This is a genomic window from Acidovorax sp., from assembly GCF_021287135.1.
Taxonomy (GTDB): domain Bacteria; phylum Pseudomonadota; class Gammaproteobacteria; order Burkholderiales; family Burkholderiaceae_C; genus Acidovorax.
On record NZ_JAJTBB010000020.1, the window covers coordinates 1 to 114,371 of the forward strand.

At 69.0% G+C, this 114,371-nt stretch carries 96 protein-coding genes (1 of these 96 running past the window's edge); 47 read left to right on the forward strand and 49 right to left on the reverse strand.

Going from position 1 to position 114,371, the window contains the following annotated elements:
* Nucleotides 1-269: 269 nt before the first annotated feature.
* From LWW96_RS04145 to LWW96_RS04170, 6 genes are all read right to left on the reverse strand, one after another.
* Nucleotides 270-1,019 (reverse strand): tyrosine-protein phosphatase, encoded by a 750-nt coding sequence (locus LWW96_RS04145; protein WP_291484409.1) that lies wholly within the window; start codon nt 1,017-1,019, stop codon nt 270-272.
* A 100-nt stretch (nt 1,020-1,119) separates the two neighbouring features.
* Nucleotides 1,120-1,473 carry a DUF4124 domain-containing protein gene (locus LWW96_RS04150; RefSeq protein ID WP_291484410.1) on the reverse strand — a complete coding sequence of 118 codons (354 nt, stop codon included), beginning with the start codon at nt 1,471-1,473 and terminating at the stop codon, nt 1,120-1,122.
* Nucleotides 1,474-1,550: 77 nt separating this feature from the next.
* Complete coding sequence (locus LWW96_RS04155) at nt 1,551-2,141, reverse strand: YbhB/YbcL family Raf kinase inhibitor-like protein (RefSeq protein ID WP_291484411.1); 591 nt, start codon at nt 2,139-2,141, stop codon at nt 1,551-1,553.
* Nucleotides 2,142-2,363: 222 nt separating this feature from the next.
* On the reverse strand, nt 2,364-3,140 hold the full coding sequence (locus LWW96_RS04160; protein ID WP_291484412.1) for a helix-turn-helix transcriptional regulator: 777 nt from the start codon (nt 3,138-3,140) through the stop codon (nt 2,364-2,366).
* A 61-nt stretch (nt 3,141-3,201) separates the two neighbouring features.
* Nucleotides 3,202-3,429 carry a hypothetical protein gene (locus LWW96_RS04165; RefSeq protein WP_291484413.1) on the reverse strand — a complete coding sequence of 76 codons (228 nt, stop codon included), beginning with the start codon at nt 3,427-3,429 and terminating at the stop codon, nt 3,202-3,204.
* Nucleotides 3,426-6,350, reverse strand: a complete 2,925-nt coding sequence (locus LWW96_RS04170; protein WP_291484414.1) for a DNA topoisomerase III — start codon at nt 6,348-6,350, stop codon at nt 3,426-3,428. Before LWW96_RS04170 ends, LWW96_RS04165 begins: the two co-directional genes overlap by 4 nt.
* 133 nt (nt 6,351-6,483) lie before the next feature.
* On the opposite strand from LWW96_RS04170, the gene LWW96_RS04175 reads away from it, so the two are divergent.
* From LWW96_RS04175 to LWW96_RS04185, 3 genes are read left to right on the forward strand one after another with little or no spacing between them, the layout of a single operon-like run.
* Nucleotides 6,484-7,092, forward strand: coding sequence for an SET domain-containing protein-lysine N-methyltransferase (locus LWW96_RS04175; protein ID WP_291484415.1), 609 nt, complete (start codon nt 6,484-6,486; stop codon nt 7,090-7,092).
* Complete coding sequence (locus LWW96_RS04180) at nt 7,089-7,979, forward strand: biotin--[acetyl-CoA-carboxylase] ligase (RefSeq protein WP_291484416.1); 891 nt, start codon at nt 7,089-7,091, stop codon at nt 7,977-7,979. The genes LWW96_RS04175 and LWW96_RS04180 overlap by 4 nt, the downstream gene beginning before the upstream one ends.
* A 40-nt stretch (nt 7,980-8,019) precedes the next feature.
* Nucleotides 8,020-8,733 carry an SPOR domain-containing protein gene (locus LWW96_RS04185; protein ID WP_291484417.1) on the forward strand — a complete coding sequence of 238 codons (714 nt, stop codon included), beginning with the start codon at nt 8,020-8,022 and terminating at the stop codon, nt 8,731-8,733.
* 35 nt (nt 8,734-8,768) lie between these two features.
* Here the strand turns inward: LWW96_RS04185 and LWW96_RS04190 are convergent, their stop codons facing one another.
* The 5 genes from LWW96_RS04190 to LWW96_RS04210 all read right to left on the reverse strand — a co-directional run bounded on the left by LWW96_RS04190 (nt 8,769) and on the right by LWW96_RS04210 (nt 14,256).
* A complete protein-coding gene (locus LWW96_RS04190; RefSeq protein ID WP_291484532.1) occupies nt 8,769-9,755 on the reverse strand; it encodes a tripartite tricarboxylate transporter substrate-binding protein in 987 nt (328 codons plus the stop codon).
* Between the two features lie 169 nt (nt 9,756-9,924).
* Nucleotides 9,925-11,376, reverse strand: a complete 1,452-nt coding sequence (locus LWW96_RS04195; protein WP_291484418.1) for a sensor histidine kinase — start codon at nt 11,374-11,376, stop codon at nt 9,925-9,927.
* A 64-nt stretch (nt 11,377-11,440) separates the two neighbouring features.
* Nucleotides 11,441-12,115: a response regulator transcription factor gene (locus LWW96_RS04200; RefSeq protein ID WP_291484419.1), complete on the reverse strand. Its 675-nt coding sequence runs from the start codon at nt 12,113-12,115 to the stop codon at nt 11,441-11,443.
* 85 nt (nt 12,116-12,200) lie between these two features.
* Entirely contained in the window at nt 12,201-13,142 is a 942-nt protein-coding gene (locus tag LWW96_RS04205; protein ID WP_291484420.1) for an N-formylglutamate amidohydrolase, read from the reverse strand.
* A 148-nt stretch (nt 13,143-13,290) separates the two neighbouring features.
* Entirely contained in the window at nt 13,291-14,256 is a 966-nt protein-coding gene (locus LWW96_RS04210) for a tripartite tricarboxylate transporter substrate binding protein BugE (RefSeq protein ID WP_291484421.1), read from the reverse strand.
* A 108-nt stretch (nt 14,257-14,364) separates the two neighbouring features.
* Here LWW96_RS04210 and LWW96_RS04215 point away from each other — a divergent pair, with 108 nt between their 5' ends.
* Nucleotides 14,365-15,324: a LysR substrate-binding domain-containing protein gene (locus LWW96_RS04215; protein WP_291484422.1), complete on the forward strand. Its 960-nt coding sequence runs from the start codon at nt 14,365-14,367 to the stop codon at nt 15,322-15,324.
* On the opposite strand, the gene LWW96_RS04220 is transcribed toward LWW96_RS04215, so the two are convergent.
* Nucleotides 15,297-15,800 (reverse strand): MarR family winged helix-turn-helix transcriptional regulator, encoded by a 504-nt coding sequence (locus tag LWW96_RS04220; protein WP_291484423.1) that lies wholly within the window; start codon nt 15,798-15,800, stop codon nt 15,297-15,299. The genes LWW96_RS04215 and LWW96_RS04220 overlap by 28 nt on opposite strands.
* A 161-nt stretch (nt 15,801-15,961) precedes the next feature.
* Between LWW96_RS04220 and recA the strand changes: the two genes are divergently transcribed.
* Both recA and recX read left to right on the forward strand, forming a co-directional pair.
* Complete coding sequence (recA, locus tag LWW96_RS04225; protein ID WP_291484424.1) at nt 15,962-17,026, forward strand: recombinase RecA; 1,065 nt, start codon at nt 15,962-15,964, stop codon at nt 17,024-17,026.
* Between the two features lie 88 nt (nt 17,027-17,114).
* Complete coding sequence (gene recX / locus LWW96_RS04230) at nt 17,115-17,579, forward strand: recombination regulator RecX (protein ID WP_291484425.1); 465 nt, start codon at nt 17,115-17,117, stop codon at nt 17,577-17,579.
* A gap of 39 nt (nt 17,580-17,618) precedes the next feature.
* Here the strand turns inward: recX and LWW96_RS04235 are convergent, their stop codons facing one another.
* Nucleotides 17,619-18,134: a hypothetical protein gene (locus LWW96_RS04235; protein ID WP_291484426.1), complete on the reverse strand. Its 516-nt coding sequence runs from the start codon at nt 18,132-18,134 to the stop codon at nt 17,619-17,621.
* Between the two features lie 129 nt (nt 18,135-18,263).
* Nucleotides 18,264-19,199, reverse strand: a complete 936-nt coding sequence (gene argC, locus LWW96_RS04240; RefSeq protein WP_291484427.1) for an N-acetyl-gamma-glutamyl-phosphate reductase — start codon at nt 19,197-19,199, stop codon at nt 18,264-18,266.
* 209 nt (nt 19,200-19,408) lie between these two features.
* On the opposite strand from argC, the gene sucC reads away from it, so the two are divergent.
* From sucC to LWW96_RS04285, 9 genes are all read left to right on the forward strand, one after another.
* On the forward strand, nt 19,409-20,569 hold the full coding sequence (gene sucC / locus LWW96_RS04245; protein WP_291484428.1) for an ADP-forming succinate--CoA ligase subunit beta: 1,161 nt from the start codon (nt 19,409-19,411) through the stop codon (nt 20,567-20,569).
* A gap of 15 nt (nt 20,570-20,584) precedes the next feature.
* Nucleotides 20,585-21,481 carry a succinate--CoA ligase subunit alpha gene (sucD, locus tag LWW96_RS04250; RefSeq protein ID WP_291484429.1) on the forward strand — a complete coding sequence of 299 codons (897 nt, stop codon included), beginning with the start codon at nt 20,585-20,587 and terminating at the stop codon, nt 21,479-21,481.
* A gap of 369 nt (nt 21,482-21,850) precedes the next feature.
* Complete coding sequence (locus LWW96_RS04255; protein ID WP_291484430.1) at nt 21,851-24,487, forward strand: serine/threonine-protein kinase; 2,637 nt, start codon at nt 21,851-21,853, stop codon at nt 24,485-24,487.
* Between the two features lie 17 nt (nt 24,488-24,504).
* Entirely contained in the window at nt 24,505-25,293 is a 789-nt protein-coding gene (locus tag LWW96_RS04260) for a Stp1/IreP family PP2C-type Ser/Thr phosphatase (protein ID WP_291484431.1), read from the forward strand.
* Nucleotides 25,294-25,339: 46 nt separating this feature from the next.
* On the forward strand, nt 25,340-25,999 hold the full coding sequence (locus LWW96_RS04265; RefSeq protein ID WP_291484432.1) for an FHA domain-containing protein: 660 nt from the start codon (nt 25,340-25,342) through the stop codon (nt 25,997-25,999).
* Between the two features lie 95 nt (nt 26,000-26,094).
* Nucleotides 26,095-28,356, forward strand: coding sequence for an adenylate/guanylate cyclase domain-containing protein (locus tag LWW96_RS04270; RefSeq protein WP_291484433.1), 2,262 nt, complete (start codon nt 26,095-26,097; stop codon nt 28,354-28,356).
* A 28-nt stretch (nt 28,357-28,384) separates the two neighbouring features.
* The gene (locus LWW96_RS04275; protein ID WP_291484434.1) at nt 28,385-29,185 is read left to right on the forward strand and encodes a 3',5'-cyclic-nucleotide phosphodiesterase; all 801 of its coding nucleotides are present in this window, start codon (nt 28,385-28,387) and stop codon (nt 29,183-29,185) included.
* A gap of 321 nt (nt 29,186-29,506) precedes the next feature.
* Complete coding sequence (locus LWW96_RS04280; RefSeq protein ID WP_291484435.1) at nt 29,507-30,055, forward strand: pilin; 549 nt, start codon at nt 29,507-29,509, stop codon at nt 30,053-30,055.
* An 86-nt stretch (nt 30,056-30,141) separates the two neighbouring features.
* Nucleotides 30,142-30,903 (forward strand): hypothetical protein, encoded by a 762-nt coding sequence (locus tag LWW96_RS04285; RefSeq protein ID WP_291484436.1) that lies wholly within the window; start codon nt 30,142-30,144, stop codon nt 30,901-30,903.
* On the opposite strand, the gene LWW96_RS04290 is transcribed toward LWW96_RS04285, so the two are convergent.
* The gene (locus tag LWW96_RS04290) at nt 30,900-33,887 is read right to left on the reverse strand and encodes a fused MFS/spermidine synthase (protein WP_291484437.1); all 2,988 of its coding nucleotides are present in this window, start codon (nt 33,885-33,887) and stop codon (nt 30,900-30,902) included. The two genes, LWW96_RS04285 and LWW96_RS04290, sit on opposite strands and share 4 nt — an antisense overlap.
* Nucleotides 33,888-34,048: 161 nt before the next feature.
* On the opposite strand from LWW96_RS04290, the gene LWW96_RS22205 reads away from it, so the two are divergent.
* Complete coding sequence (locus LWW96_RS22205; protein ID WP_366117930.1) at nt 34,049-34,588, forward strand: pilin; 540 nt, start codon at nt 34,049-34,051, stop codon at nt 34,586-34,588.
* A gap of 118 nt (nt 34,589-34,706) precedes the next feature.
* Here the strand turns inward: LWW96_RS22205 and moaC are convergent, their stop codons facing one another.
* Nucleotides 34,707-35,198: a cyclic pyranopterin monophosphate synthase MoaC gene (moaC, locus tag LWW96_RS04295; RefSeq protein ID WP_291484438.1), complete on the reverse strand. Its 492-nt coding sequence runs from the start codon at nt 35,196-35,198 to the stop codon at nt 34,707-34,709.
* A gap of 164 nt (nt 35,199-35,362) precedes the next feature.
* Between moaC and LWW96_RS04300 the strand changes: the two genes are divergently transcribed.
* Entirely contained in the window at nt 35,363-36,883 is a 1,521-nt protein-coding gene (locus LWW96_RS04300; RefSeq protein WP_291484533.1) for a M48 family metalloprotease, read from the forward strand.
* Here LWW96_RS04300 and LWW96_RS04305 read toward each other — a convergent pair.
* From LWW96_RS04305 to LWW96_RS04315, 3 genes are all read right to left on the reverse strand, one after another.
* Nucleotides 36,851-37,204 carry a phage holin family protein gene (locus tag LWW96_RS04305; protein WP_291484439.1) on the reverse strand — a complete coding sequence of 118 codons (354 nt, stop codon included), beginning with the start codon at nt 37,202-37,204 and terminating at the stop codon, nt 36,851-36,853. The genes LWW96_RS04300 and LWW96_RS04305 overlap by 33 nt on opposite strands.
* A 97-nt stretch (nt 37,205-37,301) precedes the next feature.
* Nucleotides 37,302-37,757 carry a hypothetical protein gene (locus LWW96_RS04310; protein ID WP_291484440.1) on the reverse strand — a complete coding sequence of 152 codons (456 nt, stop codon included), beginning with the start codon at nt 37,755-37,757 and terminating at the stop codon, nt 37,302-37,304.
* Nucleotides 37,758-37,844: 87 nt separating this feature from the next.
* On the reverse strand, nt 37,845-38,570 hold the full coding sequence (locus tag LWW96_RS04315; RefSeq protein ID WP_291484441.1) for a TerC family protein: 726 nt from the start codon (nt 38,568-38,570) through the stop codon (nt 37,845-37,847).
* 520 nt (nt 38,571-39,090) lie between these two features.
* On the opposite strand from LWW96_RS04315, the gene LWW96_RS04320 reads away from it, so the two are divergent.
* The 3 genes from LWW96_RS04320 to LWW96_RS04330 all read left to right on the forward strand — a co-directional run bounded on the left by LWW96_RS04320 (nt 39,091) and on the right by LWW96_RS04330 (nt 40,816).
* Nucleotides 39,091-39,783: a TerC family protein gene (locus LWW96_RS04320; RefSeq protein ID WP_291484442.1), complete on the forward strand. Its 693-nt coding sequence runs from the start codon at nt 39,091-39,093 to the stop codon at nt 39,781-39,783.
* Nucleotides 39,784-39,995: 212 nt separating this feature from the next.
* Nucleotides 39,996-40,442 (forward strand): DUF3717 domain-containing protein, encoded by a 447-nt coding sequence (locus LWW96_RS04325; RefSeq protein ID WP_291484443.1) that lies wholly within the window; start codon nt 39,996-39,998, stop codon nt 40,440-40,442.
* 68 nt (nt 40,443-40,510) lie between these two features.
* A complete protein-coding gene (locus LWW96_RS04330; RefSeq protein ID WP_291484444.1) occupies nt 40,511-40,816 on the forward strand; it encodes a DUF2007 domain-containing protein in 306 nt (101 codons plus the stop codon).
* Nucleotides 40,817-40,906: 90 nt separating this feature from the next.
* Here the strand turns inward: LWW96_RS04330 and LWW96_RS04335 are convergent, their stop codons facing one another.
* Together LWW96_RS04335 and purB are read right to left on the reverse strand one after the other, a co-directional pair.
* The gene (locus tag LWW96_RS04335; RefSeq protein WP_291484445.1) at nt 40,907-41,467 is read right to left on the reverse strand and encodes a YaeQ family protein; all 561 of its coding nucleotides are present in this window, start codon (nt 41,465-41,467) and stop codon (nt 40,907-40,909) included.
* Nucleotides 41,468-41,579: 112 nt separating this feature from the next.
* Nucleotides 41,580-42,959: an adenylosuccinate lyase gene (gene purB / locus LWW96_RS04340; protein ID WP_291484446.1), complete on the reverse strand. Its 1,380-nt coding sequence runs from the start codon at nt 42,957-42,959 to the stop codon at nt 41,580-41,582.
* Nucleotides 42,960-43,096: 137 nt separating this feature from the next.
* On the opposite strand from purB, the gene LWW96_RS04345 reads away from it, so the two are divergent.
* Nucleotides 43,097-43,711, forward strand: a complete 615-nt coding sequence (locus LWW96_RS04345; protein ID WP_291484447.1) for a glutathione S-transferase N-terminal domain-containing protein — start codon at nt 43,097-43,099, stop codon at nt 43,709-43,711.
* Nucleotides 43,712-43,756: 45 nt separating this feature from the next.
* On the opposite strand, the gene LWW96_RS04350 is transcribed toward LWW96_RS04345, so the two are convergent.
* From LWW96_RS04350 to glnE, 15 genes are all read right to left on the reverse strand, one after another.
* Entirely contained in the window at nt 43,757-44,242 is a 486-nt protein-coding gene (locus LWW96_RS04350) for a nuclear transport factor 2 family protein (RefSeq protein WP_291484448.1), read from the reverse strand.
* Between the two features lie 7 nt (nt 44,243-44,249).
* Nucleotides 44,250-45,032 carry an SDR family NAD(P)-dependent oxidoreductase gene (locus LWW96_RS04355; protein ID WP_291484449.1) on the reverse strand — a complete coding sequence of 261 codons (783 nt, stop codon included), beginning with the start codon at nt 45,030-45,032 and terminating at the stop codon, nt 44,250-44,252.
* Nucleotides 45,029-45,568: a DUF3833 domain-containing protein gene (locus LWW96_RS04360; protein ID WP_291484450.1), complete on the reverse strand. Its 540-nt coding sequence runs from the start codon at nt 45,566-45,568 to the stop codon at nt 45,029-45,031. Before LWW96_RS04360 ends, LWW96_RS04355 begins: the two co-directional genes overlap by 4 nt.
* A gap of 12 nt (nt 45,569-45,580) precedes the next feature.
* Entirely contained in the window at nt 45,581-46,939 is a 1,359-nt protein-coding gene (locus LWW96_RS04365; RefSeq protein WP_291484451.1) for an MFS transporter, read from the reverse strand.
* The gene (locus LWW96_RS04370; protein WP_291484452.1) at nt 46,936-47,541 is read right to left on the reverse strand and encodes a chalcone isomerase family protein; all 606 of its coding nucleotides are present in this window, start codon (nt 47,539-47,541) and stop codon (nt 46,936-46,938) included. Before LWW96_RS04370 ends, LWW96_RS04365 begins: the two co-directional genes overlap by 4 nt.
* A gap of 13 nt (nt 47,542-47,554) precedes the next feature.
* Nucleotides 47,555-48,775, reverse strand: coding sequence for a cyclopropane-fatty-acyl-phospholipid synthase family protein (locus LWW96_RS04375; RefSeq protein WP_291484453.1), 1,221 nt, complete (start codon nt 48,773-48,775; stop codon nt 47,555-47,557).
* Between the two features lie 26 nt (nt 48,776-48,801).
* A complete protein-coding gene (locus LWW96_RS04380; RefSeq protein WP_291484454.1) occupies nt 48,802-49,605 on the reverse strand; it encodes a DUF1365 domain-containing protein in 804 nt (267 codons plus the stop codon).
* On the reverse strand, nt 49,602-50,912 hold the full coding sequence (locus LWW96_RS04385) for an FAD-dependent oxidoreductase (protein ID WP_291484455.1): 1,311 nt from the start codon (nt 50,910-50,912) through the stop codon (nt 49,602-49,604). Before LWW96_RS04385 ends, LWW96_RS04380 begins: the two co-directional genes overlap by 4 nt.
* Before the next feature lie 244 nt (nt 50,913-51,156).
* On the reverse strand, nt 51,157-51,780 hold the full coding sequence (locus LWW96_RS04390) for a glutathione peroxidase (protein WP_291484456.1): 624 nt from the start codon (nt 51,778-51,780) through the stop codon (nt 51,157-51,159).
* 225 nt (nt 51,781-52,005) lie between these two features.
* Entirely contained in the window at nt 52,006-53,211 is a 1,206-nt protein-coding gene (locus LWW96_RS04395; protein ID WP_291484457.1) for a phosphohydrolase, read from the reverse strand.
* 88 nt (nt 53,212-53,299) lie between these two features.
* On the reverse strand, nt 53,300-56,413 hold the full coding sequence (locus LWW96_RS04400; protein WP_291484458.1) for an efflux RND transporter permease subunit: 3,114 nt from the start codon (nt 56,411-56,413) through the stop codon (nt 53,300-53,302).
* Between the two features lie 11 nt (nt 56,414-56,424).
* A complete protein-coding gene (locus tag LWW96_RS04405; protein WP_291484459.1) occupies nt 56,425-57,606 on the reverse strand; it encodes an efflux RND transporter periplasmic adaptor subunit in 1,182 nt (393 codons plus the stop codon).
* A 112-nt stretch (nt 57,607-57,718) separates the two neighbouring features.
* On the reverse strand, nt 57,719-59,110 hold the full coding sequence (locus LWW96_RS04410) for an efflux transporter outer membrane subunit (protein WP_291484460.1): 1,392 nt from the start codon (nt 59,108-59,110) through the stop codon (nt 57,719-57,721).
* On the reverse strand, nt 59,107-59,850 hold the full coding sequence (locus LWW96_RS04415) for a CerR family C-terminal domain-containing protein (RefSeq protein ID WP_291484461.1): 744 nt from the start codon (nt 59,848-59,850) through the stop codon (nt 59,107-59,109). Before LWW96_RS04415 ends, LWW96_RS04410 begins: the two co-directional genes overlap by 4 nt.
* A 97-nt stretch (nt 59,851-59,947) precedes the next feature.
* A complete protein-coding gene (glnE, locus tag LWW96_RS04420; protein ID WP_291484462.1) occupies nt 59,948-62,698 on the reverse strand; it encodes a bifunctional [glutamate--ammonia ligase]-adenylyl-L-tyrosine phosphorylase/[glutamate--ammonia-ligase] adenylyltransferase in 2,751 nt (916 codons plus the stop codon).
* A 113-nt stretch (nt 62,699-62,811) separates the two neighbouring features.
* On the opposite strand from glnE, the gene LWW96_RS04425 reads away from it, so the two are divergent.
* The 4 genes from LWW96_RS04425 (at nt 62,812) to LWW96_RS04440 (ending at nt 70,613) form a co-directional block, all read left to right on the forward strand.
* On the forward strand, nt 62,812-66,966 hold the full coding sequence (locus tag LWW96_RS04425) for a YhdP family protein (protein WP_291484463.1): 4,155 nt from the start codon (nt 62,812-62,814) through the stop codon (nt 66,964-66,966).
* 2 nt (nt 66,967-66,968) lie between these two features.
* Nucleotides 66,969-67,784 carry a carbon-nitrogen hydrolase family protein gene (locus tag LWW96_RS04430; RefSeq protein WP_291484534.1) on the forward strand — a complete coding sequence of 272 codons (816 nt, stop codon included), beginning with the start codon at nt 66,969-66,971 and terminating at the stop codon, nt 67,782-67,784.
* A gap of 40 nt (nt 67,785-67,824) precedes the next feature.
* Entirely contained in the window at nt 67,825-69,888 is a 2,064-nt protein-coding gene (locus tag LWW96_RS04435; protein ID WP_291484464.1) for an ATP-binding protein, read from the forward strand.
* Nucleotides 69,889-69,977: 89 nt separating this feature from the next.
* Complete coding sequence (locus LWW96_RS04440) at nt 69,978-70,613, forward strand: response regulator (RefSeq protein ID WP_291484465.1); 636 nt, start codon at nt 69,978-69,980, stop codon at nt 70,611-70,613.
* 80 nt (nt 70,614-70,693) lie between these two features.
* On the opposite strand, the gene LWW96_RS04445 is transcribed toward LWW96_RS04440, so the two are convergent.
* Both LWW96_RS04445 and LWW96_RS04450 read right to left on the reverse strand, forming a co-directional pair.
* Nucleotides 70,694-71,371 carry an OmpA family protein gene (locus tag LWW96_RS04445; protein ID WP_291484466.1) on the reverse strand — a complete coding sequence of 226 codons (678 nt, stop codon included), beginning with the start codon at nt 71,369-71,371 and terminating at the stop codon, nt 70,694-70,696.
* Nucleotides 71,372-71,555: 184 nt separating this feature from the next.
* A complete protein-coding gene (locus tag LWW96_RS04450) occupies nt 71,556-71,696 on the reverse strand; it encodes a hypothetical protein (RefSeq protein WP_291484467.1) in 141 nt (46 codons plus the stop codon).
* Here LWW96_RS04450 and LWW96_RS04455 point away from each other — a divergent pair.
* Nucleotides 71,629-72,852, forward strand: coding sequence for an MltA domain-containing protein (locus tag LWW96_RS04455; protein WP_291484468.1), 1,224 nt, complete (start codon nt 71,629-71,631; stop codon nt 72,850-72,852). The two genes, LWW96_RS04450 and LWW96_RS04455, sit on opposite strands and share 68 nt — an antisense overlap.
* 134 nt (nt 72,853-72,986) lie before the next feature.
* Here LWW96_RS04455 and LWW96_RS04460 read toward each other — a convergent pair whose 3' ends face one another.
* The 5 genes from LWW96_RS04460 to LWW96_RS04480 all read right to left on the reverse strand — a co-directional run bounded on the left by LWW96_RS04460 (nt 72,987) and on the right by LWW96_RS04480 (nt 80,618).
* Nucleotides 72,987-73,436 (reverse strand): hypothetical protein, encoded by a 450-nt coding sequence (locus tag LWW96_RS04460; RefSeq protein WP_291484469.1) that lies wholly within the window; start codon nt 73,434-73,436, stop codon nt 72,987-72,989.
* A 73-nt stretch (nt 73,437-73,509) separates the two neighbouring features.
* Entirely contained in the window at nt 73,510-75,027 is a 1,518-nt protein-coding gene (locus LWW96_RS04465) for an MFS transporter (protein ID WP_291484535.1), read from the reverse strand.
* A 330-nt stretch (nt 75,028-75,357) separates the two neighbouring features.
* Entirely contained in the window at nt 75,358-76,854 is a 1,497-nt protein-coding gene (locus tag LWW96_RS04470) for a DUF3999 domain-containing protein (RefSeq protein ID WP_291484470.1), read from the reverse strand.
* Nucleotides 76,851-79,847 carry a DUF2339 domain-containing protein gene (locus LWW96_RS04475; RefSeq protein WP_291484471.1) on the reverse strand — a complete coding sequence of 999 codons (2,997 nt, stop codon included), beginning with the start codon at nt 79,845-79,847 and terminating at the stop codon, nt 76,851-76,853. The genes LWW96_RS04470 and LWW96_RS04475 overlap by 4 nt, the downstream gene beginning before the upstream one ends.
* Before the next feature lie 285 nt (nt 79,848-80,132).
* Entirely contained in the window at nt 80,133-80,618 is a 486-nt protein-coding gene (locus tag LWW96_RS04480; RefSeq protein ID WP_291484472.1) for an Lrp/AsnC family transcriptional regulator, read from the reverse strand.
* 174 nt (nt 80,619-80,792) lie between these two features.
* Between LWW96_RS04480 and LWW96_RS04485 the strand changes: the two genes are divergently transcribed.
* The 5 genes from LWW96_RS04485 (at nt 80,793) to LWW96_RS04505 (ending at nt 90,366) form a co-directional block, all read left to right on the forward strand.
* Nucleotides 80,793-84,371 carry an indolepyruvate ferredoxin oxidoreductase family protein gene (locus tag LWW96_RS04485; protein WP_291484473.1) on the forward strand — a complete coding sequence of 1,193 codons (3,579 nt, stop codon included), beginning with the start codon at nt 80,793-80,795 and terminating at the stop codon, nt 84,369-84,371.
* A 267-nt stretch (nt 84,372-84,638) separates the two neighbouring features.
* Entirely contained in the window at nt 84,639-84,974 is a 336-nt protein-coding gene (gene yajC / locus LWW96_RS04490) for a preprotein translocase subunit YajC (RefSeq protein WP_291484474.1), read from the forward strand.
* A gap of 158 nt (nt 84,975-85,132) precedes the next feature.
* On the forward strand, nt 85,133-87,019 hold the full coding sequence (gene secD, locus LWW96_RS04495; RefSeq protein ID WP_291484475.1) for a protein translocase subunit SecD: 1,887 nt from the start codon (nt 85,133-85,135) through the stop codon (nt 87,017-87,019).
* Between the two features lie 12 nt (nt 87,020-87,031).
* Nucleotides 87,032-87,982 carry a protein translocase subunit SecF gene (gene secF, locus LWW96_RS04500; protein WP_291484476.1) on the forward strand — a complete coding sequence of 317 codons (951 nt, stop codon included), beginning with the start codon at nt 87,032-87,034 and terminating at the stop codon, nt 87,980-87,982.
* Nucleotides 87,983-87,999: 17 nt separating this feature from the next.
* Entirely contained in the window at nt 88,000-90,366 is a 2,367-nt protein-coding gene (locus LWW96_RS04505) for a DUF1631 family protein (protein ID WP_291484477.1), read from the forward strand.
* 67 nt (nt 90,367-90,433) lie between these two features.
* Here the strand turns inward: LWW96_RS04505 and dprA are convergent, their stop codons facing one another.
* Both dprA and LWW96_RS04515 read right to left on the reverse strand, forming a co-directional pair.
* Entirely contained in the window at nt 90,434-91,630 is a 1,197-nt protein-coding gene (gene dprA / locus LWW96_RS04510; RefSeq protein ID WP_291484478.1) for a DNA-processing protein DprA, read from the reverse strand.
* Between the two features lie 55 nt (nt 91,631-91,685).
* Nucleotides 91,686-92,909, reverse strand: a complete 1,224-nt coding sequence (locus tag LWW96_RS04515; protein WP_291484479.1) for a LysM domain-containing protein — start codon at nt 92,907-92,909, stop codon at nt 91,686-91,688.
* Nucleotides 92,910-93,381: 472 nt separating this feature from the next.
* On the opposite strand from LWW96_RS04515, the gene def reads away from it, so the two are divergent.
* The 12 genes from def to LWW96_RS04575 all read left to right on the forward strand — a co-directional run bounded on the left by def (nt 93,382) and on the right by LWW96_RS04575 (nt 103,813).
* Entirely contained in the window at nt 93,382-93,891 is a 510-nt protein-coding gene (gene def, locus LWW96_RS04520; RefSeq protein WP_291484480.1) for a peptide deformylase, read from the forward strand.
* On the forward strand, nt 93,888-94,394 hold the full coding sequence (locus LWW96_RS04525; protein ID WP_291484481.1) for a hypothetical protein: 507 nt from the start codon (nt 93,888-93,890) through the stop codon (nt 94,392-94,394). The genes def and LWW96_RS04525 overlap by 4 nt, the downstream gene beginning before the upstream one ends.
* Before the next feature lie 207 nt (nt 94,395-94,601).
* On the forward strand, nt 94,602-95,597 hold the full coding sequence (gene fmt / locus LWW96_RS04530; protein ID WP_291484482.1) for a methionyl-tRNA formyltransferase: 996 nt from the start codon (nt 94,602-94,604) through the stop codon (nt 95,595-95,597).
* The gene (locus LWW96_RS04535) at nt 95,594-96,418 is read left to right on the forward strand and encodes an AzlC family ABC transporter permease (protein WP_291484483.1); all 825 of its coding nucleotides are present in this window, start codon (nt 95,594-95,596) and stop codon (nt 96,416-96,418) included. The genes fmt and LWW96_RS04535 overlap by 4 nt, the downstream gene beginning before the upstream one ends.
* On the forward strand, nt 96,415-96,756 hold the full coding sequence (locus tag LWW96_RS04540; RefSeq protein WP_291484484.1) for an AzlD domain-containing protein: 342 nt from the start codon (nt 96,415-96,417) through the stop codon (nt 96,754-96,756). The genes LWW96_RS04535 and LWW96_RS04540 overlap by 4 nt, the downstream gene beginning before the upstream one ends.
* Before the next feature lie 165 nt (nt 96,757-96,921).
* Nucleotides 96,922-98,121, forward strand: a complete 1,200-nt coding sequence (locus LWW96_RS04545; protein WP_291484485.1) for a phosphoglycerate kinase — start codon at nt 96,922-96,924, stop codon at nt 98,119-98,121.
* 209 nt (nt 98,122-98,330) lie between these two features.
* Complete coding sequence (locus tag LWW96_RS04550) at nt 98,331-99,017, forward strand: hypothetical protein (RefSeq protein ID WP_291484486.1); 687 nt, start codon at nt 98,331-98,333, stop codon at nt 99,015-99,017.
* Nucleotides 99,014-99,571: a FlgO family outer membrane protein gene (locus tag LWW96_RS04555; RefSeq protein ID WP_291484487.1), complete on the forward strand. Its 558-nt coding sequence runs from the start codon at nt 99,014-99,016 to the stop codon at nt 99,569-99,571. Before LWW96_RS04550 ends, LWW96_RS04555 begins: the two co-directional genes overlap by 4 nt.
* Before the next feature lie 203 nt (nt 99,572-99,774).
* Entirely contained in the window at nt 99,775-100,602 is an 828-nt protein-coding gene (gene pyrF, locus LWW96_RS04560; protein ID WP_291484488.1) for an orotidine-5'-phosphate decarboxylase, read from the forward strand.
* A 51-nt stretch (nt 100,603-100,653) separates the two neighbouring features.
* Nucleotides 100,654-101,553 (forward strand): LysR family transcriptional regulator, encoded by a 900-nt coding sequence (locus LWW96_RS04565; protein ID WP_291484489.1) that lies wholly within the window; start codon nt 100,654-100,656, stop codon nt 101,551-101,553.
* Between the two features lie 281 nt (nt 101,554-101,834).
* Nucleotides 101,835-102,812, forward strand: coding sequence for a tripartite tricarboxylate transporter substrate-binding protein (locus LWW96_RS04570; protein ID WP_291484490.1), 978 nt, complete (start codon nt 101,835-101,837; stop codon nt 102,810-102,812).
* Nucleotides 102,809-103,813 (forward strand): succinylglutamate desuccinylase/aspartoacylase family protein, encoded by a 1,005-nt coding sequence (locus tag LWW96_RS04575; RefSeq protein WP_291484491.1) that lies wholly within the window; start codon nt 102,809-102,811, stop codon nt 103,811-103,813. Before LWW96_RS04570 ends, LWW96_RS04575 begins: the two co-directional genes overlap by 4 nt.
* Before the next feature lie 99 nt (nt 103,814-103,912).
* Here the strand turns inward: LWW96_RS04575 and LWW96_RS04580 are convergent, their stop codons facing one another.
* Entirely contained in the window at nt 103,913-104,356 is a 444-nt protein-coding gene (locus LWW96_RS04580) for a hotdog domain-containing protein (RefSeq protein WP_291484492.1), read from the reverse strand.
* Nucleotides 104,357-104,681: 325 nt separating this feature from the next.
* Here LWW96_RS04580 and LWW96_RS04585 point away from each other — a divergent pair, with 325 nt between their 5' ends.
* Nucleotides 104,682-106,661 carry a methyl-accepting chemotaxis protein gene (locus LWW96_RS04585; RefSeq protein ID WP_291484493.1) on the forward strand — a complete coding sequence of 660 codons (1,980 nt, stop codon included), beginning with the start codon at nt 104,682-104,684 and terminating at the stop codon, nt 106,659-106,661.
* A 45-nt stretch (nt 106,662-106,706) separates the two neighbouring features.
* On the opposite strand, the gene LWW96_RS04590 is transcribed toward LWW96_RS04585, so the two are convergent.
* Both LWW96_RS04590 and ompR read right to left on the reverse strand, forming a co-directional pair.
* On the reverse strand, nt 106,707-108,134 hold the full coding sequence (locus LWW96_RS04590) for an ATP-binding protein (protein ID WP_291484494.1): 1,428 nt from the start codon (nt 108,132-108,134) through the stop codon (nt 106,707-106,709).
* Nucleotides 108,131-108,874, reverse strand: a complete 744-nt coding sequence (ompR, locus tag LWW96_RS04595) for a two-component system response regulator OmpR (RefSeq protein ID WP_291484495.1) — start codon at nt 108,872-108,874, stop codon at nt 108,131-108,133. The genes LWW96_RS04590 and ompR overlap by 4 nt, the downstream gene beginning before the upstream one ends.
* Before the next feature lie 204 nt (nt 108,875-109,078).
* On the opposite strand from ompR, the gene LWW96_RS04600 reads away from it, so the two are divergent.
* Nucleotides 109,079-109,633: a hypothetical protein gene (locus tag LWW96_RS04600; RefSeq protein ID WP_291484496.1), complete on the forward strand. Its 555-nt coding sequence runs from the start codon at nt 109,079-109,081 to the stop codon at nt 109,631-109,633.
* A 175-nt stretch (nt 109,634-109,808) separates the two neighbouring features.
* Nucleotides 109,809-110,783: an alpha/beta hydrolase gene (locus tag LWW96_RS04605; protein WP_291484497.1), complete on the forward strand. Its 975-nt coding sequence runs from the start codon at nt 109,809-109,811 to the stop codon at nt 110,781-110,783.
* A gap of 69 nt (nt 110,784-110,852) precedes the next feature.
* On the opposite strand, the gene uvrA is transcribed toward LWW96_RS04605, so the two are convergent.
* Nucleotides 110,853-113,906, reverse strand: a complete 3,054-nt coding sequence (uvrA, locus tag LWW96_RS04610; protein WP_291484498.1) for an excinuclease ABC subunit UvrA — start codon at nt 113,904-113,906, stop codon at nt 110,853-110,855.
* Between the two features lie 202 nt (nt 113,907-114,108).
* Between uvrA and LWW96_RS04615 the strand changes: the two genes are divergently transcribed.
* A protein-coding gene (locus LWW96_RS04615; RefSeq protein ID WP_291484499.1) for a GNAT family N-acetyltransferase crosses the window boundary here: on the forward strand, nt 114,109-114,371 show its beginning. Its footprint extends 568 nt past the window's final position; 263 of the gene's 831 nt are visible here — the first part of the coding sequence; it begins with the start codon at nt 114,109-114,111; its stop codon lies off the right edge, out of view.

Sequence of the window (114,371 nt, forward strand, 5' to 3'; positions counted from 1 at the left end):
ATCGGCTGCAACGCGCGATAAACCGGTCTCGCGCGGTACTCCCTCCTGCGCCCAGGGGGCCACCCTGGGCTTGTCGGTAGCACCACGCGATCCTCGGTTTTCGCGCGTTTCGCTTCGATGCCTTCTGCCGCGCAGACTCCTAGCCGGGCGGCCGGACAGCGGGACTGGGCCTGGCGCGCTGGCGCCCCGTGCGCCAGCGCATGCGCGCCTCCACGGCGCCAGGGGCCAGGGGCCCCTTCACGCCGCCACAATCTGCCCGGTGGTGGCCGCTACGCGGCGGGCTGCAGGTACCGCTGCGCCAGCTCCCGCTGCGCCGCGGCATCCACCCCCAGCACGTCCACCAGGTAGGGCTGCAGGCCGCCAAATTCGGTATCCACCTTGTGCAGCGCGGCGTCCAGAAACTCCTCCTGCACGCGCCACAGCACGGCCAGCACCTCTTCGGGCGCATGGCTGCCCAGGCCGGGCGGGCGGCGGTACAGGGTGTTGGTGAGCAGGTAGTCCTGCATCACCACGTCGCGCGGCACGCCCAGCGCCAGCAGGATGAGGGCGGCGGCAAAGCCGGTGCGGTCCTTGCCGGCGGTGCAGTGGAACACCGTGGGCGCGTCGCTGGCCAGCAGCAGGCGAAAAAGCTCGGCAAAGCGCGGCGCGTTGTCGTGCACGAAGCCGCGGTAGGTGTCCTGCATCAGCGCCACGGCGTCCTGCGCGGTGAGTTGGCGGCCGGTGCGCTGCAGCTCCAGCGCGCGCTGCACCACGGTGGGCTCGATGTGCAGCGGGTGGTAGGCCACACCCGGCAGCGCATACGCCAGGGCCGCGCTCTCGGCCTGGCCCCGGAAGTCGATCGCCCGGGCCACGCCCAGCTGGGCCAGCAGGGCCTGGTCCTGCGCGGTCAGGCCGGCCAGGTGGTCTGAGCGGAAGATGCGCCGCCATTGCACGGGCCGGCCGCCATGGCCGGCATAGCCGCCCAGGTCGCGGAAGTTGGTGGCGCCGGCAAGCGGCAGGGAGCGGGCGGGTGGCTGCATGGCGGAAATGGCGGGGGATGGCGGGGCCGCAGGATTGCGCCGCACAGCATAGCGGTGCCCTGCGGCGGCGGCATGTCGCGGGGCGGACGCGCGCCCCGGTCTATCGGGTGGGGGCGGGCAGCGAGGTGACGGCACCGTCCACTGGCCGTTCCTGGCTGCCTTGCGGGCAGGGCTGGTCGGTGTAGGTGGTGCGGCCGTCCTGCACGCACTTGCGGGGTGGTGCGGGCGTGGGCGCGGACGCGCCGCCCTGCGCGGGGCGGGCCTGTGCAGCGGGCGGCTGCTGGCCGGGCGGCAGGGTTTCAGGGCCGGGGCGGGTGATCTTCTTCCAGGCCTGTTCGGCCCAGGGCCCGGCGTGGGGCCGCCACTGGTCCGCCGTCCACCAGGCCGCGGCGGCAGCGGCCAGCAGCAATGCGGCCAGGATGGACCAGAGAGTGCGTTCGCGGGCGCTGCGCATGGGGCGGGTCTGTGATGGGGAGGGCAACCCCCAAGCTTAAAACATCACCGCGCCCGTCCTCGTCCTGTCACGTGGCGTCACGGCTGTTTGCCCTTGCCCGCCGGGCGCCCGTACCGCGCCGTGAGCGTGGCCTTGCCCAGGCTGTTGGCGTGGATCATGAAGCCGGCCAGCGCGGCGGTGGCGTCGGCGGGCAGGTCCAGGCGCGGCACCTTGAGCGCGTGCACGGTGAAGATGTAGCGGTGCGGCGCGTCGCCCTCGGGCGGGCAGGCGCCGCCCCACGCGGCCACGCCGTAGTCGGTGCGCACGTGGCGGGCGCCTGCGGGCAGTTGGGCATCGGCGGCACCCGCGTCGGGCCGCAGTTCCGTCACGCTCGCGGGCAGGTTGACCACCACCCAGTGCCACCAGCCGGAGCCGGTGGGCGCGTCGGGGTCGTAGGCGGTGACGGCGTAGCTCTGCGTGCCGGCGGGCGCGCCGCTCCAGCGCAGGGCGGGCGACTGGTTGTCGCCGGCACAGCCGAAGCCGTTGTATTCAAAGCGCCGGGGCAGCGTGCTGCCCTCGGCCATGTCGGGGCTGCTGAGGGTGAAGGCCTGGGCCTGCGCGGCCAGGGCAGCGCCCAGGATGGCGATGGCGGTCAGGTAGCGTAGGTGGCGCAAAGCGGGTTGGGGCATCAGAAGACTCCTTGGAGTGGCTGTGTGGAACATGGCCTGGATGATGCGCCGGACCGCGCCGCAGCGCTGGCCCGGTTGTGTCAAAGGCTGTGCGCGGTGCGTCATGCGTGCTGGATAAAACACCATCGTTCGGGCTGCCCTGTCGAAGCCATGCGATGCGCTTCGACAAGCTCAGCGTGAACGGTCTTTGTTCTTTTGAATGCCCGTCGGCATCAACCCGCCTCAGGGCCGCAGGTGCGACGGTGCAAAACCAAAGCGCTCGCGAAAGGCGGCGCTGAAGCGGCTGTGCGATTCATAGCCGCAGCGCGCGGCAATCTCGGACACCTGCAGGGTGGAGCTTTGCAGCAGCACCAGGCCGGTCTCCAGCCGCACGTCACGCAGGCACTGGCTCACGCTCTCGCCTTCCTGCGCCAGGCGCCGCTGCAGCGTGCTGGCGCTGGTGGAAAACGCAGCGGCTATCCGCTCCACTGTCCAGTCGGCCTGCGGGCTGGGGCCGATGAGGCGGCGCACGCGCTCGGCCCAGCCCAGCTCGCCCGGCGGGGCAAAGACGATGCCCGCCTCGGCCAGCAGGAGCAGCACCTCCAGCGCGCGGTGCTCGCGCAAGGTCTGCGAGTTGGCCTCGCTCTCCAGCGCGGCCATGGCGCGCAGAAAGCACTCTTCAAACCCTGCATCGGTCCCCAGCCCCGCGCAGCCCTGCACCGGCGGCACGGCCGCGAATTGGCCGAACTGGCGGTGGAACTGCGCCACCAGCTCGGGCGCAAAGCACAGCAGGCGCGCCACGTAGCGGCCTTGCGGCGCCGGGTCGTTCACGACCTCCCACTGCGCGCCGCGGGGCAGCACGAACACGCGCCCGCTGGGGTAGCGGTGCCCGCCGCCGGGCGTGACCAAGTGCTTGGTGCCCGACACCACCCAGCCCACCGAATCCATGCGCACGGTGACGGTGTGCACGCGGTGGTGGACGGTGGTGGCGATCTGCAGGGACAGTGCGGGTTCAGCCATCCATGGATTCCTTGCGGCTCACGCCCCGCCATCCGCCTGGCTTCGCGCGGGGCCGGGGAGCTCAGCGCGATCGCTCACGCGTCACGTTCACGTCGATGTCGCCAAACACGGTCACGCCGCTCGCGCCTTGGGACGGCTGCTGGCTGGCCGGGTCGCTGGAGCGCGCAGCGCTCGTCGAGGTGCTGCCGCAGCCCGCCAGCGCACCGGCTACCGCCAGGGCCACCAGCGCGGTGTGCCAAAGGCGCCGCGGGACGGGCGCGGTGGATGGTGCGACGAGCGCCCGCATCATTCGCCGCCCAGGTGGTTGCCCAGCAGGCCGGCCAGCTCGAACATGCCGGCGCTGTCCTTGCCGAACACGGCACGCAGCTTGTCGTCGGCGCGGATGGTGCGCTTGTCCTGCGGGTCCTGCAGGTTGTGGGCCTTGATGTACTCCCACAGCTTCTTCACGGCTTCGGGCCGCGCCACCGGATCGGTGCCGATCACGGCGGCCAGGGCTGCACTGGGCGCCTTGCCGGCGGCCGCCTTGCGCGGGGCCTTGGCGGTGGTGGTTTTGGTGGCGGCCTTTTTTGCAGGGGCTTTTTTGGCTGCAGCGCTTGTCCTGCCTACGCTGGCAGCTCCTGTTTTTGCAGCAGCACCGGGGCGCGGAGGGAACTTGCTGGGCGCAAATTCAAAGTTGACCTTGCCCGCGTCCTTGTCCCACGCCAGGTGGGCCTTGAAGTTGCGGCGCGTGCGCATGGAGACAAACTTGTCCAGCAGGTCGGTCTTGCCGGTTGCAAGCAGCTTGTGCATCTGTTCGCGCTCCACCGGCTGCTGCAGGATGACCTTGCCGCTCTTGAAGGTGCAGCTGGGCGTGGGCTGGGCGGCGGTGGGCACGGCCTTGCTGCACACGTAGTTGCTGCCGTGCTCGTGCACTTCCGCGCCGCAGATGGGGCAGGGGCCGAGCGAGGCGTCTTCAAACTCCACCAGCTCGCCCGATTCCTCGGCGTTTTTGTCGTCGCCAAAGTCGAATTCGAGCTTGTAGTTCTTGGCCTCGTCGTCGTACTTGATGACGATCTCGGACGTGAAAGGCCAGCCCGCCTTGGAGCGGAAGCCCTCCAGCGGGCCGATCTTGCGGTCGCGCAGCAGCTGCTCGGCCTCGGCCGTCTCGAAGGTGCGCCCCGCGGGCGACTTGCCGAAGCTGAAGCCGCATCCCTCGCCGGAGCCGCCCGCGTCGGCTGGTCGGCCGACGCATGCGTACCTGCGGTAGTTCTCCTTCACCACGCCGCCGCAGTTCGGGCAGGGCGTCTGCAGCGTGGCGTAGTCGCCGGGGATGGTGTCGCGGTCGTATTCCTTGGCCTTCTTCACCATGCGCTCGGTCATGGCGGCAATCTGCTGCATGAAGGCTTCGCGCGAGAGCTGGCCCTTTTCCATCTGTGCCAGCTTGTACTCCCACTCGCCGGTCAGGTCGGCGCGGCAGAGTTCCTCCACCTCCAGCCCGCGCAGCAGCGTCATGAGCTGGAAGGCCTTGGCCGTGGGAATCAGCTCGCGGCCTTCGCGCAGCATGTATTTCTCGGTCAGCAGCCCTTCGATGCTGGCCTCGCGCGTGGCCGGGGTGCCCAGGCCTTTCTCTTGCATGGCCTCGCGCAGCTCGTCGTCGTCGATCTGCTTGCCCGCGCTTTCCATGGCGCCCAGCAGCGTGGCTTCGGAATAGCGCGCGGGGGGCTTGGTCTTGAGGCCCTTGGGGTCCGCGGCCAGGGTGTTGACGCGCTCGCCGGGCTGCACGGCCACCAGGTTCTGGCCCTTGTCGCCGTCCTTGCCGCCCTCCACCTCATCGGCCGCTTCCTTGCCGTAGATGGCCAGCCAGCCGGGCTTGACCAGCACCTTGCCTTCGGTCTTGAAGCTATGGGGCGCCACCGTGGAAATGCGCGTGGTGACGGTGTATTCCGCACTCGGGAAGAACACCGCCATGAAGCGGCGCACCACCAGGTCGTACAGCTTTTGCTCGGCCTCGGAGAGGCCCGACGGCGCCTGCGTGGTGGGGATGATGGCAAAGTGATCGCTGACCTTGCTGTTGTCAAAGATGCGCTTGGACGGGCGGATGTAGTTGTTGTTCAGCGCCGTGAGCGCGTGGGGCGCCAGGTGGCGCATCCCGCTGTCGGCCAGCATCTCAAACGTTTGCTTGGCCACGGGCAAGTAGTCCTCGGGCAGCGCGCGCGAGTCGGTCCGGGGGTAGGTCAGCGCCTTGTGGCGCTCGTACAGGCTTTGCGCCAGGGCCAGCGTGGTCTTGGCACTGAAGCCGAACTTGCCATTGGCCTCGCGCTGCAGGCTGGTCAGGTCGAACAGCAGGGGCGATGCCTGCGTGGTGGGCTTGCTCTCTTCGGTGACGGTGGCCTGCTGGCCGCGCACGGCGTTGGCAATGGCCTGCGCTTCGGCGGCAGACCAGACGCGGTCGGCCCTGGCTTCGGGGTCGTCGCCCTTTTTCCACTTTGGGTCGAACCACTTGGCGGGGTACTCGCCCGCCTGGGCGCCAAAGGTGGCGTGGATTTCCCAGTAGTCGCGGCTCACGAACTTGCGGATCTTTTCCTCGCGCTCCACCACCAGCGACAGCGTGGGCGTCTGCACCCGGCCCACGGTGGTCAGAAAGAACCCGCCATCGCGCGAGTTGAACGCCGTCATGGCCCGCGTGCCGTTGATGCCCACCAGCCAGTCGGCCTCGGAGCGGCTGCGCGCGGCGCTCGCCAGGCCTGCCATCTGCTGCTCGCTGCGCAGGGCGTCGAACCCGTCGCGGATGGCCTGGGGCGTCATGGACTGCAGCCACAGGCGCTTGACGGGCTTGCCCAGGGGCTTGGCACCCCCTGCGTACTGCTCGATCAGGCGGAAGATCAGCTCTCCTTCGCGGCCCGCGTCACAGGCGTTGATGAGGGCGCTGACGTCCTTGCGCTTGGCCTGCTTGACCACGGCCGCCAGGCGGCTCTTGGTCTTGTCCACGGGCTTGAGGTCAAAGTACGGCGGGATCACGGGCAGGTGCGCAAAGCTCCACTTGCCGCGCTTCACGTCGAACTGCTCGGGCGCCTGGATCTCCACCAGATGGCCCACGGCGCTGGTGACCACGTAGCGGTCGTTCTCGAAATGGTCATCAAACTTGTCGAACTTGCCCGTCACGGGCGTGAGGGCGCGCACGATGTCTTGCGCCACCGAGGGTTTTTCTGCAATTACCAGGGTCTTGGTCATTTGTTGGGTTTCTCGCCAGTCTGGCTGTTCCGGCACCGGGCCGGCTGCTTCTACGCTTCTACAATTCGTTGCCTCACGCGTACACGCGCACGCGCATGCATGTGTGCATATTCAAGTTAACAGAGTTTTTGCCATGCCCCGCTCCGCACCGCCCGCCGTCCCCAGCATTCCCCCGGGCCGCCGCATCCAGACCCGGCGCTCGGGCGTCCATGGCAAGGGCGTGTTTGCCGTGCAGGACATCGCCGAAGGCGAGGTGCTGATCGAGTACACCGGCGAGGTGATCAGCTGGCAGGAGGCGCAGGACCGGCACCCGCACGATCCGCTGCAACCCAACCACACGTTCTACTTCCATGTCGATGAAGACCGCGTGATCGACGCAAAGTTCGGCGGCAATTCGGCCCGCTGGATCAACCACAGCTGCGACCCCAATTGCTATGCCGACGAGCGGGACGGGCGCATTTTCATCACCGCGCTGCGCAATATCAAGGCGGGCGAAGAGCTCAACTACGACTACGGCCTCATCATCGAAGAGCGCTACACCAAGAAGCTCAAGGCCGAATACCCCTGCTGGTGCGGCAGCAAGAACTGCCGCGGCACGCTGCTCGCCCCCAAGCGGGGCTGGGCGCCGCCCGTGCCACTGCCGCCCGCCCGCCAGCAGCCGGCGCAGGCGAAGCTGAAGAACCCGCCGCAGAAGGCCGCCCGTCCGGCAAAGCCGCCGCGTACCCCGGGCCGCCGCCCATGATGTCCACCCCCGTCACCCGCTGGCCCGCCGAAGCGCTGTGGCAAACCCTGTCACCTCTGTTGCCGGGTTTTACCGTGGAGGTGCTGCCCACCATCGACTCCACCAACACCGAGCTGATGCGCCGCGCCCGCGCGGGCCGCTGCGAGCCCACCTTGCTGGTGGCCGAGCAGCAGACGGCCGGACGCGGGCGCCTGGGGCGGGTGTGGCAGGGAGGCGCGGCAGACAGCAGCAGCGCCGCGGCAGCGCCCCTGCCCTCCCTGATGATGTCGCTGGGCCTGCCGCTGGCGCCGCGCGACTGGTCCGGCCTGTCGCTGGCGGTTGGCGTGAGCGTGGCCGAAAGCCTGCAGCCGGTGCTGCCCCCGCCGGGCGCTGCCGGGCCTGCGCGGGTCGGCCTGAAATGGCCCAACGACCTGTGGCTGTCCGGCGCCGGCGGCGACCGCAAGCTGGGCGGCATCCTGGTGGAAACCGCGAGCTTTGTCGCCCCGCAAGCCGCCGGTGTGGCGCCGGGCGCGGCCGCCCCCGCCGGCACGGCCCGCTATGTGGTCGTGGGCATCGGCATCAACGTGCTGCCGCGCAGCGGCGAGGGCCTGAGCCTGCCGCCTGCCAGCCTGCAGGAGGTGGAGCCCGGCCTGGACGCGCCCACGGCGCTGCTGCGCATCGTGCCCGCGCTGGTGGGCATGCTGCAGGCCTTCGAGCTGTACGGGTTTGGCCCCGTGCAGCCCCGCTTTGCCCTGCGCGACGTGCTGCGGGACCGCGCGGTGACGCTGAGCGACGGCCAGGCGGGCACGGCCCACGGCGTGGGGGACGATGGCGCCCTGCTGGTGCTCACGGCCGGTGGCATGCAGGCCATCACCAGCGCGGAACTCAGCGTGAGACCCGTGGCATGACGCCCGCCGCACGCCCGCGCCTCCTGAACGAAAGGCCGCCATGCTGCGCCTAGCCCTAGCCGCGCTGCTGCTGGCCAACGCGGGCTACTACGCGTGGTCGCAAGGCCTGCTCAAGGACTGGGGCTTCGCGCCCGAGGAGCAGGCGGAGCCGCAGCGCATGGAGCAGCAGATCCGGCCCGAGACGCTGCAGATCCTGCGCGTGAACCCGAGCAAGACCTCCTCTTCCGCACCGGCGCCCTCGTCGGCCGCGGCCGCCTCCACGGCCGCCGCGTCGGCGGGGTCCGATGCGCCGGCCGCACCCTCCGATGCCGCCGAGTGCCTGCAGGCCGGCGTGTTCGACGAGCGCCAGGCCGAGGCGCTGCGCACCGCCGCGGCCGCGCTGCCGCAGGGCAGCTGGTCGCTGGAACCCACCCCCATCGGCGGGCGCTGGATGGTGTACATGGGCCGCTTTGACGACCTGGAGACGCTGGACCGCAAGCGCGCCGAACTGCGCGCCCGCAAGGTGGACCACGACCGCGCGGGCGGCACCCTGGAATACGGCCTGTCGCTGGGCCGCTTTTCCTCCAAGGATGCGGCCGAGCGCGAGCTGGCCAACCTGGGCAGCCGCGGCGTCCGCACGGCCCGCGTGATCCAGGAGCGGCCCGAGTCGGCCGGATTCACCCTGCGCCTGCCCGCCGTGAACGACGCGCTGCGGCCCCAGCTCGACACGCTGCGCACCGCCATGGCGGGCAAGACGCTGCGGGCCTGCGGCTGAAGGCCCGCCGGCACTCTGGGCGCTGCAGGACGGTTTCAGTCCAGCGTGATGCGTGCGAACCGGCTTACGCGCCGCATCTTCTCCACTTCCTTGCGGATCTGCGCAGCAAACTCTTCCGGCAGGCTGCCGGAGGCCACCAGCCCTTGCTCGGCCAGGCGCGCCAGCACGCGGGTGTCCTGAAGCACGGCTGCCACGGCGTCGCGCAGCCGCCGCGCCAGGAGGGCGGGCATGCGCGCCGGGCCCACCAGACCGAACCAGGAAGGATCGTTGTTGGAGAACAGGCTGAGTTCGCCGTACGTCGGTACCTGGGGCAGAACCGGCAGGCGCTGGTTCCACGACACAGCCAGCGCCCGCAGGCGCCCGGCCTGCAGATGGGGCAGCGATGAGGCCACCTGGTCGAAGTACACCGGTACCCGGCCGGCCAGCACTTCGGCCACGGCCGCGGCGGCACCTGCCTGCGGGACGTGGTTCATGCGCAGGTTGGTGCTGCTCTTGAGCAGTTCGCCCCACATGTGGCCGATGGTGCCGTTGCCGGGCGACGCATAGGCCAGTTGCCCCGGCCGCGCCTTCACATGTTGCAGGAACTGGGCAAAGTCGCGCACCGGCAGGCCGGGATGCACCACCAGCACGCCCGGAGCCTTGACGATCTCGGTGATGGGCGTAAACCCCTCCAGCGCGTTGTAGGGCAGTTGCCGGTACACGGCGGGGTTCACGCCATGGGTGGACAAGGTCGCTACGCCCAGGGTGGCGCCATCGGGTGCGGCGGCAGCGACCTCGGCCATGCAGGCGGCGCCGGCGGCGCCAGGCCGGTTTTCCACCGCCACGGGCACGCCCAGCCGCTCCGACAACGGCCCGGCCAGCGCACGCGCCGTGATGTCGGTGGCGCCGCCCGCGGCAAACGGCACCAGCAGCCGCAGCGGCCGCACGCTGCCCGCCGGGGCCTGTGCCTGCGCGCGGGCCCCTGCAGCGCGGCCCAGGCAGGCGGCCGCACCGCAGGTAATCAGCAGCCGGCGTCGCGGAATCAGGTTCATCGTTGGGCTCCTTGCCTCGCGGCACATGTGGCGGCCCATTCTGGGCAGGTGCCGTGGTGTTGGCTAACGACGTTTGGAACTCATCACATTCCGCGGCGGAATGTGGTGCTGCGGCGCCAGCGGCCACGGCGCGTGACCCGGAGCGGGGGGCTGGGGCGGCTCAGGCGTCCGCGGCCGTGTCCCGCGCTGCAAACCGCACGCTGAACCGCGCCCCGGGCGGGCTTTGCCCCGGCCGTGCGTCTTCGAGCGTGACCTCGGCGCCGTGCTTGCGCGCGATCTCCAGCACGATGGGCAGGCCCAGGCCCGAGCCGTCGGCCTCGCTGCCCAGGGCGCGGTAGAACGGCTGGAACACCAGTTCGCGCTCGGCCTCGGGCACGCCGGGCCCGGAGTCTTCCACCTGCAGCAGCAGCACGTGCCCAAAGGTGTCGGCCAGCACGCGGGCGGTGACCACGCCGGGCTTGGCGGGCGTGGAGGGCGTGTAGTTGATGGCGTTGTCGAGCAGGTTGCGCACCAGTTCCTTGAGCAGCGTGGGGTTGCCGTCCAGCCACACGCCGGGCGAGCCGGGCTCGGCGCCGTCGTAGCCCAGGTCGATGTGCTTGTCCAACGCGCGCGGCACGGAGTCGCGCACCACCTCGATCACCAGCCGCGCCAGGTCGCAGGGCTGGCGCGCAATGCCCACGCCGCTGCCTTCGGCGCGCGCCAGGGCCAGCAGCTGGTTCACGGTGTGCGTGGCGCGGATGCTGGAGCGGCCGATCTGCTGCAGCGAGCGCTTGAGCTCTTCGGTGCTGGTGCCTTCGCGCTGGGCCAGGTCGGCCTGCATGCGCAGGCCCGCCAGCGGCGTCTTGAGCTGGTGGGCGGCGTCGGCCAGAAAGCGCTTTTGCGTGGCCAGCGAATCGTTCAGGCGGGTGAGCAGGTCGTTCACCGAGGCCACCAGCGGCGCCACTTCCAGCGGCACGGTGCGGTCGTCCAGGGGCGAGAGGTCGTCGGGGTTGCGGGCGCGGATGCGCTGCTCCAGCTGGTTCAGCGGCTGGATGCCGCGCGCCAGCGCCAGCCACACCAGCAGCACGGCCAGCGGCAGGATCACGAACTGCGGCAGCATCACGCCCTTGATGATTTCGGTGGCCAGCACGCTGCGCTTTTCGCGCGTCTCGGCCACCTGCACCAGCGCCATGGGCGTCTCGGGCAGCGGCAGGCGCACCCAGATGTAGGCGATGCGGATCTCGATGCCGCGCATCTCGCCGTCGCGCAGCCGCACCTCGCCCGAGGTGGGCACCTCCTCGGCGGGCGGCTCGGGCAGTTCGCGCTCGCCGGAGAGGAACTCGCCGCCCGGGCCCAGCACCTGGTAGTAGACGATGTCGGAATCGTCCGCGCGCAGGATTTCGCTGGCGGGCTGGGGCAGGTTGAACTGCACCTTGTTGCCGGCCACGCTCACCAGCTGGGCCAGGGCGTGGGCGTTGTATTCCAGCGCCCGGTCGAACGGCTTGTTGGCCAGGCCCTGCGCCACCAGCCAGGTGAGCGCCAGGCTCACCGGCCACAGCAGCAAGAGCGGCGTGAGCATCCAGTCGAGGATCTCGCCGAAGAGGGAGCGCTGCTCTCGCTGGAAGATTTTCAAGTTTTCAAGCCTTTTTGGCCTCTAGCGCTTGCAGTTCAAGCGCAAGCAGCTATCAAATCAGGAGCTAACCCGGGATTTTTTCGAGGCAATAACCGAGCCCGCGCACCGTGGCGATGCGGATGGGCCCGCCCTCGATCTTCTTGCGCAGGCGGTGGATGTAGACCTCGATGGCGTTGTTGCTCACTTCCTCGCCCCACTCGCACAGGCGCTCCACCAGCTGTTCCTTGCTGACCAGGCGGCCGGCGCGCTGCAGCAGCACCTCCAGCAGGCCCAGCTCGCGCGCCGAGAGCTCGATCATCTTGCCGTCGATGGTGGCCACGCGGCCGGCCTGGTCGTACACCAGCGGGCCGTGCTTGATGGCGCTGCTGGTGCCGCCCATGCCCCGGCGCGTGAGGGCGCGCACGCGGGCTTCCAGCTCCTGCAGCGAGAACGGCTTGGCCATGTAGTCGTCGGCGCCAAAGTCCAGGCCCTTGACGCGCTCCTCCACGCTGTCGGCGGCGGTGAGGATGAGCACCGGCAGCGCCGAGCCCCGGCCGCGCAGCCGCTTGAGCACTTCCAGCCCGTGCAGCTTGGGCAGCCCCAGGTCCAGGATGAGCAGGTCGAACTCGTTGTTGGTCAGCAGCGCGGCGTCGGCCTCGGTGCCGCTGGCCACGTGGTCCACCACCGCGCCGGAGGCCCGCAGCGTGCGCAGCAGGCCATCGGCCAGCACCTGGTCGTCTTCGGCAATGAGAATGCGCATCCGGGTCTCCTGGGTCGGCGGCGCGGTCTGGGCCGCGCCTGTGCCCCGATTTTAGGCGCCGGCCGCCCGGCCCGGATGCGCTGGATCAGCGGGGATCGTGCGCCAGCAGCTTGTGCACCAGCGCCTGCAGGTCGGCCTGCAGCCGCGCCATACCGGCCGGGTCCTGCGCCAGCGTGCGCTCGTCCATGTAGAGCTTGCGGTTGATCTCGACCTGGATGCTGTGGCGGTGCTGGGCCGGGTTGCCGTAGCGGCGCACCAGCTCCACGCCCTTGTAGGGGTGGTTGTATTCCACGCTGTAGCCGCGCTCCCGCAGGTGTTCGCAGACCAGCGCGGACAGCGCCGGGCTGGCGGTGCTGCCGTCGCGGTCGCCGACCACGAAGTCGGCATGCACCAGGCCGGGAAAATCGGTGGCAAAGCGCCCCGACACGGCGGGCATGGAGTGGCAGTTGAGGTGGATGCTGTAGCCGTGGCGCGCATGCGCCGCGTCAATGGCCTGGGCCACGGCCGCGTGGTAGGGGCGCCAGCAGCGGTCGATGCGCGCGCGCACTTCCTGAACGGACAGCAGGCGGTTGTAGATGGGCTCGCCGTCGTCGGTGAATTTCCAGATCAGCCCCTTGCCCAGGCGCACCTTGCTGAGCACGCGGGGGTCGGTGGAGACGGGTTCGGGCCAGGGGCCGTCGATCAGGGAGGTGTCGAGTTCGGTGGTGTCGCGGTTGGCGTCGAGGTAGATCCGCGGGAAATGGGCTTCGATCCACGCCACGCCCAGCGCCGGGGCGAAGGCATAGATCTTCTCGACATGGGTGTCTTCCGCGCGGCGCAGCGTGGGCAGGTCGCACGCGGAGCCGAAGTCGTCGGGATAGTGGGTGCCGCTGTGCGGCGAGTCCAGCACCAGCGGCGTGCTGCCGGCAACGGCGGTCACCGTGCGGGCGGCGGCAGGGGCCGCCGGTGCGGCCTGGCCGGGCGAGCCGGTGGCTCCGGGCTGGGCGTTCTGGAATCGGTGGTGGATCAGTTTCAAGGCTGCATGCATAGGCAGAGTGTGCGCAAAGGGGGGCGGCAGGCCGGGCCGCCCAGACCGGAATGCGCCCAGGGTTATCCGCCAACGGGAGGCCCTGGGGTCCGGCTCATGGCCTGGGGGCAAGGAGGCGTTGCCGCCCCCCTGCCCTGGGTTCATCGGTTCAGTCGAGCGATATCTTGGCGAATTCGGCCACCCGCTTCATCTTCTCGATTTCCCGGACGATCTGGGCGTTGAATTCCTTGGACGTGGTGCCCGAGGGGTACAGCCCCTGGCCCGCGAGGCGCTCGCGCACGGCGGGTTCCTTCAGGGCCTGGGCCACCGCCTGCTGGATGCGGTCCACGGCCGCCTGCGGCGTGGCGGCCGGGGCCACCAGGCCGAACCACGAGGGTTCGTTGGCCTGCTTGTAGCCCAGCTCGGCATAGGTGGGGACGTCGGGCAGCACATCAAGCCGCCCCGGCCAGGACACGGCCAGGGCCTTGAGCTTGCCGGCCTTGATGTACGGCAGGGAGGAGGCCACCTGGTCGAAGTAAACCGCCACTTGGCCGGCCAGCACGTCGTTGAGGGCCGGGCCCGCGCCGCGGTAGGGAATGTGCACCATCGCGGTGCCCGTGCTGCTCTTGAACAGCTCGCCCCACATGTGGCCGATGGTGCCGTTGCCCGGCGTGGCGTACGACACCTTGCCGGGGTTCGCCTTGAGGTGCTTCACCAGGTCGGCGAAGTCCTTCACCGGCAGCACGGCCGGGTTGATGACCACCACGCCCGGCGCCTTCACGATCTCGGTCACGCCCACGAAGTCCTTGAGCGGCTGGTAGGGCAGCTTGCTGAACACGGCGGGGTTCACCCCGTGGGTGGACAGCGTGGCCACGCCCAGCGTCAGGCCGTCGGCCGGGGCGCGTGCCACTTCGGCCATGCCGATGGAGCCGCCCGCGCCGCCGCGGTTGTCCAGCACCACGGGCTGCTTGAGGATGCGGGCCAGCGACTCCTGCAGGCTGCGCGCCGTGATGTCGGTGGCGCCGCCGGGCGGGAAGGGCACGATGATGCGCAGGGGCTTGCCCTCTTGCGCCAAAGACATTCCAGGAACGAAAGAAACGGCGGCCAGCGCGGAAAGCAGGTGACGGCGTTGCATGGGGTGTTTCTCCTTTGAAGTGCAGCAAGGTTAAAAGAATGGGTGCCCTTGACCAAGCAACGGATGTGCCTGATAACATTCCCATTCGGAATGATTTGAGTACTTACCATGTCCTCCCTGCGCCGTTTGGCTCCGCCCCTGCATCTGTTGCGCGCGTTTTCCACCGTGACCCGGTTCGGCGGCGTGTCCCGCGCCGCCGAGGCGCTGCACCTCACGCAAAGTGCGGTCAGCAAGCAGGTGAAGGAGCTGGAGACCTGGGTGGGCGTGCCGCTGTTCGAGCGCAGCCGCAAGCGCCTGGCCCTGACACCCGCCGGCGAGCGCTATGAAAAGGCCGTGCGGGCCGTGCTGGCCCAGCTGGAGGCCGCCACGCTGGAGCTGATCACCAGCGACGACGGCGGCGGCGCGCTGCACCTGTCCAGCCTGCCCACCTTTGGCGCCAAGTGGCTGATTCCGCGGCTGCCGCAGTTCCAGCAGCTGCACCCGCAGATCACGCTGCACTTCGTGCCCTACGTGCACAGCTACGACTTCGAGCGGCCGGAGCTGGACTGCTCCATCCTGTTTGGCGACGGCCACTGGCCCGGCGCCCACGCCCACTACATCACCGGGCGCGACGTGGCGCTGATCGCCCCGCGCACCAAGGTGGCCGACTGGCCGCTGAACCGCCCGCGCGATGTGGCCCGGCAGACCCTGCTGCGCCACGTGACCGTGCCCGACGCCTGGCTGCGCTGGAGCGAGACGCACGGCGTGGCCGGGCTGGTGGACCCGCTGGCCGGCCCGCAGTTCGACCAGTTCCAGACCATGATCCGCGCCGTGATGGCCGGCATGGGCCTGGCGCTGGTGCCACGTTGTCTGGTGCAGGACGAGATCACGGCGGGGCTGGTGCGCGAGCCCGTGTTCGAGGACAGCCCGGCCCCCACCAGCGGCTACGCCAGCGAGCTGGGCTACTGGTTCTGCTACCCCGAGGGGCGCACCCAGGTGCACGCGCTGCGGTGCTTCCGGCAGTGGCTGCTGCAGTCGGCGGAAGCCACGGCGCCCGCCCCTCAGCCGCCGCCGGCCGCGCCCGCGTAGGCCTCCAGGCCCAGTGCCACCACCGTGGCCACTTCCGGGCCCACCTCCTCGCGGAACTCGGCCTCGGCCTGCGCCACCGCGCCGTGGAACGCCGCCAGCCATGCCAAGCCGGTGGGCGTGAAGCACACCCGCCGAGCCCGGGCGTCGCGCGGGTCTGCCTCGCGGGTGACCAGGCCCCAGGCCACGCACTGGTCCACCAGGTCGGCCATGGCCTGCTTGGTCATGCCCGCGCGCTGTGCCAGGTCGGTGAGGCGGTCGCCCTGCAGCGACAGGTGCCGCGTGATGTGCACGTGCGCCGCCGTGACCTGGTCGCGCGCCGCCAGGTTGGACAGCGCCAGCGGCACCTCCACGGCGCGCGCCATGAGCTGCAGCACCCGGGCGTCAAACCGGCGCATGGCGTGGCCCAGCAGGCGGCCCAGGTGCGTCTGGCGCCAGCCGTCGTCGGCGGGGGGGTTCTGGGAGGGGGCGGAGTCCATGGCGCATTGTGGCGCAGGTCCGGCATTTGGTCAGCCAAACTGACTAAAAAATGGTTGGAAATGCAGATAGCCGCCCATAAACTACTGTTCAAGCATCCAGACTGTGATTAATTGCAGAGCGGTGCAGCCATCCAACCCGTTGTTTTTCAAGGAGTTTTCTCATGGACGTCGCAGTCAAGGGCAGCAATCCCGCCAACAATGAAAAAGCCAAGGCCCTGGCGGCCGCGCTCGCACAGATCGAGAAGCAGTTCGGCAAGGGCAGCATCATGCGCCTGGGCGAAGGCGAGGCCATCGAGGACATCCAGGTCGTCTCCACCGGCTCGCTGGGCCTGGACATCGCCCTGGGCGTGGGCGGCCTGCCCCGCGGCCGGGTGATCGAGATCTACGGCCCGGAATCGTCGGGCAAGACCACGCTCACGCTGCAGGTCATTGCCGAGATGCAAAAGCAGGGCGGCACCTGCGCCTTTGTCGATGCCGAGCACGCGCTGGACATCCAGTACGCGCAAAAGCTGGGCGTGCACGTGCCCGACCTGCTCATCAGCCAGCCCGACACCGGCGAGCAGGCGCTGGAAATCGTGGACAGCCTGGTGCGCTCGGGCGCGGTGGACCTGATCGTCATCGACTCGGTGGCCGCCTTGACGCCCAAGGCCGAAATCGAAGGTGAGATGGGCGACGCCCTGCCCGGCCTGCAGGCCCGCCTGATGAGCCAGGCCCTGCGCAAGCTCACCGCCACCATCAAGAAGACCAACTGCATGGTCATCTTCATCAACCAGATCCGCATGAAGATCGGCGTGATGTTCGGCAGCCCCGAAACCACCACCGGCGGCAATGCGCTCAAGTTCTACGCCTCGGTGCGCCTGGACATCCGCCGCACCGGCACCATCAAGAAGGGCGAGGACGCCATCGGCAACGAGACCAAGGTCAAGGTGGTTAAGAACAAGGTGAGCCCGCCCTTCAAGACGGCCGAGTTCGACATCCTCTTCGGCGAAGGCATCAGCCGCGAAGGCGAGATCATCGACATGGGCGTGAACGCCAAGGTCATCGAGAAGAGTGGCGCCTGGTACGCCTACAACGGCGAGAAGATCGGCCAAGGCCGCGACAACGCCCGCGAGTTCCTGCGCGAGAACCCGGAGCTGGCCATGGAAATCGAGAACAAGGTGCGCGAAGGGCTGGGCATTGCCCTGCTGCCCCCCGCCGCGGCCCAGGCCGGCGGCAGCGCCGACTGATCGGGACGCCGCGCAGATCATGGCCAAATTGGCTGCTAGCGCTTTGTGGATAAGCGCTGGCAGCTATCATTTTTGAAGCAATCCCCCGATGGGAGCCCCCACCCTTTCGCTCAAGGGCCGCGCGCTGCGGCTGCTGAGCCAGCGCGAGCATTCGCTGGAGGAACTGCGCCGCAAGCTGGCGCGCCATGTGCAGGAGGGCGACGACCTTGCCGCGGTGCTGCACGACCTGCAGGCCAAGGGCTTCATCAACGAAAGCCGGGTGGTGGAATCCGTGCTGCACCGCCGCGCCGGCCAACTGGGCGCGGCGCGCCTGCGCCAGGAACTGCAGGCCAAGGGCATTGCGTCCGAGGCCGTGCAGCAGGCTGTGGCGGGCCTGCAGTCCAGCGAGTTCCAGCGCGCCCATGCCCTGTGGCTGCGCAAGTTCGGCACGCCCCCGGGAGACGATGCGCGCGAATGGGCGCGGCAAAGCCGTTTTCTGGCGGCGCGGGGTTTCTCGGGGGACATCGTGCGCCGCGTGGTGCGCGGCGAAGCCCCCGAGCCTGACGCGGAGTAGCGCCCCCCGGGGGCGACGAAAAGGTATTGCCGGCGGCGGCTAGCGCGAGGCCGGTGGCGCAGCCGGCATGGCCGACGCGCCGGGCTGGGCCCCTGTCGCCGGTGCCTGGCCGGTGGCAGTGCCGGTGCCCTGGCCGCTCAGGCCTTCGGGCGCGCTGCTGCCGGACGTCAGCGCCCCACCCTTGGGCGCACCCACGCTTTCGCGGCCGGGGGCGGTGGGGGTGTCGGCAGCCTGGGGCGCGGGCGATTCCACGGCGGGGGTGGTGGCGCCGGAGGGGGCCGTGCCCTGAGCGCGGTCTGCGCCGGGGCTGGGCCCCCCCGTGGTGGGCCCCGCGGAGGACTGCGCCGGGCCGTCGCCCACGCCGGTGCGCGATGCGCCTTCCGGGCCCAGCAGGTTGAACCCCAGCACGATCAGCAGCGCCAGCACGGCCGCAGCGATGAAGAAGGCCATCAGCCCTTTGTTCTCACGCTCGCTGGTCGGGCGCGGCGCGGGGGCGTTGTGCTGCGCCGTTGCGCTGGCGGGTGGCGGCGGGCGGTTGTCGGACGGGGCATTCATGGCAGTCCTCGCAAGGGTGGTTGGCAGGGCCCACGGTAGAAGGCCCTGCGCGCGTCCCTTGTCGGACGGGTGCCCGTTGCGGCTACGGCAGACGCCGGGGACGCGCCCGCTTCTGCGTCCGCGTGCCGGTCACGCCCCCAGCATCAGCCGCAGGTTCTGCACCGCGGCGCCGCTGGCGCCCTTGCCCAGGTTGTCCAGCCGCGCCAACAGCACGGCGTGGCGGTATTCCTCATTGCCGAACACCCGCAGCTCCAGCTTGTTGGTGTCGTTGAGCGCGGTGGCGTCGAGCTTGCCGTCCTCCGTGGGGGGCAGCACGCTCACCCATTGCTCGGGCGTGTTGGTCTTGGCGTAGTGCGCGGCCAGGGCGTCGTGCAGGTCGGCCGCCTTGGGGGCACCCGGCAGCGTGTCCAGGTGCAGTGGCAGCTGCACCAGCATGCCCTGGCGGAAGTTGCCCACGGCAGGCACAAAGATGGGCCGCCGGGTGAGGCCCGTGTAGCGCATGATCTCGGGCAGGTGCTTGTGCTGGAGCGTGAGGGCATAGGCCTCGAACAGCGGCGCCGTGCCGGCCTCGTAGGCCTCGATCATGGTGCGCCCGCCGCCCGAATAGCCGCTGACCGAGGGCAGGGCCACCGGAAAGTCGGCCGGCAGCAGCCCGGCGTCCACCAGGGGGCGCAGCAGCGCGATGGCGCCGGTGGCATAGCAGCCGGGGTTGGCCACGCGGTCCGCCTGGGCCACCGCCTGCGCCTGCCCGGGGGCCAGCTCGGGAAACCCGAAAACCCAGCCCGGCGCCGTGCGGTGGGCGGTGCTGGCGTCGATGATCTTGATCGTGCGGCCGGTGCTCTGCGTGATGGCATCCACCAGGGCCACGGTCTCGCGCGCTGCATCGTCGTGCAGGCACAGCACCACCAGGTCCACCCCGGCCACCAGGTCGCGCTTGGCGGCCGGGTCCTTGCGCAGTTCCGGGGCAATGCTCACCAGTTCGATCTGCGGCAGGGCCTGCAGGCGTTCGCGGATCTGCAGACCCGTGGTGCCGGCTTCGCCGTCGATAAAGACTTTATGGGACATGGTTGCTCCTGGTGGAAGTGGCATGGGCTCCACGGCGCCCCGGAGTGGGACGCCCGGGGATCGGGAAGACGCAACCCCCCACTGTAAGGCCTGCAAAAGGATGGTGCGCTGCAGCATGATACAGTCGTGGGTTGCCATGTCCCACGCCCGCGGCCAGACATTTCCAATCATGGCAAACGGGTAAACCCACCATTCCTGAGAGAGACCTCATGAAGATTCACGAATACCAAGGCAAGGAAATCTTGCGCAATTTTGGTGTGCCCGTTCCGCGCGGCATTCCCGCGTTCACGGTCCAAGAAGCCGTGGAAGCAGCCCAGAAACTTGGCGGCCCCGTGTGGGTCGTGAAGGCCCAGATCCACGCCGGCGGCCGTGGCAAGGGCGGCGGCGTGAAGGTTGCCAAGACCATCGACGACGTGAAGAAACTGGCGGGCGACATCCTGGGCATGCAGCTCAAGACCCACCAGACCGGCCCCGAAGGCCAGAAGGTCCGCCGCCTGTACATCGAAGATGGCGCCGACATCAAGAACGAACTGTATGTGTCGCTGGTCACCGACCGCGCCACGCAGAAGGTCGCCCTGATCGCCTCGAGCGAAGGCGGCATGGACATCGAGGAAGTGGCCCACTCCACGCCCGAGAAGATCGTCACCGAGATGATCGACCCCCTGGTCGGCATCACCGCGGAGCAAAGCAAGAAGGTCGCAGCCGCCATCGGCCTGACCGGCGCTTCCGTGGACCAGGCCGTGGATCTTTTCGCGAAGATCTACAAGTGCTACATGGAGACCGACGCGTCGCTGGTGGAAATCAACCCGCTGAACTGCGACTCCAAGGGCAACCTGATGGCCCTGGACGCCAAGTTCAACTTTGACGCCAACGCCCTGTTCCGCCATCCCGAAATCGTGGCCCTGCGCGACCTGGACGAAGAAGATCCGGCCGAAGTGGAAGCCTCCAAGTTCGACCTGGCCTACATCAGCCTGGACGGCAACATCGGCTGCCTGGTGAACGGCGCGGGCCTGGCCATGGCCACCATGGACACCATCAAGCTGTTCGGCGGCGAGCCGGCCAACTTCCTGGACGTGGGCGGCGGTGCCACCCCCGAGAAGGTCACCGAAGCCTTCAAGATCATGCTCAAGAACCCCAAGGTCAAGGGCATCCTGGTCAACATCTTCGGCGGCATCATGAAGTGCGACACCATCGCCACCGGCGTGATCACCGCCTGCAAGGCCGTGAACCTGAACGTGCCGCTGGTCGTGCGCATGAAGGGTACGAACGAAGAGCTGGGCAAGAAGATGCTGGCCGAGTCCGGCCTGCCCATCATCGCCGCAGACACCATGGCCGAAGCCGCGACCAAGATCGTTGCTGCCGTCAAGTAAGCCCGGAGAACACACATGTCGATCTACATCAACAAAGACACCAAGGTCATCACCCAGGGCATCACGGGCAAGACCGGCCAGTTCCACACCGAAAAGTGCCAGGAATACGCGAACGGCAAGAACTGCTTCGTGGCCGGCGTGAACCCGAAGAAGGCCGGCGAGTCCATCTTCAACATCCCGATCTACGCCTCCGTCAAGGAAGCGGCGAAGCAGACCGGCGCCACCGTGTCGGTGATCTATGTGCCGCCCGCAGGCGCTGCAGACGCGATCTGGGAAGCCGTGGAAGCCGACCTGGACATGGCCATCTGCATCACCGAAGGCATTCCCGTGCGCGACATGCTGATGGTGCGCAACAAGATGAAGGCCAAGGAAGCCGCCGGCGGCAAGAAGACCCTGCTGCTGGGCCCCAACTGCCCCGGCCTGATCACGCCCGACGAAATCAAGATCGGCATCATGCCCGGCCACATCCACCGCAAGGGCCGCATCGGCGTGGTGTCCCGTTCGGGCACGCTGACGTATGAAGCCGTGGCCATGCTGACCGAAGTCGGCCTGGGCCAGTCCAGCGCCGTCGGTATCGGTGGCGACCCGATCAACGGCCTCAAGCACATCGACGTGATGAAGGCTTTCAACGACGATCCGGACACCGACGCCGTCATCATGATCGGCGAAATCGGCGGTCCTGACGAAGCCGAAGCCGCCCAATGGTGCAAGGCCAACATGAAGAAGCCCGTGGTGGGCTTCATCGCCGGCGTGACGGCTCCTCCCGGCAAGCGCATGGGCCACGCCGGCGCGCTGATCTCCGGTGGCGCCGACACGGCCGATGCCAAGCTGGCCATCATGGAAGAGTCGGGCTTCGTGATCACGCGCAACCCGTCCGAACTGGGCAAGCTGCTGAAGGCCCAGCTGAAGTAAGCAAGCCGGCCCGAAGGCCGGGTGGCTGGGGAGCGCCCCTTCCCCGGCCCTGCGGAACAAGCGTCTGGAACTCCGGTTTCAGGCACTTTTTTTCTGGGCCCTGCCATGCCTGCCGTGGCGCGCTCACCGCCCAACCCGCCGGGCGGTGACAAAAATGGCAGCTTCCGGCCAAAACGCCTGCGGTCGGCGGACAAGAAAGACCGCCGTGAGCGCCGTCGCACCCCCTGCCAGCGGCCTTGCGGTGCCTTTGCAGGGCCCGAAACCCCGGCGTAAATATTGCTTGAATGTGTCCCAAACCAGCGTGGAGACCAAGAGCAAGTGGGACGGACACTGTCGGGACCGAAGGGGGGCGTAGGGCGTGCCGACGGGTTGCGTGCTGCCTTGGCGGCGGCGGCAGTCGTCGCCTTTGCTGCCGTCACCGGAGCCTTGGCGCAGCTGGAATACCGGCTGTATGACACGGCCCTGGCGGCCGGCGCCGTGCCCCCGCCGCCCGGAATCACCCTGGTCGGTATTGACGAAGCGGGTGCTGCGGCCCTGGGAACCGGGCCGGAAGCCCGGGCCGGGTACGCGCGGCTGATCGACGCACTCACGGCCGCCGGCGCCAAGACGGTTGTTCTGCTCTCCCCGCTGGACGGGCCGCAGTCCGGCAGTGGGCTGGCCTACCTGCAGAAGATCCGCTCCACGGTCGCCGCCAGTGGCGACACCTCGGCGCTGGCGGCGGAGCTGGGCCGCGCGGCCGAAGAAGGCGCCCGCCTGCTCGACGGCGACGCCCGCCTGGCCGAAAGCCTCCAGCGTGCCGGCAATGTATTTCTGGCGTCGCAGTACGCGGTGGCGGGTGGTACGCCCGCGCCGCTGCCGCCGTTTGCGCAGCGCAGTGCGCTGGCAGACCCCGGCGCGTTGGCTGTGCCCGCCACGGCCGCACGCCATCCGGCCGACCGGATCGGCACGGCGGCGGCCGGGGTGGGCCACTGGCTGGCCACGCCGGACGGAGACGGCACGGTCCGGCGCATCCCGCTGCTGCTGCGCTATGACAACGTGGGCATTCCTTCGCTGGCCTTGCTGGCGGCGCGCCACAGCCTGCACCTGGGACCGCGGGAGGTGCGGTGGGACGAGGCCCGCTCCGGGGTCCAGGTGGGCGGGCTGCTGACGCCCACCGATGCTGCGGCCCGGATGTTGCCGCGCTGGTACGGCGCGCCGGAGGCAGAGGCGCGGCCGTTTCCCGTGGTGCCGCTGGCGCAGGTGTTGAACGGCGCGGTGCCGCCGCAGCGCTTCAAGGACCAGGTGGTGCTGGTGGGCGAAACCGGTGGAACCCTGGCCGCGCCCTGGGCGGTGGGTGGCGGGGGGACCCTGGCGCCCGTCGAGGCGCTCGCGCACGCCGTGTCCGCACTGGGTCATGGCTTGGGCGTGCGCCAGCCCGCGTGGGCGCTGGCCGCCGGCTGGGGCGCGGCGCTGGTCGCGCTGCTGGGCATCGCCCTCGGGCTCCCCCGCCTTTCGCGCACGGCAGGGGCGGCGCTGGGGGGCGCGCTCTTCGTGGCGCTGGTCGGCGCCGAGTGGGCGTTGTTGCGCCACGCGGGGCTGTGGGTCACGCTGGTGCCCGGCGCCCTGGCGCTGTTGGCGGGCACGGCCATGCTCTGGCTGCTGCGCTGGTCCCCTGGCGCCAGCGCAGCCGGCACAGCCCGGGATGCGGGCGAGGCGGCCGAGGCGGACCGCATGCTGGCGCTGGCCTTGCACGGCCAGGGGCAGCTGGACAAGGCCTTTGAGCGCTTGCGCAAATTGCCCCCCAGTGATGCGCTGCTGGACAACCTGTACCACTTGGGCCAGGACTTCGAGCGCAAGGGAAATCTCGTGCGGGCCAAGTCGGTCTACAAGCACATCCTGCAGCACAACAAGGGTTTCCGGGACGCCTATGCCCGCTACAAGCGCGTGCGCGCGCAGCTGCACAAGGACCCGGGCACGCCGTCGAGCACGCCCGCCTCGGTGCCGCCGGCAGCCGCCACCCGCTTGGCCGGCGATGCGTCGGTAGGGGTGCCCCAGCTCGGCCGCTACCAGATCGAGAGAGAAATCGGCAAGGGGGCCATGGGCGTGGTCTACCTGGGCCGGGACCCGAAGATTGGCCGCGTGGTCGCCATCAAGACGCTGGCGCTTGCCGAGGAATTTGAAGGCCATGCGCTGGTGGACGCCCGCGCCCGGTTCTTCCGCGAAGCGGAAACGGCGGGGCGCCTGCAGCATCCCTGCATCGTGACGATCTTTGATGCGGGCGAGGAGCACGACCTCGCCTACATCGCCATGGAATTCCTCAAGGGCGCCGACCTGGCCCAGGCCTGCCGCAGCGGGCAGCTGCTGCCCGTGCCCACCGTGCTGTCGATTGCAGCGCGCGTGGCTGACGCGCTGGATTACGCGCACGCGCACCAGGTGGTGCACCGCGACATCAAGCCCGCCAACATCATGTTCGACCCCGCCACCGATGCCGTGAAGGTAACGGACTTCGGCATTGCCCGCATCACGGATGCGAGCAAGACGCGCACTGGCCTGGTTTTGGGAACGCCCAGCTTCATGTCGCCCGAACAGCTGGCGGGCAAAAAAGTGGACGGCCGGTCCGACCTGTATTCGCTGGGCGTGACCCTGTTTCAGCTGCTCACCGGATCGCTGCCGCTGCGGGGCGAGTCGATGCCCGAGCTCATGCACAAGATCGCCAACGTGGAGGCACCGGATGTCCGCCAGCTGCGCCCGGACCTGCCGGCGGAGGTGGCGCGCGCCGTGGCCCTGGCGCTGCAGAAGCGGCCCGAGGCCCGCTACCAGACCGGCCGGCAGTTCGCGGCTGACCTGCGGCAAGCCGCCGCGCTGGCGGGCCTGGAAGCCCCTTTGCGGGCAGAAGCAGTCGACTATGATGCACGGCGCGACGCAACAGGGCATGAAATGGCGGATTCCACCCCAACCGTGATGGCAGCAACACCGGCGGGCCGGGATGCACCGCTTCCCTCCCCGCCTGCGGCCGGTGCCCGATGACGTTCGCTTCCACATCCATGACCTACGAATTTTTCGCGCGGACCGACAAGGGGCGCGTGCGCTCCAACAATGAAGACGCGGTCGCGGTGGACCGCGATGCGCAGGTCGCCATCCTGGCCGACGGCATGGGCGGATACAACGCGGGCGAAGTGGCCAGCGGCATGGCCACCACGTTCATCCGCACCGAGATGGCCCGCTGGCTGGCCCAGGCAGGCACATCCCCCCAGACCACCGACGTGCGCCGGGCGCTGGAGATCTGCGTCGAGAACGCCAACCACGCCATCCTCGGGGCGTCGCTCTCCAACCCGCAGTACGCGGGCATGGGCACCACGCTGGTGGTGGGCGTCTTCCATGGCAGCCGGCTCATCCTGGGGCACATTGGCGATTCCCGCTGCTACCGGCTGCGGGACGGGGCGCTGCAGCAGATCACCCGTGACCATTCCTGGCTGCAGGAGCAGGTGGATGCCGGCCTGCTCACGGCGCAGCAGGCGGCGCTCTCGGGCAACCGCAATCTCGTCACCCGCGCCCTGGGCGTGGAGCCCAACGTCCAGATGGAAGTCAACGAATTTCAGGTGGCTCCCAACGACCTTTTCCTGATGTGCTCGGACGGCCTGACCGACATGGTGGCGGACGACGACTTGGCGGACCTGGTGCGTGCGCCCTTGTCCCTGGAGGAAAAAGCCACATTGCTCATCGACACGGCCAATGCCAACGGCGGCCGTGATAACGTGAGTGTGCTGCTGGTGCAGGCGACCGCTGGAGGCAAGAAACGGGGCCTTATGTCCCGTTTGCTCGGTGCCGCTTGAGTGGCCTCAACTACAACAACATTACGCATTACATCAGGAGTGGATCATGCCCAAAATGATCGTTTCAATCGACGGGGTCGTCATCAAGGAAGTGCAACTGACCAAGGAGCGCACCACGCTCGGCCGCCGTCCCTACAACGACATCGTCATTGACAACCTCGCCATCAGCGGTGAGCACGCCGTGATCCACATGGCCGGCCCGGAGGTTGAGATCGAGGACCTGGGCAGCACCAACGGAACGTATGTCAACGCCAAGGCCGTCAAGCGGCAGGAGCTGCGCAGCGGTGACACCATCGAGGTCGGCAAGTACAAGATCCGTTTCCTGAACGAGACCGAAGGCCAGAACTTCGAGAAGACGATGATCTTCAAGCCCGGCATGGTGCCCCCCGTGGGCGGGGCTGCCGCAGCGCCGCGGCCCATGCCCCAGCCGTCCGCTGCCGCCCCCCTGGCGGCGGTCATCCGGGTCATGTCGGGCGCGGCCGCTGGGCGGGAAGTGTCCCTGCAGAAGGTCGTGACCACCATCGGCAAGCCCGGCGTGGCCGTGGCCTCGATCACCAAGCGGCTGCAGGGCTTTGTGCTGGCGCATGTGGAAGGCCCGGACATGCCGCTGCTCAACGGGGCGCCCATCGGGTCGTCGCCTGTGCCCCTGAAAAACGGTGACCTGCTGGAACTGGCCGGCACCGAAATGCAGTTCCAGCAGCTCTGAGGGCCACGGGCCCCGGCCTGCTGGCCCGGCGGGTGGCGGCCCTTTTGCCGCGGCCGGCACAGGGCGCCTTCCAGCCCCTTTCTTGATCCCCACCCATGCGACAGCGCCTGCACCAGCTGTTCTGGCGCCACAGGGGCCGCGCCGCCATCACCTTGCTGCCGCTGGTGTTTGGGCTGCTGCACGTTGCAGACGTCTTGCACCTGCAGGTGCTGGAACGGCTGGACAACATCATCTACGACGCCCGCCTGCGGGCCACGATGCCGCGCACGCTGGACGAGCGCATCGTCATTGTCGACATTGACGAGAAGAGCCTGGAGCAGGTCGGGCACTGGCCCTGGGGGCGGGACAAGCTGGCGGCCCTGGCGCGGGAGCTGTTCGAGCGCCAGCAGGTGGCGGTCCTGGGGTTCGATGTGCTCTTTGCGGAAGCGGATGGCAGTTCAGGCCTGGCCCGCCTTGAAGAGCTGGCCCAGGGGCCATTGCGCGGCCAGCCCGCCTTCCGGGAACAGCTGGCGCGGCTGGCCCCGTCGCTGGACCACGACGCGCTTTTTGCCCGGGCCTTGCAAGGCCAGCCCGCGGTCCTGGGGTACTACTTCACCAGCGACCGGGACGGCAGGACCCGGGGCGTGCTGCCGGCGCCCGCGCTGCCCACGCAACGGCTTCGCGGCCTGCCCTTGTCGGCAACGGCCTGGAACGGGTATGGCAGCAACATTCCGCAGCTGGCGGATGCCGCCCCGGCCGCCGGCTTCTTCAACTCCATTACCGACGACGACGGCATCGTGCGGTCGCTGCCCCTGCTGGCCGAGCATGACGGCAGGTATTACGAATCCCTGGCCCTGGCGATGTTCCGGACCTTGCTCGACCAGCCCGAGGTGCACCCCGACTACGCGCGGCCCACGCCGCAGGGCACGCACGACACGTTGCGCAGCGTGGTGCTGCGCCAGGGAAGCCACGAGCTGGCGCTCCCGGTGGACGAGCGGCTGGCGACGCTGATCCCGTTCCGGGGGCCGGGCGACGTGCGCGGCGGCTCGTTCCGGTACCTGCCCGCCTCGGACGTGCTGGCAGGCCGCCTGGCCCCCAACGAGCTGCAAGGCTGCGCGGTGCTGGTGGGCTCCACGGCCCAAGGCCTGCTGGACCTGCGCGCCACGCCGGTCGGCCGGGCCTACCCGGGCGTGGAAACCCACGCCAACATGCTGTCCGCCTTCCTCGATGGCAAGAGCATCGTGCGCCCCGAATATGCGCTGGGTTTCGACGCCGCCCAGCTGCTGGTTACGGGGCTGCTGCTTGCGCTGGTCCTGCCCGTCCTGCCCGCGCTGTCCGCCTTGCTGGTCACGGCGGGTGTCGTCGCCGTGCTGGTGGGGCTCAACCTGTGGCTGTATCTTGGGCAAGGCCTGGTGCTGCCCCTGGCCACCGTGCTGGTCATGGCCGTGCTGGCCTTCACCCTCAACATGGTGTACGGCTATTTTGTGGAGAGCCGGTCCAAACGCGGCCTGGCCGCCCTGTTCGGCACCTACGTCCCGCCGGAGCTGGTGGACGAGATGGTCTTGCGGCCGGAGAAGTACAGCATGCAGGCCACGAGCCAGGAACTCACCGTGATGTTCTGCGACATGCGCGGCTTCACCAGCTTGTCCGAGCAGATGGAGCCCGTGCAGCTGCAGGCGCTGCTCAACGATGTGTTCAGCCGGCTCACCCGCACCATCCGCAGCCACCGCGGCACGATCGACAAATATATGGGCGACTGCGTGATGGCCTTCTGGGGCGCCCCCGTGGCCACACCCGAGCACGCAGAACTGGCAGTGCGCGCCGCGCTGGACATGCAGAGCGCGGTGGACGAAATCAACGCGGCCCATCGTGGGCGTGGCCTGCCCGAAATCGGCATCGGCATCGGCATCAACACGGGCGTCATGTGCGTCGGCGACATGGGCTCTGACATCCGCCGCAGCTACACCGTGATCGGCGACGCGGTGAACCTTGCCTCGCGCCTGGAGGGCCTGTCCAAGCACTACGGCGTGCGCACCGTGGCCAGTGAAAGCACCCAGGCCCAGGCACCGGGGTTTGCCTGGCAAGAGCTGGACCGCGTGCGGGTCAAAGGCAAGCTCCAGGCCGTGGCCATTTATTCACCGGTGGCCTCGCAAGGTGCCGAAACCCTCCAGCAAGCGGAAGAATTAGACACTTGGCAACAATGCCTGGCCGCTTTTCGCGCGCAGGACTGGCCACAATGCGAGACACTGCTGACCCAACTGAAGCAAGCAGCGCCGGCCAAGGAACTCTACCGCCTGTATGCCACCCGCCTGCAGGCGTTGCAGGGGCGGGCCTTCGACCCCGACTGGGACGGCGCCACCAGCTTTGATACCAAGTGAGTCGTGAACCGAACCAACGCCTGAGCCCATGAAAGTCCGTGTACTGGGCTGCTCCGGAGCCATCGCCAAAGACTGCCGGACCACCGCTTTCCTGATTGACGACAGCATCCTCATCGACGCAGGGACCGGCGTGGGCGACCTCACGCTGGACGAAATGCGCAAGATCGACCATGTGTTCCTGACGCATTCGCACCTGGACCATGTTGCTGCGCTGCCGTTGATGCTGGATGCGGTGGGGTCGCTGCGCAGCGCGCCCGTGCAGATCCATGCCCTTCCGGCCACCGTAGAGGCGCTGCGAGCCCACGTCTTCAACAACGTCATCTGGCCGGATTTTGAGGCGATCCCCTCGCAAAACCAGCCCTTCATGCGCTTTTGCCCCCTGGCCGCCGGCGAGCAGCGAACCGTTGCCGGGCTGCTGCTGGAGGCCTTGCCTGCCGTACACACCGTGCCCGCCCTGGGCTACGCCCTCCGCGGCGAGGCGGGCTGGTGGGCGTTTACGGGCGATACCGAGCGCAACCCCGCGTTCTGGGAGCGTGTGAACGATCTACCGCTGGCCATGCTGGTCATCGAGACGGCGTTCAGCCAGCGCGAGGCCGCACTGGCGCGCCGGGCCCTGCACTTGGCGCCGCGCACCTTGCTGGAGGAACTCAATTCGCTTAGGCAGCCCGGGTGCAGCATCTACATCACCCACGCCAAGCCGGCCGAAACGGAAATCATCGCCGAAGAAATCCGCGCCCTGCTTTCCTCGGACCCTGTCTCGCGGCAGGCCCCTGGCGGCCGCATGCAGCCGATCCATTGGCTGCGGTCTGGAGACGAGTTTAGGGTGTAGGCGGGAAGCGAACCCTCGGCGGGCAGACGGCCTGTCAAGGCAACGCTCTTCGGAGAGTCGAAAAAGGTCCCAGCCTGACACTTCGCGCACAACGCGCAACATTCGACGCACTTGCTGACACTCTTGACGGGACAAAATTGTCAAGAAATGCGATCAACGCGCCCTTCCGAGTCAAAAGCGCGGGGATGACGAGTGGTGCTCCCCCTCAGCCCTCGGGCACCGATCAATCCGCAGGCTGGCATGGGAAATGCTGTTAATTCATCAGACCTGGAGAGCTGTTCTGCAGGTTGTTAATTGCAATTGACCTCCAAGGAGTTTCGTATGAAGCAGATGATGCAAAAGGGTTTCACCCTGATCGAATTGATGATCGTGGTGGCGATTATTGGTATTCTGGCGGCCGTGGCGCTGCCGGCTTACCAAGACTACACGATCCGCGCACGCGTTACGGAAGGTGTGGGTCTTGCTTCAAGTGCTAAGCAACTGGTGGGCGAAGCTAACACTGCTGTTGAATTGAAGGCGGCTGCTGACACTTGGAACGCGCAGGCTGGCGGTAACGGTGCTATTAGCAAGTATGTGAAGTCGGTGAAAATGGCTGACGACACTGGCGAAATCACGGTTGCGTTCAATAAAGCAAACGTGGGTAATATCAACGTTGACGGTGCAACATTGATTTACACGCCGTACATTCAAGCGGGCGGCGCAAATCCTGTCGCGCTGGCGGGCAACTTCACTAGCGCCGCTCCCGTCACGGGCTCTGTTGATTGGGGTTGCTCGTCCGATACGCATGCAGTATCCACTGCTCGTAAGCTTGAGCCCATTGCAGGCGCAGGTACACTGAAGGCCAAGTTCGCTCCGAACGATTGCCGTTGAGTTGGCCTGAAATTTAAAAACCCGCGTCAGCGGGTTTTTTTTTGTCTCTTGCCCGTCCTATGCGCGTAAACCGCTCTCCACCATTCTTGTCTGCCCAACTTAGGGCATTCATATTTCATTCCCTGGGCACTCTTGTTGCGATAGCGGGGGTAGGTTACATCGTTTTCATTTATTGGTTTCCAACAGGACTAGGTGAGTTGGCTGGACGGAACAGCCTGTATGGCCTTTGCATTCTAGGCTTGTTCACATCAGGGCCTTTGTTAACAGCACTGCTGTACCGATCTTCAAAAAGTCAGCGCGCTCTCTTTATTGATATGCTATTGGTTGCAGGTATTCAATGTTCAGCTTTGTTCTATGGAGTGAATGCACTGATCGTTGCCAGGCCGTTGGCTCTAATTTTCGAAACTGATCGATTTCGCATGGTTACCTACGCCGATGTGCCCGAGCAATCACATCCCTTATTAGAGGATTGGATTCTCCCTTGGAGTTTGCGCGGCTACGTCGTGGCAGGTCTACGTGCACCTGCGTCAGAAGCGGAGCGTCTTCAGCGCTTTGATGATCTCTTGGCGGACATCGGCCCTAGTCAACGCCCTGTCTATTGGCAGGATATTTCACTAAGTGCAGAAGATATCCGTAACCGCTCACGCCCCTTGGCGGACCTCATTAATAAATACCCAGCCCAACGAAAAAAAATTGAAGCTATAGCCCATCAAGCCGCAGCCACAGAAAAAAATCCAGATCTAGTCTGGGTGCCCTTGGTGAGCCGCCTTAGCCTAGACTGGATTATTGTTTTGAATGTCGGTACCTTGAAGCCGATGGGTTTTCTTCCTTTAGATGGCTTTATTTAATGGGTAGAGCGGGCAATGGCCTGTGTTGCAAGGTTGTGAGTGAATGTGCGCATAATCTTGTGTTCGGGCTTAAAGGATGAGTTTTCAAAATTATCCATGGAGGCTTCTTCTAGATCTTTCCAACGCTTTTGCGATATCAGTGCCGCGCTCCATGCTGTCCAGGCGATGCCATCAAACGCTATACGAGAATATTGGGAAGTCGGTCGTTGAGTAAACCACTTACGACCCAGCTCTTCCATCTTTTCGTAATCTCTTGCTGATTGCGCCCCTAAAATCTGTAGGGCTCTGTTTAGATCTTCCGGTATTTGATCGCAAGTAATCCAAGTGGGATTAATCCACGTCCCGACTAGAGCATTTGCGGGAAGAAAATCCATGGTCCTTTCTGCTAACTCCGAAATGCTATTGACGAGGGTGCGGTACTGATATTCTGTCCACCGAGCGCTGCATTGCTTGCCGATATCCCGCAGCGCAATGACCGGAAGGGCTTGTGGAACTGTTTGCCCGGTTATTTCGGCAACCAATGCGCGCGCAATGTTCGTTGCCGCCTCCGGAGGGAAGTATGTTTTCCCTAATGTTGGTGTACTGGACGGCAAAGGCCCGCTGACGTGCAGGGCTTCCAAATATGACCGCATTGTTAAGGGTATTGATAGCGTCGATTCAGCATTATCTCCTCTGAAACGAGTCTTGGGAGCGTCTAAGCTAAGTATGGGGTAATAATCAGAATTGGTGCGTGTATTGCCGGAAAGGCCGGCCAGTGCTCGAATCATCTCTGCATTGGCAACTTTTCTGAATGCCAGATGGTCGCCATGGGCAACCCCGATGCGGGCCAAATCTTTTTTCAATTCGGGGGACTTCTCGATGCGCTTCCAGTCATTAGTGGTGATATGCCCCTTAGGCTTTGCGACCAAGATCAGATCCGTCTGGGAGCCGAACCATGCTGCGTAGTCTTCAAAGGCTGGGGTCAATGCATTGAGAATGGATGCTAAGAGCGTATCGTTGATTTCGTACAACTGAATCCATTGTACAAAAATGCCATCTTCATTAATATGCTTAGGTACAAACTTGTAAAATTCCTCTGAAAAGAGGGAGCCGACTCCACTAATCCACGGATTGGACGGCTCTGAAATTAATACATCATATTTTCGGTTTTGTCCTGCAAGATATGCTTTGGCATCTTCAATTATGATGTTTGAGCGAATGTCGTTAAATGATCGATCTACTCGATTGCCGAAGAGTTTGGCGCCTTGCACCATGGATGGTTCTATTTCGATGGTGTCCACCTGCTCCACGCGGTGGTCTCCGAGTAACGTGTGGGTTGTCATCCCTGATCCAAATCCAATAACGCCGACCTTCTTTGGGGCGTCATGTAGCGAAAGTGGAATACCTCCGAGAAGTACCATGGTCGGCTCATCAGCCGTGGGTGCGCCATCGCCGATTTGAACCGCGGCATCAGTTTTGCCATTCGTTGAGATCGAAGCGCTACCGCTTTTTGATAACAGTAGCGCGACGCTGGCAGTTTTTCCATCTTTGTAATATATGATTTCATCGCTGGAGTTAATGCTTGGCTTGCCATGCCGGTAGACTCCAGACGCCACTATCGTCGGGTCGAACGGAGTCCGAACCGCAATGATTAAGGCACAGATGGCTACTCCTCCCCCGAATACCAATTGTCGTCGAGATCTACTATCCGCGGCATGTATGCGTAAGAAATAGAAGCCAACCCCAATATCGGCTAGTGCGGCAACGCAAAGTGCAAGCTTTAGACCAATATTGGGAATTAGCAAATGAACGGCTAAATAGACTCCAAAAATTGCGCCCAATGTGTTCCAAGCATAAACGCGACCTATGACTCGTTCGCCGAGACCTGCTCTTAGCAGAGCTACAGTAAATAAGGGTAACGTAGTTCCGGCAAAAAAAGCTGCCGGGAACATAATTGCGATCGCAATAGAGGCGGTGCCAAAGTTGAAAAGAGCGTATCCCCCATCCGTCTTTGCCAGCGATTGCATCAGCCATCCAACCCAAGCAAATGAATTCGCGTACACAAGCAGCGACGCGAGCGCTGCGATGCCCATGGCTACCTGCAGCCAACCTACCAGTTGCAGTGGCGCAGTCGCACTATCCGCTCGGCGCCTGATCCAAAGGCCTCCGAAAGCTATGCCTGCAATGAACGCTGCAAGCATGAGCTCAAATGCGTGCATGGTGCTGCCAACGGCCATGCTCAACATGCGAATCCAGACTATTTCGTAGGCAAAAGACGCTGCACCGGATAAAGCAGTTGCTGTCAAGACAACGCGCAATAAGGGAAGTTCTTTAGAACGATTTTGCTCGTCATTTTTGAAAATCTGGGGTTCAGAGCTCTTGGCCAACTGCCATGCTATACCAGCAACTACGAAGTTCAAAACTCCTGCCGCAAATACAGCACCCGGCAACCCCACGCGGGGAATTAATACGAAAGTGGATACAAGAGCACCTGCCGCGGCACCTATGCTGTTGGTGAAATAGAGCCCCCCCAACATGCGACCCTGGTATGTGGGAAACCGGCGTATGAGCCCTCCACTCATTAATGGAAAGGTCATTCCAAGTAATATGGTCTGCGGAAGAATAAGGATGGCTGCTACGAGCCAGCGAGTAACATTGATGGCCCAGGGTTGGCTTAGAGAGGGAATAATCCATTCAAAGCTCACTGTGCTGGCTGTAGTAAAAAACCAGTGAAATACAAGACCAAAGAAACCTATTGCAGCCTCAACCAGCGCGTACCAGCGGAGCAGATCGCGCCAGCGCTCCCCAACATTTGAAATCCAGGCGGCACCAGCTGCCATGCCTCCCATAAAAATTGTCAAAACAAATGCTTGCGCATAGGCGGCATGGCCTAAAAACAGCCCAAGGTATTGAGACCAAATTGACTGATAAATAAGGCCGGCAAAGCCAGACAAGACGAAGATGATATAAAGCCAGTATCGCGAACTTCGATGCGTTGAACTCATGATGTTGGTAGTCTGTGAATTCTTGGAATTATTCAAACTAAGCAAGATGCTCGCCAGGAGCACGGAGAGCCGTCGGGTCGGGCTGTGCGACCTTTTGCGGGATCCGTGTAGGAACGGTATTTGCTTCGTGTTCCCCAAACTAGATGGGCTAACCGATGATAATGCGATGGAGAGTCAAGGGGTTAACTTTGATCGAACTCATGGTCGTCGTGGCGATCATTGGGGTGTTGGCGGGATTAGCGCTGCCCGCTTATCAAGCACATACCACTCGAGCGCGAGTGATCGAGGGGTTGGCGATTGCCGATGCGATCAAACATGAGATTGGGATCGGTTCGGCTGCAGCCGTCGACCTTGAAACCACTATTGCGACTTGGAACGCGCAGGCAAACAATAAGGGTGCATCGAGCAAGTACGTAACGAGCGTCCTAGCGACAAGTGCGCCGGGGGATGCCACGGATGGAGAAGTGACGGTTACTTTCAGCAATGAAGCTGGTCCAGTAGGGAACAGAACCGTCGTGTTGTCCCCATGGGTACACGCCTCAGCGGCGCTTCAGCCACTAGGTACATCTTATGGAACCCAGGACACGGGTCCTATTGACTGGAGTTGCCAGTCTGACAGCGGTGGGGTCTCGACCGCCCGAGGAATGGGGGGGTCGTTGGGTTCGTTGCCTGCCAAATTTGCTCCTCCAGATTGCCGCTGAGCGTAGCTTTCTGCTGCAGTTTTAGTAGAGATCTGGACCGTAGCAAGATTGGCGCTTGCCGTTGCAGGCCACTATTTAGTGAGGTCGTAGGCATGACACGAAGCGCACGCGGGAATTTTTACTTCTGCATGAAGGTGCCTGACTTTCCCCCCCGCTTTTCTACTACCCCAACGCCTTGAATGGACATCCCCCGGTCCACCGCCTTGCACATGTCATAAACGGTCAGCAAGGCCACCTGCACCGCCGTCAGCGCCTCCATCTCGACCCCGGTCGGCCCCACGGTTTCGACGGTGGCGGTGCATTGCACGGAATTGCGGTCTGGCTGCAGTTCAAAATCCAGGGCCACGCGGGTCAGGGCGAGGGGGTGGCACAGGGGGATCAGGTCGCTGGTCTTCTTGGCGGCCATGATGCCCGCGATGCGCGCGACGCCCAGCACGTCGCCTTTTTTTGCGGTTCCTGAGGCGATCAAGGCCAGGGTTTCGGGCTGCATTTCGATGCGGCCAGAGGCTACGGCGACGCGGTGGGTGGCGGGCTTGGCGCCGACGTCCACCATGTGGGCCTGGCCCTGGGCGTCGAAATGGGTGAGGGTGGGTGGGGTGGATTCGGGCATGGCTGCTGCGGGGCGGTTGGGAAACAATTCAGAACCGGGGGCATCATACGGCGTTAGCACCCGCCGGCGGGCCGGTGGGGTGGCCTTGGGGATGAACGAGGATCCGCGTGCCGAAATTTAAGCCAAAAAAGCCTTTTGGTGTTGCCAGTAAAGCGCTGGCAGCTATATTATTTGTAGCGTTTCCCTGCCTGGTAGCGGCCCCGCTGGCCACAGCGCAGGCCAGTCTGCCCACGCTGGGCGACAACAGCGATCTCACCACCAGCGCCGAGCGCCGCTTGGGCGACCGCATCATCCGCGAGCTGTACCGGGACCCGGACTATCTGGACGACGCGGTCGTCGGGGAGTATGTGCAGAGCCTGTGGCAGCCGCTGCTGGCGGCGGCGCGGGCGCGGGGGGAGCTGTCGCCGGAACTGGATGAGCGCTTTGCTTGGGAGATTCTGCTGGGGCGCGACCGCACGGTGAATGCGTTTGCCCTGCCGGGGGGCTACCTGGGGGTGCATCTGGGGCTTATCGGGGTGGTGACCAGCCGCGACGAGCTGGCCTCGGTGCTGGCCCATGAACTGAGCCATGTCACGCAGCGCCATATCTCGCGCCTGATCACCCAGCAGAGCAAGCAAACGCCCCTGCTGCTGGGCGCGATGGTGCTGGGCGCGCTGGCGGCCAGCAAGAACCCGGGCGCCACGCAGGCCCTGGTGGTGGGCGGGCAGGCCTTGGCCATCCAGAACCAGCTCAACTTCTCGCGCGACATGGAACGCGAGGCGGACCGCATTGGCTACGGCCTGATGGAGCCCGCGGGCTTTGCGCCCCAGGGTTTTGTGAGCATGTTCGACAAGCTCCAGCAGGCCAACCGGCTCAACGACAACGGGTCGTGGCCCTACCTGCGCAGCCACCCGCTGACCACCGAGCGGATGGCCGACATGCATTCACGCATCCCTGCCGGGACCCCGCCGGTGGCAGGCCCGGCCCCGGTGCAGCTGGAGCACGCGATGGTGGCGGCGCGGGCGCGGGTGCTGTCCAACCCCGGCGTGGACACGCTGCGCCAGTGGGTGGCGGAGCCCCAGGGGACGGGATTTGCCGCGCAGCCGCTGGCCCGCCGCGTGGGCGCGCTGTATGCCGCAGCCCTGGGCAGCAGCCAGCTGCGCGACGCCAACGGGGCCCGCCGGGCCGCCCGCAAGCTGGAGGAGCTGGTGGGCCAGGACGCCGCCGCGCACCGCCAGGTGCAGCTGCTGGCCGCCGAGATTGAGCTGGCCGCGGGCGACCCGACTGCGGCCCTGGCCGCCCTGCCCGCGGCCGGCGCGGGCCCTGCGGGCGGCGCCGGCAGTGGCAACCCGATCCGCCGTCCCGAGCTGGTGCTGCGCACCCAGGCACTGCTGCGTGCCGGGCGGGCCGCCGAAGGCACGGGCGCGCTGCAGACCTGGGTGGCCACCCACCCGCGGGACGCGACCGTGTGGCAATTGCTGGCCTCCACCTGGCAAGCGCAGGGCCAGGCGCTGCGGGCCGTGCGCGCCGACGCCGAGGCGCAGGCTGCGCGATACGACTACGCCGCGGCGGTGGACCGCTTCAAGGCCGGGCAGGACCTGGCGCGCAGGGGCGGCCCCGAGGTGGACCACATCGAGGCGTCGATCATCGACACCCGCCTGCGCGCGGTGGAATCACTGCTTCGTGAACAGGCCGCCGAGCGCTGACTCGATGATCACCCCGAGCACGGAATAGATCAGCGAGCCCAGCAGGGCTGCCCCGAAGCCGTTGACGTGGAAGCCGCTCAGCACGCTGGCCGCCGCCCAGAACATCAGCGCGTTGATGACAAAAAGGAACAGGCCCACGGTGACGATGGTGACCGGCAGGGTCAGCACCACCAGCACGGGCCGCAGCACCACGTTGAACAGCCCGATGACAAACGCGGCGATCAGCGCGGAGGTAAAGCTCTGCACTTGCACGCCGCTGTAGACATAGGCCACGAACAGCAGCGCTGCGGCGCTGAGCAGCCATTTCAAGAGGAGTTTCATGGGCGGAGAATAGCACCCGCGTTTCCTGCAGGGCAATGCGGTGCCGGCGGCGTGCGGGCGGCCCGGCCGGGGGCGCCGAGCCCGCGGGCGCGGCCCGTCAGTCCAGGCCCAGCAGCCACAGCGCACCGATGCCGGTGAGCACGCTGCCCAGCGTGCCCGGCAGGGGTGACCAGCGCCCTTCCGGGGGGGGCGGGTCTTCGGGCTGGTCTGCCTTGGGGCGCCGCGCGTCCACCACCTGGGCGGTGGGGCCGCCTGCGGGCTGCAGCTGGTCGGTCAGCTCGTTCAGCGGCCCTTTGGCGAGCACCGTGGTGACGCGGCTTGCTGGCACCTGCAGCCAGGGGAGGATCTGCGCGAACAGTTTGTCCGCCCACTTGATGCGCCAGTTTTCGCGCGCCCGGTGGCTCACCCACTTGCTGATGCGGTGCGTCATGCGTGGGGCGCAGGCCACCAGCACCCACTGCGTCTGCGCCGAGGCGTCCCGTGCGAACAAGGGCGCGAGCATCTGCCGCGCGTAGGCGGCGTCGTCCACATACACAATGACCCGGTTGTCCATACTGCCTCCTTGGGGGACCGGGCGGCGCGCACGGGACGGCGCCGCACCCGGTCGATGTATCACACGAGGGCCGTCCGCCCTGCTCCCTTATGGCGCGGGGCTGGCCGCCGCACGGCGGGCCAGCACCATTTTGCCTGCCAGCAGCACCAGCAGGGCTCCGGCCACGCTCGCGCCGTATTTGACGGCGTCGGTTTGCGGCAGCTTCAGCATCCACTGCCACTGGTCGGGGTTCGACAGCGCAGGGTCGCTCACCAGCATCCCGCCCGCGATCCAGCCCAGCAGCATGCCGCCGAGCGTGATGATGAACGGAAAGCGCTCCATCAGCTTGATGACCAGCTGGCTGCCCCAGACGATGATGGGAATGGAGATCAGCAGGCCCAGCACGACCAGCAGGAACGAATGGTCGCCCGCGTTCTGGGCGGCGCCGGCGATGGCGATCACGTTGTCCACGCTCATCACCAGGTCGGCCACGATGATGGTCTTGATGGCGGCCAGCAGCCGGTCGCTGCCTTGCACGTCGCCGTGGCCCTCCTCGTCGGGGGCCAGCAGCTTCACGCCGATCCACACCAGCAGCAGGGCGCCCACGAACTTGAGGAAGGGCAGCGCCAGCAGCGTCATGGCAAACGCGATGAGAACCACGCGCAGCACGATCGCGCCCGCTGTGCCCCAGATGATGCCCTTGGTGCGCTGCGCCGGGGGCAGCTTGCGGCAGGCCAGCGCAATCACGACGGCGTTGTCGCCGCCCAGCAGGATGTCGATGATGATGATCTGGCCCAGTGCAAGCCAGAATTCAGGGGAAGCCAAAAAATCCATACGGTCCTCGGTTGTCCAGGGGCAAAGAACTTTCCCGTTGCCTGGTGCAGGCTTGGGGTCTGTCCGCGAAAGCGGCCGGCTTCGAGAGGGGGATCAGGGAGCCTGGCAGCCAACGAACCGTTGAGGCAAAGGACGACCTTGATCACCCCGCGATGCAGGGCCATCAAAGGTCTTGCTCAGCACACGCTGCGCGTGCGCCCGACGGGCCGGGTGGCTGTGTATGCCACCGTACTGACGACCCGCCGTCATAGCCGCGCAACCCGGAAAGAATGGGTTTGCGTGCCTTGGAGCTACTCCCCTTTGGAGTGGACGGCATTGTAAGAATTTCCCTTCGATTCACGGTTTTTTTCCATTAACCCTGTGCGTCCAAGGGAGACGGAAACGGCGCCGTACGAACAATTACGCATAGGTCGCAGGGTCTTGCTTGCATAAACTCATCCCCCCGCACATGCGGGCGCGCGCAGCCCGCCTTGGCGTCCCGCCGCAGCACAGACGACAACATTCTTAGAACGGACAACCCATGGAATTGCTCTCCAACCAGGCTTTCTGGATCGGCCTGGCCCAGATCATCTGGATCAACATCATCCTCTCGGGGGACAACGCGGTGGTGATCGCGCTGGCCGCACGCAGCCTGGAGCCGCGCCAGCAGAAGCAGGCCATCTTCTGGGGCACGGCCGCCGCCGTGGTGCTGCGCGTGGCGCTCACCATCGTGGCCGTCAAACTCATGCAGCTGCCCTGGCTGCAGCTGGCGGGCGGGGTGCTGCTGCTGTGGATCGGCGTGCAGCTGCTCAACGAGGGGGATGACGAAGACTCGGGCGAAGAAGCCAAGCAAAGTGGCCTGATGGCGGCCATCCGCACCATCCTGGTGGCCGACCTGGTGATGAGCCTGGACAACGTGATCGGCGTGGCCGCCGCCGCCAACGGCAACATGGCGCTGCTGGTGCTGGGCCTGGCCATTGCCATCCCGATCGTGATTTTCGGCAGCACGCTGATGATCAAGATCATGACCCGCTACCCGGTCATCGTGACGCTGGGCGCTGCCCTGATCGGCTGGGTGGGGGGCGAAACCATCGTGTCCGACAAGATGATCGAGCCCATCGTGCCCCACCACTCCTTCGGGTTCTACGCCGCTGCGGTGCTGGGCGCCGTGCTGGTGGTGGCCACCGGCAAGTACCTGCAGGGCCGCAAGGCCTCGTCGGCGACGCCCGCCTGAGGGCCTGAGCGCCTGAACTCCTAGGTCTCCGTCAAAGGCCGCGGGACCGCTGCGCGGCGGCTCCCCAGCTTTCGCACCCACATCCCCGCCCCGGCCTCGGCCCGCGCGGGGATGTGCGTTTTTGGCGCCGCCGCGCCGAACGCACGGCGGCAAAACCCCCTCGGGAACCCGTGCCCGCCGGGGCGGCTATCATCCAGCCCCCGCGCACGACCATGACCGCCATCCACATCACCGACATCGAAGCCGCCATCAACCACTGGCGGCAGCGCGCGCCGGCGTGTGACCGCATGGGGCTGGCGCCGCCGGTGCAGGCACTGGCCGAGGTGTACGCCCGGATGGTTTTCCGCCGCGAAGAGGCGGTCGAAGACGGCGCGCTGCCCCCCGAGGCGCTGGCCGCCTGGCTGGCCTGGTACGACACCACGCCGGACACGCCCTGCATCGCCATCTGCTCCACCAGCCAGGGGGACGACCTGTGCAAGGGCTGCGGCCGCACCTTCGACGAGGTGCAGTTCTGGCCCGCGTTCAGCCCTGCCGAAAAGCGCGCGGTGTGGCGGCGCATCACGCTGGAGCATTCGGCCTGGCGCTTCAACCGCTATGCGGAACGGGCCGCCGAAGGCCCTGCCGCGCCCGCACCCCCCGCGCCGGCGGATGCCGCGTAGCCGCCGCTGCCGGGAAAACGCGCATCCACCCCTGTACGCCGGCCCTTTCGGCGGCTAAGGTGGCCGCTGTGCTGCGCCTGACCCAAGCTCCCAACATCGCCATTGCCACGCTGTGGGCCGACCTGCTGTGCGAGGCGGGTTTCCCGGCCTCGGTGCAGCGCCAGTACCTGGGGGCTGCCGCCGGGCACCTGCCGCCCGACCAGTGCCTGCCGGAGATCTGGATCGAACACGCGGAGCACGCCGCGCAGGCCCATGCCCTGCTGCAAGCGCTGCAGCAGCTGCCGCAGCGCCGCTGGGCGTGCCGCTGCGGCGAGGTGGTGGAAGGCGGTTTCGAGCAATGCTGGCAGTGCGGCGCGTTCATGCCGCGCGGCTGAGAAGCGCCGAGCGCTGCGGGATTGCTCTTGTTTTGATAGCTGCTAGCGCTTTCCTGGAAAGCGCTGGCGCCGTTTTTGGGCCGAACCGGGCTATTTCCAGCGCACTGGCTCCAGGTGCACGCTGCCCTGCGTGCTGCTCAGCGTGATCGCGCCTTCCTGCACCGTGGCCTGCAGCTGCATGCTGCGCTCGGCCAGCTGGGCCAGGGCCTGCGAGGCCTCGGTGGGGATGCGCCAGACCTGCAGCTTGTCCAGGCGCGAGAGCTTGCCTTCGATGCCCTTCCACCAAATCTCGGCCGCGTGGTTGAAGCAATAGACGATCACCGCGTCGGCCTTGCTGCAGGCCTTGGTCAGCGGCTTGTCCTCGGGCTGGCCGACTTCGATCCAGACGCGCTTGCGGCCCGTGAAGTCGGTGAGCGAGGCGTCCGGGTCGTCCGGGTCGGACAAGCCCGCCCCAAAAGCCAGGGTGCCGTCGCCGTTGCACAGGTCATTGAGCTGGTGCGCCTGGATGGCCAGCGCCGCCAGCCGCACCATCATGCGTTCGTCGGTCTCGCTGGGGTGCCGCGCCAGCGTGAGCGCGTGGTCGGCGTAGTAGCCGTGGTCGATGTCGGCAATGGCGAGGTTCGCCTTGAAGATGGTGGATTTGATGGCCATGTGCGTATCAAAAAGAAGAGCTGCCAGCGCAAGCGGGTACTTGCTTTGGCAGCCCTGGAGCATTCAAATGCCCGTGCAGTCAGCGCAGGCAGCTATCATTTTTAGGGTGGCGTCACACCCGTCGGGCCAGTTCGGCGGCCTTGCCCGTGTAGCTGCCCGGCGTCATGGCCAGCAGCCGGTCCTTCTCGGCCTGGGGGATGTCCAGCGAGCGGATCAGGCCGTGCAGCGCCTCGGCCGTCACCGTCTTGCCGCGCGTGACTTCCTTGAGCTTTTCGTAGGCGCCTTGCACGCCAAAGCGGCGCATGACGGTCTGGATGGGCTCGGCCAGCACTTCCCAGGCGGCATCCAGGTCTTCGGCCAGGGCCTCTTCGTTCAGCTCCAGCTTGTTCAGGCCGGTCAGCAGCGAGGCGTAGGCCAGCGCGGCGTAGCCCAGGGCCACGCCCATGTTGCGCAGCACCGTGCTGTCGGTCAGGTCGCGCTGCCAGCGGCTGATGGGCAGCTTTTCCGACAGGTGCTTGAGCAGCGCGTTGGTCAAGCCCAGGTTGCCCTCGGCGTTTTCAAAGTCGATGGGGTTGACCTTGTGCGGCATGGTGGACGAGCCGATCTCGCCCGCCTTCAGGCGCTGCTTGAAGTAGCCCACGCTCACGTAGCCCCAGATGTCGCGCGAGAGGTCGATGAGGATGGTGTTGGCGCGCGCCACGGCGTCGAACAGCTCGGCCATGTAGTCGTGCGGCTCGATCTGGATCGAATAGGGCTGGAAGGTCAGGCCCAGGCCCAAGGGCTCGGGCGTCTCGACCACCTTCTTGCTGAAGGCTTCCCAGTCGAAACCGGGCCAGGCCGAGAGGTGGGCGTTGTAGTTGCCCACGGCGCCGTTCATCTTGCCCATGATCTTGACGGCCGCAATGCGGTCGCAGGCCGTCTGCAGGCGCACCACCACGTTGGCCAGTTCCTTGCCCACGGTGGTGGGGCTGGCCGTCTGGCCGTGGGTGCGGCTGAGCATGGGCACGTCGGCGTACGCATGCGCCATCTCGCGCAGCTTGAGCACCACCCGGTCCAGCCCCGGCAGGATGACCTGGTCGCGGCCCGAGCGCAGCTGCAGCGCGTGGCTGGTGTTGTTAATGTCTTCGCTGGTGCACGCGAAATGCACGAACTCGGCCGCCTTTTCCAGCTCCGGCCGGGCTTCGAACTTGCTCTTGATCCAGTACTCGACCGCCTTGACGTCGTGGTTTGTTGTTTTTTCGATCTCTTTGATGGCTGCCGCGTCCGCCTCGGAGAAGTTCTTGACCAGGCCCAGCAGGTACGCGCGGGCGCCCGTGGTCAGGGGCTTGAACTCGGCAAAGCCGGCGTCCGACAGCGCGATGAACCAGGCCACTTCCACCTGCACGCGGCGGTGCATGTAGCCGTGTTCGCTCATGATCGGGCGCAGGGCGGCAAGTTTGCTGGCATAACGGCCGTCGAGCGGCGAGAGGGCGGTGATGGTGGACAGGCTCATGGCGCGCCATTGTAGGGGGCGGGTAGGGGGCGGGTAGGGGGCGGGTAGGGGGCGGCCCCGCGTCAGCGCCCGTAAGTAAGCTGCCGATAGAATCAAATCCAACGTGTTCAGCGCACCCGCGCACTGGAAAACAAACCATGAAATTGATCGGAGCCTCTGCCAGCCCTTACGTCCGCAAAGTGCGGATCGTGATGGCCGAAAAAAAGCTCGACTACCAGTTCGTGCAGGAAAACGTCTGGGCCGACGACACCACCATTGCCACCTCCAACCCGCTGGGCAAGGTGCCCTGCCTGGTCATGGAAGGCGGCGAGGCCGTGTTCGATTCGCGGGTGATCGTCGAGTACCTGGACACCCTCTCGCCCGTGGGCAAGCTCATCCCGGCGCAAGGCCGCGAGCGGGCCGAGGTCAAGACCTGGGAAGCCCTGGCCGACGGCGTGGCCGACGCGGCTATTCTGGCCCGCCTGGAGGCCACCTGGGCGCACCGCAAGGAAAGCGAGCGCAGCCAGGCCTGGATCGACCGCCAGCTGCAAAAGGTGGACGACGGGCTCAAGGCGATGGGCCAGGGCCTGGGCGACAAGCCCTATTGCAGCGGCATCCACCTGAGCCTGTCGGACATTGCCGTGGGCTGCACGCTGGGGTGGCTGGAGTTCCGGTTTCCGCAGATCGCCTGGCGCAGCGAACACCCCAACCTGGGCAAGCTGCTGGACAAGCTGATGCTGCGCCCGAGCTTCGCCGACACCAAGCCCTACTGATCGCGCACCGGACTCGGCCCGCGCGCCGGCGCAGGCCGCGGCCGCTCAGCCGCGGGCGCGCTGCTTGAGCCAGCGCATCAGCCCCCCCAGCAGGGGCAGCTTTTCGTACAGCTCCTCGGCGGCGTCCCAGTAGTCGCGGTGCAGGACCACCAGGCCCTGCGCGTCCAGCACCAGGTGCGAGGCGCCGCGCACCGTCTGCACCGCTCCGCGGCGCAAGCGCCGCAGGCTGAACTGGAAGTCCCACGTCAGGAAGCACTGCCCGCCCTGCACCACCTGGCCGGTGACCACGAACCGCGGCTGCTCCAGCGATTCGAACATGTGCTCGAAGATGCGCTCAATCGCCGGCAGGCCCTGCACCTCGTTGAACGGGTCCTTGAACCGCGCGCCGGGCGCATACAGCGTGCCCAGCGCAGCCACGTCCGCGGGTGTCAGGTTTTCATAGAAGGCCACCACGCGGGCCACCGCCTCTTGTGGGGTGGCGTGCGGTGGCGGTTGCTGCGGCAGTTGCGGATGCGGGGAGGAGGGTGGCATGGTGCGGTCAAAGCCCGGTGAAGCGGCGCACGGCCGGAAAGTACCACGGGTAGGGCAGCACCCGCAGCAGCTTCAGCCAGCGCGTGAAGCGCTTGGGAAAGTGGATGTCGAACTGCCCGCGTTCCCAGCCGCGCAGGATGGCCACGGCCGCCGCGTCGGGCGTGATGAGCGCGGGCATGGAAAAGTCGTTGCCGGCCGTCAGCCGCGTGGCCACGAAGCCGGGGTTGATCACGCTCACGCCCAGGCCCAGGTCGTGCAGGTCCAGGTACAGGGCCTCGGCCAGGTGGATCAGCGCGGCCTTGGTGGGGCCGTAGGCCAGGCTCTTGGGCAGGCCCCGGAAGCCCGCCACGCTGCTGACGAGGCTCACGTGCCCCGGGCGCCCCGCCCGCGCCGCGGCCAGCATGCCGGGCAGCACCGCCCCCAGCACCTGCAGCGCGCCGTCGTAGTTGACCTGCTCATGCCGCCGCATCACGGACAGGTCGAAGTCCGTGGCGCGCATGTCGCGGTAGTAGCCTGCGCAGTAGCACACCAGGTCGGGGGCGCCCCCGGCCAGCACCTGGGCGGCGGCGGCCTGCACCTGGGCCGCATCGGCCGTGTCCAGGGGCAGGGCCACGCTGCCGGGGTGGGCCGCCGCAAAGGCCTCCAGCAGGTCGCTGCGGCGGGCCGACACGATGACCTGCGCGCCGCGCGCATGCAGCGCCTCGGCCGTGGCCCGGCCAATGCCGCTGGAGGCGCCGATCAGCCAGGCGCGGCGGCCGCGCCAATCGCGCAGGGGGGGGTTGAGGCTCATGGCTTGGAGAACGACAGGGTGAGGTCGCCCAGGTGCACGCCCCACTTGCTCAGGGTGGCGCGGTTGAGCATCACGCGTTCGTCGATCAGGACCATCCAGTCGTCCAGATCCACGTGGTAGACCCTGCCGTCCACCGGCAGGGCCAGGGTGTAGGCCCAGCGGAAGGCGTTGCCCCGTGCCTGGCCGCGGGCTTCGCCCACCACGTCGTCGGCGGTGCCGGTGTAGCGGCCGTCGGCGTGCTTTGCCAGCCGCCAGACGCGGCGCTGGGTGGTGCCGTCCGAATAGGTGAAGGCCTCGTCCAGCACGCCCTGGGCGCCCTGCCACGCGCAGTCCATCACCACCGTGAAGCGGCGGACGATCCGGCCGCTGCGGTTCTGGAACATGCCGTGCGCGAGCACGCGGCCGTTGAAATACTGCGCCAGGTCCAGCACCGGCTTGTCCTGGGCGTAGGCGTCCACGCCGGGGCTGGCGCAGCCTGACAGCGCCAGGCCCAGCGGCGGGGCGGCGGCAGCACTGAGAAAAAGACGTCTTTGCATGGGAGCAACTCGCTAGAAAGGTCCACGGGAAAGCGCCGGGGCGCCGGCCGCCCGGGCGCGCTGCGGCCGCAGCAGCAGCCCGTACAGCGCGGCGGCCGCCAGCAGCTTGAGCGCGCAGGGCAGCATGGCATAGGCCCACGCCAGCACCTGCAGCCCCTGGGCACTGCGGGTGCCGGGCGTGTAGCCCAGCCAGCCCAGCAGCGGCAGGGCCAGCCCTGCGGCCAGGGCCAGGTTGAGCTTGGTGGCAAAGTTCCACCAGCCGAAGTACGCACCCTCGTGCCGCCCGGCGTCGCCCCCGGCCGCCACCACGCCGGCCAGCAGCGCGCCGGGCAGGGCCAGGTCGGTGCCCAGCGCCACGCCCGACAGCGCGCACACGGCCAGGAAGGCCCCGGCATCGCCCGCGCCCAGCCCGGCCGTCCACGAGAACGCGGCCACGGCCAGCAGCATTCCCGCCAGCCAGGCGCGCGCCAGGCCCCAGCGCGCCACGGCGCGCAGCCACAGCGGAATGGACAGCGCGGCGCACAGGAAATACGCGCCCAGGAACAGCGGCTCCTGCGCGGCCGGGGCCTGCAGCCCGTCTTGCACGAAGAACAGCACTAGCGTGGCCGGAATCGCGCTGGCAATGCCGTTGAGCACGAACACCAGCAGCAGCCGGCGGAAGGCCGCCTGCCCCCAGGGCCGCCACAGGCCGGGGTGACGGCCGGGGGCGTCACGGACTCCGGGCCGCGCGGCGCCAGCGGCGCCAGGGGCCGGGCGGGGTGCGCGGGTCCAGGCCCACCACCCCGCGGCCAGCGCCACCGCGAAGGCGGCCCACAGCGCCGGCAGGCCCGCCCAGGGCGGCAGCACCGAGGCCAGCACCACGCCCGCCAGGGCGGCCGCTTCGCGCCAGCCCACGATGCGGCTGCGCTGCACTTCGTCACCCCCCAGCCGCGCGCCCCAGGCCTGGTGGGCAATGCCCAGCTGGCTGTACGCGGCGTAGGTCACCACCAGCGCCGCCAGCGCCCAGGCCACCAGGCCGGACGGGGACTGCACGGGCGGAAACAGCAGGCCGCCCAGCCCCAGCGCCAGCACCGCGGCCGATACGGCGCCCGCCCGCAGCACGGCGCGCGGGGAGCGGCCGAACAGGTGGTCCGACAGGCGCCCCAGCAGCGGATCGGTGAGTGCATCGAACAGCCGCGCCGCCAGCAGCACGGCCCCCAGCGTGGCCAGCGGCATGCCGAAGGCGCGCGCGTAGTGGTTGGGCAGCAGCACGTACAGCGGCAGCGCCACGAACGCGAGCGGCAGGCCCAGGAGCCCGTACGCCAGCCCGGCACGCGCGGTGAGGGCGGCGGGCGCTGCGTGGGCGGCCGCAGCCGCCGTCGCCGGGCTCATGGCCGCCCCGCCACCCGGGCCGTGTCGCCCACCAGCGCCTGCCGCAGGCCCGGCTCGGAGGTCTGCGGCGACAGCCAGATGCCGAAGAACAGGCGCGCGAACTCGGCGTCGTCCACCCTGCCCAGCACGCGCCCGCCGCTGCGGAACACGGCGCCCTGGCCGGGCAGGTACACGCCCACCAGCCGGTCGCCCGAGCGCACGTCGGGCAGCACGGCCTGCAGCGCCCGCAGCCAGCGCTGCGCCTGCTCGGGCGTGAAGGCGCCCACGCGGCGCATCTCCTCCAGGGAGCGCTGGGCGATCGCGTCGGCGGTGAAACTGCGGTGGTAGGTCAGCTCCAGCGCCAGCGGCCGCGCCGCATAGTCGGCCGCGTCGAACCCGGCCGACACCCACAGACGGGCCCGGTACACCTCGATGCCGAGAAACCGCAGCGTGCCCTGCCCGGCCAGCCGCAGGCCCTGCAGCGCTGCTTCGGCGGGCGCCGGCGCGGAGGGCGCTGCGTGCGCGGGCAGGTCCTGGGTGCCCGCGGGGTTTGCGTAAAAAATGGCTGCAGCGCCCGTCAATAAAGCGCTAACAGCTATGTTTTTAGGAGCAATTCCTGGCATGGCCGCCTCCTGATCATTCCCGCACCAGGGTGTACTGCACCAGGTTGATGTTCCCCATGTCGAACGCCGCCTCGCAATAGGCCAGGTAGAACTCCCAGATGTGCAGGAAGCGCTCGTCAAACCCCAGCTGCAGGATCTGCGCGCGTTGCGCCAGGAACCGCTCGCGCCAGCGGCGCAGGGTTTCGGCGTAGTCCGGGCCGAAGGCGAATTCGTCTGCCACGCACAGGCCGGCCGCTGCGGCCTCGCGGCGGAACTCGCGCGGACAGGGCAGGCAGCCGCCGGGGAAGATGTACTGCTGGATGAAGTCGGTGGAACTGATGTAGCGCTCGAACAGGCCGTCGTCGATGACGATGCTCTGGATGCACGCCCGCCCGCCGGGCTTGAGCAGCCGCCGCACGGCCTGGAAATACGTGGGCCAGTATTCGCGCCCCACGGCCTCCACCATCTCGATGGAGCAGATCGCGTCGTAGGGGCCGTCGGCGATGTCGCGGTAGTCCTGCAGGCGCAGGTCGGCCCGGTCGGCCGCGCCGAGCCGGGCCATGCGCCGCTGCGCAAACGCAAGCTGTTCGGTGGACAGGGTGACGCCGGTGAGGGTGGCGCCGCACTCGGTCACGGCCATCTCGGCCAGGGCGCCCCAGCCGCAGCCGATCTCCAGCACGCGGTGGCCCGGCTGCACGCCGGCCATGCGCAGTGCGCGGCGCACCTTGGCCTGCTGCGCGGTGCGCATGTCGCGGCCGGTGTCGCCCTCGAACCAGGCGGACGAGTAGTTCATGGTGTCGTCCAGCCACAGTGCGTAGAACGCGTTGCCCAGGTCGTAGTGCGCGTGGATGTTCTTCTGGCTGTTGGCGCGGGTGTTGCGGTGGAGCAGGTGCTTGAGGCGGTACAGCAACCGGCCTGCCCAGGTGCCGTAGATCACGCCCTCCACCTGCTGGCGGTTGGCAATGAAGAGCTTGAGCAGCTCGGTGAGCTGGGGCGTGGTCCAGTCGCCGGCAATATAGGTTTCGGCAAAGCCGATGTCGCCCGACTTGAGCGCGGCGCTGCACACGTTCCAGTTGCGCAGGGTGATGGCCGCCACCGGCCCGCCGCCCCCCTGGCCGAAGTGACGCAGCGTGCCGTCGGGCAGCTGCACCGTGAGGTGGCCATGCTGCAGGCGCTGCAGCAGCTGCAGCGCGGTGCGGGCGGCGGCCGGCGTGCCGGCGGGCAGGGCCAGGCGGGGAGCGGTGGTGGAGTTCATGGCGTTCTCGGTTCGTCGTGCAGGGGTCAGCGGGTCACGGCGGTGGCGGGGGCCGGGGGCTTGCGGTGAAAGCGCACGCGCTTGAGCCACAGCCGCAGCGCATGCCAATGGATGCGGGCGATGACGGCCAGCGTCATGGCCGGGTAGCCCCACAGCGCGCGGCGCAGGCTGCGGGCGTCCGCCGGCTGCAGCGTGCCGCTCACGCTGGTGTGGATGAGCGGGCCGCTGGCGTCGTCGTAGTCGATGCGCACCACGGTGCGGCCGGCGTCCTGCGCGCCGGGGCCGGTGCGCAGGAAACGAAAGCGGTAGCCGCCGCTCACCTCGCAGAACGGCGATACGTGGAAGACCTTGCGCGCTGCCTGCTCCACGCCATAGCGCGGCGCATCCAGCAGGTAGCAGTGGCGCTCGCCAAAGGTGTTGTTCACCTCCACCACGATGGCGCGCAGGCTGCCGTCCGCGCGGTGGCAGTACCAAAAGCTCACCGGCTTGAAGGTGTAGCCCCACACGCGCGGGTAGCAGTGCAGCCAGGCCTCGCCCGTGGCGTCGGCAATGCCCTCGGCGCGCAGCAGTTCGTCCAGCCAGGCCAGGGCGCCGCCCTGCGCCGGGCTGCGCCCGTCGCCGTGGTCCGCGTCATGAAAGCTGATCGCGCCCGGCCGGTTCACGGCCAGGGCGCTGCGCACGCCGCCCAGGCTGCGCATGGGCAGCATCAGGAAGAATGTGGGGTAGGCAAACGCATGCGGCCGGGGCCGCAGCCGTGCGTGGCGCACCTGGCCAAAGCCGATCAGCGGCTGCGCCGGGGCGGCAGCAGGAGCCTGGGGGCCGGCGTTCATGCGGCCTCCGTCAGCAGGCCCGGCAAGGCCGCCCGCAGCTGCCCTGCCACGGCCAGGCCGGACTTGAGGCCGTCTTCGTGGAAGCCATAGCCCGTCCACGCGCCGCAGAACCAGGTGCGCTGGCGGCCCTGCAGCGCGGGCAGCTGGCGCTGCGCCCGGATGGCGGCCAGGTCGAACACCGGGTGGGCATATTCGTACTGGCCCAGCACCTGCGCGGGGTCGATGGCGCGCACCGGGTTGAGCGACACCAGCACCGGCTGGGCAAACGGCAGCGGCTGCAGCCGGTGGAGCAGGTAGTGCAGGCACACGCGCGCCGCTTCCCGGCCGCCATCGGCCGCGCGCTCGTAGTTCCACGCGGCCCAGGCACTGCGGCGCGTGGGCAGCACCCGCGTGTCGGTGTGCAGCACGGCCCGGTTGGCCTGGTAGCGGATGGCGCCCAGCACGGCCTGCTCTTCGGCGCTGGGCTGGGCCAGCAGGGCCAGCGACTGGTCCGAGTGCGTGGCCAGCACCACCTGGTCGAAATGCTCGGTGCGGCCGTCGGTCACCACGCGCACGCCGGCGGCATCGCGCTCCACGCGGCGCACGGGGGTGCGCAGGCGCTTGTCGGCAATGCCGGCCACGATCTTGTCCACATAGTGGCGTGCGCCGCCGGCCACCGTCCACCACTGCGGGCGGTCGGCCACCTGGAGCAGGCCGTGGTTGTGGCAAAAGCGGACCATGGTGGCCACGGGGAACTGCAGCATCTGGTCGGTGGGGCAGCTCCAGATGCAGCCCAGCATGGGCAGGAAGTACCAGTCGCGGAAGGCGGCGCCAAAGCGGTGCTGGTCCAGGAACTCGCCCAGAGGCTGCTGCAGCGCCGCCTCGGCGCCCGCGGTGGCAAGCGCAGTGCACAGGCGGTTGAAGCGCAGCAGGTCGGCCAGCATGCCCCAAAAGCGCGGGCGCAGCAGGTTGGAGCGCTGGGCGAACACGGTGGCCAGGCTGCTGCCGCTCCACTCCAGCGCCGCGCCGCCCGCGTGCGCGCCCGGGGCCTGCACCGAGAACGACATGTCGGATTTCGCGCTGGCCACGCCCAGCTCGGCCAGCAGGCGGATCAGCTGCGGGTAGGTGCGCTCGTTGTAGACCAGGAATCCGGTGTCCACGCCGTGCGTGGCGGGGCGGCCCGTGCCATCGGGCAGCGTGACGTCCACCGTGTGCGTGTGCCCGCCAAAGTAGTCAGCGGCTTCGAAGAGGGTGACGGCGGCCTGGTGGCGCAGCTGGTGCGCCACCGCCAGCCCGGAGATGCCGGAGCCGATGATGGCGACCTTCATGGCCGGCCCCCTCTGGCCGGCGCCTGGAATAAAAAGGTTGCGAAGCGTCCCGAAACGAATAAGAGAGGGAGGGAGGAGAAGCGCTCCAGGAGGTCAGTCGAGGTCAGGGACCCCGAAAGGCTTCGCAACGTTAAAACTGTCCGGTGCGCAATCGTCGTGCGCAGGGGATAGAGTGGGGCCGTCCCGGCGAAGTTCCAGGGCGCTGCGCCCAAATTTTGAAAAAAAGTGAACGAATTCATTGCAATCACCGGGGAGTGGCAACAGCAAGTTGCTGTTCGATGGCGCGCACCAGGCTCTTGCTGTCGGGGCCGGTGAAGCTGGCGTACTGGTCCACCAGCCGGCCGTCCCGGCCGATCAGGTACTTGTGGAAATTCCAGCGCGGCGCGGTGCCGGAGAGTTCCGCCAGCTGGCGGAACAGCGCCGAGGCCTGCGGCCCGCGCACGCTGCTCTTGGCGAACATGGGGAATTTCACGCCGAAGGTGTTTTCGCAGAACTCGGCGATCTGCTGGTTGCTGCCCGTCTCCTGCGCGAAGTCGTTGGACGGAAAGCCCAGCACCACCAGCCCCCGGTCCTTGTAGCGGGCGTACAGCGCCTCCAGGCCCTGGTATTGCCCGGTGAAGCCGCAGAAGCTCGCCGTATTGACCACCAGCACCACGCGGCCGGCGTACTGGCACAGCGACTGCGGCTTCTCGTCCTGCAAGCGCGCAAAGGTGTGGTTGAGCAAGGCCGGGCAGGCCGCACCGGCGGGTGCGGGCGCGGGGGCGGGCGCCGCTGGCGGCGTGGCATCGGCCGCCCAGGCCGCGCCATGCGCCCCGCCGGCCAGCGCCAGGGCGGCGGCCAGAACGACACGTCGGGAAGGGTTTGTCATGGGTGGGGCTCCTGCTTTTGGCGGCAATTTAACCGAATCATTATTTTCTGTCCACACTAGTTTTTATTTATACCGAGTGGTCATATTTTCGGCCGATGGGTCCAAGACTGGCTGGGAGCGGGCGGCGCGCGCGCCGTCCCGGGCACGGCTGCAGGTGCCCCGGCGAGGGATGGGAGAAAGGGAAAACAGGAAGACGGCGCGCCGGGCGAAGCGGCGCGTGCCGTCTCACGCCAGGCTGAGCATGCGCTCCAGCGGCAGCTTGACGCGCACGTCCTTCAAGGCCACCACGCCGGTGATCTTCCAGGGCGGCATGCCGGTGTCGCGGGGAATGGGCTCGCCGGTGGGCATGCCCTCGCGGTTGGTCACCACGGCCACGCGCGGCGTGGTGGCGGTTGCGCCGCGGCGCACCACCACGCCCACTTCCTGGCTGGCCAGGCGCACGAAGGCGCCGGGCGGGTACACGCCCAGCGTCTTGACCAGGGCTGCGCCCGCTTCGTCCACCTGGTGGTCCTCGTCGTAGTAGCTGGCCTGCATGGCCGCCGTGACCGGCATGGGCGAGCGCGTGGCGCGCGGCGCCATGCGGGCGCCGAAGATGTCGGCGCGCTGGATCAGCCGGGCCATCTGCTGCGCCGGGGTCTTCTTGCCCAGCGGGCCGGGCTGGCGATGGTGGTGGCAGCGCACGGCTTCCAGCCACACCGGGTCGGCCACGCCCAGGCTGCGCAGCAGCGCCTCGGCGCGTTCCGCATGGCTTTCCACCGCCGCGATCTGCTGGGCCGTCAGGGGGTGGGTCTGCTGGGTCAGCTGGTCCTGCAGCTCGGTCATGGCGATGTTCATGCTGAGCGCTGCGCGGCCCAGCTGGTGCACGCCCGCCTCGGGCCAGCGCAGCATCTCGCGGGCGACCACCATGCACACGCAGCTCACCAGCAGGGCGTGGGTGGCGCTGTACATGCGCGTTTCCTGGGTGGACAGGTAGATCAGGGCCAGCAGCGTGGCGTCCGGCGTCTGCTCGCAGTGCCGCGCCAGCTCCTCGTGCAGCGCCTGAAAGCGCGCCCCGAAGTCGGCGGGCGAAGGCGTGCGCAGCAGCTGCGTGGCGCGCAGCTGCAGCTCGGGCCAGTCGGGCAAGGCCCGGGTCTCGCGCGCACGGCGGGCCGATTCCTCGGCCGCCGTCATCTTCATGGCAGCAATCTCGCCCAGGTTGGTATCGGCATTCAGCAGGCGCTGCAGCTGGGCGAGGTAGGCGCGGTGGCTGTCGCCCGACTCGTCGGTGTCCACGCACAGCTGCCGCCCGCGCGCCACCATGCTGCTCAGTTCCGCGCGGTTGCGGATGACGTAGCCCTTTTGCGCCAGCAACACCCCATCGCCGCCCCGCAGCACGAAGGGCAGCGGCTGGCCGAGCGGAATGGTCTCGATGTTGAGGCTGACAAGGTTCATGGCGTCGTTACATTATCTAACGCCCCTGCCGCCGGCAAACCCCCGTCGAACCGGGGGTTTGCCCGCCTTTTTCACGGTCTTCCTGCGTTCACGGGGGCGGCGAAACGGGCGCCGCCGGTCCGGCCGGGGGCGCCTCGGCCGGCAGCCCGCGCAGACGCCGCTGCAGCCGCCGCACGCGGTGCTCGAAGTCGTCCACCCCCGTGAACACGGCGGGAATCACCAGCAGGCTGAGCACCGTGGACGTGATGAGCCCGCCAATCACCGCCACCGCCATGGGCGAGCGGAAGCTCATGTCCGCGCCGCCCCAGGCCAGAGCGATGGGCAGCATGCCGGCGCCCATGGCCAGCGTGGTCATGATGATGGGCCGGGCCCGCTTGTGGCAGGCGTCCAGCAACGCCTCCATGCGCGTCATGCCATGGTCGCGGCGCGCCACGATGGCGTATTCCACCAGCAGGATGGAGTTCTTGGTGGCGATGCCCATGAGCATGATGAGCCCGATGAGCGAGGGCATGGAGAAGCTCTTGCCCGCGATGAGCAGCCCCACGAAGGCCCCGCCCAGCGACAGCGGCAGCGCCACCAGGATGGTCACCGGCTGCAGGAAGTCCTTGAACAGCAGCACCAGCACGATGTAGATGCACAGCACGCCCGTCAGCATGGCCAGGCCGAAGCTGGCGAACAGCTCGCCCATCATCTCGGCGTCGCCCACGTCGATCTTGCGCACGCTGGGCGGCAGCGACTGGATGGCCGGCAGCGCGTTGATGGCCTCGGCCACCTCGCCCAGGCCGCGCTCGCCCAGCTCGATCTCGAACTGCACGTTGCGCGCGCGGTCGTAGCGGCTGATGACGGCCGGGCCGCCCGCCAGCTCCAGCGTGGCGACCTCGCCCAGGCGCACCGGGCCGCGGGCGCCCGGCACCGTCAGGCGCTCGAGCACCGACAGGTCGGTGCGGTCCCCGTCGCCCAGGCGCACGACGATGGGCACCTGCCGCTGCGCCAGGTTGAGCTTGGGCAGGTTCTGCTCGTAGTCGCCCAGCGTGGCCACGCGCAGGGTCTCGGCGATGTCGTTGCTGGTCACGCCCAGGTCGGCGGCGCGCGCGAAGTCCGGGCGCACCGCGATCTCGGGCCGCACCAGGCTGGCGTTGGAACCCACGTTGCCAATGCCGGGGATGGTGCGCAAGTCGCGCTCCACCGCACGGGCGGCGGCGGACAGGGCCTGCGGGTCCTCGCTGGCCAGGGCCAGCACGTACTTGTCGTTGGAGCCGCCCAGACCCACCTTCACGCGCACGCCCGGCAGGTCGGCCAGCGCCGCGCGCAGGCGGGTTTCAATGTGCTGCTTGAGCGGCCGCGTGCCGCGCGGCGCCATGCGCAGCGTGAGCGTGGCGCGCCGCGGGTCGGCCGCGGAGCCCCCGGCAAACGGGTCGGCCCCCGCCGCCCCGCCGCCGATGGCGGTGTAGATGCTGTCGATGTGGCCCACCGTCAGGATGCGCTCGCTGGCCTGCGCCACGGCCAGGCGGGTGTCCGCCAGCACGCTGCCGGGCGGCAGCTCCAGCGTGACCTGCGTCTGTGCGTTGTCGTCCGGCGGGATGAAGCCCGAGGGCAGCAGCGGAATCAGCGCCAGCGAGCCGATGAAGAACACCAGCGCGCCCAGCAGCGTCATGGCGCGGTGGCGCAGGCACCAGCCGGCGGCGCGCATGTACAGCGCCAGCCAGCGCGGCTCCTTCTCCTGCGCCACCATGGGCTTGAGGATGTAGGCCGCCATCATGGGCGTGAGCAGCCGCGCCACGACCAGCGAGGCAAACACCGCCAGTGCCGCCGTCCAGCCGAACTGCTTGAAGAACCGCCCCGGAATGCCGGCCATGAAGGCCGTGGGCAGGAACACCGCGATCAGCGTGAACGTGGTGGCGATCACCGCGAGGCCGATCTCGTCGGCCGCCTCCATCGCTGCCTGGTACGGGCTTTTGCCCATGCGCAGGTGGCGCACGATGTTCTCCACCTCGACGATGGCGTCGTCCACCAGAATGCCCACCACCAGCGACAGCGCCAGCAGCGTGATGATGTTGATGGAAAAGCCCAGGTAGTGCATGCCGATGAAGGCCGGGATCACCGACAGCGGCAGCGCCACCGCCGACACGATGGTGGCGCGCCAGTCGCGCAGGAACAGCCACACCACCACCACCGCGAGGATGGCGCCCTCGTACAGCAGGTGCATGGAGCTGTCGTACTCGTCCTGCGCGATGTCCACGAAGTCCACCGTGCGCTGGAGCGTGAGGTGCGGGAAGTCGGCTTTGAGCTGATCGAGCGCGCGTTGCACGCCCGCGCCCACCTCCACTTCGCTGGCGCCCCGGCTGCGCGAGACCTCGAAGCCGATCACCGACTTGCCGTCCAGCAGCGCGGCCGCGCGCGGCTCGGCCACGGTGTCGGTCACGGTGGCGATCTGGTCCAGGCGCACCGACTGCCCGTTGGGCAGCGGCACCTGCAGCGCGCCGATCTCGTCCGCCGTCTGCACGGTGGCGATGGTGCGCACCGGCTGCTCGGCCCCGCCCAGGTCCACGCGGCCGCCCGCGCTTTCCATCTGCACCAGCCGCAGGCGGCGCGACACGTCGGCCGCCGTCACCTGCAGGGCCTGCATGCGCGCTGCGTCCAGCGCCACGCGCACCTCGCGGGTGACGCCGCCCACGCGGGTGACACCGCCCACGCCCGGCACCGCCAGCAGGCGGCGGGTGAGGGTGTCGTCAATGAACCAGGACAGCGCCTCGTCGTCCCACTGCGCCGAACCCACGGCGTAGGCCTGGATGGGCTGGGCCGACAGCTCCAGCTTGGCCACGATGGGGTCGCGCACGTCGGCCGGCAGGTCGGCGCGCACGCGCGAAACGGCCGAGCGCACGTCGTCCACGGCCTCCTGCACGGGCTTTTCCAGCCGGAACTCGGTGGCAATGGTGGCCGAGCCGTCCACCAGCGTGCTGGTGATGTGCTTGACCCCCTGGATGGTGGCGATCGCGTTCTCGATCTTGCGGGCCACATCGCTTTCCAGCTGCCCCGGCGCGGCCCCGGGCAGCGCCGCGGTGACCACGACCACCGGCAGGTCCATGTCCGGGAAGTTCTGCACCTTCATGGCGCGGAATGACATCAGCCCCGCGAGCGTGAGCAGCACGAAGAGCATTGCCGCCGGAATCGGGTTCCGGATCGACCAGGCGGAAAGATTCATCGCTGCGCTCCTTATTTGCTAGCTGCTTGCGCAGGTGGGACGGGCGCTGGAGGCTGTTTTTGTGCATTTCCTGCAGGCGCGGTCACGCGCACCAGGTCGCCATCGTTGAGGAAGGCCCCGCCGCGCTCGACGATGGTGGCGGCGGCGCGCAGGCCCTCCAGCACCTCCACACGGTCCTTCAGGCGCTGGCCGGTCTGCACGCGGCGCATGGCCACGCGGCCGCCCTCGCCCAGCTCGAAGACGTAGCTGAAACCGTCGCGCACCACGATGGCGGACTGCGGCACGGTGAGCGCGTCGTGCGTGCCCAGCACGAACTCCCCGCGGGCGAACATCCCTGCACGCAAATCCGGGTGGGACGGCAGGTCCACATAGACGATGCCGTTGCGCGTCTGCGGGTCCACCGTCGGCGCCAGCATGCGCACTTTGCCCTCCACGGCGGCGCCGCCGGCGGCCGTGATCTGCGCCTGGCTGCCGGGGCGGATGCGCGCCAGGTCGTTGGACGTGACCTCGGCACGCCACTCCAGCCGGCCCTTGCGCACCATGCGGAACAGCTCGGTGCCCGCGCCGACCACGCCGCCCACGGTGGCGCTGCGCGCCGAGATCACGCCGCTGTCGGGCGCGACCACCTGGGTGTATTTCAGCCGCAGCTGCTGCGCGCGCAGGCTGGCCTGGGCGGCCTCCACGCGGGCCTGGGCGGTCTTCTCCGCCGTGGTGTATTGCTGGATCTGCTGCTGGCTCAGCGCGCCCGTGGCCTGCAGCGAGCGGGCCCGTTCGGCGTTGGCCGCCGCCTCGGCCGCGCTGGCCTGGGCCTCCAGCAGGCTGGCACGGGCCTGGGCCACCTCGGCCTGCACGGTGTCGGCGGCAAACGTGGCCAGCACCTGCCCGGCCTTGACCACATCGCCCACGTTCACCCGCACCTCCGTGAGGCGCAGCCCGTTGCTCTCGGAGCCGATGATGGCCTCCTGCCAGGCCGCAATGCTGCCGTTGGCGGCCAGGCGCACGGGCACCTGGCTGGCCTGCGGCACGGTGGTCGTCACCGCGAGCGCCGGCCGGGGCTGGGCCGCTGCCTTGGGCTCATCGGCCGCACGCGATGCGCCGGCGTACAGCAGGGCACCGCCCGTGGCCAGCACGCAGACCGCGATCACGGCGAAGGCGGCGGGAGAGAACTTGAAGGAGAAGGAAGCATGTTGCATGGGCATTCGTCCTGAAGAATTCATATCAGCGGTGCAGGGTGCAGCGCGTTGCTCACAGCGTTTGAAACGGGCGGCTCAAAGGAAGGCGCCGAAGGCGACTCAGGGGGGCGATTCATAGCCTCCATCCCCCGCCCGCTGCCCGGTACAGCGCGACCCAGGCCAGTTGGCGCTCGTGCTGCAGCGCGACCAGGGTGTTCTCGGCCGCCAGCGCGGCGCGGCGCGCGTCTTCCAGCTCCACCAGGCTGGCCAGGCCGCCGCGCCAGCGCGCCTCGGTGGCGGCGAAGGATGCGCGGTAGCCCTCGGCGGCGGTGCGCGCGCTGATGCTGCGCTCGGCCGTGCTCTGCAGCCGCACCAGCGCCTGCTCCACCTCGCTCACCGCCTGGCGCACCTTGGCGCGGTACAGCGCCACGGACTCGTCGTAGCGGGCCTGCGCCGCATCCACCTGCGCGCCGCGCCGGCCGGCATCGAACAGCGGCACGCTCAGCGCCAGCGGGCCGATGCTCCAGGTGGTCAGGTCGGTGGTGGCTCCGCCGGTGCGCACCCAGCCCGCGCCCACGGAGCCGCTGAGCGACAGCCGCGGGTAGCGCTGGGCCTGCGCGCTGCCCACGTCGGCGCTGGCGGCGGCCACTTCGCGCTCGGCGTTGTACACGTCCGGGCGCTGCGCCAGCACCTGGGCGGGCAGCGTCTCGATGGCAAAGAGGGTGTCCGGCGCCGCCGGCACGGGCGCGGCCAGGCGTGCGCGCAGCGCGGCCTCGTCCCAGGCCGTGAGCGCCACCAGGGTCTTGGTGTCCACATCGCACTGCATGCGCTGCTGGGCCACGCGGTTGTCCGCCTCGGCCGCACTGGCGCGCGCCAGCGCGGCGGTGGCGGGCGCGGTGAAGCCGGCGCGTTCGCTCAGCCCGGTCAGGCGGAAGGTCTCGCTGCGCGACTGTGCATCGCGTTCGGCCACGCCCAGCTGCGCCAGGCAGGTGCGCAGGCTGCTGAGCTGCTGCGCCACCTCGGCGGCCACGCTCACGCGGGCTTCGTGCCACAGCGCCTGGGCGCCGGCCAGGCGCTCGTCGGCGGCCGCCTTGGCGGCGCGGTTGGCGCCGAACAGGTCGATCTCCCAGCTGGCCTGCAGCCCCACCTGCCCAGTGGTGGCGATGCGCGCCAGTTGGTCATTGAAGCCCCGGCTGGCGTTGGCCTGCCCGTCCAGCGCCGGCAGCAGGGCGGCGCGGCTGGCCACCTGTGTGGCACGGGCCTGCGCGAGGCGCGACTGCGCCTGTGCCACGCTGGGGCTGACCGCCTGCGCGGCGTCGATCAGGTCCACCAGCAGCGGGTCGCCCAGCTGCGTCCACCAGCGCGACAGCTCGCCCAGCGAGCCCTGGTGGGGCAAGGGCGCCTGCCATGCCGCAGGCGCGGGCGCCTCCACCCGGGCGGGGGGCGCGGTGACGGCACAGGCGCCCAGCGCCAGGGGCAGGCCGGCGGCCCAGAGAAGTCGCGGGCTCTTGAACCAGAAATTCATGCGTTGGATTCCTTGTGGGAAGGCTTGGCGCTACCGCGCGCGGGGCGGGCAGGCGACGGTTGCTGCGATGCGGTTTGGCGCCGGGCCATCTCGCCCTGCACCATGCTGAGCGCATAGCCGGTGAAGCGCTCCACCCAGGCATCCACCGCGTCCGAGCCGGCCAGTTGCGGCGCAATGGCCTGCAGCGGATCGCGCTGCGTCCACAGCTGCATCACGAACCCGGCCAGCGAGAACGCGAGCTGATGGATGCCGTCGTCGGCCTCGGGCACGCCCATGTGGCGGCACAGCACCCGGACCAGCGCCAGGTGCGGGGCCCGGCACTCGCGCTCGATGAGTTCGGGCCAGACGTGGGTGGGGTCCAGGAGCTCGCGCACATGCAGGCGCAGCGACTGGGTCACCAGGTCGTCGTGCTTGAGCGGCTCCAGGAACCCGGTGAAGTAGCGCTGCAGCGCCTGCGGCAGCGACAGGGACGGCTCGGCAAACACCGGAATGAGGTCGCTGCCGCTGCCAAAGGGCTCATAGAACGTGGCGGTGTACAGCCGGGCCTTGTCGCCAAAGTGGTAGGCGATGGCCGCCACGTTGGTGCCGGCCGCCTCGGCAATGGCGCGCACCGAGGTCTGCGCGAAGCCGCGCTCGGAAAACAGCTGCAGGGCCGCGCGCAGCAGGCGCAGGCGTGTGTCCTCGCCGTCGCTGCGGGCGGTGCGCTGGGCTGCGGGAATGAAATGGGCGCCAAAACTCATGGCCCCGCATTACACACCAGAATTCAAACAGGTGTTTGAATTAGCCCGGCAGGCGCCGGGGAATCGGGTGGAAAAATGCAACCAAACGTGAACTATCTCACGCAAAGACCGCGTGCCAGAGCGCCAGCACCGCGTCGCGCTCGGCCTGCAGGGCCGGCGGCGCGACCTGCGTGGGCGCCTCGTCCAGCCGGGCCACGTGCTGCACCCGCCGCAGCTCGCGGTAGGCATCGGCGGCCGCCATGCCCACGCCCGACGGCAGCAGCCCCACCTGCTCGGCCCGTTGCAGCAGCGCAATGTTGCCCACGTTGCCCCGCAGTTCCGGGTGGGCCGCCGACTGCGACAGCACCAGGTACTGCACGGCGAACTCGGCGTCCACCATGCCGCCGGGGCTGTGCTTCACGTCAAACTGCCCGTCCCGCGTGGGATGGGCCGAGCGCACGCGCTCGCGCATGGCCACGATCTCCTCGCGCAGGGCGACCGGGTCGCGCTCGGAGGTGATGACGGCTTCGCGCACGGCGTCAAAGCGCGCCTGCAACGCCTCGCTGCCCATCACGAAGCGCGCCCGCGTCATGGCTTGGTGCTCCCAGGTCCAGGCCGTGTTGCTGCCCCGGCGCTGCTGGTAGTTGGCATAGGCTTCGAAGCTGGTGACCAGCAGCCCCGAGCTGCCGTTGGGCCGCAGCGCCGTGTCGATCTCGTACAAATCGCCCTCGCCCGTCTTCACCGTGAGCCAGTTGATGAGCTTGCGCACGAAGGCGGCATAGACCTCAGGGGCGCGCTCGTCGTCGTCGTCGAACACGAAAACGATGTCCAGGTCGCTGCCGTAGCCCAGCTCTTTGCCGCCCAGCTTGCCGTAGCCAATGATGGCGAACTGGGGGCTCTCCCGGTGGCGGTTGCGCAGGCGGTTCCAGCACCACTGCGCGGTCACGCGCAGCACGCTGTCGGCCAGGGCCGAGAGGTCGTCGGCCACCTGCTCGACGGTGATGCGCCGCTCCACGTCGCGGGCCAGCGTGCGGAAGGTCTCCGCGTGCTGGGCGCGGCGCAGCAGGTTGAGCAGGGTTTCGTCGTCGTCTTCGCCGGTGGACTGGAGCGAGGCCAGGCGCACGGCCAGCTCGCGCTCGAAGTCGGCCACCACAAAGCGTTCGGCCAGCAGCGAGTCGCCCACAAGCTCGTCAATCACGCCCGGGTGCTGCAGCAGGTAGCGGGCCGGCCATTTGGCGGCGCCCAGCAGGTGCAGCAGCTGTTCATGCACGGAGGGGCGCTCCAGCAGCAGGGCCAGGTAGCTCTCGCGGCGCAGCAGCGGCTCCAGCCAGTTGGCCAGGCGCAGCGCCGCCTCCGGGGTGACGCGGCCCTCCTTGAGCCACTGGGCGGTGCGCTGCACCAGCCGGAACAGGCGCGCGCGGGCCTCGTCGCGCAGCCCGGCCACGCGGGGGTGATCGCGCCACTCGGCCACGCGCTCGCGGAACCCCGGCGGCAGCTGCTCCAGCAGCGCATCCAGCTCGGGCGGCGGCGGGGGCGCCGCGGCGCGCGGGCCGCCGCAGCCGTTGCCATTGCACTGCTTCTTGCCGGCGCCGCCCAGCAGCTTGTCGAACTCCTGGGCCACAAGCTCCCGGTGCGCGTCCAGCTCGTGCAGAAAGGTGCAGCAGTTGGCGTGGCCCAGGGTGTGGGCGATCCACGCCAGATCATCGTCGCGCGTGGGCAGCACGTGGGTCTGCTGGTCGTCCAGGTACTGGATGCGGTGCTCCACCTGCCGCAGGAACACATAGGCGCGGGCCAGGGCTTCGGCGGTTTCCTGCGGCATCAGGCCGGCCTGGGCCAGGCGGGGCAGCGCGTCCAGCGTGGGCCGGCGGCGCAGTTCGGGGAACTGCCCGCCGCGCACCACCTGCAGCAGCTGCACCGTGAACTCGATCTCGCGGATGCCCCCGCGCGAGAGCTTCACGTCATTGGCGCGCTCGGGGTGGCCGGCGCTGCGCCGGGCCGCGTGGTCGCGGATCTGCCGGTGCAGGGAGCGCAGGGCCTCGAACACGCTGTAGTCCAGGTACCGGCGGAACACGAACGGCAGCACCACGCCGCGCAGCGCCTGCACTTCGGGGCGGGCCACGCAGTCGCGCGGCGCCACCACGCGGCTCTTGAGCCAGGCAAAGCGCTCCCATTCACGGCCGTGCAGCTGCAGGTACTCCTCCAGCGCCGACAGCGAGACCGCGGGCGGGCCGGAGTTGCCGTTGGGGCGCAGCGCCAGGTCCACGCGGAACACGAACCCGTGCTCGGTGGTGTCCCCCACCAGGCTGTAGATGGCCTTGACCGCGCGGGCGAAGTACTCGTGGTTGGAGATGCGCCCGCGCCCCTCGGGGGTGCCGGCGGTCTCGCCGTCGTGCTCGTACACGTAGATGAGGTCGATGTCGCTGGAGACGTTGAGCTCGCGCGCGCCCAGCTTGCCCATGCCGATGATCCACAGCTGCACGGGCTGGCCCTCGGGCCCGCGCGGCGCGCCGTGGCGCTCGTCAAGCTCCTGGCGGGCCTGCTGGCAGGCCTTGTCCAGTGCCAGTTCCGCCAGCTCGGTGACCGCACGCGTGATGTCGGCCAGCGGGGCCCGGGCCTCGCAATCGAGCTGGATGAGGCGTTCCATGACCAGCTGCCGCAGGACGCGCAGCGCCGTGCCCGTGTCGCACCCGCGGGCGCGCAGGGCTTCGTAGGCCGCGTCCATCGTGGCCCAGACGGGCGCGCCCGGGGGCAGCAGCGGCAGGTCGTCCGCGTAGCGCCGGTGCAGCCGCTGGTAGAAGCGCGAATGCGCGGCGCCCGCGACAAACGGCACGGAAGGGTTGCAGGGAGAGTCAGCGCGCGAGGAGGACATGGCTCTCGAATCGGGGTGCCGCAAAAGACATTGGACGGGGTCCGAGAACCCCGCTTGGGTGTGAACCCGCGCCGGGGCCGCGGGTCATAATTCCTGCCACATTCAATCCCACCATGATCGTTCCCACCACGCACCCCACTCGCCTGCTGAAATTCGTGGCAGGTCTTGCGCGGTGGTCACTGGGCTTGCTGCTGGCCTTCTGGCTGCTGCTGACCATCGCCTGGGGGGCCTTACACGGCTGGATTGTGCCGCGAATCGGTGATTTCCGCCCGCAGCTGGAGGCCCAGGCCGCACGGGCCCTGGGGATTCCCGTGCGCATTGGCGCCATTGCCGCCCACACCGAGGGGTTGATCCCGTCCATCGAGCTCTCGGATGTGGCGCTGCTGGACGCCGCAGGCCGGGCGGCGCTGCACCTGCCGCGCGTGGTGGTGGCGCTGTCGCCGCGCTCGCTGCTCAAGGGCGGTTTCGAGCAGCTCTATATCGAGGAGCCTGAGCTGGACGTGCGCCGCACGCCCGATGGCCGCATCGAGGTGGCGGGCATTGCGCTGTCCGCGCAGCCGGGCGAGGACAGCGCCGCCGCCGACTGGCTGTTCTCGCAAGGGGAGGTCTTCATCCGGGGCGGCACGGTGCGCTGGACCGACGAGCAGCGGGGCGCTCCTGAACTGGCCCTGCAGAAGGTGGACCTGCTGCTGCGCAATGGCAACTGGCACCACCACCTGCGGCTGGACGCCACGCCGCCCCCCGCCTGGGGCGACCGGTTCACCGTGGTCGGCCTGTTCCGCGCGCCCCTGCTGCGCGCGCGCGATGGCAACTGGAAGCACTGGAGCGGGCAGGTGTTTGCCCACTTCACGCGCGTGGACGTTTCGCAGCTTCGCCACTACGCCGACCTGGGGGTGCAGGTGGCCCAGGGGCGGGGCGCGCTGCGGGCCTGGGCCGACGTGCAGCGCGGCCAGGTGGTCGGCGGCACGGCCGATCTGGCCCTGGCCGACGTCAACGCCACCCTGGGGCCGGAATTGCAGGCGCTGGTGCTGCCCACCATCCAGGGCCGGCTGGGCGGGCGCAAGCTCAACGGCGGCTTTGAATTCTCGACCCAGGCCCTGCAGTTCGAGACCGACGACGGCCTGCGTTGGCCGGGCGGCAACGCCCGTCTCGTGTACACCGCGGCCACCGGCAAGACGCCCGCGCAGGGAGAGTTCCGGGCCGACCGGCTGGACCTGGCAGCGTTGGCCCAGGTGGCCAGCCGCCTTCCCCTGGGCCCCACGGCCCATGGCGCGTTGCGCACCTATGCGCCCGAGGGCCTGGTCGACGAGATCCAGGCCACCTGGAAAGGCCCGCTGGATGCGCTGCAGCAGTACCAGTTGCGCGGCCGCATCCGCGGCCTGGCGCTGGCGGGCGATGCCCCGGGGCGCACGCTCACGCAGCTGGGCCTGCGCGGCGCCACGGTGGATGTGGACATGACGCAGGCCGGCGGCAAGGCGGCGCTGTCCATCGCCTCCGGCGCCTTGGTGCTGCCCGGGGTGTTTGAAGACCCGGTGCTGCCCCTGGACCGGCTCAGCGCCGACGTGCGCTGGCAGATCGACGGCGACCGCGTTGCCGTCCAGGCCAACGACGTGCAGTTCGCCAACGCCGACGCCCAGGGCGAGGCGCGTGCCTCCTGGCACACCAGCGATGCCGCCAAGGTGGCCCACCGCTCGCGCTTTCCGGGCGTGCTGGACCTGAGCGGCACGCTGCACCGCGCCGACGGCACCCGCGTCCACCGCTACCTGCCGTTGTCGATCCCCGCGGAGTCGCGCCACTACGTGCGCGACGCGGTGGTGGCCGGCTCGGCCAGCAACGTGCAGTTCCGGGTCAAGGGCGACCTGCACCACCTGCCGTTCGACGACCCCAAGCAGGGCGAATTCCGCATCGCCGCGCGGGTCAAGGACGTGACCTACGCCTACGTTCCCACGGCCCTGCAGCCGCCCAACACCCTGCCCTGGCCGGCACTCACGGGGCTGTCGGGCGAGCTGATCTTTGACCGGTCCTCGATGCAGGTGCGCGGCGCCAGCGGGGGCTTTGCGGGGCGCCCCGGCCTGCGGCTGTCCAAGGTGGACGCCAAGATTCCCGACCTGGCCCACACAGTGGTCAGCGTCAGCGCCGACGCGCGCGGGCCGCTGCCCGAGCTGCTGGCCCTGATGAATACATCACCTCTTGGGCGGATGACCGGCAACGCGCTGGAACAGGCCACCGGCGCGGGGCCCGCGGACTTCCAGCTTCGGCTGACCCTGCCCATCAGCGAGATCCACAAGTCCAAGGTCCAGGGCAGCGTGGCCCTGGCCGGGAACGAGCTGCGCATCACGCCGGAAGCCCCGACGCTCAGCCGCGTGCGCGGAACGGTGAACTTCACCGAGGCGGGCTTTTCCCTGCAGTCGGTGCAGGCCCAGGCCCTGGGCGGCGCCGTGCGGCTGGAAGGCGGCATGCGCGCGCTGCCGCCCAACGCCCCCGCCACCGAGTCGGCCGTGCAGCTGCGCGCGCAGGGCACGGCCACGGCCGAAGGGCTGCAGCAGGCCCCGCAACTGGGCGTGCTCTCGCAGCTGGCGCGCCGGGCCACCGGCAGCACGCCGTATTCCATGGCGCTCACCTTCCGCCGCGGCCAGCCCGAAATCCAGGTCACCACGCCACTGCAGGGACTGGCCCTGGCGCTGCCTGCCCCGCTGGGCAAGGCGGCCGATGCCAGCCTGCCGCTCCGGTTTGAAACCCAGGTCGCACGGGAGTCGCTGGCGGGGCTGACGCAGCAGACGGCCCCCACGGCCGCCACGGCTGAGTCCCCGCCCCTGCGCGACCAGATCACGCTGGACCTGGGCGCGCTCGGCTCGGCCACCTATGTGCGCGAGCTGGGGGGCGCCCAGGCCCGCGTGCTGCGGGGGGCCATCGGCATCGGCCTGGCGCCCGGCGAAGCCGCCCCGATGCCGGCGCAGGGCGTGGCGGCCAACATCCAGCAGGGCCGGCTGGATGTGGACGCGTGGGAAGACGTGCTCACCCAGGCCACCAGCAGCCCGGCGGCGGCGCGCACTGCGGCGCAGGCCCCCGCCGCTGCCGCGCAGGACTACCTGCCCACCACGCTGGCCCTGCGCGCGCGCGAGCTCACCCTGCAGGGCCGCACCCTGCACAACGTTGTGGCAGGCGCGCTGCGCGAGGGCACGACCTGGCGCGCCAACCTGGACGCCACCGAGCTCAACGGCTTTGTGGAATACCGCCAGCCGGGCGGGGCCGACAACCCCAGCGGACGCCTGTTTGCGCGCCTGTCGCGGGTGAACATGCCGCAAAGCGATGTGAACCAGGTCGAGGCCCTGCTGGACGAGCAGCCGGGCGCGCTGCCGGCGCTGGACATCGTGGTGGACGATTTCGAGTTGCGCGGCAAGCGCCTGGGGCGCGTGGAGATCGAAGCCCAGAACCGCGGCGGCGACAGCGCCCAGCGCGAATGGCGCCTGAGCAAGTTCAACATCCTTGCCCCCGAAGCCAGCTTCACGGCCAGCGGCAACTGGGCCGTTCTGCAGGCGCCCACCGCCGCGGCGGTGCGCCCCACGCAGCGGCGCACGGTGCTGGGCTTCAAGCTGGAGATCCGCGACTCGGGCGAACTCCTGGGCCGCCTGGGCATGCCCAACGTGGTGCGCCGCGGCAAGGGCCGCATGGAAGGGCAGGTGGCCTGGATCGGCGCGCCGTTCAGCCCCGACTACCACACGATGACCGGGCAGATCAACCTCAACGTGGAATCGGGCCAGTTCCTCAAGGCCGACCCGGGCCTGGCGAAGCTGCTGGGCGTGCTCAGCCTGCAGTCGCTGCCCCGCCGCCTCACGCTGGACTTCCGCGATGTCTTCAGCGAAGGCTTCGCGTTCGACTTCGTGCGCGGCGACGTGCGCATCGAGCAGGGCGTGGCCACCACCAACAACCTGCAGATGAAGGGCGTCAATGCCGCCGTGCTGATGGAGGGCAGCGCCGACATCGACCACGAAACGCAGGACCTGCGCGTGGTGGTGGTGCCGGAGATCAATGCCATGACCGCCTCACTGGTGGCCACCGCCATCAACCCGGTCATCGGGCTGGGCAGCTTCCTGGCCCAGGTGTTCCTGCGCGGCCCCCTCATCGAGGCGGCCACCCAGGAGTTCCGCATCGATGGCACCTGGGCCGATCCGCGCGTGGTGCGCGTGCCGCGCCGCAACCGTGCGGCCGAGACCCCCGCGCCGCGCCCGGGCACCGTCAGCCCGCCCGCTTCCGGAGCCACCCCATGAAGATGAATGTCGCCGCGATCCAGATGGTGTCGAGCACCCGGCTGGAGGACAACCTGCGCGATGCGCGCGCCCTGCTGGAGGAAGCTGCCCGCGGCGGGGCCGAGCTGGCCGTGCTGCCGGAATACTTCTGCGTGATGGGCCACCAGGACACGGACAAGCTCGCCCTGCGCGAGACCCCGGGCGAGGGGCGCATCCAGCAGTTCCTGGCGCGCGCCGCCCGCGAACTGCAGCTGTGGATCGTGGGCGGCACCTTGCCTTTGCAGGCCAGCAGCCCCGAGCGTGTGCGCAACACCACGCTGGTGTTCGATCCGCGCGGCGAATGCGTGGCGCGCTACGACAAGATCCACCTGTTCTACTTTGACAATGGCCGCGAGCGGTTCCACGAAGGCCGGGTGATCGAGGCAGGCGCGGCGCCCGTGCAGTTCGACCTGCCTTCGCGCGGCGGACACCGCTGGCGCGTGGGGCTGTCGGTGTGCTACGACCTGCGCTTTCCCGAGCTGTACCGTGCGCACGCCGCCGCGGGGGCGGACCTGCTGCTGGTGCCCAGCGCCTTCACGCACACCACCGGCCAGGCGCATTGGGAGGTGCTGCTGCGCGCCCGGGCCGTGGAGAACCTGGCTTACGTGCTGGCGCCCGCGCAGGGCGGCACCCACGAGAACGGACGCCGCACCTGGGGCCACAGCATGCTGGTGGACCCCTGGGGCGGCGTGCTGGCGCAGCGCCCGCAGGGCGCCGGCGTGGTGCCGGGGGTGCTGGACCCTGAACGCCTGCGCGACGTGCGCCTGCAGCTGCCGGCCTTGTCGCACCGCGTGCTGTGACGTCAAGAGCCCCCCGAAGAAGAAAAGCCCTGTGCCCCGGATGAAATCCCGGATCAAGTCCCACCTGAACGCCCTGGCCCGGCGCTGGCGCGGCGCCTGGCGGCGCTGGTCGCTGTGGACCGCGCTGGTGGTGCTGGTGGCGGCCATGCTGAGCACCCTGGTCTGGCTGGCCGGACGCTACGAGGCCAGCCAGGTGCAGTCCCGCCTGGAGCGGGACACCGCCGACGCGGTGGCCGACATCCGGGCGGCGCTGACCCGCAACCTGCAAAGCCTGCAGGCCCTGCACGCCGGCGACCCCGGCCAGCTGGCCTGGGAGGTGGACGCCGCCGAGCTGCTGCGCAACCGCCGCGAGCTGGTGCGCATCGAGTGGCGGGACGCCGACCTGCGGGTGCGCACCCATGCCCAGTCGCCCTACCGCCCGGTGGCCTGGGAGGTGCGGCTGCGCGAAGGCTCCCAGTCGGACGCTGCCATCGCCTGCGCCACGGCGCGCCGCCTGAGCAGCCCGGCCTATTCCAGCAGCTATTTCCAGCCGCACGGCGACGGCCTGGGCTCCGAAATGATGGAGCTGTGCATGCCGCTCACGGCGAAGGGGCGCATCACCGGGTTCCTGGTGGCCACGTACTCCTTGCACGACGTGCTGACCAACCTGGTGGCCCACAACCTCACGCGCCGCCAGGAGGCCTCGTTCACCGAGCCGGACGGCACCCGGCTCGCGGCGCTGGGCGCCGCGCGGCGCGGCTCGCGCATGTTCACGGCGCAGCACCTGCTGGACCTGCCCGGGACCACGCTGGTGCTGCGCATGGACAGCTGGCACAGCGCGCCCAGCCTTTTCCCCAACGTGCTCACGGCGCTGGTCACGGCCATGTCGATTGCCCTGGTCACGGTGATGGTGGTGCTGGTGCGCGACAACCGCCGGCGCCTGCGCGCCGAGCGCGACCTGGCCGATGCGCTGGCCTTCCGCAAGGCGATGGAGGATTCGCTGGTCACCGGCCTGCGCGCGCGCGACCTGCAGGGGCGCATCACCTACGTCAACCCGGCGTTTTGCGCCATGGTGGGGTTCAGCGCGCAGGAGCTGCTGGGCCAGAGCGCCAACGCGCCCTACTGGCCCCCCGAGCGGGTGGAGGAGTACCGCCAGCGGCAGGCCATCCGGTTCGCAGGCACCATCCCGCCGCGCGAGGGCTTCGAGTCGGAGTTCATGCGCAAGGACGGCACGCGCTTTCCCGTGCTCATCATCGAAGCCCCGCTCATCAACGCCCAGGGCCAGCACACCGGCTGGATGAGCGCGTTCCTCGACATCAGCGAACAGCGGCGCGTGGAAGAGCTTTCGCGGGCCTCGCAAGAGCGCCTGCAGGCCACCGCCCGCCTGGCCACGGTGGGCGAGATGGCCTCGCTGCTGAGCCATGAGCTCAACCAGCCGCTGGCGGCCATCTCCAGCTACGCCACGGGCTCCATCAACCTGCTGGAGGCCCCGCCGGCGGAGCCCGCCGGCCCCGCGAGCCCCGCGCAGGCCGAGCAACTGCGGGACCTGCGCATGGCCTTGCAGCACATCGCGCGCCAGGCCGAGCGCGCCGGCAAGGTGATCAAGAGCGTGCACGACTTCGTGCGCCGCCGCGACCAGGCCCGCGAGTCCGTGCCCGCCCAGCAGCTGCTCGACGCCATCCTGCCCCTGGTGATCCTGCAGGCGCGCAAGCTGGGCGTGCGGGTGCACACTCAGGTGGAGCCCGGCCTTCCCCCCGTGTGGTGCGACCGCACGATGGTCGAGCAGGTGCTGCTGAACCTGGCGCGCAACGCCATGCAGGCCATGGACGACCCGGCCCTGCCCGCGCGGGTGCTGACCCTGCGGGTGCGGCACGCCGCGTCCAACCAGCACTCGGCCTGGGTGGAGTTCTCGGTGACCGACGTGGGCAGCGGCATTCCGCCCGAGGTGGCCGAGCGGTTGTTCACCCCCTTCTTCACCACCCGCCGCGAGGGCATGGGCCTGGGGCTGAGCATGTGCCGCACGGTCATCGAGCAGCACGGCGGCTACCTCGGCTTTGCCCCCCACGAGCCGCGTGGTACGGTATTCACCTTCACGCTGCCCGCGGACCCTGGGACAGCCCCCTGAAGCGCTGCGCGGCCGGGCCGCCCTCGCCCGGGCCATGACGGTTCAAAAGGTGCGCGCAGCAGACATTGCAATGGACAATTGAGCAACCTATGGAGCCCATCACCAACGCCACCGTGTACATCGTGGACGACGACGCCAGCGTGCGCGAGGCGCTGGCCTGGCTGCTGCGCTCGCGCCGGCTGCCCAGCGAGTCGTTTGAAAGCGCCGAGGCCTTCGACGCCATGCTGCAGGCCCGCCCGCCGCAGCGCCAGCCCTGCTGCCTGCTGCTGGACGTACGCATGCCGGGCATGAGCGGGCTGGCGCTGTTCGACCTGCTGGCCGTGCGCGGCGATCTGGCCACCATGCCCGTGATCTTTCTCACCGGCCACGCTGACGTGCCCACGGCCGTGGACACCGTCAAGCGCGGTGCCTTCGATTTCTGCGAAAAGCCTTTTTCCGACAACGCGCTGGTGGACCGGGTGGAGCAGGCCCTGGCGCAATCGGCCGAGCGCCTGGCCCAGCTGCGCGAGCGCAGCGATGTCCAGATCCGCCTGGCCGAACTCACGGAGCGCGAGCGCGACGTGATGGATCTGGTGGTGGCCGGCCTGCCCAACAAGCTGATCGCCGATCAGCTGGACATCAGCGTGCGCACGGTGGAAGTGCACCGCTCGCGCGTGTTCGACAAGATGCAGGTCAAGTCCGCCGTGGAGCTGGCCAACCTGCTGCGGGCGGGCAAGCTGGAGTGATTCCTGCGAGGCGCTTCACGCCTCCCTGCCGGCCGCCCGGGGTCGCCCAGTGCCGTTGCGCGTGAGTCGCGCGCAAGCGCTTATCCCCGCGGCCGTTCCCCCACGAAAATCTCGACCCGTCGGTTGCGGGCGCGCCCATCGGAGGTGTCGTTGCTGGCGATCGGGTAGCGCGAGCCCATGCCGTCGATGGCAATGCGGCGGCTGTCCACGCCGCGCGCGGCCAGGTAGCTTCGAGTGCTGGCGGCGCGGTCCACCGACAACGGGTTGTTGATGGCGTCGCTGCCCGTGCTGTCGGTGTGGCCGACGATGCGCACCTCGGCATAGGGGTTGTCGCGCAGCCCGGCGGCAAACTGGTCGAGCACCGGCGCAAAGTTGGGCTGGATGTCCGAGCGGCCGACGGCGAACGAGATGTCGCTGGGGATGTTCAGCATGAGCCGGTTGTCCGCCGTCTGCGTGACGGCCACGCCCGTGCCCTGGGTGGCGCGCTCCATGTCGCGCTTCTGGCGCTCCATGTTCTGCGACCAGATGTAGGTGCCCAGGGCGCCCACGCCCGCGCCCACCACGGCGCCTGTGCCCGCGCTGCCGCCCGTGGCCGAGCCGATCACCGCGCCGGCCAGCGCGCCCACGCCGGCTCCGGTGGCGGTGCGCCGCTGGGTGTCGTCCATGTTGGCGCATCCGGTGGCCAGCGCCAGGACGGCCACGGCGCCAATGAGAAGGTGTTTGCGTGTATTGCGCGTGGGCAGGGGACGGGTATGCATGTGTGCTCCTTGGTATCGCGGGGACCGCCCTGCAAAAAGCAGAGCGCGGTTGCCCGCCTGCCCGTCATGATGGCATGGCGGCGGCGCCGCACCATCAGTGCCGCCGCCCATGCCGTGTAGGACGCTGCCGCAAGGCCGCGGTCCAGCCCAAGGGCGAGCGTGCGGCGGGCGTGCCCCCGCCCTCTCAAGGCCCGGGCGGCGGGCGGCGGTCCTCGCCGTCCTGCGGCGGCGGCTCGCCGCCCTTGCGTCCCGAGAACATGGTCCACCAGACGATGGCCACCAGCAGCACCAGCGCCAGCAGTGCTTCAAGCAAAATCAGCCCCATGAAATTGACACTCCTGCGCGCGGTTTGGACGGCGCTGATTGTAGGAACGCTGGCCGCGTGCTCCACCCCGCCGGCTCCCGCCCCCGCACGCCCTGGGGCCATCGGCGTGCGGCCCCCGCCCGCCAGCGCCCCCGTGCCCGGCGATACCGGCCCGCTGCCCGCGCCCATGGCGCAGCCCAAGAGCCGCTGGGTGCCCGTGCGCTGGGCCGAGCTGCCCGGCTTTGCCGACGACGCACTGCACGAGGCCTGGAACGCCTGGATCAAGAGCTGCGAGCGCCCCGTGCCGCCCTTTGCCGCGCTGTGCGGCGAGGTGCGGCAGCTGAGCATTGCCACCCCCGAGGAGCAGCGCGCCTGGCTGGTGGCGCGGCTGCAGCCCTACCGCATCGAGTCCGGCGACGGCAACCCGGAGGGCCTGCTCACCGCCTACTACGAACCCCTGCTGGACGCCGCGCGCCAGCCGGGCAACGGCTACACCGTGCCGGTGTACCGCCCGCCCGCCACCCTGGGCGCCCGCAAGCCCTGGTACACGCGCCAGCAGATCGAGACCCTGCCCGAAGCCCAGGCCGCCCTGGCGGGCCGCGCGATTGCCTGGCTGCGCGACCCGGTGGAGGCCATGGTGCTGCACATCCAGGGCTCGGGGCGGCTGCGCATTGCCGAGCCCGACGGCACGACCACGCTGGTGCGCGTGGCCTACGCGGGCACCAACGACCACCCCTACCAGAGCGTGGGCCGCTGGCTGCTGGACCAGGGCTACACCCGCGACGCCACCTGGCCCGGCATCCGCGCCTGGCTTGCGGCCAACCCGCAGCGCACCAACGAGCTGATGTGGACCAACCCGCGCTACGTGTTCTTCCGGGAGGAGGCCCTGAGCGGGCTGGACGCGGAGTTCGGCCCCCGCGGCGCCCAGGGCGTTCCGCTCACGCCCGGGCGCTCCATCGCGGTGGACCGCCAGAGCATTCCCTACGGCACGCCGGTCTGGCTGGCCTCCAGCGGGCCGCTGGTGCAGCTCAACCGCCTGGTGCTGGCGCAGGACACGGGCAGCGCCATCCTGGGCGCGGTGCGGGCGGACTTCTTCACGGGCTGGGGGCCGGAGGCGGGCGACACGGCGGGCCGGCTCAAGCAGAACCTGCGGCTGTGGGCGCTGTGGCCGAAGTGAGGCCGGGGCCGGGCGGCCCCCCGCGCTGCCCGAGGCCGTGGGCGCCATTTCTTGATGAAAATGGCCTCTAGCACTTACTGGTAAAGCGCAAACAGCTATTTAATTTATAGCATTCGGACCGCCCTGACGGGGATTCAGGGGCACGCGACCTTGTCCGCGTCCGTCTCCACGCGGCTGGAGGTGGCCGCAGCGGCCGACACCATGGGCGGCGGCACGGTCACCGTGCGCAGGCGGCCGCGCTGGACGCGGTATTCGTACTCGCGCGTCGTGCCGACCATTTCCGTCTTGAACGTGCTGCCCGCCATGGTCGCGGCGTACACCTGCGGGCGCACCACGCGGTACCGGTAGGTGGTGGTGGCCACGCCGTTGGACGATGTCTTGCAGACCGACGCGAACTGGTCTTCCGTGAACTGCAGGGTGCAGCGCCCGGTGGTGTCCTCCGCGGTCGTGCCGTCGGGCGAGTGCAGCACGATCTTGGCCGCGCGCCAGCAGCCCAGCAGTGCGGGGTCGGGGGCCGCGGCGTGGAGGACGGACGCGCCGGCAAGGGCTGCGATGGCGGGAAGGCTGCGGGACAGGCGGGACATGGTGAGGCGCGGCGGGTAGCGGGTGGCGGACGCAAGGGTCAAGGGCCGCCATGTTAGAGCAGGCGCTTGGCCGCTACTCCACCGCCCAGCGCGTGACCACCGGCGGCGCGTCGCCCACGTGGAAGGCCAGCTTGCGCTCGCGCAGCGCCACGTCCGAGGCCGTCACGCGGTCGAAGCGGCGCAGGTGCTCGGTCCAGGACTCGTCCTCGATGCGCTCCACATAGCGTGCGGGGCGGCTGATGTCGTGCAGCAGCTGCCAGTCCAGCGCACCCTGGCGCAGGCGGCTGCGGCGGCTTTCCTGCATCACCGCCCGGAATTCGGTGGCGCGGGCGGGGTCAATGAAGTATTCGATGGTGACCACCACCGGGCCCGTGCCCGGCGGCGCGTCGGCCACGGGGACCTTGAAGGCGCGGGAGGGGCTCAGGTCCTCCTCCATGCTGCGGTCGGCCACCAGCCGCTGCACCAGCAGCATGGCCAGCACGCCGGTGACGGCGGCAATGCCCAGGCTCACGTGCACATTGCTCCAGGTGGCCACCTGGCCCCACACGGCCGCCCCCAGGGCGGTGGAGCCCATGATGGCCATCTGGTAGATGGACATGCCGCGCGCCCGCACCCAGTTGGGCAGCGCCAGCTGGGCCGACACCGACAGCGAATTGGCCGTGGTGATCCACGCCATGCCGCCCACGAACATGGCGGGCACGGCCACGTACACGTTGGGCGCCACCGCCATCACGCCCGTGGCCGCTGCCTGCAGCGCCGTGCCGCGGATCACCAGCACGTCGCGCGCCATGGCCTGGCGCAGGCGGGGCAAAAACATGGCGGCCGTGATGGCGCCCGCACCCATGCTGGCCAGCAGCAGCGTGAAGGTGCCCGCGCCGCCGCCTTCGAGCCCCTTGGCCAGCAGCGGCAGCAGCGCCAGCAGCGCGGTGGCGTGCAGGAAGAAGATGGAGATGCGCCACAGCACGGCGCGCATGCGCGGCGACTGGCGCACGAACTGCACCCCCACGCGCATCGCGCTGGCCAAGCGCTCCCGGCCCAGCGGGCTGGGCGTGTGCACGCGCTTCCAGCGCATGATGGTGAACGCCGCCACCAGCGAAAGCGCCGCGTTGAGCACGAACACCCAGGCGCTCCCCGCGCTGGCGATGATGGCCCCGGCCAGCAGCGGCCCCATGATGCGCGAGGCGTTCATGGCCACGCCGTTGAGCGCCAGCGCCGCGGGCAGCTGCGGGCGGCTGACCAGCTCGGGCACGATGGCCGCGAACACCGGCCAGCGCATGGCCAGGCCGATGCCGTTGGCAAAGGTCAGCGCCAGCAGCAGCGGCGCGGTCATGCCGCCTGCGGCAATGGCAACGGCCAGCACCACCGCCACGGCGGCCACCCAGAACTGCGTGGCGATGAAGTAGCGCCGCCGGTCCAGGATGTCGGCCAGCGCCCCGCTGGGCAGGCCCAGCAAGAAGACGGGCAGCGTGGACGCCGACTGCACCAGCGCCACGAGGATGGGCGAGGTGGTGAGTGTGGTCATGAGCCAGGCGGCCGCCACGTCGTTCATCCACATGCAGGTGTTGGCCGCCACCCAGGTGAGCCAGAGCATGCGGAACACGGGCACCGACAGGGGCGCCAGCGGCGAAAGCGAGGCGGCCTGGTTCAGCGCCGCCGCACCGTGCTCCAGCTGCGCGGCGACGGCTTCTTCCGTGCGGTGGGCCAGATCGGCCGTGTGCGCAGCGCGCTCGGCGGCCGCGCCGTCCTGCGGCGGGGCGCCCGCGTTCAGGGCCTGCGGGTCGGGCGCGGCGGGGGCGCTGGGCTGCGCGGGCTTTCGTGGGACGGCAAGGGGAGGCATGCCGGCGCATTGTGCGATGGATGCCGCCGCCCGGGTTGCGACGCGCCGAATACCTCAGCGCGGGGTGCGCCTACCTCCTGCCTTTCAGGGCGCGTCGGTGGTCGCATCCGCCGGCTGGGTGCCCGCCCGCCGGGTCTGCCGCAGCAGCAGCCAGGCCATGACCGCCAGCGCGCCCACGCCCGCCAGCAGCACGCCCCACAGCACGGCGCTGCGGGTGGAGATGCCCTCGCTGGGAGCTGCCGCGGGCACCAGCGCGCCACCCGCCGGCGGCCCGCCCGGCAGGTCGGCACGCGCCACGTCCACCTGCGCCAGGGGCAGGCTGTTCTCCTGCCCTGGCTGGTAGCCCGGGATCAGGCTCGCCAGGGGCAGGTAGGCGCTGGCCGTGGCCGGGGGGCTCGGCAGCCCCGCCGCCAGGGTGAAAGGCCCCGGCCCGCTGGCCAGGAAGACCAGCTGCACGGGCTCGAATTGCAACGCCACTTCGGGCGCCGCGGCAAAGCCGGGCGTCTTGGCGTCGGCCTCGATCTTCACCTCGCGCACCGAGGCGCCGCCCAGGTCGATGGGGCCGCTGTGCTGCTCCTGGCCCCCGATCGCCATCCTGTAGACCACGGCGCTGGCCAGCGGCGACCAGGGCTGCTCGCGGTGGTCGCGGCCCAGCACGCGCACGGGGATCAGCACATTGCTGCCCGCCGGCGTGACGGTGAGCGCGGCCACCGGCGTGGCGAACGGCAGGGCCAGCACCAGCTCGCGCGGGTGGGCCAGCGGGGGCAGGGCCACGCGGGCGCTGACGCGTTCGCGTGGGCTGTCGCCGTGCGAGGTGACCAGCGTGGCGCCGCGCAGGTTCACGGCGGCGTCGCCCCAGGTCACGCGCAGGTAGTGGCCCTTCAGGTCAGCGCGGTGCAGGTCGATCTGCTCCGTGCCCAGGCGGCCCGGTGCCGCGGGGCCCGCCGCGGCATCGGCGCGGTAGAGCACCGTCTCGGCCAGCGGGTGCCAGGTTTTCAGGTCCTTGCTGGCCTGCACCTCGAAGGTCACCGGCTGGCCGGCGGGCAGGTCCGCGTCCAGGGCCATGCGGGCCGCAGGCTGCTGCAGGGCGCGTGCATCCAGCAGCGCGCCCCGGACGACCTGCGCGGCGGGGGCGCCCTGGGCGCCCGCGGTGCCAGGGGTGTTGATCTGCACCACGCGCTGGCCCCGGCGCTCCTCGATGCGCAGCGACAGGCCTTCGAGGCCCGCCGACCCTGCCACGGCGGCCGGCCCCAGGATGGGATACGCGCGCAGCACCACCGAGGCCTCGGGCGCGCGGGCGGCCGCCACCCCCGCCAGGGCCATGGGCACGGGCTGGCCGGCGCCATTGAAGAGGCGCAAGTCCGCGTAGCCAGGGCTTTGCAGGCGCACCAGCACCTCGGCGGGCAGGGCCGCGCGCTGCAGCGGCGCATCGGCCGCCAGCGCCACGGGAGCGCGGAGGGCATAGGCGGCCGGGCTGTTGGCATCGACCGCCGCCCGCGCGGCACCGCCACCGGCACCGGCAGCGAGGGCCAGGGCCGCGGCAGCCAGCACCCCGGACAGGTTGCGCTGGAGGCGGGTCATGACGGCATCTCCTGTTCCGGCGTTGCAGGGGGCGGCGGCGCTGCGGGCGCGGCGCGGGGGGCCGCCTTGGGCGGCAGCGGCGCGAAGTAGCCCACCACCAGCATCAGCACGCCCACCGCGATGAACGCGATGATGCGCTCGGCCCCCCCGGCGTTGGACAGGTCGATCAGCAGCAGCTTGACCACCACCACGCCCAGCAGGCCCGCGCCCACCAGCCACAGCGGCCGCTGCGCGCGGCGGTTCGCCAGCACCATCATGCTGAGCGCCAGCAGCGTCCACAGGATGGCGTAGCCGGTCTGCACCACAAAGCTGTCGAACAGCGCCGAAGCATCCCAGTCCACCCCGAAGAAGTGGTGGGCCACGCGCAGCCACACGGTGTTGATCACGATGAACGCGAGCAGCGCCAGGGCCGCCAGCGCACCGCGGCCGGTGACCCAGCCCGCGCGGGCCGGCGGCGGCAGCGCGGCAAGCAGCGCCCGCCGCCAGAACACCAGGCCGCCCAGCGCGAGCGCGAGCGCCAGGTCGGTGGGGTTGAGCAGCGGGATGTAGGGCAACGGCGCGGTGTGGCCCGACGAATGCACGGCCGCCAGCAGGGCGCCCCAGAACACCAGCACCGCCAGCGGCAGGGCGGCCCGCCAGTAGTAGGCCTCGGCATGGGGGTTGAGCGGCCAGGGCAGCGCAGCGCGCGCGGCGGGCCGGTTGCCGCGGCCCGCCCACAGCGCCAGCAGCATCAGCACCGCAATGGCGCTGACCAGCAGCACCACGCCGGCCCACGAGGTGCGCCACAGCTCGGCCTTGGCGATGCCGGACCACAGGCAGTCGGCCAGCAGCAAGGTCACCAGCCAGGCGGTGCCGGCGTGGAGCCCCCCGAAGCGCGCGGCGCCGCTGGCGGCCGGGCCCGCGGTGCCGGCCGCTGCCTGCCAGCGGTCCGTTTGCCACAGCATCCACCCATGCAGCGCCAGCACGGCGGGCCACACGGCCCAGGCGGGCGTGGCCAGCACGCGGTGACCGTCCACCAACTGCGCGGCAAATCCCAGCGCCAGCACGGCGAGGGTGCCGCGCGCGGGCCAGGTGGCCACGGCCCAGCGCGTGCGCAGGCCCAGCACCATCGACAGGGCGGCGCTGAGCACCACGGCCAGCATGCCCAGCAGTTTGGCAACGCGGCTCGAAAACACCGGAACAGGCCCCTGCATCACCTCAACGGCGGGCACGCTGCGCGTGACCTCCAGCCACCAGGCCAGGCACCAGAACGCAAAGCCGTAGAGATAGGCCGGCTGGGACAGCTGCACCTCCACGCCCGCATAGGCCCGGGCCCAGGACGAGCCGCTGTGCGGCAGCGGCTGGCGCAGCCACCAGGCCAGCAGCAGCGCGGGCAGCGCGATCAGCATCGCGCCGATGAAGGCCGGGTTGGCCAGCGGCAGGGCCGAGACGTACAGGCCGCCCCCGTCCAGGCCGCGCAGGAACATCAGCATCGCCACGCCTTGCAGCAGCAGGCCAAAGGCGCGGGGCATCCAGCGCGCCTGGCGCATGCCCACCCAGAATGCGCCCGCGCCTTCCAGCGCCCAGACCGCGGAGGTCCACTGCGCATCCAGCGCGAGCGGCACGGCCAGCGTGGCAAAGCCCACGCCGATGGCAATGCAGCATTCGGTGAGCAGGCGCCAGCTGTCCTGGGCGCGGCGCGCCAGCACGGTGGCGGTCAACAGGTAAAGCGCGGCAAAGGCCAGCGCCGAGAAGGCCGCGCCCAGCTCGAAGGGCTGCACCAGCCCCGTCTGCAGGCCAAAACCCACCAGCGGCGTGCCGAAGACCAGCATGGTGTCCACCGTGTGGCCCAGCTTCGTCGGCGTGTTGCGCGCGTACAGGATGGCGGTGAACAGGTAGATCAGCACAAAGACCGCCAGGAAGGGCTGCGTGCTGGCGTAGTGGGCCGGCACATACTGGAGCACCCCCCAGGCCGTGGCCACGCCAAAGGTGGCCACGAAACCCACCGCGTTCAGCACCCGCCACGAGCGTTGGTGCGCGATGAACAGGATCGCCAGGTTCAGCAGCGTGTAGTAGCTGAACAGGCCCACGTGGCTGCCCTGGCCCGTGGAGAGCAGGAGGGGCGCCGCAAAGCCGCCCGCAAACGCCGCCACCGCCAGCGCGCGCGAGTCCTGCAGCAATGCCAGCGCGCAGCTGGCCGCGCAGACCACGATCATCAGCCCGAAGGCCAGCGTGGGCGGCAACAGCCCGTACAGCCGGAAGGCGGCGAACACGGTGAGGTACATCACCGCCACGCCACCGCCCTGCAGGGCCAGCGCAAAGCCGGGCTTGTCCATGCGCTTGCGGAACCCGACCCCCAGCAGCGCAATGCCCACCGCGGCCACCGCCGCCAGGCGGAACTCGACCGGCAGCAGGCCGGCCGAGGCGGCGTAGCGGGCGAGGAAGGACAGGCCGATGAACAGGATCACCAGCCCCACGCGCACGATGGTGTTGCCGCCCAGGAGCCAGTTTTTGGCGGCGAGCACGGCCTGATCCAGGGCGTTGGGCTGCGCGGGCTTGGCTGCCTTGCGAGGCTCGGCGGGTGGCGGGGGCGCGGCGGTCTCGATGGGCTCGGCGGGCTCGGCGGGCGCCTGCGCGCGCGCGGCCATGGGGGCGGCCATAGAAGCCGAGGCCGGGATCCGCGGCAGGCCTTGCGGCGTCAGTTCGCCGGCCCAGAACGCGTCGTCCGCGTCCGGCGAGGACGGCACGGGCGCCTGCGCCGCGGCCGGTGCGGCCACCGGCCGGTCTTCGGCCACGGGCGCCGCCTGGGGCGCCTGCGCTCGCGTGGTGGGGGCCACGGCCTTGGCGGCCTGCGCCTGCAGCTCGGAGCGGATGGCGGAGCGGACCGCCCAGCGCAGCGACAGCCCGGCGAAAAAGCCCAGGATGCCGCCGATGTACGGCCCCAGGTCGCCGTAGCTGTCGAACCACGCCCCCAGCACCGCGCCCCAGAAAATGCCCCAGATGATCATGACCATGCCGCCCTCTCCCTCGTTGGGGCTCCTCTTCGGCCGGCCCGGGGCCTGTGCTCGAAAGGAGCCGTCGTCTTGGTCGCCCCACCGGCCACCGCTCGCACCGCCCGCCGTGGCGCACGGCGGGGGCTTCAAAGACCTTGAACAGGTTCTTATACCGTACGGCCTGCACCGACTCCGTACCCTAACGCCTTGTTACGTCAACTGGGCCGGGAACCCGCCAGGATCTCATGCCAAAACGGGCTCTGGCGCCCGTCCAGCAAGCGCAAACAGCTATCAATAATATAGCAATCAGCCCTTGATGCGGGCCAGGTGCGCCAGCGGCAGCGCGCCACCGGCCTTGACCTCGCCCAGCGAGAAGCTGGTGTGCATGTCCTTCACGTTGGGCAGGTTCAACAGCACGTCGCGCGCGAACTGCGAAAAGCTGTCCAGGTCGCGCGCCACCACCTGCAGCTCGAAGGTGCCGGTGCCGCTGATGTAGTGGCAGGCCACCACCTCCGGAATCTGGCGGATGGCCTCTTCCATGGCGCGGGTGAGGTTGCCGGTGCTGCGGTCGGCATCCAGCCGCACAAAGGCCAGCACCCCGAGGCCGATCTTGTGGCGGTCGATCTCGGCGCGGTAGCCCTTGATGAAGCCCTGCTCCTCCAGGGCGCGCACCCGGCGCCAGCAGGGCGCCGCCGACAGCCCCACGCGCTGGGCCAGCTCGGCGTTGGTCAGCCGGGCATCGGCCTGCAGTTCGCCCAGGATGGCGATGTCGAATTTATCCAAATTGTTCATTGGAGCGGGATTTTAAGAAAGCTTCTTTCAAAAACAAGGGTAAACCTCGCATGAAAACGAAAGGACATATCCCCCGGGAGTGCATAAACTGTGCGCCAAACCCCAAGCATGCTCCCGCGCTGCCCTGCCCACAAGGCGGCGGCAGCGGGCCGTCACCCCACAGGAAACTCCGCCATGAACGCCCCTCTGCCCGAAGCCATCCGCAAAGCGCTGGAAACCGTCACGTTGGACGACAAATACGCGCTCGACCACGGGCGCGCCTTCATGAGCGGCGTGCAGGCCCTGGTGCGCCTGCCCATGCTGCAGCGCCAGCGCGATGCGGCCGCGGGCCTGAACACGGCCGGCTTCATCAGCGGCTACCGCGGCAGCCCGCTGGGCACCTACGACCAGGCCCTGTGGGCGGCCAAGAAGCACCTGGCCGAGAACCACATCGTCTTCCAGCCCGGCGTGAACGAGGAGCTGGGCGCCACCGCCGTGTGGGGCACGCAGCAGCTGGACCTGTACCCCGAGAAGAAGAAGTACGACGGCGTGTTCGGCATCTGGTACGGCAAGGGCCCGGGGGTGGACCGCTGCGCGGACGTGTTCAAGCACGCCAACATGGCGGGCACCTCCCGGCACGGCGGCGTGATCGCCATCGCGGGGGACGACCACATCAGCAAGAGCAGCACGGCCGCGCACCAGAGCGACCACATCTTCAAGGCCTGCGGCACGCCGGTGTTTTTCCCCAGCAGCGTGCAGGAGATCCTGGACATGGGCCTGCACGCCTTTGCCATGAGCCGCTTCTCGGGCGTGTGGTCGGGCATGAAGACCATCCAGGAGGTGGTGGAGTCGTCCAGCAGCATCAGCGTGGACCCGGACCGCGTGAAGATCGTCCTGCCCGAGGACTTCGCCATGCCGCCGGGCGGCCTGCACATCCGCTGGCCCGACGCGCCGCTGGAGCAGGAGGCGCGCCTGATGGACTACAAGTGGTACGCGGCCCTGGCGTACATCCGCGCCAACAAGCTCAACTACAACGTCATCGAAGGCCGGCAGGACCGCTTCGGCATCATCGCCAGCGGCAAGGCCTACAACGACATGCGCCAGGCCCTGGTGGACCTGGGCCTGGACGACGACACCTGCCGCAGCCTGGGCATCCGGGTGCACAAGGTCAACGTGGTGTGGCCGCTGGAAGCCACCATCACCCGCGACTTTGCGCAAGGCCTGCAAGAGATCCTGGTGGTGGAAGAAAAGCGCCAGGTCATCGAGTACCAGATCAAGGAAGAGCTCTACAACTGGCGCGCCGATGTGCGCCCCAACGTACTGGGCAAGTTCGACGAGGTGGAGGGCGACAACTCCGGCGGCGAATGGAGCATGCCCAACCCCAGCCAGAACTGGCTGCTGCGCCCCAAGGCCGACCTGACGCCCGCCCTCATCGCCAAGGCCATTGCCAAGCGGCTGAAGAAGCTGGGCGTGCCCGAGCACGTGGTGCAGCGCATGGACGCCCGCCTGGCCGTCATCGACGCGCGCGAGCGCGCGCTGGCCGAGACAAAGGTGGACCCCTCCGGCGACCGCACGCCCTGGTTCTGCAGCGGCTGCCCGCACAACACCAGCACCCGGGTGCCCGAGGGCTCGCGCGCCGTGGCCGGCATCGGCTGCCACTACATGGTCAACTGGATGCCCGACCGCCGCACCAGCACCTTCACGCAGATGGGCGGCGAGGGCGTCACCTGGGTGGGCCAGCAGCCGTTCACCCATGAAGAGCACATCTTCTCCAACCTGGGCGACGGCACGTACTTCCACAGCGGGCTGCTGGCCATCCGCCAGAGCATCGCGGCGGGCGTGAACATCACCTACAAGGTGCTCTACAACGACGCCGTGGCCATGACCGGCGGCCAGACGGTGGGCGAGCGGCCCGAGGGCCACACGGTGCTGCAGATCATGAACAGCCTGAAGGCCGAGGGCGTGGCCAAGCTGGTCATCGTGACGGACGAGCCCGGCAAGTACGACGGCGTGCCGCTGGCCGAAGGCGTCGCGGTGCACCACCGTGACGAGCTGGACCGCATCCAGCGCGAATTTCGCGAGATCAAGGGCTGCACGGCCATCATCTACGACCAGACCTGCGCCACCGAAAAGCGCCGCCGCCGCAAGCGCGGCAAGCTGGCCACGCCCGACAAGACCGTGGTCATCAACGAGCTGGTGTGCGAGGGCTGCGGCGACTGCTCGGTGCAGTCCAATTGCCTGTCCGTGGAGCCGGTGGAGACCGAATTCGGCCGCAAGCGGCGCATCAACCAGAGCACCTGCAACAAGGACTACTCCTGCGTGAAGGGCTTCTGCCCCAGCTTCGTCACGGTGGAGGGCGGCCAGCTCAAGAAGCCCAAGAAGGAGAAGAAGGGCGACCTTGCGGCCCTGCCCCCCATTCCCGAGCCCGTGCTGCCCGTGGCCGAAGCCGCATGGGGCATCGTAGTGGCGGGCGTGGGCGGCACGGGGGTCATCACCATCGGCTCGCTGCTGGGCATGGCGGCCCATCTGGAGGGCAAGGGCGTCATCACGCAAGATGCCGCGGGCCTGGCCCAGAAGGGTGGCGCCACCTGGAGCCACATCCAGATCGCCAACCGGCCGGACGCCATCTACACCACCAAGGTCGATACCGCCAAGGCCGACCTGGTCATCGGCTGCGACGCCATCGTGGCCGCCAACAAGGCCACGCTGGCCGTGCTGCAGCCCGGCCGCACCTTTGTCGCGCTGAACACGCACCGCACGCCCACGGCCTCGTTCGTGAACAACCCCAACTGGCAGTTCCCCGACGCGCACTGCGACACGGCCATCGCCAGCGCGCTGGGCGACGGCGGCGTGGGCAGCTTCGATGCCGAGCAGGTCGCCACCCAGCTGCTGGGCGACAGCATCTACACCAACCCGCTGCTGCTGGGCTACGCCTGGCAGAAGGGCCGCATCCCGCTGACCCATGCGTCGCTGATGCGCGCCATGGAACTCAACGGCGTGCAGGTGGACAACAACAAGGCCGCTTTTGAATGGGGCCGCCGCTGCGCGCACGATCTGGTGGCCGTGCAGGCACTGTTCCAGGCCGCGCAGGTGATCCAGTTCGTCAAGAAGCCCGCGCTGGCCGACATGATCGCCAAGCGCGTGGAGTTCCTCACCGGCTACCAGAACGCCGCCTACGCTGCCGACTACCAGGCGTTCGTGCAAAAGGTGCAGGCCGCCGAAGCCCGACTGGGCACCACCACCCGCCTGAGCGAGGCCGTGGCGCGCTACCTGTTCAAGCTCATGGCCTACAAGGACGAATACGAGGTGGCGCGCCTGCACACCGACAAGGCTTTCACGGACAAGATCGCCGCCCAGTTCGAGGGCGACTTCAAGCTGGTGCACCACCTGGCGCCCCCCCTGATGGCCCAGAAGAACGACCGGGGCGAGCTGGTCAAGCAAAGCTACGGTCCCTGGATGCGCAAGGCCTTCGGCCTGCTGGCCCGGATGAAGGGATTGCGCGGCACGGCGTTCGACCTGTTTGGCAACACCGACGAGCGCCGCACCGAGCGCGCGCTGATCGGCGAATACCGCGCCTGCATCGAGGAGCTGCTGGCCGGGCTCACTGCCGACAACCTGGGCCTGGCGGCGGAGATCGCCCGCATTCCCGAGGACATCCGCGGCTACGGCCACGTGAAGGAGCGCCACCTGCAGGCGGCCCGCGCCCGGTGGAGCAGCCTGATGGCGCAGTGGCGCAACGGGCCTGCGGCCGCACCGCGCCAGCAGGCAGCCTGAGGCCGTTGGGCACCTGGATGCTCTGTTATTGATAGCTGCCAGCGCTTGCTGTACAAGCGCTGGCAGCTTTTTTTATGGGATGACGTGGCCCCCCGGCGCCCCTGCGCAGGCGCGCGCCACCAAACACCCTCGCAGGCCTGGGTCTTGCACCCTGTCCGCCAGGGCGGGGCGCCGCATACAATGCCCTGTTACGCCCCGCCTTGGCGCGCAGCGCCCGCCAGACCTGGGTTTTCGAGAATTTGACCGTCCATTTGTGGAGTCCTGTCCGTGTTTATTTCTTCTGCTTTTGCCCAGACCGCACCCGCCGCAGCCGCGGGCGGCGGCGACATGATGTCCTCGCTGACCAGCATGCTCCCCCTGGTGCTGATGTTCGTGGTGCTGTACTTCGTCATGATCCGCCCCCAGATGAAGCGCCAGAAGGAGCACCGCGCCATGATCGACGCCATCGCCAAGGGCGATGAAGTGGCCACCGCCGGCGGCATCATCGGCAAGGTCACCCGCCTGTCGGAAGGCTTCCTGCACATCGAGATCGCGAGCAACGTGGAAGTGCAGATCCAGCGCAGCGCCGTGGTGCAGGTGCTGCCCAAGGGCACGGTGAAGTGAAGAGGAACAACCCCCTGAGCGGCTGCGCCGCTTCCCCCTTCTCTCGCGCTGCGCGCGGGACGGGGGACGATGCCGGTGGCCTGGCACAGCCAGTTCCACGGCATCCTGGCAGGGGGCAGGCGCACGGCGCCGTGGACAACTGAGGTAAGAGCGCGATCATGAACCGTTATCCGGTCTGGAAGTACGCGATCCTGGTGATCGTGCTGCTGGTGGGGGCCTTGTACACCCTGCCCAATTTCTTCGGCGAGGCGCCTGCGGTGCAGGTGTCGTCGGCCAAGGCCACCGTCAAGGTGGATGCTGCCGTGCAGCAGCGCGTGGAAGATGCGCTCAAGGCGGCGGGTGTCGCGCCCGACTTCGTGGCGCTGGAGGGCAACTCGGTGCGGGCGCGCTTTGACACGCCCGACAACCAGCTCAAGGCCAAGGACGCGATCCAGAAGGCGCTGGTGCCCGACGCCAGCGACCCGTCGTACATCGTCGCGCTGAACCTGGTGTCGCGCTCGCCCGTCTGGCTCAAGGCCCTGCATGCCAACCCCATGTACCTGGGCCTGGACCTGCGCGGCGGCGTGCATTTCATGCTGCAGGTGGACATGCAGGCGGCTTTGACCAAGAAGGCCGAGTCGTACGCGGGCGACATCCGCAGCGCGCTGCGCGACAAGAACGTCCGCCACGGCGGCATCACCCGCGAAGGCCAGTCCATCGACATCAAGGTGCGGGACGAGGCCACGCTCACGGCCGCGCGCAATGTGATCACCGACCAGTTCCCCGACCTGGTGGCCACCAGCGTGCCCGAAGGCAGCGAGTTCAAGCTGCGCGCTGCCATCAAGCCCGAAGCCACGCGCAAGGTGCAGGAGCAGGCGCTCAAGCAGAACATGGTCACGCTGCACAACCGGATCAACGAGCTGGGCGTGGCCGAGCCGGTGATCCAGCAGCAGGGCCTGGACCGCATCGTGGTGCAGCTGCCGGGCGTGCAGGACACGGCCAAGGCCAAGGACATCCTGGGCCGCACCGCCACGCTGGAAGTGCGCATGGTGGACGAAGGCACCGAGGCCCGCGCGGCCGAGACCGGGCGCGGCCCCGTTCCGTTCGGGTCCGAGCGCTACCTGGACCGCAACAACCAGCCCATCATCGTGAAGAAGCAGGTCATCCTGACCGGCGAGAACCTGACCGATGCCCAGCCCGGCTTTGACGGCCAGACGCACGAGCCCACCGTCAACCTGACGCTGGACGCCAAGGGCTCGCGCATCTTCAAGGACATCACCCGCGAGAACGTGGGCAAGCGCATGGCCATCGTGCTCTTTGAAAAGGGCAAGGGCGAGGTGGTGACGGCCCCCGTGATCCGCAGCGAAATCGGCGGCGGCCGGGTGCAGATCTCCGGCCGCATGACCACGTCCGAGGCCAACGACACCGCGCTGCTGCTGCGCGCCGGCTCGCTGGCCGCGCCCATGGAGATCATCGAGGAATACACCATCGGCCCCAGCCTGGGTGCCGACAACATCGAGCGCGGCATTCACAGCGTGGTCTGGGGCATGGTGGCGATCGCCGTGTTCATGTGCATCTACTACGCGCTGTTTGGCGTGTTCTCCACCGTCTCGCTGGGCGTGAACGTGCTGCTGCTGCTGGCCATCCTGTCGATGTTGCAGGCCACCCTCACGCTGCCGGGCATTGCCGCCATGGCACTGGCGCTGGGCGTGGCCATCGACTCCAACGTGCGGATCAACGAGCGCATCCGCGAAGAGCTGCGCGCGGGCGTTGCGCCGCAGGCGGCCATCCACGCGGGCTACGAGCGCGCCTGGGCGACCATCCTGGACTCCAACGTGACCACGCTGATCGCCGGTCTGGCCCTGCTGGCCTTCGGCTCCGGCCCGGTGCGCGGATTCGCGGTGGTGCACTGCATCGGCATTCTCACCAGCATGTTCTCGGCCGTGTTCTTCTCGCGCGGCCTGGTGAACCTGTGGTACGGGCGCCAGAAAAAGCTCAAGAGCGTGTCGATCGGCCAGGTGTGGAAGCCTGAAGCCGACGCCACTTCTGTGGCCAAGACAAACTAAAGGAGGAAGGCCATGGAGTTCTTCCGCATCCGAAAAGACATTCCCTTCATGAAGCACGCGTTGGTCTTCAACGCGATTTCCTTCGTCACCTTCGCCCTGGCGGTGTTCTTCCTGTTCTCGCGGGGGCTGCACCTGTCGGTGGAGTTCACGGGCGGGACCGTGATGGAAGTGGCCTATAGCCAGCCGGCGGAACTTGCGAAGGTGCGCGCGACCGTCACCGGCCTGGGCTACCCGGACGTGCAGGTGCAGAACTTCGGCACCGCGCGCGACGTGATGATCCGCCTGCCGGTGCAAAAGGGCATCACCTCTGCGCAGCAGAGCGAGCAGGTGCTGGGTGCGCTCAAGGCGGCCGACCCTGAGGTCACGCTGCGCCGCACCGAGTTCGTGGGCCCGCAGGTCGGCGAGGAACTGGTCCAGGGCGGCCTGATGGCGCTGGCCATGGTGGTGGTGGGCATCGTGATCTACCTGGCCTTCCGCTTCGAGTGGAAGTTCGGCGTGGCGGCCATCATCGCCAACCTGCACGACGTGGTGATCATCCTGGGCTTCTTCGCGTTCTTCCAGTGGGAGTTCTCGCTGTCCGTGCTGGCTGGCGTGCTCGCGGTGCTGGGCTACTCGGTGAACGAGTCGGTCGTGATCTTCGACCGGATCCGCGAGGCCTTCCGCAAGTACCGCAAGATGACCACGCATGAGGTCATCGACCACGCCATCACCAGCACGATGAGCCGCACCATCATCACCCACGCCTCCACCGAGGCCATGGTGCTGTCCATGTTCTTCTTCGGCGGTCCCAGCCTGCACTATTTCGCGCTGGCGCTGACCATCGGCATCCTGTTCGGCATCTACTCGTCCGTGTTCGTGGCCGCAGCCATTGCCATGTGGCTGGGCGTCAAGCGCGAGGACCTGGTCAAGGCGGCCCGCAAGGAAGGGGATCCGAACGATCCCCAGGCCGGAGCCACCGTCTGACCCGCTAACATCGGCGCATGCAGCCCGTTCCCTCGTCCGTTCCGCAGCGCCGCCTGGCCCGCCAGGCGCGACAGCGGTTCGTCGAGGGGTTGTGCGCCGGCTTGCCGGAGCTGGACAAGACGGTCCAGGATTTCCTCACCACCCTGATGTCGCAGACCGGGACGGCCCGGGACATGCAGGCCCACCGCGACGCCTGGCTGCTCTACCAGCAGCGCCACACGGCCTGGACCGAGCGCACCGGCAAAGCCTGGCGCGACGCGCTGACCGCGCACAGCAGCACGGCGGCCGCCGCCCTCGCAGGCAGTGCCGGAGGCGGGATGCACTTCGAGCTGCTGAGCGACGATGTGGTGGAGAACAAGATCGTTTCGGCCCGCATGGCCCTCACGATCAGCGAGCAGGTCAGCCAGCAGTTCGACATGCTGCGCCAGCGCACACAGTCGCTGGAAGGGCAGGAGCTCGACAGCAAGGACATTCTGCGGCCCGAGACCGTGTGCCAGTTCCTGGTGGAGCAGTGGGTCGAGGCCGGCCTGCCGCGCACCGATCTCCAGACGGTCGTGGACCCGCTGCAGCGGGAGCTGGCGAACCTGCTGCAAAAGCAATACCAGGCCGTCAACGTTTTCTACGTGGAGCAAGGCATCACTCCGCAGGCCGACCTGCGGTCGCGGGTGCGGCGCACCTCGGGCGGGGCGGTGCAGGCCGGCGGCCAGGACTCGGGCGCGGCGGGGCTGGCGTCCCAGGCATTGGCGCAGTCCCGTGACGCGCTGGCGGGCGCGCGCAGTGGCGCCCAGCCGCTGCCGGGCGGGCGCCCCATGCCGCCGCGCATGCCTGCGGCCGGCTATGCCCCGCAGTACGCGGGGATGCCCACCGCCTTCGCGACCGGCATGACGCCGCTGGCGCGGGCGCGCCAGCGCGCCCAGGGCGTGATGGGCCAGCTGCGCAAGCTCCTCACGCAGCCCGTCACCGGGTTCGACATGGTGAATGCGCCCCCCGCGTCGGCGGCGCTGGCGCATGCGCTCACGGCCCACCGGGTGCAGTCCGACACCTACTACAGCGGCGTTGCCACCCTGGTCGAGGACTACAGCCCCGCCGCGGTGGTGCGGGTGGCGGGCGCGGTGCGCGAGCGTTCGGCCGAGCTCAAGCAGAAGGCGTCCACCGCCGGGGAAAAGGCCATCATCGAGGTGGTGGCGCTGATGTTCCAGAGCATCCTGGCCGAGGAGCGTATTCCCCCCGCCGTGCGCGTGTGGTTTGCGCGGCTGCAGGTGCCGGTGCTGCGTGTGGCGCTGGCCGAGCCGGAGTTCTTCAGCAACGTGGACCACCCCGCGCGCAAGCTGATCGACCGCATGGGCGCGTGCGTGATGGGCTTTGACGCCACCAGCATCAACGGCAGCGCGCTGGAGGCCGAGATCCGCCGCGTGGTCCAGGTGATCGAGCAGTATCCCGAGACCGGCCGGCGGGTGTTCCAGCTGGTCTACGACGAGTTCGAGAAATTCCTGTCCAAGTTCCTCACGGAGAAGCAGGCAACCTCCCGGCTGGTGACGGTGGCGCAGCAGGTCGAGCAGCGCGAGACGCTCGCGATCCAGTACACCATCGAGCTGCGCACCATGCTGCGCGACATGCCGGTGCGCGAAGAGATCCGGGAGTTCCTTTTCAAGACCTGGGCCGAGGTGCTGGCCTTGTCGGCGGTGCGCGATGGCGCCCAGCACGCCGATACCGTGGCCCTCAAGCGCACGGCGGCCGACCTGGTCTGGGCGGCCAGCGCCAAGCCCAACCGCACCGACCGGGCCCAGGTCATCCAGAACCTGCCGGGCCTGTTGCAACGCTTGCGCCAGGGTCTGACCCTGATGGGGGTGAACGGCCCCGCGCAGGACGCGCAGGTCAAGGTCCTCACGGACACGCTGGCCGACGCCTTTCTTTCCAAGACCGCGTCCATCCCGCAGGCGCACATCGACGCGATGGCCAAGCGCCTGGCCAATCTGGAAGACTTCATCGACGATGCGGCCCTGGGCGATATGCCGCTCAATGCCGACAACATCGAGATGATGCTGGGCATCGACGCATCGTCCATCCATGTCGTGGCCGACAACGGTGCGCCGGTGGACGAGGCCATGGTGGCCTGGGCGCAGGAGCTGCCGGTGGGCGCCTGGTTCACGCTGGACCACAATGGCGCCTCCGCCCAGGTGCAGTACGCCTGGCACAGCCAGCGCAAGCAGCTGCACCTGTTCGCGGCCGTGGACGGCAGCAGCTACCTGATCCAGCTGCGCAGGCTGGCGGCCTACCTGCAGGCGGGGCTTCTGGTGGCCCAGGAAGAAGAAACCCTGACCCTGCGCGCTACGCGCGACGCGCTGGCCAAGCTGGACGCCAACCCCGAGCGATTGCTGGGCTGAGACGGCACGCGCCGCTGTGCACGCGGGGCCCACCGGGCGCGTGCCTGCCTGCTGCGCGGCCTACGGCCTAGGCGCGGCCCAGCCGCTGGAACAAGCCGCCCGGCAGCCGTGCCACGCGGCCCTCCAGTTCCAGCTCCAGCAGTTCCACCTGCACGGAGGCCGCGTCCTGTCCCGTGCGGGCGACCAGCGCGTCCACGGCCATGGGATCGAAACCCAGGGCCTTCAGGAGCGCGCTGTCGGTTTCGTCGGGCGGATCCCCGGCGCGGAGGTCCGCTGCCGGGTCGCCGGAGGGCGCCGCCGCAGGCTGCGAAGCGGCCCCTGCCGGGCCGGGCAGGCGAAGCTCCTCGAGCACATCCTGCGCAGACTCCACCAGCTTTGCCCCCTGGCGGATGAGCGCGTGGCAGCCGCGGGACTGCGGGGCGTGGATGGAGCCGGGGATCGCAAACACCTCGCGCCCCTGCTCCGCCGCCATGCGGGCCGTGATCAGCGAGCCGGAGGCCAGCGCGGCCTCGACCACCAGCGTGCCCTGGGACAGGCCCGAAATGATTCGGTTGCGCTTGGGGAAGTTCGCCGCCAGCGGGGGCGTACCGAGCGGGTACTCACTGACCAGCAGCCCCCGCGCGGCAATGCGGTGGGCCAAGCCCAGGTTCTTGCGCGGGTAGACCCGGTCCAGCCCGGTACCCACCACCGCAATGGTGGCCGGGGCGTCGCCTGCTGTCCCGGGGGCCGCGTCCAGGGCGCCCTCGTGCGCGGCGGCGTCGATGCCGAGCGCCAGGCCGGAAACGATGGTGAGTCCCGCTTCGGCCAGCGCCCGCGAGAAAAGCCGCGCGTTGTCCGCCCCCTGGGCGGTGGGATTGCGGCTGCCGACCACCGCGAGGCACCGGCCGGCGGGGAACGGCGTCCCGGCCACCAGCGGGGCCGGTCCCATCAGGTACAGCAGCAGCGGAGGGTCTTCGGTGTCCAGCAGCAGCTGCGGATACCGTGGATCGCCCAGCGTCACCACCGCACGGGCGGCGCCCTCGGGCTCCTGGGGGGCTTCTTCCAGCCAGCGCCAGGTGGCGTCCGTCAGGGCTTCCCATGCGGGCGGCACGGCGATCAGCGCGCGCGCATGGGCCGGCGCCACGCACTGCAGCAGCGCGGCTTCGGTCTGCTGGAATACGGCCTGCGGCAGGCCAAAGCAGGCGAGCAGCCGCCGCGCTGCGCCATTGCCCACCCCCGGCGAGAGGGTCAGGCGCAACCATGCACCCAGTTCGTCGCGGTCCATGCAGTGGGTTCGGTGATCGGGCCGCCTGTTCCGTGCGGCCCGGGGCACAGTGCCGTCAGTCCTGGGGGGTCACCAGCTGGTCGCCGACGCGCACGCCCGTGCGGATCTCCAGCACCAGGGCATACGAAACCCGGTCGAAGGTGCGGAACACCATGGCGGTCCCGTTGCGCTCGCTGGGCAGCCGGATCATCGGCTTGGCATCGTCGGTCTTGTCCTTGATGCGCGTGCCGCCGGTCAGCAGCGACAGCACATGGCCCGGTTCAATGCCGTCCTGCGAGCCCACATTCAGGGCCACCACCTGGTTCTGGGCCGCATAGGCGGCCGAGAAGCTGCCGTAGATCGAGACCACCCGGGCACGCACTTCCATCGGGGGCACGCGCGGGGTGTAGCTGGTGAAGCTGCGCTCCGGCGCGGGCAGCAGGCGATCGCCGGCACGGATTTCTTCCTTGGTGCCCGACAGGTCGACCGTGGCCGGCACGTACTCGGCCACGGTGCCGCCGCGGCCGTTGGGGACGTCTTCGTACGATTCGCCCCGCACCAGCTCGGCCTTGCCCAGGTACTGCGCTTCGTAGCCGAGGATTTCGCCCGTGTCCGGGTCCTTCAGGGCGACGGCATCGCGGAACACACGGTAAAAGCGCGGCTCACCCGGCTCGGCACGCACGGGGGCGGCCGCGTCGCCGCGCACGTAGGCGCGGTCGCCGCTGGCCATCAGCACGCGGTCTTCCTCGGTGGCGATGATGCGGGGGGCGCGCAGCAGGGTGTTGGAGTCCACCACCACGGGCTCCACCAGGAACGGCTCGATCAGGTGGGGTGGCAAGGTGGGCAGGGCGTTGCTGGCCAGGCTGTCGCTGCGCACGCGGGGAGACACGCGGACGGTTTCGGGCTCGGAGGGGGATTCGACCGTGCCGGGCGGCGTGGTGCGCAGGCGGGCGTAGCCGCCGTCCTTGTCCAGGTACAGCGTCTGGCCGGGGAAGATCAGGTGCGGATTCGGGATGGCCTTGAGGTTCATCCCCCACAGCTCGGGCCAGCGCCAGGGGCGCTTGAGGTACAGCCCCGAGATGCCCCACAGCGTGTCGCCGCGCTTCACGGTATAGGTGTCCGGTGCATTGGGAGTCAGCTCTGACAGCGGCACGCCGCGCTCTGCCACCTGCTGCGCCGTGGCGCGCTGGCTGCTGGAGACGGGGTAGTTCTGGGCCTGGGCGGGGGCAACCAGCAAAGCGCCAGCGGCCAGGGTGAGCGCCCCCAGGGCGGTTCGCCGCAGGCGGGTAGATGCCGTCATGTTGTTCCTCTTGTCATGCATTGCGAAACGCCCCCTCGCTGGCGCCATGGTGCCCGCAGCGTTGCGGGGTGAACCGGCTGATACGTTACAAATCTTCTGAGAACCTGTTCAAGGTCTTTTCGGGGATCGCATTGGAATGCAATCGGGCGGAGTGGATGCTTCGGAGGCGCCGCATGGGCTCGTGCCCATGCAAGCAGCCGGGGCGTGCAATCGCCCGATTTCACTCCAACCCTTCGGGCAAGCGCCTTGCCGGGCGGTCTGCGGCGTTGCGGCGCTTGTGGATAGCCGGGCTATCCACTGCGCACCGCGCCTTGCATCCCGTCCCGGCAAGGCCCTTGTGCGACCCCGAAAAAACCTTGAACAGGTTCTTAGATTCTCTGCTCAAGCCCTTGATTCGGCAACGATTATTGGCTTAGCGGGCTGCAGCGGGACCCAAAAGTGGCGAAAATAACGACATCTCTTTCCCACTTTCATGGCAATCCTTCCCATTCTCTGTTACCCGGATCCACGGCTGCACAAGGTCGCCCGCCCCGTGGAGGCGGTGGACGACCGCATCCGCACGCTGGTCGCCGACATGCTGGCCACCATGTACGACGCCCATGGCATCGGCCTGGCGGCCACGCAGGTGGATGTGCACGAGCGGCTCGTGGTCATCGATGTCTCCGAAAAGCGCGATGAACCCTTGGTCCTGATCAATCCGGAGCTGGTGTGGACGAGCGCCGAGAAGCACCTCAATGAAGAAGGCTGCTTGTCGGTGCCCGGCATCTACGACGGGGTGGAGCGCTTTGACGCCGTGCATGTGCGGGCGCTGGACGCGCAGGGCGTGTCGCGCACCATCGAGGCCGACGGCCTGCTCGCGGTGTGCATCCAGCATGAAATGGACCATCTGATGGGCAAGGTATTCGTGGAATACCTGTCTCCGCTCAAGCGCAACCGCATCAAGACCAAGATGGTCAAGCAGCAGCGGGAGGCGCGGGCGTGAAGCCCCGGGCGCTTCGCGCCCTCTGGGGCGGCGGAGTGCTGGCCCTGGCCGCGCAGCTTGCGGGCTGTGCCCTGCCCCTGGTGGCCCGCGAGCAGCCGGGCGCGCTGCGTGCCGAGGTCGTGGCCCGCCACGGCCCGCCCACCGCCGTGGTGGCCTTGCCGTCGGGCGAGCGCCTTGTGTATTCCGAGCTGCCCTCGGGCTTTGCCGCGTACAACCTGGATTTCGACCCGTCGGGCAGGCTGGTGCGCAACGAACAGGTGCTGACGCAGACCCGCTTCGAACGCATTCCCCTTGGGGTCTGGACGGCCGCTGAGGTGCATGGCACGTTCGGGCCGCCCCTGCGCGTGGAGCGGGTGGCGCGCTTCGATGGCGATATCTGGACCTACCGTTTCCGCCAGAATTCCGACCCGCGGCTGGCGCATGTGCACCTCGACCGCCAGGGCGTGGTGCGCCAGGTGCTGTTCACGGACGAGCTGCCCCACGGCGACAATCTGCGCGACTGACGCCCTAGGGATGCTCTGCACAAATCATCGCGCCGTGTGCCTCTGCGGTCTCGGGCGGTCTGCCGCGTTGCAAAGCCTCGCAATAGCACCTGCTATTGCTGCGTTTTGTGCCTTGCAGCCCCTCCCGATCCGCAGTGCACACTTTCCGCTCGATTCGCGCAGAGCATCCCTCGCGGCGCGCGCCCTTTTCTTTGTGATCGATTCCCCATGAGAGTCATCTTTGCCGGTACGCCGGAATTCGCCCGCGTGGCCCTGGAGCAATTGCTGGCCGCAGGCTTTACCGTGCCGCTGGTGCTCAGCCAGCCCGACCGCCCCGCGGGGCGCGGGATGAAGCTGCAGGCCTCGCCCGTCAAGCAATGCGCCCTGGAGCACGGCATCGCCGTCGCGCAGCCGCGCAGCCTGCGCCTGGACGGCAAGTACCCCGAGGATGCGGCCGCCGCGCAGGACGCGCTGCGCGACGCCCGGGCGGACGTGATGGTGGTGGCCGCCTACGGGCTCATCCTGCCGCAGTGGGTGCTGGACCTGCCCCCCAAGGGTTGCCTCAACATCCACGCCAGCCTGCTGCCGCGCTGGCGCGGCGCCGCCCCCATCCACCGGGCCATCGAAGCGGGCGATGCCGAAACCGGCGTCACCATCATGCAGATGGATGCCGGCCTGGACACGGGCGCCATGCTGCTGACGCAGCGGCTGCCCATCGGCCCGGCCGACACCACCGCCACGCTGCACGACCGGCTGGCCGCGCTGGGCGGCCGGCTGGTGGTGGAGGCGCTGGAGCTGGCCGCCTGCGGAGGCCTGCATGCCGTGCCCCAGCCGGCCGAGGGCATCACCTACGCGCACAAGATCGAAAAGTCCGAGAGCGCGATTGACTGGGCGCTGCCCGCGGCCGTGATCGCGCGGCGCATCCGGGCCTTTGACCCGTTCCCGGGCTCCAGCACCGAGGCGGCCGGAGAGGCCATCAAGGTCTGGGGCTGCGAGATGGACAGCGGCCTGTCCGCCCAGGGCAAGCCGCCGGGCCAGGTCCTGGCGGCGGGCGCCGATGGCGTGGCAGTCGCCTGCGGCGAGGGCGCGCTGCGCCTGACCGTGCTGCAGCGCGCAGGCGGCAAGCGCCTCGCTGCGGCCGATTTCCTGCGCGGTTTCGACCTCCAGCCCGGCATGGTGCTGGGTGCCTCGGCCGCTCGGGCCGCCCTGACCCCTGGCGCATGAACTGGCGGGCTGTCCTGGGCCGCACGCTGCGCCACCCGTCCTATCGCACCGCCGCCGCCGACATGGCGGGCACGGCCGTGGGCATCGGTGCCTGGGGGCTGGTCACGGGCGTTGTCATGGTCAAGAGCGGCATGCCGGTCGGCATGGCCATCTTCATGTCGCTGGTGGTGTACGCGGGCAGCGCCCAGCTCGCGGTGATTCCGCTGATGGCCGCTGGCGCGCCGCTGTGGGTGGTGTGGCTTACGGCCAGCTGCGTGAACCTGCGCTTCGTGATTTTCAGCAGCATGTGGCGCAGCTATTTCGCACACTTGCCGCTGCGCCAGCGCCTGGCCGTGGGCTATTTCAGCGGCGACGTGATCTACGTGGCCTTCATGAAGCGCTTTCCCCAGCCGCGGCCGGAACCCGAGCAGGTGCCGTATTTCTGGGGCGCGGCCACCACCAACTGGCTGGCCTGGCAGGTGCCGTCCCTGGCGGGCATTCTGCTGGCCAACGCGGTGCCGCTGTCCTGGGGCCTGGGGTTTGCCGGGGTGCTGGCGCTGCTGGGCGTGCTGCTGTCGCTGCTGTTTGACCGGGCCACCTGGCTGGCCACGGGCGTTGCGGCCACGGCGGCCATTGCCGCGTTTGCCTTGCCGCTCAAGCTCAACATTCTGGTGGCCATTGCCGCCGCCGTCGCCGCAGGCCTGCTGATGGAGGCCGTGGACCGGCGCCGCCACAAGCCCGAGCTGGTCCTGCTGCCGGCCGACAGCGTGCTGCCCCCTGAAGAGCGCGAGCAGGTCGAGGCGGGCGATGTGGTCCCGCTGCGCGAGGAGCGGCACCCATGAGCAGTCCCTGGACCGGCATCGAACCTACCCTGGCCATTCTGGGCCTGGCGGTCATCACCGTGGTGTCACGGGCGTTTTTCATGATTCCCGAGCGCGAGCTGCCGCTGCCCGATTGGCTCAAGCGCGGCCTCAAGTACGCGCCGCTGGCCGCGCTGACCGCTGTGATCGCGCCCGAGATCCTCATGGCCCACGGCGAATTCATCGAAACGCTGCGCGATGCGCGCCTGCCCGCCGTGCTGTGTGCGAGCGCCTACTATTTCTGGAAGCGCGGCATCCTGGGCACCATCGTGCTGGGCATGGCCGTGTACCTGCCCCTGCACATCGGCTGGGGCTGGTAGAGAAGTCTCCCCCCTTGAAGAAGCTGCTGCGCGGCTTCCCCCTGGGGTCGCGCCAGCGACCTGGCAAAGGAGCTCACGGCGTCTGCTGGCCTGGGCCGCGCCGGTGGGGGCGGCCTGGCTTACTAAAATGGCGCCCCTCAAGCCCGATTCACTTCTCCCCCTGCCATGAACATCCTTCGCTTTTCCGATCTCTGCGCCCAGGGCAAGGCCCAAGGCCAGCGCGTCTTCATCCGTGCCGACCTGAACATTCCGCAGGACGATGCCGGCCGCATCACCGAAGACACGCGCATCCGTGCCTCGATCCCCTGCATCCGCATGGCGCTGGACGCCGGAGCCGCCGTGATGGTGACCAGCCACCTCGGCCGGCCGACCGAGGGTGAGTTCAAGCCCGAGGACTCGCTGGCCCCCGTGGCCGCCCGGCTGTCGGAGCTGCTGGGCCGCGAGGTGCCGCTGGTGGCCAACTGGGTGGACGGCGTGACCGTGGCCCCCGGCCAGGTCGTGCTGCTGGAGAACTGCCGCCTCAACGTGGGCGAGAAGAAGAACAAGGAAGAGCTGGCGCGCAAACTGGCCGCGCTGTGCGACATCTTCGTGAACGATGCCTTTGGCACCGCCCACCGCGCCGAAGGCACCACCTACGGCATCGCGCAGTTTGCCCCCATCGCCTGCGCCGGCCCGCTGCTGTCGGCCGAGATCGACGCGCTCACCAAGGCACTGGCCCATCCGCAGCGCCCGCTGGCGGCCATCGTGGCGGGCTCCAAGGTATCCACCAAGCTGACCATCCTCAAGAGCCTGGCCGACAAGGTGGACCAGCTCATCGTGGGCGGCGGCATCGCCAACACCTTCATGCTGGCCGCGGGCCTGCCCATCGGCAAGAGCCTGGCCGAGCCCGACCTGGTGGGCGAAGCCCGCGCGGTGATGGATGCGATGAAGGCGCGCGGCGCCGAGGTGCCGGTTCCCACCGACGTGGTGGTGGCCAAGTCCTTCGCGGCCGATGCGCCCGCCACGGTGAAGGCCGCCACGGAGGTGGCCGAGGACGATCTGATCCTGGACATCGGTCCGCAGACCGCCGCCCGCCTGGCGGGGCAGCTCAAGTCCGCCGGCACCATCGTCTGGAACGGCCCGGTGGGCGTGTTCGAGTTTGCAGCGTTTGAAAACGGCACGCGGGAAATCGCGCGCGCCATTGCCGACTCGGCCGCGTTCAGCATTGCAGGCGGCGGCGACACCCTGGCCGCCATTGCCAAGTACGGCATCGAGAAGCAGGTGGGCTACATCTCCACCGGCGGCGGGGCGTTTCTCGAAGTGCTGGAAGGCAAAACCTTGCCGGCGTTCGAGATTCTCGAAAAACGGGCAGTTACAAACAGTTAATTTCTGTCGCGTATCTTTTGGAAAGCAGAGGGGCGCGTGCGTAAGCAAGCGCGCCAATCTGTGACCAAAAACAACGAATTGCGTGTGTCCAGGCGCAGTTACCTCAATTTTTTCTTGTTTTTGTTGAGTATCCCGCCCAGAATTATTTTCTGACCGCGTGGGATGTATCTGTTCATGTCCCCGCCTCTCAAAGTCCGTAGGAGGGAACCATGAAATTTTCAAAGGCAGTCGGCTTGGCGGTGCTCGCCGGCGCTGTGGCTACTTTGGCAGGATGTGCTTACCGTTCGCCCATCCCCCTGGCAGAGAACTTTGAGTTGACGGTGCAGCCGAAGGTCCGTTCCGCTGGTCACTGGGAGCTGGTCTCCAACGACGTGGTGGCGCAGACCCTGAGCGCGCTGGACAAGAGCGGCGTCGCTCCCGGCACCCAGCTGCATGTGGCACTGCCTCCCAACCCCAGCGCGTTCGACCTGGCGTTCCGTGATTTCCTGATCACCAAGCTCGTTCAGAGCGGCGCCCCCGTGCTGCAAGACCCGGGCCAGACGCTGAACGTGACCTACAACACGCAGATCGTCCGCCACAACAGCCCCCGTCCCCATTTCATTCCCGGCCAGTTCACCATGATTGCTGCCGGCGTGATGGCCGCCTACGGCTTGCGCCATGAGCACCTGGACGGCCAGCTGCTGGGCGCCCTGGGCCTGACCGCGCTGGCCGACTACGGCGCCAGCATCAACTCCGGCGGCCCGACCAACACGGAAATGATCCTCACGACCACCGTGACGCGCGGCGGCCAGTATGTGGTGCGCAAGACCGACGTGTACTACCTGGAAAATGCGGACACGCCCCTGTTCATGCGTCCGTCGTATAGGAACGTCAACATGAAGGTAGTTTCGCAATGAAATCCACAGCACTTCTGACCGCGCTGGCGGCCGCCGCCCTGCTGGCAGGCTGCGCCAACAACGGCCCCGCCGTGCGCACGGAGCCCACCTACCAGGAAGCCGCCAGCAGCCAGTTCCTGGCCAGCAGCCGCGATGCCGTGGCCAAGCTGACCGCCGGCTTCGACCTGAGCGCCATCGGCAACGGTCCGGTGCTCGTGGCCACGGTGGTCAATGTGAACGACCTGAGCCGTTCTGCCCCGCTGGGCCGCACGCTCTCCGAGCAGTACGCATCGCACATGGCCGCCACCGGCTTCAATGTGAAGGAAATCAAGCTGCGCGGCGACGTGTTCGTGCGCGAAGGCGCTGGCGAACTGCTGCTGTCGCGTGAGATCAAGGACATCGCACGCAGCCACAACGCCTCGCTGGTGCTGGTGGGCACGTACTCCGCTGCCGCAAACTACACCTATGTGAGCCTGAAGCTCGTGCGCACCGAAGACAGCCGCATCGTCCGCGGCTACGACTACGCGCTGCCCAACGACCGCGACGTGCAGCGCCTGCTGACCGTTCAGCGCTGAGGCGCAGGGCACCGGTGGCGCGGCCACAGGCTGCCCCCCGCCCCGCACGCTGCCATTCTCCTTTTGCAAGGCCGTTTCGACGGCCTTTTTCTTTGGGTGCTTCTTTGGGCGCGCCCGCCCGACTGGGCCCCCCCCCGCAGCCTGACAGGCGCCGCCCGCCGCATCGCGGAGACGCATTGCGCATCGCCCTAAAATCTCGGCCCATGACCTTTACCGACATGCTGCGCGACGCCACGGCGCAGAACCGCTCTCTGCTGTGCGTGGGCCTGGACCCGGAGCCCACGCGGTTTCCCGCGGGAATGCAGGGTGACCCGCGCAAGATCTACGACTTCTGCGCGGCCGTGGTGGACGCGACGGCCGACCTGGTGTGTGCCTTCAAGCCCCAGATCGCCTACTTTGCGGCGCATGGCGCGGAAGACCAGCTGGAACGCCTGATGCAGCACCTGCGCGCCAATGCGCCGCACGTGCCGGTCATCCTGGACGCCAAGCGCGGCGACATCGGCTCCACCGCCGAGCAGTACGCCAAGGAGGCGTTCGAGCGCTATGGCGCCGACGCGGTCACGCTGTCGCCCTTCATGGGGTTCGACTCCATCGAGCCGTACCTGGCCTACCACGGCAAGGGCGCATTCCTGCTGTGCCGCACCTCCAATCCCGGCGGCGACGACTTGCAGAACCAGCGCCTGGCCAGCGTGGAAGGGCAGCCCCGGATGTACGAGCACATCGCGCGCCTGGCGCAAGGCCCCTGGAACCGCAACGGCCAGCTGGGGCTGGTGGTGGGCGCGACCTACCCGCAGGAGATCGAGCGCGTGCGCGCCCTTGCGCCCACCCTGCCCTTGCTCATCCCCGGCGTGGGCGCCCAGGGCGGCGACGCCGTGGCCACGGTCCGCGCCGGGCTGCGCGACGACGGGCCGATCATCGTCAACTCCTCCCGGGCCGTGCTCTATGCCTCCCGCGGCGAAGACTTTGCGGCCGCTGCGCGGGCCGAGGCCCAGCGCACGCGCGCCGTGCTGGAAGCCGCACGCGCCGGCTGAGGCCACCGACCCGCCGCCGTAGCGCGCCCCCGCGTCGACCGACACCGCGCCATGCAGCTCAAGTGGGTCGAAGACTTCATCGTGCTGGCGCAGGAGCGCAGCTTCACCCGCGCGGCGGAGCTGCGGCATGTGACGCACCCCGCCTTCGGGCGGCGCATCCGCGCGCTGGAAGCCTGGGCCGGCACGCCGCTGGTGGAACGTGGCGGCGGCCCCGTGGTGCTCACGCCCGCAGGCCAGAGCTTTCTGGAGACCGCGGGGCAGCTGGTGCGCCACCTTGCGCAGTCGCATGACGAGCTGCAGAGCCTGGCAGGGCGCCACGCCCGCACCGTGACTCTGACCACGGGCCGCACGCTGGCGCGCACCGTGGTGGCCGACTGGCTGGTGCGGCTGCAACCCGTGCTGCAGGGCGGCGAGCTGTGCATCCGCACGCGGGCGCTCGCCGAAACGGTGGCCCTGCTGGAGCGCGGCGAGGCCGACTTCTCGCTGGTGTACCACCACCCGGCGCTGGCGATCCGCCTGGACGCGCGCCAGTTCATGCATGTGACGGTGGCCTCGGACCGGCTGGTTCCCATCTCGCGCGCCACGGCCCAGGGCCAGGCGCTGCACGCCTTCGAGGCCGGCACGGCCGCGCCGGTGCCGTACCTGGCCTACGCCCCGCAGCTTGCGCTGGGCCGCCTGGTGGAAGACCACTTGGCGCAGAACCCGCACGCGCCCCGGCTGCAGCGGGTGGTGGAATGCGATTCGGCCGATGCCCATTACGAATACGTCCAGAAAGGGCTGGGCGTGGCCTGGCTGCCCTGGTCCATGGTGCATGCCGATTGCAAGGCCCAGCGCTTGGCGCCCGCCGGGGATGCCCGCATGGAGGTGCGCTTCGATGTGCGGCTGTACCGCCCCAAGCGCCGCCTGGGCCCGCTGGCGGAAGCGCTGTGGGCGGCGCTGGCGCCGCGCTGAGCCGGGCCGGCGATATTGGCACCATCCGGTGCCGTTTTGGCACCGCGGCCCGGGGGCGGACTTTTGACAATCGGGGCTAGGAGTCTGCGCGGCAAAAGGAGCATCGGCTGCAACGCGCGATAAACCGGTCTCGCGCGGTACTACCTCCTGCGCCCAGGGGGCCACCCTGGGCTTGTCGGTAGCACCACGCGATCCTCGGTTTTCGCGCGTTTCGCCTCGATGCCTTCTGCCGCGCAGACTCCTAGCGATCCCCCGCTGCCCTTTCTTCAGGAAACCCCGCCATGTTCCTTGCCCCCTCCTTTTGCCGTGCCGCGCTGGTGTGCGGCCTGGCCTTGTCCGCCACCGTGCCCAGCCTGGCGCAGGACGCCTACCCCAACAAGCCCATCACCATCGTGGTCGGCTACCCGCCCGGCGGCAGCACGGACCTGACGGCGCGCACGGTGGCCACCGAGCTGGGCACCAAGCTGGGCGTGCCTGTCGTGATCGAGAACATCGGCGGCGCGGGCGGTGCCATCGGCGCGCAGAAGGTGGCCAGCAGCGCCCCTGATGGCTACACCCTGCTCGTAGGGGCCAGCAACGAAATCGCCATCAACAAGCTGGTCACGAAGAAGGTGAAGTACGACCTCAAGGACTTCACCGCCATCGGCCTGATCGCGTCGCAGCCCCTGGTGCTGGTGGCGTCCGCCGGCTCGGGCGTCAAGAACCTGGCCGACTTCACGCGCAAGGTGAGCGCCAACCCCGGCAAGTACAGCTACGGCAGCTCGGGCGTGGGCACCTCGCTGCACCTGGCGGGCGAGATGGTCAAGGAGCAGGGCAAGCTGTTCATGACGCACATTCCCTACCGCGGCGTCGCGCCGCTCACCAACGACCTGCTGGGCAACAACCTGGAGTTCGGGGTGTTCGTGCTCTCCAGCGGCCTGCCGCACATCAAGAGCGGCAAGGTGGTGGCCCTGGGCACGACCGAAGCCAAGCGCTCGGCCATCACGCCCGAGATCCCCGCCCTGGCGGAAACCGCGCAGTACAAGAACGTGGACATCGGCGTCTGGTTTGCGCTCATGGCGCCGGCGCACCTGCCCAAGCTCGTGTTCGACAAGGTGAAGAAGGCGCTGAACGACAGCCTGCAGTCGCCCGACTTTCGCAAGAAGATGGAAGCCACCGGCTCCACTGTGGCGGCCACGAACGTGAACATCGACCAGTTCCTCGCGGCCGAAGTGGCCAAGTACAAGAAGATTGTTGAATTCGCCAAGATCGAAGAATGAGCACCGCTACCGAGAACTCCCAGGCCGGCAACGCCGCCGTGCCGCCCCTGGCCTTTACGCTGCCGGCGCCCGACCTCGGCGCCTGGCGCGCCGGCAACACGGGCACCGAGGGCGTGTGGCACTTCGACTCGGGCCGGCCCGGGCGCCATGTGATGGTCAGCGCCCTGGTGCATGGCAACGAGCTGTGCGGCGCCTGGGCGCTCAAGGGCCTGCTGGAGGCCGGCGTGCGGCCGGCGCAGGGCACGCTCACGCTGGCCTTTTGCAACCTGGAGGCGTTTGACCGCTTCGATCCCCGCAGCCACGACGCCTCGCGCTTCACGGACGAAGACCTCAACCGCCAGTGGATGGACGAGCGCATCGACGCCGGCGACACCCGCGAGCGGCGCCGTGCGGCGGCCCTGCGCCCCTTCGTGGCGCGTGCGGACTGGCTGCTCGACATCCATTCCATGCACGAGCCCTCGGCCCCGCTGCTGCTCACCGGCATCCAGCCGCGCAACCTGGAGCTGGCCCGCGCCATGCGGTCGCCGGAGCACATCGTGGTGGACGCGGGCCACAAGGACGGCGTGCGCATGCGCGACTACGGCCGCTTTGGCGACCTGGCCGACAACGGGACCCGTTCGCTGCTCATCGAGTGCGGCTTCCATGGCGACCCCGCCAGCCGCGCCGTGGCGCAAGACCAGTGCGTGCGCTTCCTGGAGCAGTCGGGCGCTGTGGCGGCGTCCACCCTGGCGCAGCAGCTGCCGGGCTGGCGCCTGCCCGACGCGCCCTGCCAGTGGGCGCTGGAGGTGACCGGCCCCGTCGTGGCGACGAGCAGCGCGTTCCGCTTCACGCAGCCTTTCACCGGGCTGGAGCGCATCGAGAAGGCCGGCACGGTCATCGGGGACAACGACGGCGTTGCGGTCACCACCCCCTACGACGACTGCGTGCTGGTCATGCCATCGGTGCGCCAGGCCCGGGCCGGCGTGACCGTGGTGCGCTATGCACGGCGCCGGGTGCTGTAGCCGCGGTTGAATCGAATGCTATTGATTTAATAGCTGCTAGCGCTTGTCCAGAAAGCGCTAGCGGGCGATTTCATTGAAATTTTTGCCCCGCCGCCCTGCCTACGGCATTGCGGCCCGTGCGGCGTCCAGGTGCACCTGCACCCGCTGGGCGAGGGCGATGTCGCCTGGCGTTTCCGGAACCCACTCGTCCACGGCACGGGGCTGTTCGCGCCCATCCACGGCCGTGTAGACCGCCACGCAATGCAGCACCTCATGCAGCGGGCCGCCGTGCAGGTCGCCGCTGCGCACCTCCACCGCCAGGTGCATGGCGGAACTGGTGGTCGAGGCCAGGCGCGCATGCACTTCCACCAGGTCGCCCGGCCGGATCGGGTGCAGAAAGCGGGCACCTCCCACCAGCTCCGTCACGCACGGCCCCTTGGCCCAGGCGCTGGCGCAGGCAAAGCCCGCTTCGTCCACCCAGCGCAGCACGGCGCCGCCAGGCACGCGCCCGCCGGCGGGCGCGACGCCTTCGGAGGCGAGAAAACGCAGGGTCATGGAATGCATACGGGTCTCCAGGGGGTGGGGAGGCGGTCGGGTGCGATTATTCCCCAGCCTGGCACCCGGCCGGGTGCCGCCCTGCGTGCCCGGGGCGGGTGCGCCCGCCGGCCCAGCGCCACGCCCCGGCGTCCGGGACAGCCCGGGGGGAACGCGTCCGCGGACTTGACGTGCGTCAAAACCCTACTGGCGACAGAAACCTACATTGCGTTACGACCAAGCCTTCGGAATGAGAACCGTTCCGAAATTTTGTGCTGAGCGCCGCTGGCCAGCGTCTGACCCGTGCATCTCGGCATGCCCTTTTTTCCGCGCACGCACCCGTGCGCCTGCTGCCATGTCCCTCCTGCACCGGTTGAACCTGCTTGAAAAATTCCTCATCCTGGGAACGCTCGGGCTCATGATGAGCGCGCTGCCCACCTACCTGGTGGTGCGCGACGGCTTGCGCGACATCCAGCAAGCCCGCTACGAAGCCCAGGGCGTGCCGCCCGCGCAGGCGCTGGCCCGCCTGGTGCAGCAGATGCAGGTCCACCGCGGGCTGTCGGTGGGCCTGCTCGGCGGCGACGAAAGCCTGGCGGCGCGCCGCCCGGCCGCGCGCGACGCGGTGGAGGCAGCCCTGCAGGAGGCCAGCGCCCGCTTCACTGCGGCCCAGGTGCCCGCCGGCCCGATGGCCACCTGGACGCAGGCCCAGGCCGCGTGGCGCACCCTGGAGCAGGCGGTGACGGCGCGCACCATCGAGCCCGCCCAGAGCACGGCGCAGCACACCCAGCTCATCGCCACGCTGCTGCAGCTGAACGAAACACTGGTCCACACCTTCGGGCTGCAGATGGACCCCGAGCCGGGCACCCATGCCCTCGTCCAGGCCGCCCTGGCGCAGGCGCCCATGCTGGGCGAGAAGCTGGGCCTGCTGCGCGCCCAGGGCGCCGGCGCCCTGAACAAGCGCGAGCTCACGCCCCAGACCCGGGGCCAGCTGCTGGTGCTGCAGCAGCGCGTCGCCGAGCTGCAGGCCGAGACCTTCCGCGGCCTGGAGCGCGCGCTGCGGGGCGACCCCGGGCTGGAGCGTGCCCTGGGCAGCACCGCGCAGGGCGTGCAGCAGCAGATCCAGCAGTCCCTGCAGATGGCCGAGCGCGATGTGATCCAGGCCGCGGAGCTGCAGCTGGCGTCCAAGGACTATTTCGACGCCTTCACGCGCACCATCGAGGCGCTCAACGGACTCAACAACCTGTCCATGGCCCGCCTGGACCAGGCCTTGCAGGACCGCGTGGCGGCGCTGCAGCGCAGCCTGCTGGGCGTGGCGCTGGCCCTGGTGCTGAGCCTGTCGGCCACCAGCGCGCTGGCCCTGGTGTTCGTGCGCTCCATGACGGGGCCGCTGTCGCAGGCCGTGGCGCTGTCGCGCGCAGTGGCGCAGGGCGACCTCAGCGGCGCGCCGCTGCCCCACGGCACCAACGAGGTGGGCCAGTTGCTGCAGGCCCTGCAGCAGATGCGCAGCCAGCTCACGCAGGTGGTCCGGCAGGTGCGCAGCGGCTCGGAGAGCGTGGCCACGGCCAGCGTGCAGATCGCACAGGGCAACACCGACCTGTCCGCCCGCACCGAGAGCCAGGCCAGCGCGCTGGAGGAGACCGCCGCGTCCATGGAGCAGCTGAGCTCCACCGTGCGCCAGAACGCCGACAGCGCGCGCCAGGCCAACCAGCTGGCCCACAGCGCCAGCACGGTGGCCGTGCAGGGCGGCGAGGTGGTGGCCCAGGTGGTGGACACCATGCAGGGCATCAACGCCTCGTCGCAGAAGATCGCGGACATCATCGGCGTGATCGACTCCATCGCTTTCCAGACCAACATCCTCGCGCTCAACGCGGCCGTGGAGGCGGCCCGCGCCGGCGAGCAGGGCCGCGGCTTTGCCGTGGTGGCGTCGGAGGTGCGCTCGCTCGCCGGACGCAGTGCCGAGGCCGCCCGCGAAATCAAGGCCCTCATCAGCGCCAGCGTGGAGCGCGTGGGGCAGGGCACGGCCCTGGTGGACCGCGCGGGAGCCACCATGACCGAGGTGGTGGACGCCATCCGCCGCGTGTCGGACATCGTGGGCGAGATCAGCACGGCCAGCCATGAACAGTCGCTGGGCGTGGCCCAGGTGGGCGAGGCCATCACGCAAATGGACCAGGTCACGCAACAGAATGCCGCCCTGGTGGAGGAAATGGCCGCCGCGGCCGGCAGCCTGAAGAACCAGGCCGAGGACCTGGTGCAGGTGGTGTCGCTGTTCCGCCTGGGCGGCGACAGCGGGAGCAGCTGGGTGCGCGGGCCCGGCGGCTTGCTGCCCGCGCAGTAGCGCCCCGCCAGCCCGGCCTCGCCCCGCCAACCCGGCCGCGTCCGGTCAGCCGGGGCCGCGGCGGGCCTGCGCACAGCCTGCGGGCACCGCGCCGATCGGCAGCACCAGCCGCGCCCGCAACCCCTGCCCGGGCGCACTGTGCAGCTCCAGCCGCCCGCCGTGGCTGCGCGCCACGCGGTCGGCAATGGCCAGGCCCAGGCCGGCGCCGGGTCGGCCGCTGCGGGCCGCCTCGCCCCGGGCGAAGGGCTGCCGCACGCGCTCCAGCTCGGCGGCGGGCAGGCCCGGGCCGTGGTCTTGTACCTCGATCCAGACGTCACCCGCCGTGCGGCCCGTGCGCAGCACCACGGGCGCTGCGCCGTGGCGCCAGGCGTTCTCCACCAGGTTGTCCACCGCGCGGCGCAGGGCCTGGGCCTGCACGGGCGCAGGGGGCGGCGCACCCAGTTCCAGCGTCACGCTGCGGCCATGGTCGGCCTGCGCCTGGGCAATGGCCTGGGCCAGGTCGTTGAGCGCCGCGGGCTGCGCGGGCTCGGCCTCCTGCATGCGGGCAAAGTGCAGGAACTGGCCGAGGATGGCGTCCATCTCGTCCAGGCTGCGCACCATGCGCGTGGCCAGATCGGGTTCGATCTGCGGGCCGGCAATCTCCACCGAGAGGCGCAGCTTCGTCAGCGGGGTGCGCAGGTCGTGCGACACGCCGGCCAGCATCAGCGCCCGCTCCTGGTCGGCCTGGGCCAGGCTGTGCGCCATGTGGTTGACGCTGCGGGCCACGGTGGCGATCTCGGTGGGGCCGTCCTCGGGCAGCGGCTCGTGCGGCTGGCCCCGGGCCAGGCGCTGCGCGGCCTGCACCACGCGCTGCAGCGGCTGGTTGAGGTGGCGCTGCAGCCACCACGCCCCCGCCAGCGCCAGCGCCATGCTGGCCAGTGTGGCCAGCAGCCAGGCGCCCGTGAACTCGCGCGTGGGGAACACGCTGGGCAGGTTGAGCCAGTAGGTTTCCGGCCCTTGCGCTCCCTCATGCACCACACGCAGCGACAGCACGCCGCTGCGGTCGCGCCGCCAGACCGGCTCGGCCGACGCAGCCGTGCGCGCGCCCTGTGCAGCATCCAGCTGCTGCGTGACCGCGCGCACAAACTGCCGCTCCATGGGCGAGAGCACGGCGCGCCAACTGCCGGGAGCCGCCGCCCGGGCGTGCGCCTGCGTCTGCGCGGCCTGGTCGTTGAAGGCTTGCACAAACGCCTGCCGCTGCGGCGGCGGCAGCGTCTGCAAGCCGGCGCGAATGGCGGCCACATTGCGTGCCACGCCATCGGCCACCAGCGCCACGCGGGGCTTGAAGATCATCTGCCGCACCAGCACCGCCGCGCACAGTTGCCCCAGCACGATGAGCACGGCCATGAGCAGCAGGTTGCGGCCCAGCAGGCTGCGGGGCCACCGGCCCCTTGGCCCGGGCGCTGGTGTCTGCAGAAATGCGGGTTCAGTCATGGCCGGCCCCCGCTGGCAGGCGCGGCGCCGTCGGGCACAAACACATAGCCCACGCCCCACACCGTGCGGATGTGGCGCGGCTGGGCCGGGTCGGCCTCGATGAGCTTGCGCAGCCGCATGACCTGCACGTCGATGCTGCGGTCCGTGGCCGTGTGGTCGGGGCCGTAGGCCAGGGCCATGAGCCGGTCGCGGCCCAGCGGGCGCTGCGGGTTTTGCGCCAGCGCCAGCAGCAGGGCGAACTCGCCGGTGGTCAGGGGCACGTCCTCGCCCGCCCTTTCCAGCCGCCGTTGCGCAGGCAGCAGCACGAAGTCGCCAAATGCCAGCCGCTCCTGCACGCCCTGCGGCCCGGCGTGTGCGCCCAGCAGGCGCTGGCGGCGCACCATGGCCTGGATGCGGGCCAGCAGCTCGCGCGGGTTGAAGGGCTTGGGCAGGTAGTCGTCCGCGCCCATCTCCAGGCCCACGATGCGGTCCACCGGGTCGCCGCGGGCGGTGAGCATCAGGATGGGAATGGTCTCGCCCTGCGCCCGCAGGCGGCGGCAGATGGACAGGCCGTCCTCGCCCGGCATCATCACGTCGAGCACCAGCACGTCAAAGCGCTCGCGCGCGAGCAGCACATCCAGGGGCCCCGCGCCCTCCACCGTGCGCACGGTGTAGCCCTGGTCGCTCAGATAGCGCTGCAGCAGGGCGCGCAGGTCGGGCTCGTCATCGGCGACCAGGATCTTGGCCAGGGTGTCGGTCATGGGCGGGTACTCAGGGCAATGCTGGCAATGGTAGGCGCTGCCGAGGGGGACGCAGCCGCAGGCATGACAAGCCATGACACAGCGGCTGGCGTTTGTCATGGTTTGTCATACACCGGCGGATTTCAGCCATCACTGGCTCACACCTGGCGGGCAAAGTCCTTCCATGCCCCACATCCCGAGGCACCCTCCCAGGAGTTCATTGCCATGCCTATGCTGCCCCGTTCTGCCGTGCTTCTTTCCGCGATCGCCACCCTGGGGCTCAGCGCCGGGTTGGCGCTGGCCGCGCCCGCCGAGGCCCAGGCCCGTACCCGCCACCGCGTGGAGCACCACGCCGATGGCAGCATGGCCTCTCACACCGGCGTGGCCCGCAGCGGCCCGAACGGCACCGTGCTGCGCGGCCGCACGGCCACCGCTGATGGCCAAGGCAACGCCAGCGTGACGAGCCGGGGCGCTGCCGTGGGCACGCAGGGCGGGGTGGCCGTGCGCCAGGGCAGCACCACGCGCAACGCCGACGGCAGCGCCAGCCACAGCGGCAGCCTGTCGGCCCGGAATGCCCAGGGCAGCCTGCAAAGCAGCGGCGGCGCCACGCGCAATGCCGACGGCACCGTGACGCAAGCGCGCACCTCCACCGCCACCAGCGCGGCCACCGGCAACAGCGTGCAGACGCAAAGCAGCTACAGCCAGGACAGCGGCCTGAGCCGCAGCGCCACCTGCTACGACGCCAGCGGCGCGGCCATGGCCTGCCCCACGCGGCCTTGATTTCGTTGCCGGTGCCTGGCCTTTCTGCGCTAGAAATATCCGTTCGGGCTGAGCCTGCCTGCGCCTTGCGCGGCGCATCGACAGGCTCAGCGTGAACGGTTGGGTTAGAGCCGCCCTTCTCCATCGTCCCTTCTCATTCCCGCCCTCCACCTTTTACCCTGACAGGAGCTTTGCCATGTCCCTGCGCCATCTGCTCATCGTCACCGCCCTGGCTGTCGCCAGCCTCGGCACCGCCAGCGCGCAAGCCCAGGCCCCCGCACAAAACGGGGGCCGTCTGCGCGCCCTCATCGCGCAAAGGCAGGCCGCTGCCGCCCCGGCTGCCCTGCCCGCAGGCGTGCAGCGCATTGCCGACGTGCCCTACGGCGCGGACCCGGCGCAGCGCATGGATGTGTACGTGCCCACCAGCCCCACGGGCGCAGGCGCCACCAGCCTGGTGGCCAGCGCGGTGCGCGCGCCGGTGATCTTCATGGTGCATGGCGGCGGCTGGCGCTATGGCGACAAGGCCATGGGCCGTGTGGTGCAGGAGAAGGTGAGCCGCTGGGTGCCCAAGGGCTTCATCCTCATCTCCATCAACTACCGCATGCTGCCCGACACGCCGGTGGCCGTGCAAGAGCGCGACGTGCAGGCCGCCCTCATGGCCGCGCAGCAGCGCGCGGGCACCTGGGGCGGGGATCCGAGCCGCTTCATCCTCATGGGCCACTCGGCGGGCGCCCACCTGGTGGCCCTGCTCAACGCCCGGGCGCCGCAGGCTCTGCGCGAAGGGGCCTGGCCCTGGCTGGGCACGGTGTCGCTGGACAGCGCGGTGATGAACGTGCCCGCCTACATGCGCGCGCCGCACCTGCCGCTGTACGACGACGCCTTCGGCAGCGACCCCGCCTACTGGGTGGCGCTGTCGCCCTTCCACCAGTGGACGGTGGGCGCGCCGCCGGTGCAGTTGGTGTGCTCCACCGAACGGGCGGACCAGCCCTGTTCCCAGGCCGACGCCCTGGCCCGCCACGTGCGCAACCAGGGTGGCCGGGCCGAGGTGCTGCCGCAGGACCTGAACCACGGCGAGATCAACGCCACGCTGGGCCTGGAGAGCGACTACACGCGGGCGGTGGAAGCCTTCATGGGGTCGCTGGACCTGGAAGTGGCACGCCGCCTGCAATGATGCGAGGGTGCAATCTGCTCTGATTTTTATAGCAGCTAGCGCTTTGCTGATAAGCGCTAGCGGCCATTTTCATTCAGATTTTTCCCGCAGGTAAGGCGCCAGATAGCGCCCCGTATGGCTCGCCGGGTTGGCCGCCAGGTCCTCGGGCGTGCCCACGCCCACCACGGTGCCGCCGCCCGCGCCGCCCTCGGGGCCCATGTCGATGAGCCAGTCGGCGGTTTTGATCACGTCGAGGTTGTGCTCGATGATGACGATGGTGTTGCCCGCGTCGCGCAGCTGGTGCAGCACCTTGAGCAGCAGGTCGATGTCGGCAAAGTGCAGGCCGGTGGTGGGCTCGTCCAGGATGTAGAGCGTGCGGCCGGTGTCGCGTTTGCTCAGCTCCTGCGCCAGCTTCACGCGCTGCGCCTCGCCGCCCGACAGCGTGGTGGCCGCCTGGCCCAGGCGGATGTAGGAGAGGCCCACGTCCAGCAATGTCTGCAGCTTGCGCGCGATGGTCGGCACGTCCTTGAAGAAAGCCGCCGCGTCCTCCACCGTCAGCTCCAGGATCTGCGCGATGTTCTTGCCCTTCCACAGCACTTCCAGCGTCTCGCGGTTGTAGCGCTGGCCGTGGCACACGTCGCAGGGCACGTACACGTCGGGCAGGAAGTGCATCTCCACCTTCACCACGCCGTCGCCCTGGCAGGCCTCGCAGCGGCCGCCGGCCACGTTGAAGCTGAAGCGGCCGGGGCCGTAGCCGCGTTCCTTGGCGGTGTTGACCTCGGCCATCAGCTCGCGGATGGGGGTGAACAGGCCCGTGTAGGTGGCCGGGTTGCTGCGCGGCGTGCGGCCGATGGGGCTCTGGTCGACGTTGATGACCTTGTCGAAGTACTCGATGCCTACGATCTCCTCGTGGGGCGCGGGCTCCTCGTGGGCGCGGTAGATCTGGCGCGCCACGGCGGCATACAGCGTGTCGTTGACCAGCGTGCTCTTGCCCGAGCCCGACACACCCGTCACGCAGGTGAGCAGCCCCACCGGGAAGTCCACGCTCACGTCCTTGAGGTTGTTGCCCGTGGCGCCCACCACGCGCAGCGCCTGCACGGCGCCCTGGCGGGCGTGGTGCTCGGCCATGCGCTCGGCCCGGCGCTTGCTCGCCTCGGTCTGCGGGAAGCGCGACTTGCCCTTGGGCGGCGCAGGCGGCGGCGCGGGCTGGTCCAGCACCGGCAGCCAGGGCGTGCGGCGCTTGGGCACGGGAATCGACAGCGTGCCGGACAGGTACTTGCCCGTCAGCGATTCAGGGTGGCTGCGCACCGCGTCGTACGTGCCCTGCGCCATCACGCGGCCGCCGTGCACGCCCGCGCCCGGGCCCATGTCGATCACATGGTCGGCGGCTCGCATCATGTCCTCGTCGTGCTCCACCACAATCACGCTGTTGCCGATGTCGCGCAGGTGCTGCAGCGTGGCGATCAGCCGGTCGTTGTCGCGCTGGTGCAGGCCGATGCTGGGCTCGTCCAGCACATACATCACGCCCGTGAGGCCCGAGCCGATCTGCGACGCCAGGCGGATGCGCTGCGCCTCGCCGCCCGAGAGCGTCTCGGCGCTGCGGTCCAGGCTCAGGTAGTTCAGGCCCACGTCGTTCAGGAACTGCAGCCGCGTGGTGATCTCGCGCACCACCTTGTCGGCGATCTCGGCCTTGGCGCCCGTGAGCTGCAGCTGCTGGAACCAGGCGTGCGCGCTGGCCAGGGTGTCGTGGCTCACCTCGAAGATCGCGCGGGCCTGCGCGCCCTCGCCCACCTTCACATGCCGGGCCTCGCGGCGCAGGCGCGTGCCATGGCATTCGGGGCAGGGCTGGCTGCTGCGAAAGCGGGCCAGGTCCTCGCGCACCACCACCGAATCCGTCTCGCGGTAGCGCCGTGCCATGTTGGGCAGGATGCCTTCGAACGGGTGCTTCTTGCTGTACACCTTGCCCTTGTTGGGGCCGCTGTCCAGGATGTAGCTGAACGCGATCTCCTCCTCGCCCGATCCGTGCAGCACCACCTGCTGCACCTTGGCCGGCAGCGATTCGAACGGCGCTTCCACGTCAAAGCCGTAGTGGGCGGCCAGGCTCTCCAGCATCGCAAAGTAATAGCCATTGCGGCGGTCCCAGCCCTTGATGGCGCCGCTGGCCAGGCTGAGCGTGGGGAAGGCCACCACGCGCGCCGCATCGAACACCTCGCGCTGGCCGATGCCGTCGCATGCCGGGCACGCGCCCATGGGCGAGTTGAACGAGAACAGGCGCGGCTCCAGCTCGGCCAGCGAGTAGCTGCACACCGGACAGGCGAACTTGCTGGAAAACAGGTGCTCCTGGCCCGAATCCATCTCCAGCGCCAGCACGCGGCCGTTGCCCTCGGCGCCGCCCACGCGCAGCACCGCCTCGATGCTCTCGGCCAGGCGCTGCTGCATGTCAGCGCGCACCTTGAGGCGGTCGATCACCACGTCGATGTTGTGCTTCTCGGTCTTCTTGAGCGCCGGCAGGCTCTCGTGCTCGACGATCTGACCATCCACCCGGAAGCGGACGTAACCCAGCGCCTGCATCTGCGCAAAGAGCTCGGTGAACTCGCCCTTCTTCTCGCGCGCCACGGGCGCCAGCAGCATGAGCCTGGTGTCCTCGGGCAGTGCCAGCACGGCATCCACCATCTGGCTCACCGTTTGCGCGGCCAGCGGCAGGCCGTGGTCGGGGCAGTACGGCGTGCCGGCGCGGGCGTACAAGAGGCGCAGGTAGTCGTGGATCTCGGTCACCGTGCCCACGGTGGAGCGCGGGTTGTGGCTGGTGGCCTTCTGCTCGATGCTGATGGCGGGCGACAGGCCCTCGATCAGGTCCACATCGGGCTTGTCCAGCCGCCCCAGGAACTGCCGCGCATAGGCCGACAGGCTCTCCACGTAGCGCCGCTGCCCCTCGGCATACAGCGTGTCGAACGCCAGGCTCGACTTGCCCGAGCCCGACAGCCCGGTGATCACCACCAGCTGGTTGCGCGGAATGTCCAGGTCAATGTTCTTGAGGTTGTGCGTGCGCGCCCCCCGGATGCTGATGCGCTGCTCGCGCAGGGCGCGGGCCAGGTACAGGCCGTCATCGGGAGCGGCATCGGAAGCGGGGGCGGAGACGGGCATGGGCGCGGCGGAAAAGGGCGAACCCTCCATGATAGGGGCGCGGCCCCATGCCAGGGCCTCCGTTACAACCGCCGCGGCGCCAGGGCGACGCCGGGAAAGCACTTTTGGCATTTTTCAACGGTTGTGCCTATACTCATTTTTAATAATTTTTCACAATCTAAGCCTGGCGAAGAGTCCGAGGACGCTGGGCCGATCCACCCGTATGAGCATTTCGCCGCCCAGCGAATCCAGCCCCCGGATGGCGCCCAGCCGCCTGGCCCTGCGGCCCATCCGACCTGAAGACGAAGCCACGCTGCTGGCCATCTTTGCCTCCACGCGCGAAGAGGAGCGCCGCATGCTGGGCTGGCCCGACGCGGCCTGGGACGCGTTCGTGCGCCAGCAGTTCTCCTTCCAGCACACGCAGTACCAGTCCGCCTACGCCCATCCTTCGTTCCTGCTGGTGCTGTGCGACGGCGAAGTGGCCGG

Coding starts and splice junctions, on each gene's coding strand:
- LWW96_RS04575 (WP_291484491.1), top strand. CDS start 102,809: ATGAGCACCGCTACCGAGAACTCCCAGGCCGGCAACGCCGCCGTGCCG.
- LWW96_RS04280 (WP_291484435.1), top strand. CDS start 29,507: ATGAAGCAGATGATGCAAAAGGGTTTCACCCTGATCGAATTGATGATC.
- LWW96_RS04435 (WP_291484464.1), top strand. CDS start 67,825: ATGAAATCCCGGATCAAGTCCCACCTGAACGCCCTGGCCCGGCGCTGG.
- def (WP_291484480.1), top strand. CDS start 93,382: ATGGCAATCCTTCCCATTCTCTGTTACCCGGATCCACGGCTGCACAAG.
- sucC (WP_291484428.1), top strand. CDS start 19,409: ATGAAGATTCACGAATACCAAGGCAAGGAAATCTTGCGCAATTTTGGT.
- LWW96_RS04200 (WP_291484419.1), bottom strand. CDS start 12,115: ATGCGCATTCTCATTGCCGAAGACGACCAGGTGCTGGCCGATGGCCTG.
- LWW96_RS04580 (WP_291484492.1), bottom strand. CDS start 104,356: ATGCATTCCATGACCCTGCGTTTTCTCGCCTCCGAAGGCGTCGCGCCC.
- LWW96_RS04265 (WP_291484432.1), top strand. CDS start 25,340: ATGCCCAAAATGATCGTTTCAATCGACGGGGTCGTCATCAAGGAAGTG.
- secF (WP_291484476.1), top strand. CDS start 87,032: ATGGAGTTCTTCCGCATCCGAAAAGACATTCCCTTCATGAAGCACGCG.
- LWW96_RS04325 (WP_291484443.1), top strand. CDS start 39,996: ATGACCGCCATCCACATCACCGACATCGAAGCCGCCATCAACCACTGG.
- LWW96_RS04315 (WP_291484441.1), bottom strand. CDS start 38,570: ATGGATTTTTTGGCTTCCCCTGAATTCTGGCTTGCACTGGGCCAGATC.
- LWW96_RS04505 (WP_291484477.1), top strand. CDS start 88,000: ATGCAGCCCGTTCCCTCGTCCGTTCCGCAGCGCCGCCTGGCCCGCCAG.
- LWW96_RS04390 (WP_291484456.1), bottom strand. CDS start 51,780: ATGACAAACCCTTCCCGACGTGTCGTTCTGGCCGCCGCCCTGGCGCTG.
- LWW96_RS04310 (WP_291484440.1), bottom strand. CDS start 37,757: ATGGACAACCGGGTCATTGTGTATGTGGACGACGCCGCCTACGCGCGG.
- secD (WP_291484475.1), top strand. CDS start 85,133: ATGAACCGTTATCCGGTCTGGAAGTACGCGATCCTGGTGATCGTGCTG.
- LWW96_RS04550 (WP_291484486.1), top strand. CDS start 98,331: ATGAAATTTTCAAAGGCAGTCGGCTTGGCGGTGCTCGCCGGCGCTGTG.
- sucD (WP_291484429.1), top strand. CDS start 20,585: ATGTCGATCTACATCAACAAAGACACCAAGGTCATCACCCAGGGCATC.
- LWW96_RS04440 (WP_291484465.1), top strand. CDS start 69,978: ATGGAGCCCATCACCAACGCCACCGTGTACATCGTGGACGACGACGCC.
- LWW96_RS04355 (WP_291484449.1), bottom strand. CDS start 45,032: ATGAGCCTCAACCCCCCCCTGCGCGATTGGCGCGGCCGCCGCGCCTGG.
- LWW96_RS04400 (WP_291484458.1), bottom strand. CDS start 56,413: ATGAATCTTTCCGCCTGGTCGATCCGGAACCCGATTCCGGCGGCAATG.
- LWW96_RS04360 (WP_291484450.1), bottom strand. CDS start 45,568: ATGCAAAGACGTCTTTTTCTCAGTGCTGCCGCCGCCCCGCCGCTGGGC.
- glnE (WP_291484462.1), bottom strand. CDS start 62,698: ATGTCCTCCTCGCGCGCTGACTCTCCCTGCAACCCTTCCGTGCCGTTT.
- LWW96_RS04570 (WP_291484490.1), top strand. CDS start 101,835: ATGTTCCTTGCCCCCTCCTTTTGCCGTGCCGCGCTGGTGTGCGGCCTG.
- LWW96_RS04480 (WP_291484472.1), bottom strand. CDS start 80,618: ATGAACAATTTGGATAAATTCGACATCGCCATCCTGGGCGAACTGCAG.
- LWW96_RS04145 (WP_291484409.1), bottom strand. CDS start 1,019: ATGCAGCCACCCGCCCGCTCCCTGCCGCTTGCCGGCGCCACCAACTTC.
- uvrA (WP_291484498.1), bottom strand. CDS start 113,906: ATGCCCGTCTCCGCCCCCGCTTCCGATGCCGCTCCCGATGACGGCCTG.
- LWW96_RS04180 (WP_291484416.1), top strand. CDS start 7,089: ATGATGTCCACCCCCGTCACCCGCTGGCCCGCCGAAGCGCTGTGGCAA.
- LWW96_RS04545 (WP_291484485.1), top strand. CDS start 96,922: ATGAACATCCTTCGCTTTTCCGATCTCTGCGCCCAGGGCAAGGCCCAA.
- LWW96_RS04385 (WP_291484455.1), bottom strand. CDS start 50,912: ATGAAGGTCGCCATCATCGGCTCCGGCATCTCCGGGCTGGCGGTGGCG.
- moaC (WP_291484438.1), bottom strand. CDS start 35,198: ATGCCCGAATCCACCCCACCCACCCTCACCCATTTCGACGCCCAGGGC.
- LWW96_RS04305 (WP_291484439.1), bottom strand. CDS start 37,204: ATGAAACTCCTCTTGAAATGGCTGCTCAGCGCCGCAGCGCTGCTGTTC.
- LWW96_RS04470 (WP_291484470.1), bottom strand. CDS start 76,854: ATGACCCGCCTCCAGCGCAACCTGTCCGGGGTGCTGGCTGCCGCGGCC.
- LWW96_RS04555 (WP_291484487.1), top strand. CDS start 99,014: ATGAAATCCACAGCACTTCTGACCGCGCTGGCGGCCGCCGCCCTGCTG.
- LWW96_RS04260 (WP_291484431.1), top strand. CDS start 24,505: ATGACCTACGAATTTTTCGCGCGGACCGACAAGGGGCGCGTGCGCTCC.
- pyrF (WP_291484488.1), top strand. CDS start 99,775: ATGACCTTTACCGACATGCTGCGCGACGCCACGGCGCAGAACCGCTCT.
- purB (WP_291484446.1), bottom strand. CDS start 42,959: ATGAGCCTGTCCACCATCACCGCCCTCTCGCCGCTCGACGGCCGTTAT.
- LWW96_RS04445 (WP_291484466.1), bottom strand. CDS start 71,371: ATGCATACCCGTCCCCTGCCCACGCGCAATACACGCAAACACCTTCTC.
- LWW96_RS04175 (WP_291484415.1), top strand. CDS start 6,484: ATGCCCCGCTCCGCACCGCCCGCCGTCCCCAGCATTCCCCCGGGCCGC.
- LWW96_RS04485 (WP_291484473.1), top strand. CDS start 80,793: ATGAACGCCCCTCTGCCCGAAGCCATCCGCAAAGCGCTGGAAACCGTC.
- LWW96_RS04585 (WP_291484493.1), top strand. CDS start 104,682: ATGTCCCTCCTGCACCGGTTGAACCTGCTTGAAAAATTCCTCATCCTG.
- LWW96_RS04290 (WP_291484437.1), bottom strand. CDS start 33,887: ATGAGTTCAACGCATCGAAGTTCGCGATACTGGCTTTATATCATCTTC.
- LWW96_RS04475 (WP_291484471.1), bottom strand. CDS start 79,847: ATGGTCATGATCATCTGGGGCATTTTCTGGGGCGCGGTGCTGGGGGCG.
- dprA (WP_291484478.1), bottom strand. CDS start 91,630: ATGGACCGCGACGAACTGGGTGCATGGTTGCGCCTGACCCTCTCGCCG.
- LWW96_RS04465 (WP_291484535.1), bottom strand. CDS start 75,027: ATGCTCTGGCTCACCTGGGTGGCGGCCAACACCTGCATGTGGATGAAC.
- LWW96_RS04185 (WP_291484417.1), top strand. CDS start 8,020: ATGCTGCGCCTAGCCCTAGCCGCGCTGCTGCTGGCCAACGCGGGCTAC.
- LWW96_RS04210 (WP_291484421.1), bottom strand. CDS start 14,256: ATGCAACGCCGTCACCTGCTTTCCGCGCTGGCCGCCGTTTCTTTCGTT.
- LWW96_RS04565 (WP_291484489.1), top strand. CDS start 100,654: ATGCAGCTCAAGTGGGTCGAAGACTTCATCGTGCTGGCGCAGGAGCGC.
- LWW96_RS04155 (WP_291484411.1), bottom strand. CDS start 2,141: ATGCCCCAACCCGCTTTGCGCCACCTACGCTACCTGACCGCCATCGCC.
- LWW96_RS04235 (WP_291484426.1), bottom strand. CDS start 18,134: ATGAATGCCCCGTCCGACAACCGCCCGCCGCCACCCGCCAGCGCAACG.
- LWW96_RS04160 (WP_291484412.1), bottom strand. CDS start 3,140: ATGGCTGAACCCGCACTGTCCCTGCAGATCGCCACCACCGTCCACCAC.
- LWW96_RS04590 (WP_291484494.1), bottom strand. CDS start 108,134: ATGACTGAACCCGCATTTCTGCAGACACCAGCGCCCGGGCCAAGGGGC.
- LWW96_RS04460 (WP_291484469.1), bottom strand. CDS start 73,436: ATGTCCCGCCTGTCCCGCAGCCTTCCCGCCATCGCAGCCCTTGCCGGC.
- LWW96_RS04540 (WP_291484484.1), top strand. CDS start 96,415: ATGAGCAGTCCCTGGACCGGCATCGAACCTACCCTGGCCATTCTGGGC.
- LWW96_RS04350 (WP_291484448.1), bottom strand. CDS start 44,242: ATGCCACCCTCCTCCCCGCATCCGCAACTGCCGCAGCAACCGCCACCG.
- recA (WP_291484424.1), top strand. CDS start 15,962: ATGGACGTCGCAGTCAAGGGCAGCAATCCCGCCAACAATGAAAAAGCC.
- LWW96_RS04410 (WP_291484460.1), bottom strand. CDS start 59,110: ATGAATTTCTGGTTCAAGAGCCCGCGACTTCTCTGGGCCGCCGGCCTG.
- LWW96_RS04370 (WP_291484452.1), bottom strand. CDS start 47,541: ATGCCAGGAATTGCTCCTAAAAACATAGCTGTTAGCGCTTTATTGACG.
- LWW96_RS04415 (WP_291484461.1), bottom strand. CDS start 59,850: ATGAGTTTTGGCGCCCATTTCATTCCCGCAGCCCAGCGCACCGCCCGC.
- LWW96_RS04170 (WP_291484414.1), bottom strand. CDS start 6,350: ATGACCAAGACCCTGGTAATTGCAGAAAAACCCTCGGTGGCGCAAGAC.
- LWW96_RS04380 (WP_291484454.1), bottom strand. CDS start 49,605: ATGAACGCCGGCCCCCAGGCTCCTGCTGCCGCCCCGGCGCAGCCGCTG.
- LWW96_RS04405 (WP_291484459.1), bottom strand. CDS start 57,606: ATGCAACATGCTTCCTTCTCCTTCAAGTTCTCTCCCGCCGCCTTCGCC.
- LWW96_RS04345 (WP_291484447.1), top strand. CDS start 43,097: ATGAAATTGATCGGAGCCTCTGCCAGCCCTTACGTCCGCAAAGTGCGG.
- LWW96_RS04335 (WP_291484445.1), bottom strand. CDS start 41,467: ATGGCCATCAAATCCACCATCTTCAAGGCGAACCTCGCCATTGCCGAC.
- recX (WP_291484425.1), top strand. CDS start 17,115: ATGGGAGCCCCCACCCTTTCGCTCAAGGGCCGCGCGCTGCGGCTGCTG.
- LWW96_RS04455 (WP_291484468.1), top strand. CDS start 71,629: ATGGTCCACCAGACGATGGCCACCAGCAGCACCAGCGCCAGCAGTGCT.
- LWW96_RS04205 (WP_291484420.1), bottom strand. CDS start 13,142: ATGCATGCAGCCTTGAAACTGATCCACCACCGATTCCAGAACGCCCAG.
- LWW96_RS04535 (WP_291484483.1), top strand. CDS start 95,594: ATGAACTGGCGGGCTGTCCTGGGCCGCACGCTGCGCCACCCGTCCTAT.
- LWW96_RS04150 (WP_291484410.1), bottom strand. CDS start 1,473: ATGCGCAGCGCCCGCGAACGCACTCTCTGGTCCATCCTGGCCGCATTG.
- LWW96_RS04425 (WP_291484463.1), top strand. CDS start 62,812: ATGATCGTTCCCACCACGCACCCCACTCGCCTGCTGAAATTCGTGGCA.
- LWW96_RS04220 (WP_291484423.1), bottom strand. CDS start 15,800: ATGGACTCCGCCCCCTCCCAGAACCCCCCCGCCGACGACGGCTGGCGC.
- ompR (WP_291484495.1), bottom strand. CDS start 108,874: ATGACCGACACCCTGGCCAAGATCCTGGTCGCCGATGACGAGCCCGAC.
- fmt (WP_291484482.1), top strand. CDS start 94,602: ATGAGAGTCATCTTTGCCGGTACGCCGGAATTCGCCCGCGTGGCCCTG.
- LWW96_RS04430 (WP_291484534.1), top strand. CDS start 66,969: ATGAATGTCGCCGCGATCCAGATGGTGTCGAGCACCCGGCTGGAGGAC.
- LWW96_RS04215 (WP_291484422.1), top strand. CDS start 14,365: ATGTCCTCCCTGCGCCGTTTGGCTCCGCCCCTGCATCTGTTGCGCGCG.
- LWW96_RS04450 (WP_291484467.1), bottom strand. CDS start 71,696: ATGGGGCTGATTTTGCTTGAAGCACTGCTGGCGCTGGTGCTGCTGGTG.
- LWW96_RS04275 (WP_291484434.1), top strand. CDS start 28,385: ATGAAAGTCCGTGTACTGGGCTGCTCCGGAGCCATCGCCAAAGACTGC.
- argC (WP_291484427.1), bottom strand. CDS start 19,199: ATGTCCCATAAAGTCTTTATCGACGGCGAAGCCGGCACCACGGGTCTG.
- LWW96_RS04375 (WP_291484453.1), bottom strand. CDS start 48,775: ATGAACTCCACCACCGCTCCCCGCCTGGCCCTGCCCGCCGGCACGCCG.
- LWW96_RS04320 (WP_291484442.1), top strand. CDS start 39,091: ATGGAATTGCTCTCCAACCAGGCTTTCTGGATCGGCCTGGCCCAGATC.
- LWW96_RS04605 (WP_291484497.1), top strand. CDS start 109,809: ATGTCCCTGCGCCATCTGCTCATCGTCACCGCCCTGGCTGTCGCCAGC.
- LWW96_RS04395 (WP_291484457.1), bottom strand. CDS start 53,211: ATGAACCTTGTCAGCCTCAACATCGAGACCATTCCGCTCGGCCAGCCG.
- LWW96_RS04165 (WP_291484413.1), bottom strand. CDS start 3,429: ATGATGCGGGCGCTCGTCGCACCATCCACCGCGCCCGTCCCGCGGCGC.
- LWW96_RS04270 (WP_291484433.1), top strand. CDS start 26,095: ATGCGACAGCGCCTGCACCAGCTGTTCTGGCGCCACAGGGGCCGCGCC.
- LWW96_RS04600 (WP_291484496.1), top strand. CDS start 109,079: ATGCCTATGCTGCCCCGTTCTGCCGTGCTTCTTTCCGCGATCGCCACC.
- LWW96_RS04515 (WP_291484479.1), bottom strand. CDS start 92,909: ATGACGGCATCTACCCGCCTGCGGCGAACCGCCCTGGGGGCGCTCACC.
- LWW96_RS04365 (WP_291484451.1), bottom strand. CDS start 46,939: ATGAGCCCGGCGACGGCGGCTGCGGCCGCCCACGCAGCGCCCGCCGCC.
- LWW96_RS22205 (WP_366117930.1), top strand. CDS start 34,049: ATGCGATGGAGAGTCAAGGGGTTAACTTTGATCGAACTCATGGTCGTC.